We start from the raw sequence: 112,758 nt of genomic DNA, 5'->3' as shown, positions 1-112,758 counted from the left end.
GTAGTCGCCGCGATGCACATTGAGGTTGGTGACATAACCGTCCACCGCCGCCAGCACCTGGGTGCGTTTGAGGTTCAGTTCAGCCGCTTCCAGTTGCGCCAGCGCGTGCTGGTAATCGGCCAGGGCGGAGTCGGCGATGTTGCTGGCGTCGTCGCGGTTTTCCTTGGAGATCACCAGGGCGTCTAGGTCGGCGCGGCGGTGGGCGTTGACCTTGCGCATTTCCCAGGTGGCTTTGCGTGACGCCACCAGCGATTGCGCCTGTTTGACGGCGATGCGGTAGTGTTCGGGGTCGATCTGCATCAGCAGGTCGCCTTTTTTCACCAACTGGTTGTCACGCACCGGAACATCGACCACTTCACCGGTGACGTCGGCGGCGACGTTGATGATGTCGGCGCGCACACGGCCGTCGCGGGTCCAGGGGGTTTGCATGTAGTGCACCCACAACGTGCGGCCAATCCACATCGCCAAAGCCAGTACCAGCAAGGTCGCAAGCAGGCTGAAAAACTTTTTCATCAGGGCATTCTCAACGGTAGACGGTCAGCGCCAGGGCGCCGAACAAGCAAACGAACAGGCTCAGGCGCAGCAACGCCGGGTGCCAGAAAAAACGGTACAGGTCGAACCCGGCCAGGAAGCGGTCCAGGGCCCAGGCCAGGACGGCCGCGATCAGGAACATCAGGGTCATGGTCGGCATGTAGATGCCGTGGAACGCGATTTCACGCGGCATGCGCAGCTCCTTTCAAGGCAGCGAGTGGCGATTGCGGGTCGAGCAGCGAAGTGCGGATAAAGTGCAGGTAGCTTTTCACCCGGCGCAGGGCCGAGGTGTCGAAGTGCGGCGCGAAGGGTTCGTCGGTGGCCTGCACGCGGCTGATCGCATGGTCCACGGCGATCAGGCCGCGCTCCAGGTTGCTCGCGCTGGGTTGCAGGAACAACCGCACCAGCGAGCGGCCCATCACACGGATCGCCTGGCGCCACGGCTGGGATTCGGCGTACGCCGGGTGGATCGGCAAAATCGCCTGTTCCTTGCGCAACTCGATGATCGCGTGGCCGACTTCCAGCACCACGAACATCCAGCGCAGCAGGTCGCGCTGCACTTGCGGCTGGCCGACGGCGAGGCCATAGGCCTGGTGCAGCAAGTCACGGGTGCGGCTTTCGAAACTCGACGCCAGGCCCTTGAGCTTGCCGCTGATGGCATACACCACTTGCTCGCGCAGGTCCTGCTCCAGGCGGCGCCACAACCAGCGGCTGTTGGGCGGCAGGATGATTGCGCCCGCCGCTGCGCAGACGAGCATGCCAATGATCATCGCGATGTAGTCGTTGATAAAGGTGTAGGGGTTGTAGACCGTGAGGTTGTCCGGCACCGAGCCGGTGCTGAAGAAGATCAGCAGGCCGACGCCTACCCCTGCGTATTGCGGGCGTGACGCGAGGAAGGCGCCAAGGATGATCACCGGTGCGAGCATCACGCACAGCAGCGGAAAACCGTCGATCCACGGGAACACGAAGAACATTTCGACAAAGCCCACCAGCGCACCGATCAAGGTGCCGCAGGCCATCTGGAATGCCATGCGCTTGGGGTTGGGCGTGGCGGCGGACAGGCCGACGGTGGCGGCGGCGATCAGGGTCATGGTCGCGCCGCTGGGCCAGGCGGTGGCGACCCAATAACTGCCGAGCACAATAAGGATGAACGACGCACGAATCCCCGACGCGGCGCAGGCCAGCCAGTTGGTTTTCGGCGTGTAGGGTTCGTCCCAGTCTTCGCGGGCGTGGCTGTGGTCGGCCAAGGACGCGTGGGTGAGCGCGTAGTTGTGCAGGTCGTCGACGAAGCGATAAAGCAGCTCATAGGCCGTGTGGAAATCCAGCTGCTCGGCCTCAGTGGGCTCGCCTTCCTGGAATGCCGCCCGCAGGCTGCGCACCTTGGCGGGCAAGTCGTCCTTGTAGGCGGCGAGTTGCGCCACCAGGCGGGCAGCGTCCGGGCTGGTGAGGGCGCGACCGGAGAAACCGTCGAGCACTTCGGCGAGGTCGTGCAAGCCCGGCTTGATCGCCGCGACGACGTGATCGGCCGCATCCGCACGCAGCCGTTCAAGCAGCTGGTGCAGGGCATTGAAGCGCGTGGTGATGCTCATGAATTCGCTGTTGAGGCGACTGAGCCGGCCATTGCGCCGACGCATGTGCGGGTCTTCGAACACAGTGAGGCTGCGCAGCCCTTCCAGGCCCACGGCTTCGGCGATGAAGCGCACGTTGCTGGCCTCGAACCCTTCACGCTGGCTGCGCCCGCGCAGGCCGTCGGTGACGAACAGCGCGAACACGCCGAAGCGTTGGTACAGGGCGTTGCGCATGGCGGCGCTTGAGGTCTGCGGCAGGATCGCGGCGCTGACCAGCGTGGAGCACAGAATGCCCAGGGAAATCTCCAACACCCGCCACACCGCCGCCATGAACGCACCGTCCGGGTGTGCCAGTGCGGGCAATCCCACCATCGCAGCGGTGTAGCCGGCCAACACAAAACCATAGGCGCGAAAGTTGCGGTTGCGGGTCGCGCCCGCCGTGCAGATGCCCACCCAGATCGCCAAGGCGCCGAGGAACAACTCGGTGTTCTGCGCAAACAAGGCGATCAACAACACCATCACCGCCGACCCCGCCAGGGTGCCGAGGAAGCGATAGAAGCTCTTGGCAAACACCTGGCCGCTCTGCGGTTGCATCACGATAAACACGGTGATCATCGCGGTGCGCGGTTGCGGCAGTTCCAGGCGCATGGCCAGCCACAGCGTGAGGAACGCGGCGATCAGCACCTTGAAGATATACACCCAGGTCACGCCGTCGCTGCGCGCCCAGTCGAAGAAACCGCGACGCCACTCAAGGGAGTGCATCCAGCGCAGCGGTGCAGGCAAGGGAGTCATCAAATCCTACTCAGTGATCAAACACGGCGAGGGCCGCTGGGGTCTTGCTCGGGAGAGTCTTGCCGTCTTGCGGCACGTCATCGCCAGCCTGGAGGCCCCCGCCCAAGGCGGTGACCAGTTCGGCATGGGCCGTCAGGCGCGCGGCCTGGACCTGTTGTTCAATCTGCTGCTGGTGAAACAGCAAGGTCTGCGCATTGAGCACATTGAGGTAATCGGTGAGGCCGCGCTGATAGGCGATCATCGCGATGTCGTAGGTTTTCTGCGCCGAGGCCACCGATTGCGCGGCGAATGACGATTGCTTATCCATGGACTCGCGGCGGATCAATTGGTCGCTGATGCCCTTGAGCGCATTGACCAGGGTCTGGTTGTACTTGGCCACGGCGATATCGTAGCCCGCGCTGGCTTCGCCCAACTCGGCACGCAAACGCCCGCCATCGAAGATCGGCAAGGTGATCGCCGGGCCCACGTTGTAGTTGAATTTCTTGCCGGCGAGAAACTCCAGCATGCCGCCGCCGGTGGCCATGTAGCCGAGGCTGCCGACCAGGTCGACGTTGGGATAGAAGCCAGCGTGGGCCACATCGATGCCTCGGGCCTGGGCCGCGACCTGCCAGCGGCTGGCGACCACGTCCGGGCGCTGGCCGAGCAATTGGGCGGGCAGGCTTGATGGCAATTTCAGCGGCGCGGCCAGGGCCAGGCTCGGACGTTGCAACTGCGCGCCCTCCCCCGGGCCTTTACCAGCCAAGGCCGCGAGCTGGTTGCGACTCAGGGCGATTTCTTCGTCGAGGGCGTCCAGTTGGCGATGGGTTTCCGGCAACGGGGTTTCGGCCTGGCTGACGTCGAAGTGCGTGCCGATCCCGGCATCCAGGCGCTTGTTGGCCAAATCGAGAATCTGTTGTTGTTGGGCCAGGGTGGCCGCAACGATGTCGCGGTTGGCGTAGTGCAACGACAGCTGGATATAGGCGCGCACCACGTTGTTTTGCAATTCGAGCTGGGCCTGGCGGGCTTCGGCAGCACTCATGTGGGCCAGGTCCACGGCACGTTCGCTGGTATTGCTTTCGCGGCCCCACAGGTCGAGGGCATAGCTCAGGCCCAGGGATGAATTGTTGTCCCAGGTGTTGGCACCGCTCAACTCGCCGGGGCCGTAGAACTGATCCTTCGGCCAGTTGTGGCGCTTGAGGGTGGTGTTGCTGTTGATTTGCAACGACTCGGCCGATTCGGCAATCCCGGCCATGGCCCGTGCTTCGCGAACGCGCGCGGCGGCCATGGCCATACTCGGGCTGTTGTGCGTGGCGAGGGCCACCCAGCGGTTGAGTTGCGGGTCACCGTAGGCTTGCCACCATTGGGCGGTGGGCCAATGGGCATCCCGGGCGGCACTCTGGATCGCTTCGTCGGTGGCCAGGGTATTGGCGCTGAGGGCCTGGCCTTGGGGGGCGATTCCTCCGGTTCCGATGCAGCCGCTGATTGCTAACGATAAGGCGCAAACACTGAGAGCCTTCAGCCCTCTGTTATTGAGAGTCTTCAGCTCTCTGCTGATGCGACGCGGCACGGCGAACGAATTCCTGAGGTGGTATTGCGGGGTAGGTGGCGCAATTCTAGGCGGCGGCACCGAGGACGATAAGCTGGCATTCCTGTGAATCTTTGTTACCGTTCAAGCGATAATCCGTTGGTAGGGATCACTGGACGGCGTAACTTTCTGTCACAATTTGCTATCTCCCTTGAGAACACCCCATGGACACTTTGCAAAACATGCGCGCTTTCAGTTGCGTGGCCGAAGCCGGCAGCTTCACCGCCGCCGCCGCGCAACTGGACACCACCACGGCCAACGTCTCGCGCGCGGTCTCCAACCTTGAGGCCCACCTGCAAACCCGCTTGCTCAACCGCACCACCCGGCGCATCGCGCTGACCGAAGCCGGTAAACGCTATTTGCTGCGCTGCGAACAGATCCTGGCCTACGTCGAAGAAGCCGAAGCCGAAGCCAGCGACGCCCACGCACGCCCCGCCGGGCAGTTGAAAGTGCACACCATGACCGGCATCGGCCAGCACTTCGTGATCGACGCCATCGCCCGCTACCGCCGCACCCACCCGGACGTGACCTTCGACCTGACCCTGGCCAACCGCGTGCCGGACTTGCTCGACGAGGGCTATGACGTGTCCATCGTGCTGGCCAGCGAGCTGCCGGATTCGGGTTTCGTCTCCCAACGCCTGGGCATCACCTACAGCATCGCCTGCGCCTCGCCGGACTACGTCAAGGCCAAGGGCTGCGCGCAACGCCCCACTGACTTGCTCAACCACGCATGCCTGCGCCTGGTCAGCCCGGTGATCCAGCTGGACAAGTGGACCTTCAACGGCCCCGAAGGCCAGGAAAGCGTGGCGATCAACAGCTCGCCGTTCCTGGTCAACTCGGCTGACGCGATGAAAACCGCGATCACCAGCGGCATGGGCGTCGGCTTGTTGCCGGTGTATGCGGCCATCGAGGGCCTGCGCAACGGCACCCTGGTGCGGGTCATGCCAACGTACCGCTCGCAGGAACTGAACCTGTACGCCATCTACCCGTCGCGCCAGTACCTGGATGCGAAGATCAAGACGTGGGTGGAATACCTGCGCGGGTCGTTGCCGGAGATTCTGGCGGCGCATCAGGCGGAGTTGGCGGCGTATGAGTTGAGCGGAAGCGTCGGCGGCGTGCGCCTGGCGAACTGATATTTGTCAGACCAACGCGTTCAAACTGTGGGAGCTGGCTTGCCTGCGATAGCGGTGTATCAGGCAAACCGCTATCGCAGGCAAGCCAGCTCCCACAGGGGTCCTGTGTCCACTTGAGTCCAGTGATGTCCTGACAAGCGCAACGAGGAATGTTAGCTTGCTTGGCATTCTCCCGTAGTCGATGAGCCCGCCTGCAATGAAAAAGACTGTCCTCGCCTTCAGCCGCATCACCCCGCCCATGATCGAACGCCTGCAAGAGGATTTCGAGGTGATCGCGCCCAACCCCAAGCTGGGTGACATCAACGCGCAGTTCAATGAAGCCTTGCCCCACGCCCACGGTCTGATCGGCGTGGGTCGCAAGCTGGGCCGCGCGCAACTCGAAGGCGCGGGCAAGCTGGAAGTGGTGTCCAGTGTGTCGGTGGGCTACGACAACTACGACGTGCCCTACTTCACCGAACGCGGGATCATGCTCACCAACACCCCTGATGTGCTCACCGAAAGCACCGCCGACCTGGCGTTCGCCCTGCTGATGAGCAGCGCCCGCCGCGTCGCCGAGCTGGACGCCTGGACCAAGGCCGGCCAGTGGAAAGCCAGCGTCGGCGCGCCGTTGTTTGGCTGCGATGTGCACGGCAAGACCCTGGGCATCGTCGGCATGGGCAATATCGGCGCGGCCGTGGCCCGACGCGGTCGCCTGGGGTTCAACATGCCGATCCTCTACAGCGGCAACAGCCGCAAGACGGCGCTGGAACAGGAGCTGGGCGCGCAGTTCCGCAGCCTCGATCAACTGCTCGCCGAGGCAGACTTTGTGTGCCTGGTGGTGCCATTGAGCGACAAGACCCGCCACCTGATCAGCACCCGCGAGCTGGGCCTGATGAAGTCCAGCGCGATCCTGATCAACATCTCCCGTGGTCCGGTGGTGGATGAACCGGCGCTGATCGAAGCGCTGCAAACCCAGCGGATTCGCGGGGCGGGGCTGGATGTGTATGAGCAGGAGCCGTTGGCGGAGTCGCCGCTGTTCCAGCTGAGCAATGCGGTGACCTTGCCGCATATCGGCTCGGCGACGGATGAAACCCGTGAGGCCATGGCCAACCGTGCCCTGGAGAACTTGCGCAGTGCCCTACTGGGCCAGCGTCCGCAGGATCTGGTGAACCCGCAAGTCTGGAAAGGCTGACAGCTGTCGTGGCGAGCGAGCTTGCTCGCGCTGGAGTGCGAAGCGCTCCCAGGCTTTTGGGGCTGCTTCGCAGCCCAGCGGGAGCAAGCTCCCTCGCCACAGGTTGCTCTACAGTTTTCATTATGTAAGTCGATAACCTTCCATAGATGTCATCCCTGATCCACAGAAGGTTTTTATGTCCACCACCAAAGCCCGCGCAGATTCACTCTCGCTTCTGCTCTTTACCTTGCGCAGTGGCAAGCTGATGGCGATCAACCTGCTGAAAGTCAGCGAAATCATTCCCTGCCCGCCGCTGACCAAGCTGCCGGAGTCGCACCCCCACGTCAAAGGCATCGCCATCCTGCGCGGTGCCTCGCTGTCGGTGATCGACCTCAGCCGTGCCCTTGGGGAAATGCCCCTGCAGGACCCGGACGGTGGCTGCCTGATCGTCACCGATGTGAGCCGCTCCAAGCAGGGCCTGCATGTGCAGGCGGTGAGCAAGATCGTGCATTGCCTGACCACCGACATCCGCCCGCCGCCCTATGGCTCTGGCGGCAACCGCGCGTTTATCACCGGGGTCACCGAAGTGGAAGGCGCCCTGGTGCAGGTGCTGGATATCGAGAAAGTCATCCACGGCATCGCCCCGGCGCCGATCGAAGCCGCGCCGACCGACCTGACCATGGAAGAAGCCGAAGTGCTGGGCAATGCCCGCATTCTGGTGGTAGACGACAGCCAGGTGGCGTTGCAGCAATCCGTGCATACCTTGCGCAACCTCGGCCTGACCTGCCACACCGCACGCAGCGCCAAGGAAGCCATCGATGTGCTGCTGGAGCTGCAAGGCACGGCCGAACAGATCAACGTGGTGGTGTCGGATATCGAGATGTCCGAGATGGACGGCTATGCCCTCACCCGCACCCTGCGCGAAACCCCGGATTTCAAGGACCTCTACGTGCTGCTGCACACCTCCCTGGACAGCGCGATGAACAGCGAAAAAGCCCGCCTGGCCGGCGCCGATTCGGTGCTGACGAAATTCTCCTCGCCCGAGTTGACCAAGTGCCTGGTGGTGGCCGCGCAAACGGTGGCGCAAAAAGGCCTGTGAGCGAATATTTCCAACTGCTACGCCGCGATCTCACCGCCAGCCTGCCCGCGCCGCAATGGCCGGCGGGCACGCAGCTGGATCACTACCGCGACGAGCTGGCCCCGGCCATTCACGCAGTACTGCGCATGACCCAGGACCAGGGCGGCGGCCGCGTGCCGAGCCTGGAGGAATGGCGCCAGCAGTTCGTCAGCGATGCCGAGTTCGACCCCACGCTGTGCCTGGTCGCCAGCAATGCCGAGGGCATCCTTGGCGTCGCGCAATGCTGGACCAGCGCCTTTATCAAGAACCTTGCCGTCCACCCCTGCGCCCAGGGCCAGGGGCTGGGCCGCGCGTTGTTGCTGCACAGCTTCCAGGTGTTCAAGCAGCGCGGCGAACCCTACGTGGACCTCAAGGTGCTGGAGAGCAACCTGCGCGCACGCAAGCTCTACGCCAGCGCTGAAATGAGACTCGTCCTACGCGACGTAGTGGCGGCGGACTAAAGGCACTGGCGCACAACTTGCTTCCAGAGTGGCAATACGGTGAACAGAGGTAAAAACCCGTCACCGATCAAGCGAGCCCTCTGACCTAGCCTGGTGACAGATCCGCCATGAACACCCATTTTTCCTGCGTCGGTTGCGGCAAATGCTGCACCGACCACCATGTGCCCCTGACCCTCGACGAAGCCCGCATGTGGGCGGCAGACGGCGGCAATGTCATCGTGCTCGTCGAAGGTTTCCTGGCCAACGGCCTGGGCCTGCCCGCGCAACAACGCGAGCATGCCGAGCGCCGTTCGGTGGTGGTTCCCAGCGGCAACACCGAGGCGTTTGTGGCAATCACCTTTGCCGCCTACAACGCCGGGCGCTGCCGGAATCTTGACGAAGACAACCTGTGCCGCATCTATGAGCGGCGGCCATTGGTGTGCCGGATCTATCCGATGGAGATCAATCCGCATATTCCCTTGAACCCTGGCGCCAAGGACTGCCCGCCAGAGTCCTGGGAACAAGGCCCTGCGCTGATCGTCGGCGGCGAGTTGGCGGACCCACAGTTGGCAGCGTTGATTAGCCGTTCACGCCAGGCCGACCGCGACGACGTGCAGACCAAGGAAGCGGTGTGTGCCTTGCTGGGTATCCGTACCACGGCGCTCAAGGGCGATGGGTTTACCGCGTACCTGCCGGACATGAGCGCGTTTGCCCAGGCGATTGAGTTGGCGGTCGAGCGGCCGTCCGGGGCCAATGAGTGGGTGTTTCATGTGTCCGGAACGGATATCGCCGGGCAGCTGTTGGATGCAGGGGCGCAATTGGCGACTGAGGTGCCGGCGAACTATGCGTTTATTTCGTTGAGGGCGGCGTAGGGCTTACTGGCCTCATCGCGGGCAAGCCCGCTCCCACAGGTTGGAATGCGATTCCCTGTGGGAGCGGGCTTGCCCGCGATGAGGCCCGCACATTCACCACAAATCCCGGCTAGTGCCGCTTACCCCAAAACTCCTGCGCCAACTGCCGCAAATCCTCCGCCAACGCCGCCACATCCCCGGAACTGAGCTGGCTCTGCTGCCCCGCACTGACGGTGGCCTCCCCAGCATTGCGAATGCCGACAATGTTGCGATTGATGTCTTCACTCACCGCACTTTGCTCCTCCACCGCCGCCGCAATCTGCTGGCTCATCGCGGTGATCTGGCCAACACGCTGGCTGATCCCGTCCAGGGCCGCTGCCGCCCGTTGCGCCTGTTCGACACTGGCATCGACATGTTCGCTGCTTTGCGCCATGGCCTGCACCGCATCCCGCGCGCCGCCTTGCAGGGTGCTGATCATGCGCTGGATCTCATTGGTCGATTGCTGGGTGCGTTGCGCCAGGCCGCGCACTTCATCGGCGACCACGGCAAAACCACGGCCCTGCTCACCCGCCCGCGCCGCTTCGATGGCGGCATTGAGGGCCAGCAGGTTGGTTTGTTCGGCAATGGTGCGGATCACCTCCAGCACACCGCTGATTTCCCCGCTGTGGCTTTCCAACTGATGAATCACCTCAGTCGCGCGGGCCAGTTCCTGGGACAGGCGCAACACCGCATCGCGACTTTCATCCACCCGCAGATGGCCCTCGCGGGTTTCATTGCCCGCCTGGTCCGCCGCCTTCGAGGCTGCGACGGCATGGTTGGCCACCTCGGCCACGCTCGCCGCCATCTGGTGGATCGCCGCCGCGACCTGATCGGTCTGGGTCTGCTGGCCCAGGCTACTGGTGTGGCTGCTGTCCAACTGCTCGACCAGTTGCGCCGCATGCCCAGACAGGCGCAAAGACGCATCGCCGATCCGCCCGACCACCGCGCCCACTTGGGCTTCGAGCATGTGCAGGGCAAACTCGATCTGCCCGCATTCATCCTCGCGTCCGGTGTAAATCGCCTGGCTCAAGGGGTTGTCCGCGATTGCGCGCGCGCGTTGATCCAATTGTGCCAAGGGCCGCAGGATGGCTTTGACACCCACCGCGCCGACCACGCCGCCCGCCACCAACGCCAGCAGTTGCCAGGCCAGCGAATAGGTGGCCAAGCCCAACCCCAAGGCCCAGGTCACACTGCTGGTAGCCGCCACCCAGGCCGTTAATTTCACCCCCAGGCCGAGCCTCGGCAACCGCCGTCGCTTGCCCGCACGTAGTCGCGAGTAGGCACGTTCTGCCGCCGCCACCCTGCGCGCATCGGGCTTGGTCCGCACCGATTGATACTCCACCGTCACGCCGTCGCGGGTTACCGGTGTGGCGTAGGCGCTGACCCAATAATGGTCACCGTTCTTGCAACGGTTTTTCACCATGCCCATCCACGAGCGCCCGCTTTTCAAGGTTTTCCACATGTGCGCGAACGCCGCGGCCGGCATGTCGGGATGCCGCAGGAGGTTATGCGACGCGCCGATCAGCTCCTCACGGCGGTAGCCGCAGACGTTGATAAAGTCCTCGTTGGCGTAGGTAATCGCGCTGGTCAGGTCGGTGGTCGAGAGGATATTGGCGTCAGGGGCAAAGTCCACACTTCGACCGGTGACCGGCAGATTGATTTTCATGGATAAGCGCGCTCGTGATTATTGAAGGAGTCGGCAGGGCGACCGACTCTAAGCGCACGGAGGGGGCAAATACTGATCCAGCGCATGTTCTGCGCAATTAGTTCGCCATCATTGCGTGGCAGAAGGACTGCCATCCAGGCGATAGGGTTGGACGATCCGCTGGTACTCGCCGTTATGCATCAGTTGCTCAAGGGCGCGGTTGAGGTCGCTGAGCAGCGCCGTATCGGGCTTGCGCAGCGCAATCGCCACGCCGTTACCCAGCAATTGCTCTGAGACGGCCGGCCCGAGGAAGTCGAAATCCTGGCCATCGGCGGTATCGAGCAGTGCCTCGCGAATCTCTACGGTGCCTTGCAATGTCGCATCGATGTCGCCGGCCACCAGGCTGCGGACCAGTTCCTCGTTGAGCCAGAAACTCTTGACGATTACGCCCGCTGGCGCCCACTTCGCCAGGGCGAAGGCTTCGCGATTGCTTTTGAGCAACACCCCGAGGCGCTTGCCTTTGAGTGACTGTTTGGTCGGCAGCAAACTGGAGCTCTTGCGTGCCACCAAACGCGTGGTGAAGGGATAGAGGTCATCGGTGAAGCTCACCAAGCGACGTCGTCCAGGTGTAGGCGCCATGCCCATGATTGCATCGAACTGTCTTGCTTCAAGGGCTGAAAAATTTTCCATCAGAACCTGATCGACCCAGATGCAACGCACATTCAGCTGCTGGCACAACGCATTGCCCAACTCGATGTTCAACCCCACCATCTGCCCTTGCGGGTCACGGCTTTGGAATGGGGGGAACTGCGCGGCGACGGCGAAGCGGATTTCGCGGCGCCCCTGCTCTTCGGCCACGGCACTGGCAAACACGCCCAACAACAGCAAGGCGAGGGAAATACGCAGATAGACAAACACCATCGGAACGTCCTTTTCCAGAAAAACCAGCGCCCCCATCATCCAGGCCCGATGAAAAAGCCGGGGGAAACGGGTGGCGTGAAAGCTTTCAAAAAAAGGACGTCAACCTACAATCGGAAAAATCACCGCATTCTGTAGGCACTCACCACTACATATTGTGGATTTTATTCTTAACGTTTGCCCATGGAGCGACGAGTCCCAGGCGGTGCCATGCCTGGCGACTTGGTGTGGCCGTTCTTCGCACCGTTTTTATACCAAGGCTGGGCAGCATTCTTGGCGCCAGACAATTCACCGGGTTTAAACGGAAACTTGAAGGCCGGAATCTCGGCTTTTTCAACGCCGTCGGCATTGGCCGAATCGACGAGGTCGACCGCTTCGATAGGGGTTTGTGTCGGGGAAGTCATGAGCGCTCCGGAGCGTGCAGAAAATGATGCGGACCCGAGTTGCGAGCCACAATGGCAGGAAGTATACCTGCGCACCTCAGATCTTTGACCAACGTCGTACGAATGGTCAGGAGCTAACTGTCATGGCTGTCAGATAGCGGTCACTTTACTGACCGGGTCTACGCGCTATAAATACTCCCCCCTCTCTCCATTCCCTGTCCTGGCGCCTTACAGCATGCACATCACCAAAAGAAAAACTGTATTGATCGTGGGAGTCCTACTGGTACTGGCTGTCGCGGCATGGGCGTTGACCCGGCCCGCCAAGACCAAGTTGGTGGCTTCCACGGCCGTGCCCGTGCGGGTGATGAAAGTCGTTGAGCAAGACCTGCCACGTTATGTCACGGGGATCGGCTCGGTGCTGTCGCTGCACAGCGTAGTGATCCGCCCGCAGATCGACGGCGTGCTCACCAAGCTGCTGGTCAAGGAAGGCCAACTGGTCAAGACCGGCGACCTGCTGGCAACCATCGATGACCGTTCGATCCGCGCCAGCCTCGACCAGGCCAAGGCGCAACTGGGGGAAAGCCAGGCGCAACTGCAGGTCGCACTGGTCAACCTCAAGCGCTACAAGGACTTGAGTGTCGATGACGGTGTGTCGAAGCAGACCTACGACCAGCAACAAGCCCTGGTGAACCAACTCAAGGCCACGGTGCAAGGCAATCAGGCCGCGATTGACTCTGCCCAGGTACAACTCTCCTACACCCAAATACGCTCACCGGTTACAGGTCGCGTCGGCATTCGCACGGTGGATGAAGGTAACTTCCTGCGCATGAGCGATGCCCAAGGGCTGTTCTCGGTGACGCAGATCGACCCAATAGCCGTCGAGTTTTCCCTGCCGCAGCAGATGTTGCCGACATTGCAGGGCCTGATTGCCGCCAGCTATCCGGCCCGCGTCGATGCCTACCTGGGGGCCGATACCGAGGGCGCCGACAGCGACCTGTTGGGCCAGGGCCGCCTGAGCCTGATCGACAACCAGATCAGCAGCACCACCGGCACCCTGCGCGCCAAGGCCGAATTTCGCAACGAAACGCAGAAGCTCTGGCCGGGGCAACTGGTGACGATCAAGATCCAGACCGCCCTCGACCGCAACGCCCTCGCCGTCCCGCCCACTGTGGTGCAACGAGGCCTGGACTCGCACTTCGTGTACCGGGTCAACGGCGACAAGGTGGAAATCGTACCGGTGCAGGTGCTGTATCAGGACAGCGACCGCAATATCCTCAAGGGCATCCAGGCCGGTGATGTGCTGGTCAGCGACGGCCAGTCGCGGCTCAAGGCGGGGGCCCAGGTGGAGATTCTCAAGGACACGCCGCAGGTGAACCAGACCGCCAATGCCCAGGTGCAACCATGACGTCGCGGGGTTCGATTTCCGCCTGGTGCATCGACCGCCCGGTCGCCACCTTGCTGCTAACGTTCGCCCTGGTGCTGCTCGGGTTGATTGCCTTCCCCAAACTGCCCATTGCCCCACTGCCGGAAGCGGAATTTCCGACAATCCAGGTGACCGCGCAGTTACCCGGCGCCAGCCCCGACACCATGGCCTCGTCGGTCGCCACGCCGCTGGAGGTGCAATTCAGTGCCATCCCCGGCATGACCCAGATGACCTCCAGCAGTGCCTTGGGCTCCAGCCTGCTGACCCTGCAATTCACCCTCGACAAAAGCATCGACACCGCCGCGCAGGAAGTCCAGGCGGCGATCAACACCGCAGCCGGCAAGCTGCCCAGCGATATGCCGAGCCTGCCGACCTGGCGCAAGGTCAACCCGGCAGACAGCCCGGTACTCATCATCAGTGTCAGCTCCCATGACATGCCCGGCACCGAGCTGAGCGACTTGGTAGAGACCCTGCTGGCCCGGCAAATCAGCCAGATCGACGGTGTCGGCCAGATCAACATAACCGGTCAGCAACGCCCGGCGATCCGGGTGCAGGCCTCGCCCGACAAACTCGCCGCCATCGGCCTGACCCTGGCCGACGTGCGCCTGGCCATCCAGCAATCGAGCCTCAACCTGGCCAAGGGTGCGCTGTACGGCAAGAACAGCGTGTCCACCCTCGCGACCAACGACCAACTGTTTCACCCGGACGAATACGGCGACCTGATCATCTCCTACAAGAACGGCGCACCGGTGCAACTGCGTGATGTGGCCAAAGTGGTCAATGGTTCGGAAAACGCCTACGTCCAGGCGTGGGCCGTGGACACGCCCGGCGTCAACCTGGTGATCACCCGCCAACCCGGCGCCAACATTGTCGAGACCGTCGAGCGTATCCAGGCCGAGCTGCCGCGCCTGGAGGCGATGCTGCCCGCCTCAGTGCAGGTCAGCGTCTTGATGGACCGTACCACCACCATCCGCGCCTCGCTGCACGAAGTGGAAATGACCCTGCTGATCGCCGTGTTGCTGGTGGTCGGGGTGATGGCGATCTTCCTGCGCCAGTGGTCGGCAACCCTGATTGTCTCCAGTGTGCTGGGGGTGTCGTTGATCGCCAGTTTCGCGCTGATGTATGTGCTGGGTTTCAGCCTGAACAACCTGACCCTGGTGGCGATCGTGGTGGCCGTGGGGTTTGTGGTGGACGATGCGATCGTGGTGGTGGAGAACATCCATCGCCACCTCGAAACCGGCCTGGACAAACGTGACGCGGCGATCAAGGGCGCCGGCGAAATCGGCTTTACCGTGGTGTCCATCAGCGTGTCGCTGGTGGCTGCGTTCATACCGCTGCTGTTCATGGGCGGCGTGGTCGGCAGGCTGTTCAAGGAGTTTGCCTTGACCGCCACCTCGACCATTCTGATTTCCGTGGTGGTGTCCCTGACATTGGCCCCGACATTGGCCGCACTGTTCATGAAAGCGCCGAGCCATCGCCCCCACGGCAAGCCCGGTTTTGGCGAGCGCCTGCTGGCGGCTTACGAACGCACCCTGCGCCGCGCCCTGGCCCACCAACGCACGATGGCGGGCATCTTCATGCTGACCCTGGTGCTGGCGGTGGTGGGTTATGTGTTTATCCCCAAGGGTTTCTTCCCGGTGCAGGACACCGGTTTTATCCTCGGCACCAGCGAAGCGGCGGCGGATGTGTCGTACCCGGACATGGTCGCAAAGCACAAGGCGCTGGCAGAAATCATGAAGGATGATCCTGCCGTGCGCGCGTTCTCCCACTCGGTGGGGGTCACCGGCAGCAACCAGACCATCGCCAACGGCCGCTTCTGGATCTCCCTCGTGGACCGCGCAGACCGGGATGTGTCTGCCAGCCAATTTATCGACCGCATCCGGCCCAAGTTGGCCAAGGTACCGGGGATCGTCCTGTACCTGCGCGCCGGCCAGGACATCAACCTCAGTTCCGGCCCCAGCCGCAGCCAGTACCAGTACGTGCTCAAGAGCAACGACGGGGCGACGCTGAACACCTGGACCCAGCGCCTCACCGAAAAACTGCGCTCAATCCCTGCGTTCCGCGATATTTCCAACGACCTGCAACTGGGCGGCAGCATCACCCATATCACCATCGACCGCCGCGCCGCCGCACGTTTCGGCCTGACCGCCACCGATGTCGACCAGGCGCTGTACGACGCCTTCGGCCAGCGCCAGGTCAATGAGTTCCAGACCGAAACCAACCAGTACCAGGTGGTGCTGGAACTGGACACCCAGCAGCGTGGCAAGGCCGAAAGCCTGAATTACTTCTACCTGCGCTCGCCCCTGACCAACGAAATGGTGCCGCTGTCGGCAGTCGCCACGGTGGATGCGCCCACCGTCGGGCCATTGTCCATCAGCCATGACGGCATGTTCCCGGCGGCCAACCTGTCGTTCAACCTGGCGCCCGGCGTGGCGCTGGGGGATGCGGTGATCCTGCTCAACCAGGCCAAGAACGAGATCGGCATGCCGGCTGCGATCATCGGCAACTTCCAGGGCGCGGCGCAGGCGTTCCAAAGCTCGCTGGCCAGCCAGCCGTGGCTGATCCTCGCGGCGCTGGTGGCGGTCTACATCATTCTCGGCGTGTTGTATGAGAGTTTTGTGCACCCGCTGACGATCATCTCGACGCTGCCCTCGGCGGGCTTGGGCGCGCTGATCATGCTGTGGCTGTTGGGCCAGGACTTTTCGATCATGGCGTTGATCGGCCTGGTGCTGTTGATCGGCATCGTCAAGAAAAACGGCATCCTGCTGATCGACTTCGCCCTGGAAGCCCAGCGCGAAAGGGGATTGTCGCCCCACGATGCGATCTTCGAAGCCTGTATCACGCGGTTCCGGCCGATCATCATGACCTCCCTCGCCGCGCTGCTCGGTGCGTTGCCGCTGATGCTCGGCTACGGCGTCGGCGCCGAGCTGCGCCAGCCGCTGGGTATCGCGGTGGTCGGCGGCCTGCTGGTGAGCCAGGCGCTGACGCTGTTCACCACACCGGTCATATACTTGTACCTTGAGAAGTTCTTCCACAGGCCCAAACCAGCGCTTGAGCTGGCGACCACACATTAAGGCCTAGGCCCCGTCCTGGAACAAAAGGCTCATGCGCGTCCTGATTATTGAAGATGAAGAAAAAACCGCGGACTACCTGCACCGCGGCCTGACGGAGCAAGGCTACACCGTCGATGTGGCGCGCGAAGGCGTCGAGGGCCTGCACCTGGCGCTGGAAAACGACTACGCGGTGATCGTGCTCGACGTGATGCTGCCGGGCCTGGACGGCTTTGGCGTATTGCGGGCGTTGCGCGCGCGCAAGCAGACGCCGGTGATCATGCTCACCGCCCGCGAACGCGTGGAAGACCGCATTCGCGGCCTGCGTGAAGGCGCCGATGATTACCTGGGCAAGCCGTTTTCCTTCCTGGAACTGGTGGCGCGCCTGCAAGCCCTGACCCGCCGCAGCGGTGGCCATGAACCGGTGCAGGTGACAGTCGCCGACCTGTGGATCGACCTGATCAGCCGCAAGGCCAGTCGCAACGGCGTGCGCCTGGACCTGACCGCCAAGGAGTTCTCGCTGCTCAGCGTGCTCGCGCGGCGCCAGGGCGAGATCCTGTCCAAGACGGCAATTGCAGAAATGGTCTGGGATATCAATTTCGACAGCGACGCCAACGTGGTGGAAGTGGCGATCAAGCGCCTGCGCGCCAAGCTGGACGGGCCGTTCGAACAAAAATTGCTGCACACCATTCGTGGCATGGGTTACGTGCTGGAGAGTCGCAGTGTCGGCTAATTCCATCGCGCTGCGCCTGAGCGGCATGTTCACCCTGGTGGCGCTGCTGATTTTCGTATTGATCGGCGGCGCGCTGTACCAGCAGGTGGACCGGGGCCTGGGCCTGTTGCCGGAGGCCGAACTGGATGCGCGCTACAGCGTGCTGGAGTCGTCGGTGGGTCGCTTCGGCACGCCCGATCACTGGGCCAAGATCACCGCCAAGCTCAAGCTGCTCAGTGAAGAAGACAAGCGCATCCGATTCTGGGTGGTCAGCAGCGATCCGTCCTACGAATATGGCAGCCCCGATGCGCAGATCCGCGCCTTTGCCGAAGGCGGTAGCGGCAATCGCGATTTGCACCTGCCAGGCTACGACCACCCGTTCAAGGCACTGCTGAGCCAGTTCCCGGCCAAGGACCAGCGGCCACCGTTGCGCTTCATCATTGCCATCGACACCGAAAACTTCCACGCCACCCAACATCAGTTGCTGATGGCACTGATCGGCCTGGCGTTTGTCGGTGTGGTGCTGGCCGCGCTGCTGGGGTTCTGGGTGTCGCGAATCGGCCTCAAGCCGCTGGGCAAACTCTCGGATGAAGCGCAAAAACTCGCGCCGCCCAAACTCTCCGGGCGCCTGCAGTTGTCACCGCTGCCGCCGGAGCTGAGCCAGTTCGTCAACTCGTTCAACGCCACGCTGGATCGCGTGGAACTTGCCTACTCACGCCTGGAATCGTTCAACGCCGACGTGGCCCATGAACTGCGCTCGCCGCTGACCAACCTGATCGGCCAGACCCAGGTGGCGCTGACGCGAGGGCGCTCGGCCGAACATTATTTCGAAGTCCTGCAATCCAACCTCGAAGAGCTGGAGCGCCTGCGTTCGATCATCAACGACATGCTGTTCCTCGCCAGCGCCGACCAGGGCAGCAAGGCCACCAAGCTGATAGAAAGCTCACTGGCCGATGAAGTGGCCACCACCCTCGATTACCTGGACTTCATCCTTGAAGACGCCCAGGTGCAGGTGCGCGTACGCGGTGACGCCACGGTACACATCGAAAGAGCCCACCTGCGCAGGGCCTTGATCAACCTGCTGAGCAATGCGGTGCAACACACCGCGCCGGGGCAGGTCATCGACGTGAAGATAGACGTGCAGGCGAACCGGGTAGCCATCGCGGTGACCAACCCCGGCGACATGATCGCCAGCGAGCACTTGCCACGGCTGTTCGAGCGGTTCTATCGAGTTGATGCGTCGCGCAGCAACAGCGGCGGCAATCACGGCCTGGGCCTGGCCATCGTCAAGGCGATTGCGTTGATGCATGGCGGTGATGTGTTTGTGCGCAGCGAAGGCGGCGGCAATACCTTTGGCATTACCCTGCCTATGTAACCCTCAAGAACACCGCGATCCATGTGGGAGCTGGCTTGCCTGCGATAGCGGTGGGTCAGTTGACCCATTTATCACTGACCCACCGCTATCGCAGGCAAGCCAGCTCCCACATTGGATCTCCATTGCGATGACTGTTGCGCTAACTGTTGCGATTTGGGCAACAGTCATTATCTTGTTACACTCTGTATCGCACCGCTCGCCTGCGTTAATTTGACGCACCGATGAGCGCGACGGCAAAGACAGTTATCCGCTTACCCGAATTTCCCTCGACTTATTTCCAGGGCTCTACACTGGGAATCTGTTTTAAAGCCGCTGATTTCAGCGGCTTTTTTTTGCCGTAAAAAAGGCCAGGAACACCCCCACGACATGGCCGCTTTCGATTGACCAAAGGAGCTCCACCGGTGAAGAACTCGCTGACGTTCACCCCGCTATTCCTGGCGATTGCAGCAACGATCGCCCCGCTCGCCCACGCGGCAGACACCACCCCCGCCGACGGTTTCGTCGAAGGCTCCCACCTCACGATCAACACCCGCAACTACTACATGAACCGCGACCGTCGCGATACTCACACCGATGACAGCAAGGAATGGGGCCAGGGTTTTCTCGGCACCTTTGAATCCGGCTACACCCAAGGCACCGTCGGCTTTGGCCTGGACGCCCACGCCATGCTCGGCCTCAAGCTCGACGGCGGTGGCGGCACCGACGGCTCCAGCATCCTTCCCTACGGCGGTGGCAACGGCAAGGCGCCCGGCGCGTTCTCCACCGCCGGCGGCACCCTGAAAATGCGTGCATTCGACACCGAGTTGAAGGCCGGCGACCTGTTCCTCAACAATCCGGTGATCGCCGGCGGCATGACGCGCATGCTGCCGCAGACCTTTCGTGGCGTCAGCCTGAACAACCACAGCCTCGACGGCTGGATGTTCGAAGGCGGCCAGGCCAGCTTCACCAAGCTGTACAACCAGAGCGGCCACCAGCGCATCGGCACCAGCTACGGCGCCCTGCCCAGCCATACCGACGCGCAACACTTGAATTGGGCCGGCGTGTCGTTCAGCGCTATCCCCGGGCTGACCAGCAACCTCTACGCCTCCGAACTCAAGGATGTGTGGAACCAGTACTACTACGACCTGGACTACACCTACGCCCTGAACGACCTGGTCAGCCTCAACCCGGGCCTGCACTACTACCACACCCAGGACACCGGCCAGTCGCTGCTGGGGGATATCAACAACAACACCTATAGCCTGCACTTCACCGTTGGCGTGGGTCATCACAGCGTCACCGCCGCCTACCAGCGGGTCAACGGCAACACGCCGTTCGACTACATCACCCAGGGTGACAGCGTGTACCTGGACAACTCCCAGCAATATTCGGACTTCAACGGCCCCAATGAGCGCTCGTGGAAGCTCAAGTACGCCTATGACTTCGCCGGCCTCGGCCTGCCTGGCCTGACCTCGGCCGTGTCCTACATCAGCGGCAAGACCGACCTGACGAAGGTCGACCCGCAAAGCCGTGGCTACAGCCGCTGGTACAGCGCCGACGGCAAGGACGCCAAGCATTGGGAACGGGACATCGACCTCAAATACGTGGTGCAAGGCGGCAAGGCCAAGGACTTGTCCGTGCGCCTGCAATGGGCGACCAACCGTGGCAGCAACGGTTACTCGGCGGTGGACAATGACGTGGACGAATACCGCGTGATCGTCGACTACCCGATCAACGTGTTCTAACCCGCGAACTTTCTTTCTTAACCAACTATTTAATTTTCATCGGGTAGCACTAAACTGCCAGCATCCCAAGCGCTGAAGTCTGCCCGATGAGCCAAGACCGTGGTCGTACCCTGCCTTTACGCCCAGAGCTATTGCTGCTGCTGGGCAGTGGCCTCACTGTCGTCCTTATCATGGTCATCGTCGCGGCGCTGCTGATCCGCGAACATGCCAGCACCCTGCAGGCAGCGAAGCGCGCCACTACCAACATTACCCAACTGATCAATGCCGATGTGCTGCGCAACGTCGAACTCTACGACCTGGCGCTGCAAGGGCTGATCGCTGCCACCACGCGCAAGGACTTGGCGCAGGTGCCGGCGGATATCCAGCACCTGGTGCAGTTTGATCAATCCACGGCGGCGCCCTTCAAAGGCGAAGTGCTGTTGCTGGACGCCAACGGCGCGGTGATTGCCGACTCTTCGACGCTGTGGCCAACGCCGCGTAATTTCGCCCACCGCGATTATTTCCAGATCCATCAGAACAACGCCCAGGCGGGGTTGTTTATCAGCCGCCCGTTCAAGATCCGCTGCGCCTGCGATCAAGTGTGGCGCATTGCGTTCAGCCGGCGCGTATCAGGGCCAAACGGTGAGTTCGCCGGGGTTGCCGTGGCAACCATGCGCCTGGCGTACTTCGATCAGTTGTTCAACCGCCTGACCATCGGCAATGGCAGCTCCGTCAACCTGATAAACACCCGCGGCATTCTCCTGGCCCAGCAGCCGTTGCTAGAACGCGACATGATCGATAAGGACCTCAGCGACCGCCCCAACTTCAAACGCATGCTGCGCGAAGGTGAAGGCAGTTTCCGGGCGATCTCCTCCATGACCGGTAAAGAACGCTTGTACACCTTCAGCAACGTCGGTGAACTGCCGCTGATTGTGGTGGTGGCCCTGTCCAGCGAAGACGTGTTCGCGCCCTGGGAGCGCGCCGCTCTGCTGACCGCCGGCGCCACCGGCGTGCTGTGTATCGGCTTGCTGTGGCTGACCTGGATGCTGCGCCGGGAACTGCGCCGCCGCTATCGCACGGAGCGGGTGCTGTCAGAACTGGCAGCGACCGACGCCCTGACCGGCTTGGCAAACCGCCGCATTCTCGACGAACGCCTGCGCCTGGAATGGGACCGCGCGCAACGCTCGACCGAACCGTTGACGCTGCTGATGATCGACGTGGACCACTTCAAGGCCTTCAACGACCGCCACGGCCATCATGGCGGCGATGAGGCGTTGCGCACCGTGGCCCAGGTGATCGGCACCAATATCCGCCGCCCCGCCGACTTGGCGGCACGTTATGGCGGCGAAGAGTTTGCGGTGGTGTTGCCGCACACCGATGCCAAGGGCGCCGAAGTCATCGCCGAGCATATCCGCAGCAGCATCGAACATTTGCCTCGGGTGGCGGGGGATGAGCGGCCGATTACGGTGAGCATTGGCTTGAGCACCTGGGATAAGCGCAGCCGTTTGTCGCTGGAGGCACTGTTGTTGAGTGCGGACCAGGCGCTGTATGAAGCCAAGCACACGGGGCGCAACCGGATTGTGGATGCTGCGACCCTCTGACATGTGAATGAGGTCGAATGTGGGAGCTGGCTTGCCTGCGAAAGCGGTGTGTCAGTCGATGCATCTGTGACTGATCCACCGCATTCGCGAGCAAGCCCGCTCCCACACAAGCCCGCTCCCACATTTTGATCTCCATAGGGCTTGAATCGCAGGCATAAAAAAAGGCCACCCGAAGGCAGCCTTTCAAAACTAAAGAAAGAGAGTTGTTACTTACACCGCCGCAACGGGACGCATGTAAGAGATCGGTGCGGTGCTGGCATCTTCGAAGGTCACGACTTCCCAAGCGTCTGTCTGCTCAATCAACTTGCGCAGCAGCTGGTTGTTAAGGGCGTGGCCCGACTTGAAGCCTTTGAACTCGCCTATCAGGCTATTGCCCAGCAGGTAGAGGTCACCGATTGCATCGAGGATCTTGTGCTTCACGAATTCGTCTTCATAGCGAAGACCGTCTTCGTTCAGTACACCATCCGCGTCGACCACAATGGCGTTTTCAACGCTGCCGCCGAGTGCGAGGTTGTGCTTGCGCAGGTACTCGATGTCACTCATGAAACCAAAGGTACGGGCGCGGCTGACTTCTTTTACGAACGAAGTGCTGGAAAAATCCACGCTTGCACTTTGGGTGCGGTCACGGAATACCGGGTGATCGAAATCGATCTCAAAGCTCACTTTAAAGCCTTCGAACGGGACGAAGGTGGCGCGCTTGTCGCCGTCTTCTACTGTCACTTCCCGCAGAATGCGAATGAACTTCTTGGCTGCGTCCTGTTCTTCCAGGCCGGCAGATTGAATCAGGAATACGAAAGGTCCAGCGCTACCATCCATGATTGGGACTTCAGACGCGGAGAGCTCGACGTAGGCGTTATCGATGCCCAGGCCAGCCATGGCCGAGAGCAAGTGCTCCACCGTGTCCACTTTGACGTCACCGTTGACCAATGTGGTCGACATGGTGGTTTCGCCAACGTTTTCCGCGCGAGCAGGAATCTGCACCACAGGGTCCAGGTCGGCACGAACAAACACGATGCCGGTGTCGACAGGTGCAGGTTTGAGGGTCAGGTATACCTTCTCCCCGGAGTGCAGACCTACACCTGTGGCACGGATAATATTCTTCAGGGTGCGTTGTTTAATCATGGCTTGGACCGCTTGAGCGCAAATTGCGAACTGGTATCAACAAAGGCTGGCGATAATAGCAGACCAGACCTTTGCTGAACACCAATCACCTTCATAGCCCTGATACATTCCATCAATCGGCCTGACGACGCAGGAATGCCGGGATGTCCAGGTAGTCCAGATCATCTTGCGGATTCGGGCTACGGGACGCCGCAGCACCGGCCTGGGCCTGGTTGCGCATCACGGTCGGACGGTCCAGGTCACGGTAGTTCACCGACGGCAGTTCCTGGCGCGAAGGCGCTGGAGCGGCAGCCGCTTGGCTCACCTGGCTGGTATGCAGGGTGTTGTCGATGACCTTCACAGGCTTCTCGATCTTGGCACCCAGGCCGGTTGCAACCACGGTCACGTGCAGTTCATCGCGCATGTCCGGGTCGATAACGGTGCCGACCTTGACCATGGCGTGCTCGGACGCGAAGGCTTCGATGATGCTACCCACGTCGGAGTACTCACCCAGGGACAGGTCAGGACCGGCGGTGATGTTCACCAGGATGCCGCGTGCGCCTTGCAGGTTCACGTCTTCCAGCAACGGGTTGCGGATGGCTGCTTCAGTGGCTTCACGCGCACGGTTCGGACCGCTGGCGCAGCCAGTGCCCATCATCGCCATGCCCATTTCGCTCATCACGGTACGTACGTCGGCAAAGTCGACGTTGATCATGCCCGGGCGCTTGATGATGTCGGAGATACCGCGAACGGCACCGGCCAGTACATCGTCAGCCTTGGCGAAAGCGGACAGCAGGCTCGCGTCCTTGCCCAGGATGGTCAGCAGCTTCTCGTTGGGAATGGTGATCAACGAGTCGACGCTTTCAGACAGCAGACGGATACCTTCGTCCGCGATCTGCATGCGCTTGCGGCCTTCGAACGGGAACGGACGGGTCACGACAGCAACCGTCAGAATGCCCATTTCCTTGGCCACTTCGGCAATGATCGGCGCTGCACCGGTACCGGTACCGCCGCCCATGCCCGTGGTGATGAACACCATGTTGGTGCCTTGCAGCACTTCGGCAATACGCTCGCGGTCTTCCAGGGCGGCTTGACGGCCGACTTCCGGGTTGGCGCCAGCGCCGAGGCCTTTGGTCACCGCAGTGCCCAATTGCAGGATGGTCCGCGCGCCGATGCTTTTCAGCGCCTGGGCATCAGTGTTGGCGCAGATGAATTCAACGCCTTCAATGTTGCTCTTGACCATATGGTTGACAGCGTTGCCGCCGCCACCGCCGACACCGATCACTTTGATGACCGGGCTTGCGGGGATGTTGTCTACGAGTTCGAACATGTTCCCTCTCCTTTCGTTTTCTCTAGTTTTTTCGCCTACTGCTTCCAGCGGTGTTGCGGTAAATCTTTAAAAATTGCCTTTGACCCACGCTTGCAACCGCTCGAACAACGGCGCTTTCGCTTCGTCATCACTGCGGTAGCTGTCGCGGATGCTCGGGCCCGACAGGGAAATGCCGTCGGTCTGCTTTTGCAGGCCGTACAACAGCAAGCCCACGCCAGTGGAATAAATCGGGTTGCGCACCACGTCGCCGAGGCCTTTGACGCCATGGGGCACGCCCAGGCGCACCGGCATGTGGAAGATTTCCTCGGCCAGTTCGACCGCGCCTTCCATCTTCGAGGTGCCACCGGTCAGCACGATGCCGGCCGGGATCAAATCTTCGTAGCCGCTGCGACGCAACTCAGCCTGGATCAGGGTGAACAGCTCGTCGTAGCGCGGCTCGACCACTTCGGCCAGGGCCTGGCGCGACAGTTCGCGCGGTGGGCGGTCGCCCACGCTTGGCACCTTGATGGTCTCGCCGGCACCGGCCAGTTTGGCCAGGGCGCAGGCGTAGCGGATCTTGATTTCTTCGGCGTACTGGGTCGGTGTGCGCAGCGCCATGGCGATGTCGTTGGTCACCTGGTCACCGGCAATCGGGATCACGGCGGTGTGACGGATCGCACCTTCGGTGAAGATCGCGATGTCGGTGGTGCCACCGCCGATGTCCACCAGGCACACGCCCAGTTCTTTTTCGTCGTCGGTCAGCACGGAGTAAGCCGATGCCAACTGCTCCAGAATGATGTCGTCGATTTCCAGGCCGCAGCGGCGCACGCATTTTTCAATGTTCTGTGCGGCGTTGACGGCGCAGGTCACTACGTGAACCTTGGCTTCCAGACGTACGCCCGACATGCCCAGGGGCTCGCGAACGCCTTCCTGGTTATCGATCACGTAGTCCTGCGGCAGGGTGTGCAGCACGCGCTGGTCAGCCGGGATCGCCACGGCCTGGGCCGCATCGAGTACACGCTCAAGGTCGGCGGCGCTGACTTCACGGTCGCGGATCGCCACGATGCCGTGGGAGTTCAGGCTGCGGATATGGTTGCCCGCCACGCCGACGAACGCCGAGTGAATCCGGCAACCGGCCATCAGCTGCGCTTCTTCGATGGCGCGCTGGATCGACTGCACGGTGGACTCGATGTTCACCACCACGCCCTTCTTCAGGCCCCGGGACGGATGCGTGCCGATACCGACGATCTCGATTACGCCGTCTTCTCCGACCTCGCCAACCAGCGCCACCACCTTGGAGGTGCCGATATCGAGACCGACGATCATTTTGCCGCTTTGCACGTTTGCCATGGGTCCTGCCTCTTCTTAATTCTTCGCGACAGCGGGTTGCGCTGCCGTGGGCGCTGCCGGTTCACGCCAGCCGACGGCAAGGCCGTTGGCGTAACGCAGGTCGACGCTCGCAATGTTCGTAATCTGTTCTTTCAAGGTCTTGTCATAGATGGCAATAAAGCGGCGCATCTTTTCCACCAAGCGGTCACGTCCGAGCAACAACTGGATGCCCGGGCCGGAACTGCCGGCCCCGGTGGTCAAAAACCAGCTGCCCCGCTCACGCAATTCCAGGCGTGCAATGGAGAAGCCCATGGGCCGCAGCATCTGGCTCAAGGCCTGGTACTGCTGCATCACTTGCTGCTGCGCCCGCTGCGGCCCGAACAACTGCGGCAGGTGCTCGTAGTTGGCCAGTTCACGCGGCGTAAACGCCTGCCCCTGGTTGTTCAACAGCGCTTCGTCGCCCCAGCGGGCCACGGGCAGTTGTTCTTCCAGGCGGATCGTCACCTGGTCCGGCCACACGCGGCGGACTTCGGCGTGGGCGATCCACGGCATCTGTTCCAGCTCACCGCGCATACCGGCCAGGTCGATGGTAAAGAAGCTCGCCGCCAGGTACGGGCCGATGCGCTGCTGTACCGCCTGCTGGCTGATGTAGCTCAAGTCGCCCTGCACGCTGATCTTGGTGATCGGCCGATCGGCATACGGCAACAGGCGCTGCGCGCCTTCGTAGGTGCCGAAGCCCAACACCACCAGCAACACCGGCCAGAACAGCGCCTTGAGAAAACCAAAGTTGGCTTTCGGCAGGCGCGCCGACATCGGCTCTTTAGCCACCATGCGGCTGGCACCCCGTGGCACCGGCTTGCGGCCGGGTGCTGGGGGTTGCTGATGTCGAAGCGATGCGCCGTTCATGTCCGTTAGCCTCTAGGCTCAATGCTTGCTGCAAGGATCGCCAGCACCAACTGCTGGAAGTCCAGACCCGCTGCACGAGCAGCCATGGGTACCAGGCTGTGATCGGTCATGCCCGGTGCGGTGTTGACTTCCAGGAACCAGAAATTCCCTTGGTCATCCTGCATCACGTCTGCCCGCGCCCAGCCGGCGATACCCAGCGCCTCACAGGCTTTCGCCGTGAGGTCCATCAATTCCTGTTCCTTGGTTGCGTCGAGGCCGCACGGGATCCGGTACTGGGTATCGGAAGCCACGTACTTGGCGTCGTAGTCATAAAAGGTGTGGGGCGTGCCCAATGCGATAGGCGGCAATACCTGGCCACGCAGGGTGGCGATGGTGAACTCGGGACCTTGAATCCACTGTTCCACCAACACTTGTGAGTCGTAGGTACTTGCCGCTTTCCATGCGTCGATCAATTCAGCGGCCGAGTTCACTTTGGCCATGCCGATACTGGAGCCTTCATGGGCAGGTTTGACGATCAAAGGCAGGCCCAGTTCCTTGGCTGCAGAAATACAATCGTCTTCGCTGCACAAAACGCTGTGACGCGGGGTTGGAATGCCCAGGCTGTGCCACACCTGCTTGGTGCGCAACTTGTCCATCGCCAGCGCGGAAGCAAGGATGCCGCTGCCGGTGTACGGGATGCCGGCGCATTCCAGCAGGCCTTGCATGCTGCCGTCTTCACCGCCACGGCCGTGGAGGATGATGAAGGCACGGTCGATTTTCTCGGCCTGCAGGCGGGCGAGGAAGTCATCGCCCACGTCGATGCCGAACGCGTTCACGCCGGCACTTTGCAGGGCTTCGAGCACGGCGTTGCCGGACTTGAGCGACACTTCGCGTTCAGCGCTCTTGCCGCCGAACAATACGGCTACACGACCGAAGTCAGCCGGTGCGATTTTGGAAAACAGGGAGCCGTAGTCAGTGATCATTTCGACTTCCCCTTTTCGGCGGCGGCAAACAACGGGCTCGCCAGCAATTTCGGGGCAAGGCCACCGATGTCACCGGCGCCCTGGCACAGCAGGATGTCACCGGCACGCAGCAGCGGCTTGACGATTGGCGCCAGGTCCACGCCACGCTCGATGTAGATCGGGTCCAACTGGCCACGCTGGCGGATGCTGTTGCACAGCTTGCGGCTGTCGGCGCCCGGGATCGGTTCTTCACCGGCTGGGTACACCTCCATCAGCAGCAGCACGTTGGCATCGGCCAATACATTGACGAAGTCGTCATACAGATCGCGGGTGCGGCTGTAGCGGTGCGGCTGGTAGACCATCACCAGGCGGCGCTCCGGCCAGCCGCCGCGCACGGCCTTGATCACGGCCGCAACTTCGGTCGGGTGGTGACCGTAGTCGTCCACCAGCATCACGTCGCCACCTTCCACCGGCAACTGGCCGTAGACCTGGAAGCGCCGGCCCACGCCGGCAAAGCGCGACAGGCCTTCGACGATGGCTTCATCGCTGACGCCCTCGTCGCTGGCGATGCAGATGGTCGCCAGGGAATTCAATACGTTGTGGTTGCCCGGCATGTTCACCGACACATCCAGCGGCTCGCGATCAGGACGCAACACGGTGAAGAAGGTTTGCATGCCTTCCTGGCGCACATTGATCGCACGCACGTCGGCGTCTTCGCTGAAACCGTAGGTCACGGTCGGGCGTTTGACCTGGGGCAGGATTTCACGCACCACCGGATCGTCCAGGCACACCACGGCCAAACCGTAGAACGGCAGGTTGTGCAGGAACTCGACGAAGGTTTTCTTCAACTTGTTGAAGTCACCGTCGTAGGTGGCCATGTGGTCTTCGTCGATATTGGTGACCACGGCGACCAGCGGTTGCAGGTGCAGGAAGCTCGCGTCACTTTCATCGGCTTCGGCGATCAGGTAACGGCTGGTGCCCAGTTGTGCATTGGTGCCGGCTGCATTCAGGCGGCCACCGATGACAAAGGTCGGGTCCAGGCCACCGGCGGCGAACACCGAGGCAATCAGGCTGGTAGTGGTGGTCTTGCCGTGAGTACCGGCAACGGCGATGCCGTGGCGATAACGCATCAGCTCGGCCAACATCTCGGCACGTGGCACCACCGGAATACGGCGCTCAAGAGCGGTTGCCACTTCCGGGTTGGAGGTGTTCACGGCGCTGGACACCACCAGCACATCGGCTTCGGCGGCGTTCTCGGCACGGTGGCCGATAAAGATCTGGGCGCCGAAACTTTTCAGGCGATCGGTGACCGGCGACTCTTTCAAGTCCGAGCCGGACACCTGGTAGCCCAGGTTCAGCAACACTTCGGCAATGCCGCACATGCCCACGCCGCCGATACCGACGAAGTGGATGCGACGGATGCGGCGCATCTCGGGTTGTGGCATGGCTTTCTGATTCTCAACCATGGGCCACCTCCAGGCAGATATCGACCACGGTGCGGGTTGCGTCAGGTTTGGCCAGGCGGCTTGCGGTGCTCGCCATGCTGTTGAGTCGTTCCGGTTGCATCAAAACCTCGGTCAGGCGTGCGGCCAAATCGGCGGCGCCAGTCGTTCTTTGCGGCAGCAGGAAGGCAGCGCCCTCCCCGGCCAAATATTCGGCGTTGCGGGTCTGGTGATCGTCGATTGCGTGGGGCAAAGGCACCAGCAAGGACGGCAGACCGGCGGCGGCCAGTTCACTGACGGTCAGCGCGCCGGAGCGGCAGACCACCAGGTCGGCCCAGCCATAGGCTTGGGCCATGTCTTTGATGAAGGGCTGTACGTTCGCCTCGACACCGGCTTCGCGGTAGCGCGAGGCGGTGACTTCACCATGATCTTTGCCGGCCTGATGGAAGACTTCCGGGCGCAATTCCACAGGGAGTTGCGCCAGGGCTTCTGGCAGCAGTTTGTTCAACGGCTCGGAGCCCAGGCTTCCACCCATGATCAGCAGGTGCGCCTTGCGCCCGGCCAACGCGTCACGGGCGATGTCCATGAACAGTTCGGTGCGCACCGGGTTGCCGGTGGTGCGCAGTTTGTCCGATGCGTCGAAAGTCTTCGGGAACGCCTCGCACACCCGTGCAGCCAAGGGCACCAACAGGCGGTTGGCAGTGCCGGCCACGGCGTTCTGCTCGTGCACGATCACCGGCACACCGGCGAGCCTGGCGGCGACGCCACCCGGGCCGGTCACATAACCACCAAAGCCCAGCACACACACCGGCTGCAATTCGCGAATCACCTTGCGCGCCTGCCACACCGCCTTGAGCAACACGAACGGCGCCTTGAGCAGGGACAACTTACCCTTGCCACGCAGGCCGGTGACGTTGATCAGGTGCAGCGGCAAACCGGCATTCGGCACCAGCTCGTTTTCAATGCCGCGCGGCGTACCCAACCAGTGCACGGTGTAGCCACGGCTCTGGAATTCACGCGCACAGGCCAAGGCCGGGAACACATGGCCCCCGGTGCCGCCCGCCATGATCAGCACGTTAGCGCCCATGGGTTGGCTCCTCGGCAAAATCGCTCTCACTGAATTCCATCTCTTCGCTGCCCAAGTGGGTTCGACTCTCCCACTCGATGCGCAGCAACAAGCCAAGACAGGCGCAGCAGATCACCAACGAACTGCCGCCGTAGCTGAGGAACGGCAAGGTCAGGCCCTTGGTCGGCAGCAGGCCGACGTTCACGCCGATGTTGATCAGGAACTGGCCGATCCACAAGAACGACAAGCCGTACGCCACATACGCGGCGAAATACTGTTTGGCCTTCTCGGCCCACAAACCGATGTACATGCCGCGTACACACACGAACACGAACAGCGCGACGGTGCACAGCGAACCGACTACGCCGAGTTCTTCGGCGAGTACCGAGAACACGAAGTCGGTGTGCGCTTCCGGCAGGTAGAACTGTTTCTGCACGCTGTTGCCCAGGCCCACGCCCAGCCACTCGCCGCGACCAAAGGCGATGAGCGCCTGGGTCAACTGGTAGCCGGAGCCGAACTGGTCGGACCACGGATCGGTAAAGGTAATCAGACGGGCCATCCGGTAGGGTTGCGCCTGCACCAGGATGGTCACGGCCGCAACGGCCAGCACCACCATCAAGGTGAAGCGGAACAGGCCGACACCGCCAAGGAATAGCATCGCCGCCGCAGCGCCCATCATCACGACGGTGGCACCGAAGTCGGGCTCCATCAGCAACAGGCCGGCCATGGGCAGCAGCACGATGAACGGCTTGAAGAAGCCCATCCAGCTTTCGCGCACTTCTTTCTGGCGACGCACCAGGTAGCCGGCCAGGTAGATCACCACGAACACCTTGGCGATTTCCGACGGCTGTACGTTAAACGCACCGAAACCGATCCAGCGCATCGAACCGTTCACCTCGCGGCCGATGCCGGGCAGGATCACCATGATCAGCAAGCCAAACGCACCAATCAGCATCAACCAACCCAAGCGCTGCCAGGTGGCGATGGGAATCATCATGGTCACGATGCAGGCGCCGAGGCCGAGCAGCAGGTACACCAAGTGACGGATCATCATGTACAGGGTATTGCCCGACTGCACGGCCGCCACTTCGGACGATGCCGAGGTGATCATCACCAGGCCCAGGCCGAGCAGCGCGAGGCATCCGGCGAGCATCGGGAAGTCGAGGTCGATACCGCGCCCGGTGATGATCGGCGACGGGTACGGCTTGATGATGTTTCTGAAGTTGATGCTCATGCCAAGGCCTCCACGGCGCGGGCGAACAACTGGCCGCGCTCTTCGTAGTTCTTGAACATGTCGAAGCTGGCGCACGCCGGCGACAGCAGCACCGCATCGCCCGGCTGGGCCAGGGCCTTGCACTGGGCAATCGCGTCGTCCAGGGACGTGGCGCGCACTTGCGGCACCGCGTCGCCGAGGGCGGCAGCGATCAGGTCGGAATCGCGGCCCATCAGCACCACGGCGCGGCAATGAGCGGCGACCGGGCCTTTGAGGTCCTTGAAGTCGGCGCCCTTGCCATCGCCACCGGCGATCAGCACCAGCTTGCCGTCGATATCGGCACCCAGGCCTTCGATGGCAGCCAGGGCCGCACCGACATTGGTGGCCTTGGAATCGTTGTAGTAGTTGACGCCATCGAGTTCGCGCACCCATTGGCAGCGATGCTCAAGGCCGCCGAAGCTGCGCAGGGCCGACAACATGGCATCGAACGGCAGGCCCACGGCATGCCCCAGCGCCAGGGCCGCGAGGGCGTTGGACTGGTTATGGGCACCACGGATTTTCAGCTCGCGCACCGGCATCAGGTTCTGGAATTCGAAGGCCAGGTATTTCTCGCCGTTCTCTTCCCGAATGCCGAAAGCTTTGAAATCGGGTTTGCCGAGGCCAAAGGTCCAGCATGGCATGCCCTCGCCCATCAGCGGACGGCTAAGGGCATCCTGGCGGTTGACCACGAACTGTTTGGCACCGCGGAAGATCCGGTGCTTGGCCAGGTGATAGGCCGGCAGGCCGCTGTAGCGGTCCATGTGGTCTTCACTCACGTTCAACACGGTGGCCACTTCGGCGCCGAGGTCGTGGGTGGTTTCCAGTTGGAAGCTCGACAGTTCCATCACGTACAACTCGACGTCGTCGCTGAGCAGGTCCAGCGCCGGCACACCGAGGTTGCCGCCCACTGCCGCGCGCTTGCCGGCCGCAGCCGCCATCTCGCCGACCAGGGTGGTCACGGTGCTTTTTGCATTGGAGCCGCTGATGGCCACGATCGGCGCCTTCGCGTGACGCGCGAACAGGTCGATGTCGCCGGACAGCTTCACGCCACGTGCGGCGGCAGCTTGCAGGGCCGGTGTCGCCAGGGCCAGGCCGGGGCTCACGTAGAGCTCGTCGGCACGGCACAGAAACTCGACATCCAACTCGCCACAACGCACTTCCACGTGCGGGTAGTCACGGCGCAGCGTGACCAGCTCCGGTGGATTTTCCCGCGTATCGGCGACGGCAAACGACGTGCCCCGGTTCGCCAGGAAGCGAACCAGGGACATGCCGCTCTTGCCGAGGCCGACAACGATGCGGAAGTGGTCTGAAGCGATCAGGGACACTCGTTTCTACCTCAGTTTCAGGGTGGCAAGGCCGACCAACACGAGAATCACGGTGATGATCCAGAAACGGACGATCACACGCGGCTCAGGCCAGCCCTTGAGTTCAAAGTGGTGGTGAATCGGCGCCATGCGGAACACGCGGCGCCCGGTCAACTTGAAGGAGGCCACCTGGATGACCACCGACAGGGTTTCCATCACGAACACACCGCCCATGATGAACAGCACGATTTCCTGGCGCACGATCACGGCGATGGTGCCCAGGGCTGCGCCGAGCGCCAGTGCGCCGACATCGCCCATGAACACTTGCGCCGGGTAGGTGTTGAACCACAGGAAGCCCAGGCCGGCACCGATCAGCGCACCGCAGAACACGATCAGTTCACCCGCGCCCGGCACGTACGGGATCAGCAGGTATTCAGCGAATTTCACGTTACCCGACAGGTAGCAGAAGATGCCGAGCGCGCCGCCCACCATCACTGTCGGCATGATCGCCAGGCCGTCGAGGCCGTCGGTAAGGTTCACCGCGTTGCTGGAGCCGACGATCACGAAATAGGTCAGCACCACGAAGCCGACGCCCAGTGGAATGCTGGCGTCCTTGAGCATCGGGATGATCAGGGTGGTTTCCACCGCACTTGGCGCGGTCATGAACAGGAAAATCGCGGCGCCCAGGCCGAACACCGACTGCCAGAAATACTTCCAGCGGCTTGGCAGGCCTTTCGAGTTTTTCTCGATCACCTTGCGGTAGTCATCGACCCAGCCGATGGCGCCGAACAACAGGGTCACCAGCAACACCGTCCACACGTAGCGGTTGTGCAGGTCGGCCCAGAGCAAGGTGCTGATGCCGATGGACGACAGGATCAGCGCGCCGCCCATGGTCGGGGTGCCGGATTTGGACAGGTGCGACTGCGGGCCGTCATTACGAACCGATTGACCAATTTGCAGGTTCTGCAGGGTGCGGATCATCCACGGCCCCAAAAACAGCGACAGCGACAGCGCGGTCAGCACACCCAAGATCCCGCGCAGGGTCAGGTACTGAAAGACCGCGAAGCCTTTGTGGAACTGTTGCAGATACTCAGCCAGCAGCAGCAGCATTAATGTTTCTCCGTACTTGAGCCACACAAGGCCGCGACGACGTTTTCCATCACCGCGCTGCGCGATCCCTTGATCAAAATAGTGGTTTGTTTGTCTTGTTCGGCCGCAGTCAGCGCCTGGATCAGCTCGGCCTGGGTCGCGAAATGCCGCGCGCCGGGCCCAAAGGCCTCAACGGCGTGAGCCATGTTCGTCCCTACGGCGTACAGCGCATCGACCTTGCCAGCGGCATAGGCACCCACTTCGCGATGGCCTTGCTCAGCCCAGTCGCCCAGCTCGCCGATATCGCCCAGCACCAGGACCTTGCGCCCGGCAAAGCCCTTCAGCAGATCAACGGCGGCATTAATGGAGGACGGGTTGGCGTTGTAGGTGTCATCGATCACACGCATGCCATTGGTCGCCAACTGCGCCACAGTGCGGCCCTTGACAGGCTGCACGGCGCCCAGGCCGGTCGCGATACCAAACAGCGACACGCCCAGGGCATGAGCGGCGGCAGCAGCAGCGAGAGCATTGGCGACGTTATGGTTGCCCAGCAGGTTCAACTGCACCTGCTCGCTGCCTTGCGGCGTGTGCAAGGTGAAGGACGGGCAACCACGGGCATCAACGGTGATGCTGGAAGCATGGAAATCAGCCGCCGCATTGAGCACGGCAAACGTCAGCACCTTGCGACCGGCGGCGCGTACACGCCAGGTCTCGAAGGCCTTGTCGTCCAGATTCAATACGGCAGTACCCGATGCATCGAGGCCTTCAAGGATTTCGCCCTTGGCTTCGACGATCTTCTCCGGGCCGCCGAACTCGCCGACATGGGCGGTACCGGCGTTGTTGATGATCGCCACGTGGGGCTTGGTCAGCGCCACGGTATAGGCAATTTCACCGATGCGCGACGCGCCCAGCTCGATCACCGCCGCCGTGTGTTCCGGGGCGAGTTCGAGCAGGGTCAGCGGTGCGCCGAAATCATTGTTCAAGTTGCCACGGGTAGCGAGCACCGGGCCGCGCGTGCGCAGGATGCCGGCCAGCAGCTCCTTGACCGTGGTCTTGCCGCTGGAGCCGGTGATGGCGGCAACGGGCTTATCAAATGCGGCACGGTTCAGCGCGCCCAGCTGGCCAAGGGCCAAGCGGGTATCGGCTACCAGCAATTGCGGCAAGGTGGAATCGGCTACTTCGCGTTGCACCAAGGCGCCCACGGCCCCTTTGGCCGCGACGTCATTCAGGTAGTCGTGCCCATCGAAACGCGGGCCCGCCAAGGCGACGAACAGTTGACCCGGCTTGATGTTGCGACTGTCGATACTGACACCGTCGAAGCGGCAATCGCTCGACAGCACACGGGCCGCCAGGGCCTGGGTCAGTTCGCTGAATGTCATCGCTTTAAGCATGGGCGACCTCCCAGGCGGTCAAGGCGTGATCGGCCTCGACCAGATCGGAGAAGGCATGGCGTTCGCCGTTGATTTCCTGGTAGTCCTCGTGGCCCTTGCCAGCCAATACCACGACATCGTCAACACCGGCGCTGGCAATCAACTGGGCAATGGCAGCGCCACGGCCGGCGACAAACGTCGCCTTGGACGCGTCTTTAAAGCCGACACGGATGTCGTCGAAAATCTGGCTCGGGTCTTCGCTGCGCGGGTTGTCGTCGGTGACGAGCACACCATCGGCCAGACGCTCGACGATCTCGGCCATCAACGGACGCTTGCCGCGATCACGGTCGCCGCCGCAGCCGAACAGGCAGAGCAATTTGCCCTTGGCATGTGGGCGCAGGGCAACCAGGACTTTTTCCAGGGCATCCGGGGTGTGGGCATAGTCAACCACCACCAGCGGCTGCGAACCGCCACCCAAGCGCTGCATGCGCCCGACCGGGCCTTCCAGCTTGGGCAGCACCCGCAGGATTTCGTCCAGGGCGTAATCCAGGCCGAGCAACGCGCCGACAGCGGCGAGGACGTTGCTCAGGTTGAAGCGACCGAGCAGGCTGCTACGCAGGTGGTGCTCGCCTTGTGGCGTCACCAGCGTGGCGCGCACGCCCTCGTCATTGAATTGCGCATCGCGGCAATACAGGTACGCACTGGAATCCTCCAGGCTGTAGCTGATCAGGCGCGACTCATGCTCCTGCGCCGCCAGCTGACGACCGAATTCGTCGTCGAGGTTCACCACGCGGCACTTCAGGTCATTCCAGGCAAACAGCTTGGCCTTCTCGGCAGCGTAGGCCTCCATGGTGCCGTGGTAGTCCAGGTGATCGCGGGACAGGTTGGTCATCACCGCCACGTCAAAGGCCAGCGCAGCAACGCGGCCCTGATGCAGGCCGTGGGACGAGACTTCCATGGCAACCGCCTTGGCGCCGGCCTTTTTCAGGTCGGCCAGGGTCGCTTGCACGGCGATAGGGTTCGGCGTGGTGTGCAGGCCGCTGTGCAGCGCGCCATAAAAACCGGTGCCAAGGGTGCCGATAATGCCGCAATGCTGACCAAGCAGGTCCAAGGCCTGGGCGACCAACTGGGTCACGCTGGTTTTGCCGTTGGTGCCGGTGACGCCCACCAGATTGACGTGGCGGCTCGGATCGCCATAAAAACGCCCGGCGATATCCGACAGCTGCTTGGCCAGGCCCTTGACCGGAATCAACGGCACGTCGGTGATCGGCAGCACGGTAGCGCCTTCCACTTCATAAGCCACCGCCGCCGCGCCGCGTTGCAAGGCATCGGCGATATGGTCACGACCATCGACCTTGCCGCCCGGCACGGCCAGGAACAGGTCACCGGCACGCACATTGCGGCTGTCCAGGCTCAGCTCGCGGATCAGCAGATCGCGGCCAGCGTGGGCGAAAATCTTGTTCAGGCTAAGAGACATCAGCCGCGCCCTCCATTGGCTTTTACGGCAGCGGCCGGTGGTCCGGCGTTCGCTTGTTGGGTCGGCGGCAGGTTGTCCGGGGTGATGTTCATCAGGCGCAGGGTGCCGGACATCACTTTGCTGAACACCGGCGCCGATACCAGGCCACCGAAGTAGCCTGCTTTACTCGGTTCATCGATCACTACGACGATGGCGTAGCGCGGGTCGCTCATCGGGCCAAAGCCGGCGAACAGCGAACGGTAGGAGTTTTCGGCATAGCCCTTGGTGCCCACCGAAGTTTTACGCGCGGTACCGGACTTGCCTGCCACGTGATACGCCGGCACCTGGGCACGGAACACGCCGCGCGGGGCTTCGATCACTTGTTGCAGCATGCCTTGCATGGTCTTGGCGACGTTTTCCGGGATCACCTGGGTGGCTTTCGGCGCTTCGTCGACATGGATCAGGCTCAGCGGAACCATGCGGCCGTTGTTGGCCAGCACGGAGAAGGCGTGGGCCAGCTGGATGGCGGTTACCGACAGGCCGTAGCCGTAGGACAGCGTGGCGGTCTCGGCTTTTTTCCAGTCGCGGTAGTTCGGCAGGTTGCCCACGCGCTCACCCGGGAAGTCGAGGCCGGTGGGTTGGCCCAGCCCGATCTTCTGCGCCAGGTGGTAAATGGTTTCGCCGCCGATATCGAAGGCGACCTTGCTCATGCCCACGTTACTGGAGTTGATCAGGATACCTGTCAAATCCAGCACCGGACCTTCGGTACGGGACACGTCACGAATGGTGTATTTGCCCAACTGCAAGGTACCCGGATACACCTCGACCTTGTCGCTGGGTTTCCAGCGGCCGGTTTCGAGGGCGGCACTCATGGAGATGGCTTTCATGGTCGAACCCGGTTCGAACACGTCGATCATTGCGCGGTTACGCATCATCGCCGGTTGCAGGTTGCGACGGTTGTTCGGGTTGTAGGTCGGCTGGTTGACCATGGCGAGGATCTCGCCGGTCTTCACGTCCATGATCACCAGGCTGCCGGCCTTGGCGCCGTTCTCGATGATCGCGTTACGCAGCTCGCGGTTGGCCAGGTATTGCAGGCGCAAGTCAATCGACAACGCCAAGGGCTTACCGGCCTTGGCGTTTTTGGTGACCTGGACATCCTTGATCAGTCTGCCGCGCCGATCCTTGATGACTTGTCGTTTGCCGGGAACCCCGGCCAGCCATTCATCGTAGGCCAGCTCTACGCCTTCGCGACCGTGGTCGTCGATGTCGGTAAAGCCGACCATATGGGCGGTGGTTTCACCGGCTGGGTAGAAACGACGGAACTCCTCGATGCCATAGACACCGGGGACTTTAAGGTCGAGCACTTGCTGGCCTTGTTCAGGGGTGAGGCCGCGAACAAGGTAGATGAATTCTTTATTGGCCTGGGCTTCCAGGCGTTCGGCCAGGGCTTTCGGGTCTTGGCCGAGGGCCCCGGCCAGCGCCGGCCAGCGGTCCTTGGCTACCTGCAATTCCTTGGCGTTGGCCCACAGGGTGGTCACCGGGGTACTGACGGCCAGAGGCTCGCCGTTACGGTCGGTGATCAGGCCGCGGTGTGCAGGAATCGGGATATGACGCAGGCTGCGGGCATTGCCCTCGCCGATCAAGAAGTCGCGATCGACCACTTGCAGGTCGATGATCCGCCAGGCAATCGCGCCCACCATCAATGCCAGCAAGCCGAGCATCAGGCGGAAGCGCCATGGGTAGAGTGCGCCTTCGAGTTTCATCATGGCGCCACCATGCGGACTTCGGCCGCGCCAGGGATGTGCATTTTCAGCTGTTCGGTGGCCAGCACTTCGATGCGGCTATGAGCCGTCCAGGTGCTTTGCTCCAGGATCAGCCGGCCCCACTCCGCTTGCGCCTTGTCGCGCACACTCAACTCCCCATACAGGGTGTTGAGCAATTGGCGGTTGTAGTGGGCGCTGTAGGACACCGCAATCGCGGACACCAGCACGCCGACGTACAGCAGCATCATGAAGAAGCTGCCGCCCGGGAGGGGCTTGGCAAAAAGCTTGCTCACCGCAGCTTCTCGGCAACGCGCATGACAGCGCTGCGGGAGCGTGGGTTGGCCTTGAGTTCGGCTTCGGAAGCGAACTGCGCTTTGCCATGGATTTTGATTTTCGGCACAAAGGCTTCGAAACGTACCGGCAGGTTGCGCGGCAGGTTGTCGGACTCACCCTTGACCAGGCGACGCATGAACAGTTTGACGATACGGTCTTCCAGGGAGTGGAAGCTGATCACCACCAGGCGACCGCCCACTTCCAAGGCGTCCAGCGCGGCTTCGAGACCCGCTTCCAGATCGCCCAATTCGTTGTTGACGTGAATACGCAGCCCCTGGAACGCACGGGTTGCCGGGTTCTTGCCCTTTTCCCACGCCGGGTTCGCGACTTTCAGCACTTCGGCCAGGTCGGCGGTGCGCTCGAACGGCTGGATTTCGCGGCGTTCGACCACGGCACGGGCCATGCGGCCGGCGAAGCGCTCTTCACCGTATTCCTTGAATACGCGGGTGATTTCTTCATGGGGCGCGGTGGCGATGAACTGCGCAGCGCTGATGCCCCGGGTTGGGTCCATGCGCATATCGAGCGGGCCATCGTTCATGAAACTGAAGCCGCGCTCCGGGTCGTCGAGTTGTGGCGAAGACACGCCCAAGTCGAGCAAAACCCCGGCCACCTTGCCTGCCATGCCGCGCTCGGCCACTTCGGCACCCAGCTCGGCAAAGCTGCGCTGCACAACGACAAAGCGGCCGTCTTCGGCCGCTAGCGCTTGCCCGGTGGCAATCGCTTGGGGGTCTTTGTCGAACCCGAGGAGTTTACCGTCGGACCCGAGCTGGCTGAGTATCAACCGGCTATGCCCGCCCCTGCCGAATGTGCCATCCAGATAGCAACCATCCGCGCGCACGGCGAGAGCCTCAACGGCTTCGTCAAGCAATACGGTGATGTGGTTAAAGCCGCTATCAATAGTCACAGGATCAAATCACGCAGTTCATCAGGCATGGCGCCCGGTTGTTGAATAGCAGCCAGGTCAGCTGCAGAAACAGCATCCCAGGCATCTTCGTCCCACAATTGGAACTTGTTCAGTTGGCCGACCAGCATTGCGCGCTTGTCCAGCTTGGCGTACTCGCGCAAACGCGGCGGCACCAGGAAACGACCGCTGCCATCGAGCTCAAGGTCGACAGCGTTGCCAATCAGCAAACGCTGCAGGCGGCGGTTTTCTTCACGCAATGAAGGCAGGGCACGCAACTTGGTTTCAATCAGCTCCCACTCATCGAGGGGGTAAACACATAAACAAGGGTCAACGGCATCGATCGTGATGATCAACTGCCCGGAACTTCGCGAAATCAGCTCGTCACGATACCGGCTCGGCATAGCGAGACGGCCTTTTGCATCGAGACTGATAGCGTTAGCTCCGCGAAACACAGATGCGTTTCTCCAAATTTTAGCGTTTTACGTTCAAAAAACCCACTTTGTGCCACTTTCCGCCACTTGCGCACACTATAGGAATGCGCCCACCACACCGTCAAGGCGCGGATTCAAGGAAAAGCCTTACAGAACGGAGATTTAGGAGCGTAAAGGGAGGAGAAACGAGAGTTTGGCGATGTTTTTGACCCGACAAGCACAAACAGCTCAAAGAGCTATGGCTCGAAGTTAAAGTAATTTATTAAGAGTAAGATTTTTTTGGTATTACGAAGATGCATCTGCCAATGATTCGGCAGGGAGGGATTCTTGCGTTACTACCGGGTTTCTGCCCGAGATTCGGACAGAAGGAAAAAAGGTGGAGAGTCGATCTGTAAGCCGGGTTCTGTCTTGAACAGTCATTCGTCTACGATGGCCATCACTGGACACCTTTAGCAACCTACCCGGTCCCAGCGCGGGCCACGCCTTGGGACCCTATTTGGTCTTGCTCCAAGTGGGGTTTACCTAGCCACGAACTGTTGCCAGTCGTGCGGTGCGCTCTTACCGCACCTTTTCACCCTTACCGGCACCGAAGTGCTTAGGCGGTTATTTTCTGTGGCACTTTCCGTAGGCTCACGCCTCCCAGGCATTACCTGGCACTTCGCCCTATGGAGCCCGGACTTTCCTCCCCCCCCTAATTTTCATAGAGGGCAGCGACTGTCCAATCGACTCTCCGCCGCGCAGGTTAACGGCACGGCGGACTTAGGACAAGTAATAAAAGTTCAGAATTGCCATCACGTTCAGACGAAATACAGCTTTAACCCCTGAACTATTCGGCTTTCTGTTTATCCAGCGCAACTTGATACAACACGTTCTTGCGCAGACCGGTAATTTCCGCAGCCAATGCAGCGGCGCGCTTGAGGGGCATCTCCTTGAGCAACAGGTCGAGGATGCGCATGGCTTCGCTGCCCACGGCGTCTTCGCTTTCCGGCGCCGTCCAGCCCGCAACCAGCACCACACACTCGCCGCGCTGCTGGTTGCTGTCACCCTCGACGAAGGCACGCAGTTCTTCCAGGGGCAGGCCCTTGAGTGTCTCGAAGGTCTTGGTCAGCTCGCGGGCCAGCAGCGCCAGGCGCTCGCCACCGAATACCAGCTCCATATCCTGCAAGCATTCAAGGATGCGATGGGGGGCCTCATAGAAGATCAACGTGCGCGGTTCTTCCTTTACCGCCTCAAGGCGCGCGCGCCGCCCCACAGCCTTGGCCGGCAGGAAACCTTCGAATATGAAGCGGTCCGACGGCAGGCCCGCCGCCGACAATGCTGCGATTAGCGCGCACGCCCCCGGAACAGGCACTACATTGATACCAGCGGCACGCGCCTGGCGCACCAGGTGATAGCCCGGGTCCGAGATCAGCGGCGTGCCCGCATCGGAAATCAGTGCCACATCGTCACCGGCCAGCAGGCGCACGATAAAACGGCTGCCTTCTTCGCGCTCGTTGTGTTCGTGGCAGGCCGCGAGTGGCGTGCTGATACCAAAATGCTGCATCAAGCGTTGGGAGTGCCGTGTGTCTTCGGCCGCGATCAATTTAACGTCACGCAACACTTTCAGCGCCCGGGCACTGATGTCGTCCAGGTTGCCAATGGGCGTCGCCACGACAAAAAGCGAGCCTGCAGTGGAATTCAAAGGACCTGGAGCAGTCAAAACGCACACCTCGATGGTTGGGAAAAGTCGCATTGTAGCGCGTAGACGCCTCGATAATATGCCCTCACGGTCAGCCGCAGATGGCTGCCGGCAACATTTGCACGACCTAATTCGACGGTTTCACGCCAGTAACATCGCGCCTGGGCCAGTGCTTGGGTACAATTCCACGCTAATTTGATCGGTATCAGGAACACTTACATGATCGCTTGCCTGCGGCTGCTCTCCGCCCTTTGCCTCGCTGCCCTGTTGGCCGCTTGCGCCAGCTCGCCCTCGTCCAGCCTTGGCGACCTTCCACGGACCCCGGACGCCAGTATCGAGCAATTGCTCGAACAGGCCACCTCCGCCAAGACGCCAGAAAAGGCCGCATTGCTGCGCCTGAGTGCGGCAGACATGGCCTACAAGCAGAACAACCCTGGCCGTTCGTCGCAGATTCTTGCGCAAGTGCCCCTGGATGTTCTCAAGCCCGCCGCGCAAGTCTTTGCCAGCACCCTGGCCGCCGAACTGGCCATGGCGCGCAACCAGCCCAAGGCCGCACTGACGGCGCTGAGCCATCCCAGCCTGCTCAGCCTGAAGGACCTGCCGACCGAGCAACAGCTGCGCACCGGCAGCGTGCATGCCCGCGCCTATGAAGCCGATGGCCAGACACTGGCCGCCGCCCGCGAGCGCGTGGCCATGGCCCCGCTGCTCAGCGGCGACGCCGCCAAAAGCAATCACGAAGCCATTTGGGCCCTGATTGCCGCAGTGCCTGCCGACCAACTGCAAGCCAGCGGCAACCCGACGCTCGACGGCTGGATCACCCTGGCCCAAGCGGTCAAGGGCGCCGGCACTCTGGAGCAACAGCAAGCCGCCATCGACACTTGGCGCGCGCAGAACCCAGGCCATCCTGCGGCGCTGCAACTGCCAACTCCGCTGACCAAGCTCAAGGAACTGGCCAGCCAGCCCCTGACCAAGATCGCCCTGCTGTTGCCGCAGGAAGGCCCGCTGGCCTCCGTGGGCAAGGCATTGCGCGAAGGTTTCATGGCCGCGCACTACCAGGCTGAGCAAGCCGGGCAGAAGCCGCCGGTCATCGAGTTTTTTGACAGCTCGCGCCTGACCTCCATCGATGACTTCTACGCCAAGGCCCAGGCTGCCGGCGTGCAACTGGTGGTCGGCCCGCTGGAAAAACCACTGGTCAAACAGCTGAGCGCACGCCCGCAACTGCCGATCACCACCCTGGCCCTAAACTACAGCGAAGCCGACCAGAACCCGGCGCAACTGTTCCAGTTTGGCCTGGCGGCTGAAGACGAAGCTCGCGAAGTCTCGCGCCGCGCCCGTGCCGACGGCCTGCATCGCGCGGCGGCCATGGTGCCGCGTGGTGAATGGGGCGAGCGTGTCTACAAAGCCTTCCGTCAGGATTGGGAAGCCAACGGCGGCACCGTTGTCGGCGTCGAATACGTCGATCAACCGGTCGCCCTCGCCCAGCAGATCGCCGACCTATTCCAACTGCGTAAAAGCGAAGGCCGCGCCAAGAGCCTGCAAAGCACCGTCGGCACCGACGTTGCCGCACAACCTTCGCGCCGCCAGGACATCGAGTTCATCTTCCTGGCCGTGACTCCGCAGCTGGCCCAGCAGATCAAGCCGACCCTGAACTTCCAGTACGCCGGTGATGTGCCGGTGTATGCGACGTCCCACGTGTTCAGCGCCAGCGGCGACAAGAACCAGTACCTGGACATGACCAACGTGATGTTCTGCGAAACCCCTTGGTTGCTCAACAGCACCGACCCGCTGCGCAACCAGGTCGCCGCACAATGGCCGCAAGCCAATGGCAGCCTGGGTCGCCTGTACGCGATGGGCGTTGACGCCTATCGCCTGGCGCCGCGCCTGGGCCAGCTCAAGGCATTGCCGGACACCCGTATTGATGGCCTCTCTGGCAACCTGGGTATCAGCGCCAGCCAGCGGGTTGATCGCCAGATGCCATGGGCCAAGTTCGTCGGCGGCGACATCCAGCGCCTGCCCGACACGCCGCGCTGATGCCCGAGCGGTCCAGCGCACAAAGCGGCAAGGACGCCGAACTGCAAGCTCTGAATCATTTGCAACAGCAGGGTCTGCGCCTTCTGGCGCAGAACTGGTTATGTAAACGCGGTGAGCTTGATCTGGTCATGCTTGACGGCGATACAGTAGTATTCGTCGAAGTCCGCTACAGAAAACACGCACAATGGGGTGGCGCGCTCGCCAGTATCGACGAGCGCAAGCGTCAGAAGCTGATACTCGCCGCGCAGTTCTTCCTGCAAAAAGAGCATCGCTGGGCCGACGCCCCCTGCCGTTTCGATGTGGTTGCCATAGAACGCACACCGTCTGGTCAGGCTGATCTGAACTGGCTCAAAAATGCCTTCGACAGCTGATTCACCGGACATCTTCACCACACACTTTTGCTCTTTGCTTTGCGGGCTGCACATTCCTGTGCCAAACAGCCGCGCTACTTAAGGTCACACAGATGGACATGCAATCCCGAATTCGCCAGCTTTTCCAGGCCAGCATCGACACCAAGCAACAGGCGATGGACGTACTTGCACCGCACATCGAGCAAGCCAGTCAGGTCATGGTCAACGCCTTGCTCAACGAGGGCAAAATGCTTTCGTGCGGCAACGGCGGTTCGGCGGGTGATGCCCAACACTTCTCGTCCGAGCTGCTCAACCGCTTCGAACGCGAACGCCCGAGCCTGCCAGCCATCGCCCTGACCACCGATTCGTCGACGATCACCTCGATCGCCAACGACTACAGCTACAACGAAATATTCTCCAAGCAGATCCGCGCCCTGGGCCAACCCGGCGACGTGCTGCTGGCGATTTCCACCAGCGGCAACTCGGCAAACATTATTCAAGCGATCCAGGCCGCACATGATCGCGAAATGGTTGTCGTAGCATTGACCGGCCGCGATGGCGGCGGCATGGCGTCGCTGCTATTGCCAGAAGACGTGGAGATTCGCGTCCCGGCCAACGTCACTGCACGTATTCAGGAAGTCCATCTGCTGGCGATCCACTGCCTGTGCGATCTGATCGACAGCCAATTGTTTGGGAGTGAAGAATGACCGTTAACCGCCTCAGCCTATTGGCCATCACGCTGTGCCTTGCTATCACCGGTTGCAGCACCGCCATCACCGCAACACGTGACACCCCGATCCAGGACGACAAGGGCACTCGCACCTTCGGCAGCAAGATTGACGACTCGTTGATCGAAACCAAGGTTGAGGTCAACGTCGCCAAAGCCGCTACCGACCTGGGCAACGGCGCCTCGCGCATCGTCGTCACCAGCTTCAACGGCGTGGTCCTGCTGGCCGGCCAAACCCCGCGTGCCGACCTCAAGGCCCAGGCAGAACAAGCCGCTTCGGCCGTGCAACGGGTGAAAAAGGTCCACAACGAACTGCAGGTCATGGACCCGATCACCCTGCTGGCCATCAGCAATGACGCGCTGCTGACCACCAAGATCAAGGCCCAGATGCTGACCGACAACGCGATTCCCGGCTCCCGGATCAAAGTCGTCACCGACAACGGTATCGTCTACCTGATGGGCTTGTTGACCCAGGCGGAAGCCACCCGCGCAGCCAATCTGGTACAGGGTGTGTCCGGCGTGCAGAAAATCGTGAAGGTGTTCGAGTACATCGACTGATGTAACCGACAGCCACAAAAAAGGGCGCCGTGCATTGACTGCACGGCGCCCTTTTTATTGCTGCGGCGTTATTGGTACTGCGAGTACGGGTTGCCCTGGAACTGGTTGTTCTGCTGCTGCGGCGCCTGTGCGCCTGGCTGGCCGTACTGCTGGCCAGGGATCGGGCCGAGGTTCACTTCCACGCGACGGTTCTGGGCACGACCGTTGACGTCGGCGTTGCTGGCAATCGGGTTATCCGGGCCCGCACCACGCACACTCAGGTTGGCCGAGCTCACACCCTGGGAAGTCAGGTAGTTGGCCACGCTCTGCGCACGGCGCTGGGACAGGTCCATGTTCAATTGGCGGCTGCCGGTGCTGTCGGTGTAGCCGACGATCTGGATGGTGTTCTGGTTAAACTGCTTGAGGGAGTTGGCCAGGTTGTTCAGCGGCTGGTAGAAGCTGCTGGAGATCGCATCCGAGTTGGTGGCAAAGGTGATGTTGCCCGGCATGATCAGCTTGATCTGGTCGCCCTGGCGCTGCACTTCAACCCCGGTATTGGCCATGCTTTCACGCAGTTTCTTTTCTTGCTGGTCGGCGTAGTAGCCGTAACCCGCAGCACCCGCGCCAGCCACCACGGCACCAATCAGCGCCCCCTTGCCACGGTTGTTATGGTCGATGGCCGCACCTGCCAATGCACCGGCCAGGGCACCCAAGCCACCATATTTGGCGGTCTTGCTCATTCCGCCGGATTCATTACTCGCCTGCCCCTGGCTGCTGCCGTCATAAGGGTTAGGCGTAGCGCAGCCGGATAACAGGGCCACGACGGTGGCGACAACAAGCAGACGACGGGAAGTGAACATGAAGGAAGCTCCTACTTTTGCATTCTGTGATGCAGAGGACATTGGCAATGGACCTGTGCCGAGGTTGGAACACGTTAAAGGACAAAAATTCCATGGGCGGCAGGCGCCCGCTCTACAACAGGTGAGCACACTAAAACCCTAGCAGACCCTTGCTGAACGGGAATTGTCTTTTTCTCTGTATGTTTCGTCGGAAGGTTGCCACTGGGCATCCAGAAAAATGCCGAGGCCCCCTCAAGCCCTGACAAACGGGTTCTCACGCATCTCGTCACCCAGTCGCGTGTCCCGCCCATGCCCGGTCACGACCGTCGCGTCTTCGTCCAGGGTATACAAGCGCTGCTTGATCGAGCGCACGATGGTTGCCTGGTCCCCGCCCCACAAATCCGTGCGCCCCACGCCACGCCGAAACAGCGTATCGCCGGCAATCAGCAGCTTGGCATCGGCAAACCAGAAGCTCATCGAACCCGGCGTATGCCCTGGGGTATGCAGCGCCACACCACAACCGCAAGCCAGCTCTTCATCATCTTCCAGCCAGCGATCCGGCGATGGCACCGGGGTGTAGGGCACGCGAAACATCTGGCACTGCATCTCGAGGTTGTCCCACAGGAATTGGTCTTCCTTGTGCAGGTGCAAGGTGGCACCGGTCTTCTCTTTCAACTGGCCGGAAGCGAGGAAGTGGTCCAGATGGGCGTGGGTATGGATGATGCTCACCACCTTGAGGCCCAGCGCATCCAGGCGCGCGAGGATCAATTCGTGGTTGCCACCCGGGTCGACCACGATGGCTTTTTTGGTGATGGGGTCGCCGATGATGGTGCAGTTGCACTGCAACGGGCCGACGGGGAAGGTTTCGCGAATAAGCGTCGGTGTCACGGTTTCCATGAACGGTCCTCTAGTGCAAATCACAGGGCGTTTTCGGGCGACTATCGCCGGAATAATTGCACTATTAAACCAGATTGGCCTCAGGCTTCAGCCAATCAACCGCAACTCCTGCGCCCGCGCCACCGCCTGGGTGCGGCGTTCCACGCCCAGTTTGCTGTTGATATGGCTGGCGTGGGTCTTGACCGTGTGCAAGGAGATGAACAAGCGGTTGCTGATTTCCTGGTTCGAACAGCCTTCGGCGATCAATTGCAGCACTGCCATCTCCCGCGCGCTCAGGGTTTCCTGCATCGGCACGGTGTCAGCCACCACGACCGCCGGCAACAGCGCCAGCAGCGCCTGGTTCAATAGGCCGTGGGGGTCTTTGCCCAGTTGTTCGCGCATCCACTGGGGATGGTTGTCCAGCAGGCGCTGGAACGGTTGTAATGCGCCGCCTGCGCCCGTCTCAAGGGCCTGGGCCACGATCAGGCGGGCCTTGGTTTCGTGGCCGCTCTCCAGCAGCAACTGCGCCTGCTGGGTCAGGGCCATGAGGGCGATCATCTGCCGACCGCTGTTATGTGCCTGTTGCGCCAGCTCTTCGAGGCGATGCAGGGCGGCGGCGGATTGATGGCGCGTGGCATCCAGCGCGGCCTGCTGCAAGCCGATATGTTGCGGCAGGTGCGGATGGAACTCCGGCGCGGCCGCGGCGTGCTCGCCGTTGTAGGTCTGCCCCAGCCGAGTCAACCAGGCGTCGGCGAGGTCTGTGCGGCCCTGGGCCAGCCACAGCTCGCATTTGATCAAGGTGATCATCGCCAGGTAGTAGATCGGCGGCACGTCCCAGATATGCATCAAGCGCTCCGCCTCGGCCAACTCGGCGAACGCCCTGGGGAAGTCACCACGGCGCCCTTCGAAGTTGGCGATCACGCAATGCCCAATGAGCACACTGATATCACGGCAAGCACGAGCTTCGGCCAGGCCAGCGCGCAAGCGTGTGATCCCGGCCTCGGGCTGGCAGCGCATCAGCAGCAAATAGCCTTCGTACAGCGCCAGGCGGGCGCGCACTGCATACAGCCGCTGCGGCGCAAGCCCCTGCAAACGCTGCAAGCCCTGGCGGACTTCGTCCAGGGAACGCAGGATTTCGCCCCGGGCCTGTAGGACCCGTGCGCGATCGTAGTGAGCCAAAGCTTCAAACAGCGGGTTGCCGACACGTTGCGCCAGCTCCAGGGATTCGCGGTTCAGGCCCCGCGCGCGCCACAGGTCGGCATCGACGATGGCCAGGTTGGAGAGCGTCGACAGGCACATCAGTCGCTGGCCATAACGTCGCTGCGGCAGGCTTTCCAGCGCTTCACTGCAATAACGCTGGGTCAGCTCGCGATCACCTCGGCCACGCGCGATGATCCCGCTCAATGCCAGCCACTGAGCCAGCATCGATTTTTGCGCAGTGGCCGACGGCGCCGGCAGGAAGCGGCTGAGGTAGCCGGACAGTTCTTCCGCCGCGTCCAATTGGCACGCCAGACCCAAGGCCCAGCTGTAGAGCACGATCAAGCGCGGTGTGCTGATCAACAGGCTGTCGGGCAAGTCCATTTTCCAGCGCAGCAGCATGCCGACATTCTGCTCGGCCAGCAGTTGCTCTTCGGACAGGTTCTGCACCAGGTTGGCCGCCACATCCAGGTGACCGGCGCGTAACGCCTGCTCCACCGCTTCATCGATCAAGCCCTGGGCATTGAACCAGCGGCAGGCGCGCAGATGCAGGCTGGCGGGCGGCAACACGTTGCTGCTGGCGCGACGGGTGCGCAGCAAGTCGGAGAACAGATGGTGATAACGGTACCAGTGACCTTGGTCGTCCAGCGGCACCAGGAACACTTGGTGGGCTTGCAGGTAGCGCAGGATCTCGGCGCTGTCGTGGGCTTCGCGGACAGCGTCGCACAATTCGCTGCAAAATCGCTCTTGCGGCGCGGTGTCGTACAGGAACGCCTGCACTTCCGGGGGCAGGCAGTCGATGACCTCTTCCAGCAGATAATCGCGGATCAGCCCTTCGCCACCATGCAGGCTCTGCGGCAACGCGCCGTCGCTGCCGGCTTCGGAAGCCGCCAGCACCCAGAAGCGCAGGCCAGCCACCCAGCCTTCGCTGCGGCGGATCAGGTTGTCGAGGGCTTCGCCACGCAATGAGCTGCTGTGGCGGTCCAGCACGGCCAGGGACTCGGCGTGGGTCAGGCGCAGGTCTTGCTCATTGAGTTCCAGCAAGTGCCGCGACAAACGCAGCCGCGCCAGATGCCAATCGGGACGTTGGCGACTGGTGACCAACACCACCAGGCCATCGGGCAAATGGTTGAGGAAAAATTGCAGGCAGCGGTCAAGTACCGGGCCCTGGGCCAGATGATAGTCATCCAGCACCAGCAACAGCGGCGCGCGGGTGGATAGGTGTAGGGTCAGCTCATCGAGCAGGCCATCGAGCCATTCTTCAAAGGCGAACGGTTGATGACGCTGGCGCATCTTCAGCAGGCCCAGGGATTGGGCACCGAGTTGCGGGAAATATTGCTGCAAGCCGTCGAGCAGGCGTTCCAGGAAACGGCCGGGGTCATTGTCCCGTGGGCTCAGGCCCAGCCACAGGCTTTGCCAGTGCGCGGGCAGGCTCTGGCAGAACTCCACCGCCAGCGAACTCTTGCCGAACCCGGCCGGCGCACTGACCAGCAACAGTCGCCCGTCCAGCCCGGCAGTCAGCCGTTCGCACAGCCGCGGTCGCAGCACGTAGCCGTCGGGCAGGGGGGGCCTGTAGAAGCGACCTTCCAGGGTCGGAATCACCGCACTGGCAGGCCCTTGGATTCGGGACAGATCAGTCATCGCCGGGCTCTTGTAGAAGGCTGTTGTCGGCATTGCAGATGTCCGCAGACTAGCGGTAAAAGCGGCAGGTTTGTAGATCTTTGCAACATTTGCCTGAAAAAGAACTGCGACAAAAAAATTCACCACAAACAAATGTGGGAGCTGGCTCCCATACAAGCCAGCTCCCACATAGGTGCGTTACACAGGTGAATTATCGCGGTTTAGCGAACACCGTCCTGGCGCAGGGCCGCTGGGGTGAAGTCGCTGGTGGTAGCGGTGAAGCCGAAGTCATACGCCTTCTTCTCTTCGTTCTTCATGCCCAGGGCCAGGTAGCGACCGGATTGCAGGTCGTAGATGGCTTCCAGGGCGTACCACGGCACTTGCTTGTCGTAGTAGTTCTCGGCATGGGCTTCAGACACGCGCCACAGCTGGTTGCGACCGTCGTACTGGTCGATCACCGCTGCCTGCCAGGTATCTTCGTCGATGTAGAAGTCACGCTTGGCGTAGATGTGGCGCTGGCCTTCCTTCAAGGTGGCGACCACGTGCCAGACGCGACGCAGCTCGTAACGGGCCAGGTCCTGGTTGATGTGGCCGGCCTTGATGATGTCGGCATACTTGAGTTTCGGGTCGTCAAGCTTGTAGCTGTTGGAGGCGATGTACATCTCTTTCTTGCCTTCCAGCTTCCAGTCGTAGCGATCCGGCGCGCCGTTGTACATGTCGAGGTTGTCGGAGGTGCGCAGGCCGTCGGCGGCGGTACCCGGGCCGTCATAGGACACTTGCGGGGCCCGGCGCACACGGCGCTGGCCCGCGTTGTAGACCCACGCCGAACGTGGCTCCTTCACCTGGTCCAGGGTTTCATGCACCAGCAACACGGTACCCGCCAGGCGTGCTGGCGCGGTTACTTCCTGCTTGAAGTAGAACAGGATGTTTCCCGGATTTTTCGGATCGTAGTCCTTCATCTTGTCGCGGAAAACGAACTGATCGCGGAAATACACCAGGCTGTAGGAACCGTTCGTTTGCGGAGTAGCCTGGGTCACCAGACGCGTCACACTGCCGCCGCGATAGCGGGTGATGTGGTTCCAGATGACTTCGACGCCGCTTTTCGGAATAGGGAACGGAATGGCGGACTCGAAGTTTTCCAGGCCGTTGCCGCCAGACACCAGGTTGGTGCTGGTGGCGTTCTTCTTGATCGAGGCAAACACATCAGCCGGCACCGTGGCGCCACGATGGGTCGGGTAGACCGGCATCTTGAAGGTGTCCGGGTAGCGCTTGAACATCGCGTACTGCCCAGGTGACAACGCGTCCTTGTACTGATCGACGTTCTGCGCGGTGATAACGAACTTGGGCTGCTCGCTGGCGTAAGGGTTGGCCAGGAAACCACGGGCATCAACGCCGCCGGCGTTGGTCGCCAAGGGTTGCCAGGCGGTGATGGTGCCCGCAGCGTTGGCGCCGCGTTCAGCGCCCATCGGGGTCAGGGTTGTGTCGAGCTTGGCGGCCTCGCTCGCCGAGACTGCCGCCATGACGTTGCTCGCCAGGATCGACAGCCCAAGCACACCTACGTGCAACAGACTTTTAGTTATTTTCATATGCTGGTTCTTCCTGAAATACGGTCGCTTAGAAGTTCATGCCGAAGCTGAGCGCAACAAAATCCCGGTCATCCACCGTGGTGTACTTGCCATCAAAGAAGTTGGTGTACGACAGGCCGGCGGTGTAGGTGTTCTGGTATTCCGCATCCAAGCCAAGGCTGACGGCCTTGCGGCCTTCTTCGAAGTTGCCGCCAGGGCCTGGCGAATAGCCGCTCACGTCATGGGACCAGGCCACGCTCGGTCTGAGGTTGATACCCGCAAACACGCTGTTGTAATCCCAGATGGCGCGAGCGCGATAGCCCCAGGAGTTGGCCGTGGTGAAGCCGTCGTTTTCGCAGTAGCGCGACAGGTTGTTCTGTGCAGCCCCAGTCAAGGTTCCGCTGTTCAAGGTCTGGCACGTGTTGTTTGGCAGCGGGCCAGGGCCGTAGCTAGGGTCGCGGCCGTAGCGGGCCTTGGAGGTTTTTTCCAGGCCGCCCACGTGGGTGAAGCCGACTTCACCGACAACCGTCAGTCGCTCAGCGCCCATCACCTGATCGAAGAAGTGGGTAAACGTGGTTTGCAGTTGAGTGACTTCTTTGCGGCGATAGCCCGGTTGATCCTGGTCCGCCTTGCCTTGCAGTACCGAATAGTTAGCGGCTGCCGGGTTTACTGCGGCCAGAGGCGTCAGCCCCGAATACAGAATGTCCGTGGTGTTCAACTGCACAGGCGCATTCGGACGGTAGCTGATCTCACCACTCCACGCGGTACCGGTAGGCAATGTGGTGGAGAAGCTGAGGCCGTACAGGCGAATGTCCTCAGGATATTCGACGTAGTAGCTCGAATTGCCGGCAACCACGAACGGCAACAGCGATGGCGCGATCGCACTGGCTTGCCCCAGGGTCAAACCCTGGCCCATCAATGATCCGACCAGGTTAGCAGGGCTGTACTTGCTCGCCGCCGCCCCTCGCCCGCTGAAAATCGGCGCGCGGCTGTGGTAGTTCATGAAGTAAGCGCCGAACTCGGTGTCCAACGGTTCGAACATGTAGTGGGCGGCGAAACCAAACTGACCGCTGTCCCGTGCATCACGATCAGGACCACGGCGCACGATGGCGCCTTCATCCGGCGATCCAAAGTTCACGCCCTGGGCCGCCAGCGCGCCGAATGCCGCATTGCGGAACGGCGCCGGCAAGGCATTGGACAGGCCTTGTTTGGTTCGCAGCACCGCAAGGTTGTTGTCGCAACCGTCAGCGATCACGTCAGGCTGCGAGAAGAATGTCCCGCAGTTGTCGACCACAGTCTGGTCCCATTCCAACTGATAGAAACCATCCACCGACAGGTTGTCCGTCACGCTTTGCGACAGATAGAACATGTTGACCGGAATCAAGCCTTCCTTGATCTCGGCCCCCGGACGACGGAACGCCGACACGTCGATCGGGTTGATGGAGTTGATACCGCCGCCGATGAAGGTACTTTCACCCCAGCTGACTACTTGCTTGCCGAAGCGCACCGAACCCGGCAGGTCGGCAATGTTGTAGTTGTGGTAGATGAAGGCGTCGAGGATCTGCGCGCCCGAGGACTTGGCGCCCTCTTTGCGGTTGTTGTCGCTGATGTCCTTGAACGGACGGCTTTCATCCTTGAGTTCGAAGTCGTACCAATACTTGCCACGCACGAATACACCGGTGTCGCCGTACTTCAGTTCCAGGTCGTGGATACCCTTGAAGATCTTCGAGAACGTTTCCCCGCGCTTGAAGTTCAAGTGCCCGTCGTCAGAAGTCTGCGAGAGGCCATGCCCGCCGTTGTTGGAGCCGATGAGGTTCTTGTTGGCTTTTTCTGTAGACCAACTGGCACCCACGGAAAGAGACGAGTCAAAACTCCCTTCGATTTCACCGACGTTGAAACTGACGCCGAATGCGGGCCCGGCGAGCGTAGAAGCGAGACTGACGGCCAGGGGCAGTCTTGCCCGGCGCCAGAACTGGTTTACTGAGGTCATCGACGCTACTCCATGTGCATTATTGTTATGGCAGTGAGTTCAATCTTCTGGATGCATGTAACGGCCGGAATACAACGATTCCAATGCCGGACGGCAACTGAGCCCCCATGGCCCGAAGCGCAACATCCTTGAAAAACTCAGGGGGGACTATAGCCAGCAGGGGGTAGTGCTTGATCCCTCTAAAGTGTGATTTGCATCACCGACCCGTCTGCCTCAACCCTTTCGCCACGTCGGCGAGGGCCGACGCGGCAAGGATGGCTGAAAATCGGCAAATCACAAGTAAAGGTGCCAGATAGAGCGTTGCCGTGCCCGAACGGGCACGGCGAGGGGCGTCAGAGGGTAGACAGGAACGTGCTGTTGTTGGCCTGCCATTCAATGATGTCGATGCGGATACGCTTTTTGTCGAGTTTGCCGACACTGGTCTTGGGAATTTCCGTAACAACAGCGATCTGGCTCGGGATCGCCCACTTGCTCAAATGGCCCAACTCCACAAACGGCTTGAGATGCTCCTTGAGCTCGCGGGCCCCTATCACATGGCCATCACGCACCACCAGCAAGGCAAACGGGCGCTCGCCCCACTGCGGATCGGCAATGCCCACCACCGCTACTTCGCGTACCGCCGGGTGACGGCTGACCAGGTCTTCGAGGGCCAGGGACGAAACCCACTCGCCACCGGTCTTGATCACGTCCTTGATGCGGTCACGGATATCGATCACCCCAAACGCATCCAGCGTGGCCACGTCGCCGGTGTGCATCCAGCCGCCTTCCCATAGCTCGGCGCCCTTCTGCGGTTCGTTGTAATAGCCTTCGGTCAGCCACGGCGCGCGCAGCACCAACTCGCCCTGGGACTCGCCATCGGCGGGCAGGAAATTGCCGTCACCGTCGACAATCGCCGCCTCCACCAACGGCCCGGGCACGCCGGCCTTGATGCGATAGGTGGTGCGCTCGTCTTCGCTGCCGGCCATCAATTCTTCGTTGAGGTGGGCGCAGGACACCAACGGCCCGGTCTCGGACATGCCGTACGCCGCCGTCAGCTGGATCCCACGCGCCTTGGACGCTTCGTACAGCGTGCGGTTAAGCGCACTGCCGCCAATGACGATTTTCCAACCGCCAAAGTCCACACCCTGCGCCGCCTTGGCGTTGAGCAGCATTTGCAGAATGGTCGGCACGCAGTGGGAGAAGGTGACCTTTTCCTTGCGCCACAGCTCCACCAGGTATTCCGGGTCGTAGCGCCCGGGATAGACCTGCTTGAGGCCGAGCATGGTCGCCACATACGGCAGGCCCCAGGCGTGTACGTGGAACATCGGCGTGATCGGCATATACACGTCGTTGGTGCCCAGCAAGCGCACGCTATCGACGCTGCCCATGATGGTCGCCACACCGATGGTGTGCAGCACCAGTTGGCGGTGGGTGAAGTACACGCCCTTGGGATTACCGGTGGTGCCGGTGGTGTAGAAGGTGGTCGCGACGGAATGCTCGTCGAAGTCCTGGAAATCGTATGTCGGGCTGGCGGCGGCCAGCAGGGTTTCGTACTCGCCGACGAGGTTGGGCAGCTCGGCGGTTTTCGCGTCCCCATCGGTCAGCAGCAGGGTCTTGTCGACAGTGGTGAGTTGCCCGGCAATCGCTTGGTAAAGCCCCACGAACTCGCTGTTGACCAGCACGAAGCGGTCCTCGGCGTGGTTCATGGTGTAGAGGATCTGTTCCGGCGACAGGCGCACGTTGATGGTGTGGATCACCGCGCCAATCATCGGGATGGCAAACATGCATTCCAGGTAACGATGGCTGTCCCAGTCCATCACTGCCACGGTATCACCGGCCTTGACCCCGGCTTCGGTCAACACATTGGCCAGGCGCGCAACGCGCTCGATCAGCGTCGGGTAGGTGTAGCGCAGCTTGTCGCGGTACACGATTTCGCGGGTTTTCTCGTAGCGGGCCCCGGACATCAACAGGCGTTTGATCAACAACGGGTATTGGTACGCGCCTTCGGCGGGCGGGATAACACGGGTCTGCAACATAGGAATCCCTTTTTATGACTGCACGGTCTTGGCTGAAAGATCTGCACTGTAGAGCGCTTATGTTTCAGCCAAATCAGCCAAAGGAATGATTTGCGGAGGGGGGTGAATGCTAGCTTTGCGCCATCAGCATCGGCTGATGGAGATCAAATGTGGGCTTGCTCGCGAAAGCGGAGTATCAGTCGAAAAATGTTGTGACTGATCAACCCATTCGCGAGCAAGCCCGCTCCCACAGCTACTGAGCTCACTCAGGTTTTATTTCATGCTGGTGAAGGCCAGTTTTACACCGATGGCAATCAACACCGCGCCCATTGTCCGATCAAACCAATGCCCCATCCGCGCAAACCCCGCACGCACGCGTTGCTGGCTGAACAACATTGCCACCAGGCAGAACCACACCGCCGTCGCCACCGCCAGGTACAAGCCATAACCGGCCTGGATCGCCAACGGCGTGTGCGGGTTGATCACCACGGTAAACAACGACAGGAAGAACAGCGTTGCCTTGGGGTTCAGGCCATTGGTCACGAACCCTGCGGTAAACGCCCCGCGCGGGGTGCGCTCGCCGGCTTCGCGGTGCAATTCGCCTTCGGCGGCTGGCTTGGCCGGCTGGGCACGCAGGGCCTTGAAGCCGATGTACAGCAGGTACGCGGCGGCGGCCCATTTGAGTGCGTTGAACAGCACGATGGACTGGGACACGATCAAGCCGATCCCCAACAGCGAATACCCTACGTGCAGGAAAATCGCCGAACCCACACCGAGCGCGGTCCAGGTCCCGGCACGGCGGCCGTGGGTAACACTTTCACGGACCACCACGGCGAAATCCGGGCCCGGGCTGGCCACCGCCAACAAGTGAATCAAGGCCACGGTCAAAAACTCGGCGACGTACATGCGCGCTCCAATTCAAGTAACTGATTATTTCATCTGATAGGCTCGGGAGATTACGCCTTCGAACCCTGTCGCAAAAGGTACAGTTGATGACGAACAATCGCCGCGCCGTCTTCCTCGATCACCCCTCCCTGGACCTGGGAGACCTCGACCTCAGCGAGCTGCAAAACAGCTTCAGCGAACTGCAATTATTCGAGCAGACCACGCCGCAGAATGTGATCGAACGCCTGCAGGGCGCCGAGGTGGCGATCAGTAACAAAATCGCGATCAACGCCGAAACCCTGGCGGCCTGCCCGGACCTCAGGCTGATCCTGGTGTCAGCCACCGGTACCAACAATATCGATCTGCAAGCCGCCCGCGCCCAGGGCATCACCGTGAGCAACTGCCAGGGCTACGGCACGCCGTCGGTGGCGCAGCATACGATCATGTTGCTGCTCAACCTGGCGACACGCTTGCAGGACTATCAACAGGACGTCAGCGCCGGCCAGTGGCAGCAAGCCAAGCAGTTCTGCCTGTTGGACCATCCGATTGTCGAGTTGGAAGGCAAAACCCTCGGCCTGCTCGGCCACGGTGAGTTGGGCAGCGCCGTGGCGCGCCTGGCCGAAGCCTTTGGCATGCGCGTGCTGCTCGGCGCCATTCCCGGCCGCCCTGCCCGCGCCGATCGCGTGCCGCTGGATGAGCTGCTGGCCCAGGTGGATGCCCTGACCTTGCACTGCCCCCTCAACGAACACACCCGTGATTTTATCGGCGCCCGCGAACTGGCTCTGCTCAAACCGGGCGCGTTTATCGTCAACACTGCGCGCGGTGGCTTGATCAACGAACAGGCCCTGGCCGATGCCTTGCGCAACGGCCATCTGGGCGGTGCGGCGACCGACGTACTCAGCGTGGAGCCACCGGTCAACGGCAACCCGCTGCTAGCCGGTGACATCCCTCGGCTGATCGTCACGCCCCACAACGCCTGGGGCAGTCGCGAAGCGCGCCAGCGCATCGTCGGCCAGCTGGCAGAAAACGCCCGGGGCTTTTTCAGCGGCGCCCCGCTACGTGTCGTCAGTTGATAAACTGCGCTCCTTTTCAAGGAGCAGACCATGGATCCGCGCAGTGAAGTACTGCTTCGTCAGGCCGAACTTTTTCAAGGCAACCTGCTGCTGGTAGGTTTGCCCGCCGACGACCTGCTGGGTCGCCTGCCCAACGCCCACGGCTGGTGCTGGCACGCCGGCGACCAGGCGGCACTCGATGCACGTTTTCCCGAGCGCAGCCAGTTCGGGGTCAATGTGCCCAAGCGTGCATTTGATGCGGCGGTGATTTTCCTGCCCAAATCCAAAGACCTCACCGACTACCTGCTCAATGCCGTGGCCGCACGTTTGCCCGGCGCCGAGCTGTTTCTGGTGGGTGAGAAAAAAGGCGGCATCGAAAGTGCTGCCAAGCAGATGATCCCCTTCGGCAAGCCGCGCAAGCTGGATAACGCGCGGCATTGCCAACTGTGGCAAGTCACCGTGGCCAACGCGCCGCAGGCGGTCGAACTGGAGAGCCTGGCTCAAGTGTTCGAAGTGCCGTTGCCTGAAGGGCCGCTGAAGGTCGTGAGTCTGCCGGGGGTGTTCAGCCACGGTCGCCTGGATCGCGGGACTGAACTGCTGCTGGAGCATCTGGACAAACTGCCGAGCGGCCACCTGCTGGACTTCGGCTGCGGCGCGGGCGTGTTGGGCGCTGCAGTCAAACGTCGTTACCCACACAACACCGTGACGATGCTCGACGTGGATGCCTTCGCCGCCGCCAGCAGCCGCCTGACCCTGGCTGCCAACGGTCTGGAAGCCGAGGTGCTGACGGGCGACGGGATCGACGCCGCGCCGATGGGTTTGAACACGATTCTGAGCAACCCGCCGTTCCACGTCGGCGTACACACCGACTATTTCGCGACGGAAAACTTGCTGCGAAAAGCGGCGAAACACCTGGCAAAAGGTGGCGAACTGCGCCTGGTCGCCAACAGCTTCCTGAAGTACCAACCGCTGATCGAAGAGCATCTGGGCGTGTGCGCAATCAAAGCCGAAGGCAATGGTTTCCGCATCTACCGTGCCAAGCGCGGCTGACGGGCGTTTGAAAAAGAAGGCTTGCCGAATGGGTTTTGCCTAGGCAGAATCCGCTCCGTCCTAGGGGAGTAGTCTCCCACGAGCGCCGCGCTCGTCCGGCATACGTCAACATACTTGGTCAACAGACCATGGCGTATGCGACCCAGGTGTCCGCACAGACGGACCGGGGTTTGACAAGACCTATGACACGCACACCTTACCCGGGGCGGGAAGGCTGTACGTGTCATAGCCGTGTCGACCCGCCCCTGGAAACCTACCTGATGCTGGATTCATTACTCGTTCCTACCGCAATCGTTGCCTTGGCCGAAATCGGCGACAAGACGCAACTGCTCGCGCTCATCCTTGCCGCACGCTTTCGCAAACCCTGGCCGATCATCGCCGGCATCGTCGCCGCGACACTGGCCAACCATGCGGCCGCCGGTGCCGTGGGGGCGTGGTTTGGCAGCTTCTTCTCGGATGCGGTGTTGCACTGGATCCTCGCGGCAAGCTTCTGCGCCACCGCGTTGTGGACTTTGGTGCCGGATAAACTCGATGACGACGAAGCCAGCACCACCCGCAAGTTCGGGCCGTTCCTGACCACGTTGATCGCATTCTTCCTCGCTGAAATCGGTGACAAGACCCAGATCGCCACGGTGATGCTGGCGGCACAGTATCCCGAGTTGTGGCTGGTGATTATCGGCACCACCCTGGGCATGTTGATTGCCAACGTACCGGTGGTTCTGGCGGGGAATTTTGCCGCGGAGAAGCTGCCGCTGACCTTGATTCGTCGATTGGCGGCTACGGCGTTCTTTGTGCTGGCGGTGGTTGCGGTGTACAAGGCGATGCAGAGCAGCGGCTGGATCTAGCAGCAAGCCGCAAGCTAAAAGCTGCAAGAAGAAGCAGTGCTTTTTCTTGCAGCTTGAAGCTGGAAACTTACCGCTAAAACTTCAGGACTTCTTGGCCTGCTGATACAACGGCATCACCTTCGGAATCGCCGCCTGCAACGAAGCAATCCGGCTATCCGACGCCGGGTGAGTGCTCATGAACTCAGGCGGCGCCCCTTCCGAAGCCTTGGCCATCTTGTTCCACAGCGTGATCGCCGCATTTGGGTTGTAACCCGCACGGGCCGACAGTTCCAGGCCGATCAGGTCTGCTTCGTTTTCGTTGGCCCGGCTGTTGGGCAAGGTCATGCCGTAGTTGGCCACGGTATCGGCCAATGCCAGGCTGTCCTGGCCCAGGCCGAACAACGCGCCCGCGCCCTGCTTAGCCATCTGGATGCCATAGGCCTTGGACATGGCTTCGCGGCCGTGTTCGCGCAAGGCGTGGGCAATTTCATGGCCCATCACCGCAGCCAGCTCGTCATCCGTCAACTTGAGGTTGTCGATCAGCGCGCTGTACACGAAGATCTTGCCGCCAGGCCCGCAGTTGGCGTTCATCTCGTCGCTTTTGATCAGGTTCACTTCCCACTTCCACTGCACCGCATCGGGGCGGAAGGTCGGTGCCTGGGCGATCAAGCGGTTGGCGATGGCCTGCACACGCTTGGCATTGGCGCTGGTCTTGTCCAGTTGGCCTTTGCTGCTGGCCTCACCCAACGTCTGCTGGTAGGACTGGGCATACATCTGGTCGACTTCCTGGCTCGACAGCATGCTGAACATGTACTGCTTGCGCTCCACGCCAACGGCACCGCCGCTGGTGGTGTTGACCGACTGGCAGCCGGCCAGCAGCAGTGCCGCCGCCAATACGTTTATCGCCAATGACTTCTTCATGAACACTCTCCCTGAAAACATGGCGCGTATCCTAGGCCGTCATTTGTATCGGCGCCAGATACAACAGACGTGTAGCCGCAGAATTTCAGATACATCCCACACGCCGCTCAACCTGGCGTCAAACATTCCGGCCCGTTCAGCTTGGGATCATTGACCATATTGGCCAATACACGCTCACGCAACGCCGTCGGCTCGCTGGCCAGCAACGCCTGAAGCGTGTGCAACGGTGTCTCGGGATTGAGCCAGGCCTCTTGCCCCGCCGCATCCAGGATCAGCGGCCGGCGCTGGCTCTGCGCCGCCTGGGTGACCACCGCCGTGCTCAGCCAGACTTGCTCCTGCACCGGATAGGCTTCCCAGATTGCCGCAAAAAACATCGTGGACCCCTCCCCCGGCGTCAACCAGTAAGGGCGCTTGCGCTGGGTGCCGCGCCATTCGTAGAAACCGTTGGCAGGCAGCAGGCAACGGCGTTGGCGAAACGCTTCGCGAAACATCGGCTGCTCGGCCAGGGTTTCGGCGCGGGCGTGGGCGGGCGTGCGCGAAAGGTCGGTCAGCCAGGGCGGTGTCAGGCCCCAGCGCGCCCGGGCCAGGGTGCGTTGGCCGGCGTCGGAACGCTGGATCAGCACCGAATCATTCGGGGAGATGTTCCACTGGGCCTGCTGGTCGGCCGGAAAGCCCGGCAAGGCAGCAAAGGAGGGGTTCCAGCGAAACAGGGCATAACGTCCACACATGGGGCAACACGACTCTTGGGTAAACCGACCGACAGCCTAACAGACCAACACGTCGGGGAAGCTGTCGGGTTCATCGCCCGGCATGGGTTGCGCGCCGATATAGGCGGTGATCAGCTCGCGTGCATTAGCGGCCTGGTCGTTATCCACCTCCAGGCCCAGCAAGCCGAAAATCGGCAGCTCGCCGGTGCCACCGAGCAAATGGCGCCCCACCAGGTGCGCCTCGATGCCTTCGCTGGCGAGCATCTGCTGCAGCAACTCGCCCTCCATCAGGTTTTCCGGTTCGTAGATTCGCTGCATGGGCGGTCCTGTCATTCGTTTTCACTGCGGGTTTCGAGCATCCACTCGTCGCCATGGACCTGTAGGTCGAAAATGATCGGGCGGCAACACACCTGGCAGTCCTCTATATAGTTCTGGTCACCGCCAGACAAATCCACCGTTGTCTCAACCTCTTCACCACAATAAGGACAATCGTACGTCGCGGTTTCCAGCATCGCAGCCTCCAGAGTGACTTGTGCGTATAATCGCCGGTCTATTTACAGGGCTATTTCCGGCCGGGCCCATTTCCCGGACCGCTCCCTGGCATTTCCTTTACTTACCCTAGCCGTTTCTAACAAGAGAGCATGATGGGCCAATTCGATACCATCCGACCTTACAACGACAGTGAAGTCCCGGCAGTGCTGGACCGACTGTTCAGTGACAAGGCCTTTCTGGACATCCTGACCCACTTCCGCTTTCCGCGCTTCGCCGGCGCCCTGGGCTGGCTGCTCAAGCCGATGATCGCCCGCAAACTGCGCCGTGAATTCGCCGGCGTCACCACCGTGGCGACGCTGCAGGACAAAGTCGAGTACTACGTCGACCACACCATCGACCGCGCGACCGACGGCGTGACCTACACCGGCGTCGAGCAGCTCAAGTCCGGCACCGCCTACCTGTTCCTGGCCAACCACCGCGACATCGTGATGGACCCGGCCTTCGTCAACTACGCCGTGTACCACGCCGGCCTGCCGACGCCGCGCATTGCCATCGGTGACAACTTGCTGCAAAAGCCGTTTGTCAGCGACCTGATGCGCCTGAACAAGAGCTTTATCGTGCACCGCTCGATCACCGGGCGAAAAGAAAAGATGGCGGCGTTCAACCTGCTGTCGGCCTACATCAACCATTCGATCCGCAACGACGGCGAATCGATCTGGATCGCCCAGGCCGAAGGCCGCGCCAAGGACGGGGATGACCGCACTGAGTCGGCGATCCTCAAGATGTTCCACGTCAGCCGCAAGGACGAGCCGTTTGCCGAGGTGATCCAGTCGCTGAACCTGACGCCGGTGTCCATCAGCTATGAATACGACCCGTGCGATTCGGCCAAGGCCCGCGAGCTGTACATCCGCGCCACCACCGGCACCTATTGCAAGGCGCCGGGCGAAGATGACGTGAGCATTGCCCTGGGTATCACCGGCTACAAGGGCCGGGTGCATGTGAACTTCGCCCCGCCGATCACCGAGCGCTTCGAAGACACCAAAGTGCTGGCGATTGAAATGGACCGGCAGATTCTCGGCGGTTACCGCTTGTTCCCGGTGCATTACCTGGCGTATGCGCAATGGAGCGAGGCTGATCCGCAATTGCAGGTGCCAACGGCAGCCGAGGTATTCCCGGCGGATGAACTGGCCAAGGCGAAGGCAGAGTGGGAACGGCGCTTGAACGAATGCCCGGCTGAGCATCGGCCGTTTCTGGTGGTGCAGTATGCGACGCCAGTGCGTAATCAGTACCGCGTGAAGGCTGGCATCCCGCTGTAAACACCGACGCAAAAAAATGTGGGAATTTGCTTGTGTGGGAGCGGGCTTGCCCGCGATTGCAGTGTGTCAGCCTATGCATCTGGCTCAGACAGACCGCTATCGCAGGCAAGCCAGCTCCCACATTTGGTTTTGTGGTGTTCTTTAGAGGCGGGTGCTGATCCAGGAAGTCAGCAGCGCCAACCCCAGGCAGGCGAACCCGATGCGGTACGCCAAGCGATGCGCCCGTTCGGTGCGCACATCCAGAAACAGCATCGGCTGGTCAATCGCGCGCCCTTCGCTTTGCGCGCTCAGGTCGGCCATCGCGCGTTGCTCGCGCAGGCGGGTGATCGCCAGCAGGGCCGCCCCCGGGAAGGCCACCGTTAAAGCCACAGCATTGATCAATAGTGCGGGCAGCGCCATCGCAAACCTCGGTAACACAGTGTCTGGGTATCAGTTCTGATACATGGTTGGACGTAGTAGCCTCGTCAGCCACCACTCTTGCATCCCAACATGAACGGCTAATGTATCCAGTAATTTACGGCGTCACCTGAACGTCACCTTAACAAGCCACTCTGTTGCCCTTCGAACGTTCGGGAGCTTGTCATGCTGCACGCGCACAACCAGGATCGGCTGTATCTGATCGCCCAGAGCGATGAACAAGAGGCGCTGGTCGGCGGCCTCGCGTTCAACGTGCAGGATCGCCACTGGCTGGTGTATTGCGCCCTCGGCGGACACCAGCACGCGGACTTGCCGGAAGCCGATTTATTGACCGGCGTGAGCCTGCTGGACTTCTGTATCGACACGGCCGCATGAAACTTCAGACACAAAAAAACCGGGCTCATCGCTGAGCCCGGTTTTTTATGCAGCGGTTATTGCGAGCTGAGCAACGAACCGATGCTTGGGTCCTTGAACAGGCGGGTCAAGGCATCGCTCAACACGTCGCTGACCAGCTTGGTGTTGGTGTCCTGATTCGGCGACATGCCAAAGCGCTGGTTCAGCGAAGCACCGTAGCGGCCGCTATAGCGACGGGTGCCAGCGGTGACGTCGGACTTGAACGTCGCGCCGATGGAGGCTTCGGTCACATACAGACCTTCTTTAGGCGACTGGTATTTCAGTTCAGCCAGGGTGATGGTCAGCTGCGGGGCGCCCGGCGCGTTGGCGCTTGGGGTAAAGCCCAGCAGGCGCACAGCGGCTTCGGCCTGGGCTTGCAGCTTAGGCAGCACATCCTGGCCGGTGACCGAAATCAGCGCAGTCTCCGGGTACAGACCACCACGGGAACCCAGGGTTGGCGACGGACGGCCGTCCACCACACGCACCGACACCGGCTGGCCGTGGCCCACTGGCGCCAGCTGCGTGGTGAGCTTCGGTTGCGGGCTGAGTTGTTGCGGGCTGTTGGCGCAGCCAACCAGGGTCAAGCTGGTCACAGTGATCAAACCGAACAACAGGCGTTGCAACATGCGCTTCTCTCCAAAAATCAGGTACCGACAGGCGGGCAGTATAGCGGTGCGCCACTGCCGGGAACTAGCATCAGTTACATCCTGTGACCGGCGCCGGTCGCCGGGGTTCGATGTCACCGAGATGTCACAGCCGATACATGCGCTCGTCATCCCGGGCTGGCAAGCTTTGCCTCAATCTCAGGAGGCTATCACCATGAATTTTCTCTGGTCGCTGTTCATGCGCAAACCCGCCCTGCGCCAGTTCGCCCTGCTTGATGCGCAAGGCCGCTGCCAGGCTTTCAAAGAGTGCAGCCAGCCGCCGGTGGGCAATGGCTGGGTGGAAATCGACGAGATTCGCCTGAGCTGGATGCACCGCCCGCTGCCGGCCCGCGCCCGCATAAGCCCGCGTCCAGCGCAGTCGTCCCGGCACCAGCCGTTGGCCGCCTGACCGAACACCTAATAAAAGTCATAAAACACGCCCATTTCCTTGGCGTTCTTCGCTACAATCTCCCCCCGATTATAAGGACGTCTCCTGATCGGGCCCCGCAACATCGTTAATGCCTCGGTATTAACCCCCCAATCGCCCACAGAGAGCCGCCCACACAGATCGAATAGAGCTGGCGTGCTTGCTGTTTTCGTTGCAAACCACCCCCTCTTTATATCGCATCTGCCAGAGCTGCCATTGCGCTCGGCCACTTGAGTTGTTTGCCCGTTTTGCCGCGTGTCGGCAGAGGTTTGCGGGCCAGGTGCCAGGCTGAGGCAGCCCTTTTTTGAGGTTCACGTCTTCAAAAGAGCGTGAAAAAAACGGGTTTTCACAACTTCACAAGAGTGTGGCGAGCAAATGAATAGTTTGGCGTGTGTACAAGCACCATCAGCGTCTTTAACAGCCCAACCACACAGGACCGAGCACTCCTCAAAAACCGGAGCTTGAGCCTGTCCGCTACGGATTGGTTGCACGAATCACACGCTTTGACCATAAGTCGAATTGCCACAGGCGCCCATGAATGCGTTCATAGGCAGATTAGCCCGGCAGGAAGCGTGTGCTGAAGTTGCAAAGAATTGCGAAACGGACATGGCGATCCTGGCCATGGGTAACCTGGGGCAACACGTGAACCGCCCCGTCACTCCTGGCAGCCATGCCGTCAATTTGGTGCTGCAGATTTTGGAGACGCGTTAAATGGCGCATAACGAAGCAGTCGACGTAGTACTGGTAGGGGCCGGCATCATGAGTGCCACCCTGGCCGTGCTGCTCAAAGAGCTCGACCCCGGCCTCAAGCTGGAAGTCGTTGAGCTGATGGATTCGGGTGCCGCGGAAAGTTCCAACCCGTGGAACAACGCCGGTACCGGCCACGCCGGGCTGTGTGAGCTGAACTACACGCCGCAGGCCGCCGATGGCTCCATCGACATCAAGAAAGCCGTGCACATCAACACCCAGTTCGAGGTGTCGAAGCAGTTCTGGGCGTACCTGACCCAAAAGGGCACCTTTGGCTCGTCCAAGTCCTTTATCAGCCCGGTGCCGCACCTGAGCTTCGTGCAGGGCGAAAAAGGCGTGGACTTCCTCAAGAAGCGCTTTGAATCCCTCAGCCAGCACCACGCGTTTTCGGACATGCACTACACCGAAGACCGTAGCGAGATGGCCGAGTGGATGCCGCTGATGATGCCGGGCCGCCCGCTCGACGAAAAAATCGCTGCTACCCGCGTGCTCAACGGTACCGATGTCAACTTCGGCGCCCTGACCAACCAGCTGCTGGGACACCTGACCAGCTCGCCGGATGCCCAGGTCAAGTACTGCAAGCGCGTTACCGGCCTCAAGCGCAATGGCGCCGGCTGGACCGTGAGCATCAAGGACGTCAACAGCGGCAACAGCCGTGAAGTGGACGCCAAGTTCGTCTTCCTCGGCGCAGGTGGCGCGGCCCTGCCGCTGCTGCAAGCCTCGGGCATCGAAGAAAGCAAAGGCTTTGGCGGCTTCCCGGTCAGCGGCCAGTGGCTGCGTTGCGACAACCCGGACGTGGTCAAGCACCACCAGGCCAAGGTCTACAGCCAGGCCGCCGTGGGTTCGCCGCCGATGTCCGTGCCGCACTTGGACACCCGCGTGGTCGATGGCAAGAAATCCCTGCTGTTCGGGCCATACGCCGGCTTCACCACCAAGTTCCTCAAGCACGGCTCGTTCCTCGACCTGCCGCTGTCGATCCGCGCCGGCAACATCGGGCCGATGCTGGCCGTGGCCCGCGACAACATGGACCTGACCAAGTACCTGGTCAGCGAAGTGCGCCAGTCCATGGAGCAGCGCCTCGAATCCCTGCGTCGCTTCTACCCTGAAGCGAAAGCCGAAGACTGGCGCCTGGAAGTGGCCGGCCAACGGGTGCAGATCATCAAGAAAGACCCGAAGAAAGGCGGCGTGCTGCAATTCGGCACCGAGCTGGTCGCAGCCAAAGACGGCTCGCTGGCTGCGCTGCTGGGCGCGTCCCCGGGTGCTTCGGTGACGGTTTCGATCATGCTGGAACTGATCGAGAAGTGCTTCCCGCAGAAAGCCGCTGGTGAATGGGCAGCCAAGCTGCACGAGATCTTCCCGGCTCGGGAAAAGGTTCTGGAAACGGATGCCGACCTGTACCGCAAGATCAACACGCAGAACAACATCAGCCTGGAACTGGTTGAGCCTGCCGCCGAGACCGAGAGCTACGCTTGAGGCCTTGAAGCAATAAAAAACGCCCCGCCCTCTGCATGAGGACGGGGCGTTTTTTTATATTTCGAAAAATCAGCTGCGGGCTTTTTCGATCAACTCGATGTACTCGTCCGCGTTGCGCTGGTCCTTGATCAGGTCGACGAAGGTCTGGCCATGCTCGTCCTTGCCGTCGAGGTCCAGGCCGGCTTCCTTGAAAAAGCCCAGGAAACGTTCGAAGTCGTCGATACGCAGGCCCCGGTAGGCCTTGATCAGTTTGTGCAGGGACGGGGAAGTCGCGTCAACCGGCTCGAAGTCCAGGAACAACTTGATTTGATCGTCGCCGATCTCGTCACCAATCAACTGCTTCTTATCTTTACGCATTACCGACTCCAGCCTGCTGACATTTACACGGGGGTTGAAGTCTACCTGCGCGACGCCGCCTTCGAAAGCCAAGCTCCCACACTGACTGCATTTGCAAAGGGGAATCTGTGTTGTCTGATTATTTAGTACGGACGGCACCGGTGTGCAGGTCAGCCCAGATGTGGCCGTTGGCGTAGCTGAGGAACTGCACATACAACGTGTCGTTACGCAGCAAGTCGACGATGACGCGGTACTGCGCCACCGGATACGACAAGGTCAGGGTCTTGCTCTTATCGTCGTACGCCGGCTTTTTCAGGCTTTTGCTTTCAGCATCGAAATTGAGCACCACTTGAGTGATGGTCGCGCCCTTGTTCAGGGACTTGCCCTTGAGGCGGATCATCAGCGGCGACGTCACTGGAATCGGTTGCTGGCTGGATTGACGCTGATTACCCACCACCACCGCGTACTCGGTGACTTGCAGCAATTGCTGCTGGTCGGGCGCTTCGGCGCGCAGGGTCAGGTCGTCTGGCGGCAGGAATTGGCTGTGCAGGGGGGCTGCGGCCAGGGGCAAACTAAGGGTCAGCGCCAGGGCGGCGCACGTGCGGATCAACAGGCTCATGACAGGCTCCAGACGCAGGGCCAGGCACTCTAGCATGCCGGCCCCGCACCTGATGAAGCGCGTTTACATGCCTTTGACGGCGTAGATGCCATTGGCATTGCGCCAGTAGCCTTTGTAGTCCATGCCGTAACCGAAGATGTAGCGATCAACGCACGGCAGGCCGACAAAATCCGCTTTCAGCTCAGGCCGCGCCTTGCGGTCGTGGTCTTTGTCGATCAGCACGGCGGTGTGCACTTTGCGCGCACCGGCGTGTTTGCAGAAGTCGATGATCGCGCCCAGGGTGTGACCTTCATCGAGGATGTCGTCGATGATCAGTACGTCGCGGTCGATGAACGAGACTTCCGGCTTGGCTTTCCAGAACAGGTCGCCGCCGCTGGTTTCGTTGCGATAGCGGGTGGCGTGCAGGTAAGAAGCTTCCAGCGGGAATTGCAGGTGGGTGAGCAATTTGCCGGCGAAAATCAGGCCGCCGTTCATCACACAGAACACCACCGGGTTGGTGTCGGCCATTTCGCGGCTGATATGGGCGCCGACCTTGGCGATCGCCTCTTCGACTTGCGCTTCGGTGTACAGGCAGTCAGCCTCGCGCATGATTTGACGGATATGCTCGAGATCAGCGGACATGGCGCTCTCCAAGGGGGTGCTGTGGCAAGAAAAGCGGGCGAAGGTACGCTTCTCGTGCGCTCTGATCAAGCCTTAATGGACTAACGTACTAGATGTCTATAGGACAACACCCTCGGATAGATTAATCTAGGCCGGTTTTTTTGCCCGCCGCCGGAGCCTTTCCCATGCCCACTCGCGAGATCCGCCACCCGCTGATCCAACATAAACTCGGCCTTATGCGCCGCGCCGACATCAGCACGAAGAATTTCCGTGAGCTTGCTCAGGAAGTCGGAGCGTTGCTCACTTACGAAGCCACCAAGGATCTGCCCCTGGAGACCTACGAGATCCCAGGTTGGGCCGGTCCCGTCCAGGTCGAGAAAATCGCCGGCAAGAAGATCACCGTGGTGCCGATCCTGCGCGCCGGTATCGGCATGCTTGAAGGCGTGCTCAGCCTGATCCCGGGCGCCAAGGTCAGCGCCGTGGGCGTCGCCCGCAATGAAGAAACCCTGGAAGCGCACACCTACCTGGAAAAACTCGTCCCGGAAATCGACGAGCGCCTGGCCATGATCATCGACCCGATGCTCGCCACCGGCAGCTCCATGGTTGCCACCATCGACCTGCTGAAAAAAGCCGGTTGCAAGGACATCCGCGCCATGGTGCTGGTGGCCGCTCCCGAAGGCATCGCCGCCGTCGAGAAAGCCCACCCGGACGTGCAGATCTACACCGCGTCCATCGATCAGTGCCTGAACGAACACGGCTACATCATCCCAGGCCTGGGCGATGCCGGTGACAAGATCTTCGGCACCAAGCAGAAGGACGCGTGAGCATGCAGGATGAATTCAACGACCCGCTTTGGCGCCAGATCCTGTCTGGCGCACAAATGCTCTTCGTGGCATTTGGCGCGCTGGTGTTGATGCCGCTGATCACAGGTCTTGATCCAAACGTTGCACTGTTCACCGCGGGCCTGGGCACGTTGTTGTTCCAGGTTGTGACGGGGCGGCAGGTGCCGGTGTTCCTGGCGTCGAGCTTTGCCTTTATCACCCCGATCATTCTCGCCAAGCAGCAATTCGGCCTGGCGGCGACCATGGGTGGGGTTATGGCGGCCGGTTTCGTCTACACCTTCCTTGGCGCTGCCGTGAAGATCAAAGGCACCGGTTTCATCGACCGCTTGCTGCCACCGGTGGTCATCGGCCCAGTGATCATCTCCATCGGCCTGGCCATGGCACCGATTGCCGCCAATATGGCCATGGGCAAAGCCGGTGATGGCAGCGAGCTGATCCACTACCAGACGGCGATGATGATCTCGATGCCGGCGCTGCTGACCACGTTGATCGTGGCGGTGTTTGGCAAGGGCATTTTCCGCCTGGTGCCGATCATCTCTGGCGTGCTGGTGGGCTTTGCGATGGCGTTCTACTTTGACGTGGTCGACACGGCGAAGATCGCCGCTGCGCCATGGTTCGCCCTGCCCCACTTCACCGCGCCGGAATTCAACTGGCAGGCGATCCTGTTCATCGTCCCCGTGGCCCTGGCCCCGGCGATCGAACATATCGGCGGTGTGATTGCGGTGGGCAGCGTGACCGGTCGCGACTACCTGAAGAAGCCGGGCCTGCATCGCACCCTACTGGGTGACGGCATCGCCACTACGGCCGCCGGCATGTTTGGCGGCCCGCCGAACACCACCTATGCCGAAGTGACTGGCGCGGTGATGCTGACCAAGAACTACAACCCGAAAATCATGACCTGGGCGGCGGTGTTTGCCATCAGCCTGGCGTTTATCGGCAAGTTCGGCGCACTGCTGCAAAGCATCCCGGTGCCGGTGATGGGCGGGATTCTGTGCCTGTTGTTCGGTTCGATTGCTGCGGTGGGGATGAACACGCTGATTCGCCACAAGATCGACCTGGGCGAGGCGCGCAATCTGGTGATTGTCTCGGTGACGTTGGTGTTCGGGATTGGCGGTGTGCTGGTCGGCACCGGTACGGGTCCGAATGACTTCGGCCTGAAGGGCATCGCCCTGTGCGCGGTGGTGGCGATTGCCTTGAACCTGCTGCTGCCGGGCAATGATGGCTGGAAGAACAAGAAGCCGGATGAGCCGCTGCTGTAACTATGCGGTGTCGCTGATGGCCTCATCGCGGGCAAGCCCGCTCCCACAGGGAAATGCATTCCAATGTGGGAGCCGGGCTTGCCCGCGATGGGGCCAGCCAAGCCAATAAAGCTTTAAAGCTCGCCTAGCCCATCAATCAACGCCTGGTTCTGCTCCGGCGTACCAATGCTGATCCGCAGGAACTGGGCAATCCGCTCCTGCTTGAAGTGCCGCACGATCACCCCCTGCTCACGCAACTTGGCCGCCAGGCCGGCAGCGTCGTGCTTGGGGTGACGGGCAAAGATGAAGTTGGCCGCCGACGGCAACACTTCAAAGCCCTTCCCTTCCAGTTGCGCGACCACCGTGTTGCGGCTATCGATCACCAGCTGGCACGTCTTCTCGAAGTACTCACGGTCTTCAAACGCCGCCGCCGCGCCGACAATCGCCAGGCGATCCAGTGGATAGGAGTTGAAGCTGTTCTTGACGCGCTCCAGCGCCTCGATCAGGTCAGGGTGGCCCACGGCCAGGCCTACACGCAAACCGGCCAGTGAGCGCGATTTGGACAGGGTCTGCGTCACCAGCAGGTTCGGGTAACGGTCCACCAGGCTAATGGCGGTTTCGCCGCCGAAGTCGATATAGGCTTCATCGACCACCACCACCGAATCCGGGCTGGCCTTGAGGATCTGCTCCACGGCGTCCAGCGCCAGTACGCAGCCCGTCGGCGCATTCGGGTTGGGGAAGATGATCCCGCCGTTCGGCTTGGCGTAGTCCGCCACGCGGATCTGGAATTGCTCGTCCAGCGGCACCGGATCGGACTGGATGCCATACAGGCCGCAGTAAACCGGATAGAAGCTGTAGCTGATGTCCGGGAACAACAGCGGCAAGTCGTGCTGGAACAGACCGTGGAAGATGTGTGCGAGGACTTCGTCGGAACCGTTGCCGAGGAACACTTTGCCCGCATCCACCCCGTAGTACTTGGCCACCGCCTGCTTGAGCAGGTCGCTGTTGGGGTCCGGGTACAGGCGCAGGTTGTCGTTCAGCTCAGCCTGCATGGCGGCCAACGCCTTGGGCGATGGGCCGTAGGGGTTTTCATTGGTGTTGAGCTTGACCAGCTTGGTCAGCTTCGGTTGTTCACCCGGCACGTAAGGCACGAGGTCCTTGACGAAAGGGCTCCAGAATTTGCTCATGCCTCACTCTCCCTTGACGATGCGGTATTCGGCGCTACGTGCGTGTGCGCTCAGCGATTCACCACGGGCCAGCACCGAGGCGGTCTTGCCCAGCTCGGACGCGCCTTGTGGCGAGCAGAAGATAATCGACGAACGCTTCTGGAAGTCATACACCCCCAGCGGCGACGAAAAGCGTGCGGTGCCAGAGGTCGGCAGCACGTGGTTGGGGCCTGCACAGTAGTCACCCAGGGCTTCGCTGGTGTGGCGGCCCATGAAGATCGCGCCGGCATGGCGAATCGATGGCAGCCACGCTTGTGGGTCGGCGACCGACAGCTCCAAGTGTTCTGGCGCGATGCGGTTAGCCACTTCGATGGCCTGCTCCATGTCACGCACCAGGATCAAGGCGCCACGGCCATTGATCGACTTCTCGATGATCTCGGCGCGGTCCATGGTTGGCAGCAGCTTGTCGATACTCGCGGCGACCTTGTCGAGGAACTCGGCGTCCGGGCTGACCAGGATCGCCTGGGCGTCTTCGTCGTGCTCGGCCTGGGAGAACAGGTCCATGGCGATCCAGTCCGGGTCGGTCTGGCCGTCACACACCACGAGGATTTCCGAGGGGCCGGCGATCATGTCGATACCGACCTGGCCAAACACGTGGCGCTTGGCGGTGGCGACGTAGATGTTGCCAGGGCCGACCACCTTGTCCACTTTCGGCACGCTTTCGGTACCGTAGGCCAGGGCGGCGACGGCTTGGGCGCCGCCGATGGTGAACACACGGTCGACACCGGCGATGCACGCAGCGGCCAGCACCAGTTCGTTGATTTCTCCGCGCGGGGTCGGCACGACCATGACCACTTCAGTCACGCCCGCCACTTTGGCCGGAATCGCGTTCATCAGTACCGACGACGGGTACGACGCCTTGCCGCCCGGCACGTACAGGCCGGCACGGTCCAGCGGTGTGACCTTCTGGCCCAGCACGGTGCCGTCGGCCTCGGTGTAGCTCCACGAATCCTGCTTCTGCTTTTCGTGGTAGCTGCGCACCCGGGTCGCCGCCACTTCCAGCGCTTCGCGCTGCGGGGCAGTGATACGGGTCAGCGCCAACTCCAGGCGTTCGCGGGGCAGGATCAGGTCGGACATCGATGCGACGTCCAGGCCGTCGAACTGGCGGGTGAAATCCACCAGCGCGGCATCACCGCGCTCGCGCACGGCCTTGATGATGTCGAGTACTCGCCCGTTGACCGACTCGTCGGACACGCTTTCCCAGCTCAGCAGATGATCCAGATGATGGGCGAAATCCGGGTCGGCAGCGTTGAGTCGGGCAATTGCAGTGGACGTGGTCATAGCGAGGGCCTCAATAGAATTGGCAAAAACTCAGGCGCCCTAAACTAGCAGTCGTTTCCGCTTGGGCACCTGAGAATTCTGGCTATGAGGCGGATAGACGGGCGCAGCCTTGCGGCTACGCAGGTAAGTCAACCGCGGTGTCGCGACTCCACTGCCTTGCGCAGGGTGTCGATCAACGCCTGGATACGGGCGTGCTGCATCTTCATCGATGCCTTGTTGACGATCAGGCGGGAGCTGATGTCAGCAATGAATTCTTGCGGTTCAAGACCGTTGGCACGCAGGGTGTTGCCGGTGTCGACCACGTCGATGATCTTGTCGGCCAGGCCGATCAGCGGCGCCAGCTCCATCGAGCCGTAGAGCTTGATGATATCGACCTGACGGCCTTGCTCGGCGTAGTAACGCTTGGCGACGTTGACGAACTTGGTGGCCACGCGCAGGCGGCCCTTGGGCTCGACGTCACCGACACGGCCGGCGGTCATCAGCTTGCACAGGGCGATACGCAGGTCCAGGGGCTCGTACAGGCCCTGGCCGCCGTATTCCATCAGCACGTCTTTACCGGCGACACCGAGGTCGGCCGCGCCATGTTCAACGTAGGTCGGCACGTCGGTAGCCCGCACGATCAACAGGCGAACGTCGTCCTGGGTCGTGGGGATGATCAGCTTGCGGCTCTTGTCCGGATTCTCGGTCGGCACGATGCCCGCTTCAGCCAGAAGCGGCAAAGTGTCGTCAAGGATGCGGCCCTTGGACAGTGCGATGGTCAACATGGGAAACGTCAGTCCTTCATCAGGCTATTGCGGTCCGGTCGCAAACGGCGCCGGACACAGATCGAGGCCATGACAGCCTCGATTTTGAAACAAATCCTGTGGTGAGAGAGCAAGCTCCCTCACCAGCCTTGCAGCCTCGGGAACTAGCCCGGTACGCGGCGGATTTTCGCGCCGAGCATCTGCAGTTTTTCTTCGATGCACTCGTAGCCACGGTCGATGTGGTAGATGCGGTCAATCAGCGTGTCGCCGTCGGCGCACAGTGCCGAAATCACCAGGCTGGCCGAAGCACGCAGGTCGGTGGCCATGACTGGCGCGCCCTTGAGTTTTTCGATACCGGTAACGATGGCAGTGTTGCCCTCGACCTGGATCTTCGCGCCCATGCGGTGCAGTTCGTACACGTGCATGAAGCGGTTTTCGAAGATGGTCTCGATCACGGCACCGGTGCCTTCGGCAATCGCGTTCAGGGAGATGAACTGCGCTTGCATGTCGGTCGGGAACGCCGGGTACGGAGCGGTACGCACGTTCACGGCTTTAGGCCGCTTGCCGTGCATGTTCAGTTCGATCCAGTCTTCGCCGGTGGTGATGTCTGCACCAGCTTCGCGCAGTTTTTCGAGGACGGCTTCCAGGATGGTCGGATCGGTGTCCTTGACCTTGACGCGGCCACCGGTGACGGCAGCGGCAACCAGGTAGGTGCCGGTCTCGATACGGTCGGGCATGACCTTGTAGGTCGCCGTGTGCAGACGCTCAACGCCATCAATGGTGATGGTGTCGGTGCCAGCGCCGGAAACCTTGGCGCCCATGGCGTTCAGGAAGTTGGCCAGGTCGACCACTTCCGGCTCGCGCGCGGCGTTCTGCAGGACGCTGCGGCCCTTGGCCAGGGCAGCGGCCATCATGATGTTCTCGGTACCGGTCACGCTGACGGTATCAAAGAAGAAGTTGGCGCCACGCAGGCCGCCTTCCGGCGCCTTGGCCTTGATGTAGCCGCCTTCGACGTCGATCACTGCGCCCATGGCTTCAAGGCCACGGATGTGCAGGTCCACCGGACGCGAGCCAATGGCGCAACCGCCAGGCAGTGCGACTTCGGCTTCGCCGAAACGGGCAACCATCGGGCCCAGTACCAGGATCGACGCACGCATGGTTTTCACCAGTTCGTACGGGGCGATCAGGGTCTTGATGGTGCGCGGGTCGATTTCGACCGAGAGCTTCTCGTCGATCACAGGCTCGATGCCCATGCGACCGAACAGCTCGATCATGGTGGTGATGTCGTGCAGGTGCGGCAGGTTGGCCACGGTGACCGGGCCATCGCACAGCAGGGTCGCTGCCAGGATCGGCAAGGCGGAGTTTTTCGCGCCGGAGATGCGGATCTCGCCATCAAGGCGGGCACCACCGGTAATAATCAATTTATCCATAAGAATCTCGACGCCTTGGGGGCTCAGGTGCGCTCGGCCCAGGCCGCGCGGCTGAAAAATTTCATAGTGACCGCATGGATGCTGCCATCGGTGATCCACGGGTTCAAATGGGCATAGATCTGCTGCTGACGCTTGACTGGGCTCAGTGCCGCCAGTTCATCGCTAATCACGTTCAGCTGGAAGTTGCAGCCTTCGCCTTCAACTTCTACGGTCGTTTCCGGCAGCTTTCCTTCAAGAAAGCTCTTAACTTCTAGGGCCTGCATGCTCAACCTCTATCGGCGCCCAGTGCGCACGGGTCGCACATCATACAAAAAAGCCCCGCGCCTGCGAACCCCGCATAGCAGGACTCTGACGGGGGGCTTCTCTAATAATGTGTATTAAGGATGCGCCAACAGCTCGGTCAGGCCGGAAACTTCGGCAATTTCGCGCATGTCTTCGGGCATGGCACGGATGCTGACCGTTTTATTGGCCGCCTCGGCATCACGCATGAAGCACAGCAGCAAGGACAAACCCACGCTGCTGGATTTGGTCACTTGCGAGCAATCCACCACCAGCGCAGGCGCGCTGCTGCCATTGATCAGTGCCTGGCCCTGCTTGCGCAGGCCCGGCCCGGAGCGATAGTCCAGCACGCCACTGATGAACAACTCGCCGGCATCGCCGAGACGAACGGCCGATTCGGTCATTGCGCTGGCTTCCCGGCAGCTTGCTTGTCGGTCTCTTCCTTGGCCTTGGCGACTTCACCGGCCCAACCATTGATGGTCTTGTCCAGGTCATTGCCATTGCGCTGCATGGCGTCGGCGAACTGGTCACGGAACAGCTTGCCGATGTTGATGCCGTTGATGATCACGTTGCGCAGTTTCCACTCGCCGTTGATCTTCTCCAGGGTGTACTGCACAGGGTAGACCGCGCCGTTGGTGCCCTTGACGGTCATGTTGACGCTGGTGCGATCGCCCGACTCATCGCCTGGCGGCGCCACGGTAATCCCCTGGTTGTTGTACTCAAGCAGAGCGTTGCCGTAGAACTGGAACAGGCCTTTCTTGAAGTTCTCCTGGAAGGTCTGCATCTGTGCAGGCGTGGCCTTGCGCGAATACTTGACCGTCATGATGCTGCGGGAAATGCCTTCGGCGTCGACCACCGGGCCGACAATGGTGTTCAGCGCATCGTAGAACTTGGTCGGGTCTTGCTTGTACTGTTCTTTGTTGGCCGTCAGGTCCGCCAACATTTTATTGGTCGTGTCCTGCACCAGCTCGTGCGCAGAACCTGCCGCGTTGGCCATCAGCGGCAACGCTGCAAGCAGTACCAGCAGGCCACGTCGCAAGGTAGAGATCATGAACAGATTCCTCATTTGGCGTCTTTATTGACCGTATTGAGCAGGAATTTACCGATCAGGTCCTCAAGCACCAGCGACGACTGCGTGTCGTGGATGGTCGAGCCATCCTTGAGCAGGGCTGTCTCCCCGCCCACGCTGACACCGATGTACTTCTCGCCCAGCAGACCCGCAGTGAGGATAGATGCCGTGGAGTCAGTCGGCAGATTATCTACCTTCTTGTCCAACTGCATCGTCACTCGACCGGTGAAGCTGTCGCGATCCAGATCGATTGCCGTGACCTTGCCGATGGTGACACCGGCCATGGTCACTTTAGCTCTGACAGTCAAACCGGCGATATTGTCGAAGTACGCGTAAAGTTTATAAGTATCGGCGGTCGGGCTGGCCGAAAGGCCGCTGACTCGCAGGGCCAGCAACAGTAAAGCCAGGATGCCAGCCAGCAAGAAAAGGCCGACACCGATTTCCACAGTGCGGTTTTGCATCAGAAATCTCCAAACATCAAGGCGGTCAAAATGAAGTCAAGGCCCAGTACCGCCAGCGAGGCGTACACAACGGTCTTGGTGGTGGCGCGACTGATCCCTTCTGAAGTGGGCTCACAGTCGTAGCCTTGGAATACGGCGATCCAGGTCACTACAAAGGCGAAGACGATGCTCTTTATGATGCCATTGAGCACGTCACCGCTGAAGGTCACGCTGTTTTGCATGTTGGCCCAATAGGAGCCGTCGTAGACCCCCAGCCAGTCCACCGCCACCCACGAACCGCCCCAGATACCGACCACGCTGAAGATCATCGCCAGCAGAGGCAGGGAAATGAAGCCGGCCCACAGGCGCGGGGCAACAATGTACTTGAGCGGGTCCACGCCGATCATTTCCAGGCTGGACAGTTGCTCGGTGGACTTCATGTTGCCGATTTCGGCGGTCAGCGCAGAACCTGCGCGCCCGGCGAACAGCAAGGCGGTGACCACCGGCCCTAGCTCACGCAGCAGCGTCAGGGCAACCATCTGCCCTACCGCCTGCTCCGAACCGTAGCTGGAGAGGATATTGAAGCCCTGCAACGCCAGCACCATGCCGATGAAAACCCCGGAGACCACGATGATCACCAGGGACATCACGCCCACAGCGTGCAGTTGCTTGATCAGCAGGCCAAAACCGCCGCCAATGCCGCCGCGGCCCAGCAAGGCGTGGAAGAGGAAAATCGTCGAACGGCCGAGCACTTCGATGATGTCGATGCCGGAGCGACCGAAAAGGCGGACCTTCTCGATAAGTGAAGTCTTGCGCATCAACGCTTCCCCAGAAGATCTGAGCGGTAGTCCGCTGCCGGAAAATGGAAAGGCACCGGGCCATCGGGGTCGCCCGTCATGAATTGGCGAATGCGCGGGTTATCGGCGTTCATCAGCTCTTCAGGCGTGCCCTGCCCCAGCACTTGGCCATCGCCGACCACATAAAGGTAGTCGGCAATGCTCGCGGTTTCTGCCAGGTCGTGGGAAACCACGATACTGGTAATGCCCAGCGCATCGTTGAGCAGGCGGATCAGGCGCACCAGCACGCCCATGGCGATCGGGTCCTGGCCCACGAACGGCTCGTCGTACATGAGGATCTGTGGGTCGAGGGCAATGGCGCGGGCCAGGGCCACACGGCGCTTCATGCCGCCGGACAGCTCGTCAGGCATCAGGTCGATGGCACCGCGCAGCCCTACGGCCTGCAGTTTCAGCAACACGATGTCACGAATCATTTCATCGGACAGCTGGGTATGCACCCGCAGCGGGAAGGCTACGTTTTCGAAAACATCGAGGTCGGTGAACAGCGCACCGCTCTGGAACAGCACACCCATGTGCTTGCGCGCATCGAACAGATCGCTGCGCGACAACGTCGGCAGGTTCTGCCCGTTGACCCACACTTCGCCGGCAGTCGGGCGCAATTGCATGCCCATCAGGCGCAGCAGGGTGGTCTTGCCGCAACCGGAAGGCCCCATGATGCCCGTGACCTTGCCGCGCGGAATGCGGATATCGACGTTATTGAAGATGCTGCGCGTCCCGCGCTTGAAGGTAAGGCCCTTCAGCTCGACCGCGTAGGCGTTATCGGCACTCATCTAAACTCCTTGGGATGCAGCCTTTCACTCAGACACCATGTTTGCGCCAAACGTTTGCAACGCTCGTGCAATAGTTAGCCACATGGGCTGGGCGGACCGAACTGGCGGCGAACTATATCACTGCTGGTACAACGCGCCCAAGGCCGGAACCGCGCTTGTTCAGACAGAGGACAGGGAAAAATCGTTGCTTGGGATGAATCTCACGCGCATTGCGAATAAACCCTGACGAACTTGCGTGAGGGAATTGCGCATTGCCGCTATAATCGCCGACTTTTCGTCAGGCTATACGATTTCAGACATGAGCCAATCCAGCGACCTTATTCAATCCGCACAACGCACCATCCGCCTTGAGCTTGAAGCCGTAGAAGGCTTGCTGGCCCATATCGACGCGGATTTCGTACGCGCCTGCGAGATGATTCTGGCCAGCAAGGGCCGCGTTGTCGTGGTCGGCATGGGCAAATCCGGCCATGTCGGCAACAAGATTGCCGCCACCTTGGCCAGCACCGGGACTACCGCCTTTTTCGTACACCCGGCCGAGGCCAGCCACGGCGATATGGGCATGATCACCAAGGATGACATCATCCTGGCACTGTCCAACTCGGGCACCACCAACGAGATCGTGACCCTGCTGCCGCTAATCAAGCGCCTGGGCATCAAGATGATCAGCATCACCGGCAACCCCGAGTCGACGCTGTCCAAGGCTGCCGAAGTGAACCTCAATGTTCACGTGGCCCACGAGGCTTGCCCACTGAACCTGGCGCCGACCTCGTCCACCACCGCCGCACTGGTCATGGGCGACGCCCTGGCCGTGGCGTTGCTGGAAGCCCGTGGTTTCACCGCAGAAGACTTCGCGTTTTCCCACCCGGGCGGCGCCCTGGGCCGTCGCCTGCTGTTGAAAGTGGAAAACGTCATGCATTCGGGCGATGAATTGCCCCACGTCCAACGCGGCACGCTGCTGAAAGACGCGCTGATGGAAATGACCCGCAAGGGCCTGGGCATGACCGTGATCCTGGAAGCCGACGGCAAACTGGCCGGCGTCTTCACCGACGGCGACCTGCGCCGCACCCTGGACCGCACCATCGACATCCACACCGCGACCATCGACGCGGTAATGACGCCCCACGGCAAGACTGCCCGCCCCGAGATGCTGGCGGCCGAAGCCTTGAAAATCATGGAAGACCACAAGATCGGTGCGCTGGTGGTCGTTGATAGCAACGACTGCCCAATCGGCGCCCTGAACATGCACGACTTGTTGCGTGCGGGAGTGATGTAAATGACCAGCGACCTGCTGCAACGCGGCAAACACATCAAATTGGCGATTTTCGACGTGGACGGCGTGCTGACTGACGGCCGCCTGTACTTTCTCGAAGATGGCAGCGAATTCAAGACCTTCAACACCCTCGACGGCCAAGGCATCAAGATGCTGATGGCAGCGGGCGTGCAAACAGCAATTATCAGCGGCAGAAAAACCCCGGTTGTGGAACGCCGCGCACAAAACCTGGGGATTCCTCACCTGTATCAGGGCCGCGAGGATAAACTGGTGGTCCTGGACGAGCTTCTTGGCCAACTCAACCTAAGCTATGAGCAGGTCGCCTACTTGGGCGACGACTTGCCTGACCTGCCGGTGATCCGCCGGGTCGGACTGGGCATGGCCGTCGCCAATGCGGCGGCGTTTGTTCGCGAGCACGCCCACGGCATCACCACTGCCCGTGGCGGTGAAGGTGCCGCCCGCGAGTTCTGCGAGCTGATCCTACGAGCCCAAGGCAGCCTTGAAGCGGCCCACGCCGCCTACCTATAGAGCGTTTTATGCTGAGTAAAAAGATTCGCAACTTCCTGTTATTCGGGGTCATCGCCGCGCTGTTCCTGGCGGTGGGCTACTGGAATATCAGCCCGGAGCGCTTTCTCGACCAGCCTGTCGCGCAGGTTGACGAGGGCGCTATCGACTATTACGCCACCAATGCCTACAGCATCCAGTACCTGCCGGATGGCAAGGTGCAGTACGAGATCACCTCGGACAAGGTCGAGCACTTGAAGGCCACCGAAGTGACCCTGCTGACCAACCCGGACATGAACATCTACCGCGGCACCGAGTTTCCGTGGCACGTCACCAGCAAGCGTGGCGAGGTCAACCCGGACGGCACCGAAGTGGAACTGATCGACTCGGTACGCGTTGCGCGCACCGATGATAAAAACCGTGACACCGTGATTACCAGCAGTCGTATGACCGTATTCCCGCAGAAGCAATATGCGCAGACCGAGCAAGACGTTAGAATCGACGGCGCTGGCGGGGTATCGACTGGCAAGGGAATGAAAGCGTATTTGAAAGAAAGCAGGATACACCTGCTATCGAACGTAAGAGGACAGTATGAGGCTCGTTAAAACTCTCCCTATTTTGCTCAGTCTGGGCGCAGCACTGGGAAGCGTGAGCGCCTGGGCTCTGCCGAACGATAGCCAGCAACCGATCCACATTTCGGCTGACGATGCGCAACTGGACGACAAGCAAGGCGTCGCCACGTACACCGGCGGCGTGATCATCACCCAGGGTTCGATGAAGATCACCGGCAACACGGTGACCCTGACCCGCACCCCCAATGGCGACATTGACGTGGTGACCTCGGTGGGCAACCTGGCTTACTTCGAACAGAAGCAGTCGCCTACCGATACCGGCCCGATGAAGGGCTACGGCAAGACGATCCAGTACCACGCCCAGCAGAACCGCATTGTCCTGATCGACCAGGCCAAGGTGCTCAGCCCGGACGGCAACTCCACGGAAGGCGAGAAAATCACCTACGACACCGTGAAGCAGATCGCCAACGCCGGCCGCGCCAATGGCACCAAGGTGACCGCACCGCGTCCGCGTATCGACATGGTTATCCAGCCGAAGAAGAAGGCCGAGTAATGGCAACCCTGAAAGCCCAGCATCTGGCCAAGGCCTACAAAAGCCGTCAGGTCGTGCGTGACGTCAGCCTGTCGATCGACAGCGGCCAGATCGTCGGTTTGCTCGGCCCCAACGGCGCCGGCAAGACGACCTGCTTCTACATGATCGTCGGCCTGGTCCAGGCGGATCAGGGTCGCGTACTGATCGACGACCTGGACGTGAGCCACCAGCCGATGCACGGTCGTGCACGGGCTGGTATCGGCTATCTTCCACAGGAAGCGTCGATCTTCCGCAAACTGTCGGTAGCCGACAACATCATGGCGATCCTCGAGACCCGCAAGGAACTCGACCGTGACGGCCGTCGCAAGGAGCTGGAAAGCCTGCTGCAGGAATTCCACATCAACCACATTCGCGACAACCTCGGCATGAGTTTGTCAGGTGGTGAACGTCGCCGTGTGGAAATCGCCCGCGCCTTGGCCACCGCGCCGAAGTTCATCCTGCTGGACGAACCGTTTGCCGGCGTCGACCCGATCTCGGTTGGCGATATCAAGCAGATCATCCATCACCTCAAGGCGAAGGGCATCGGCGTACTGATCACCGACCACAACGTGCGTGAAACCCTCGATATCTGCGAAACCGCGTATATCGTCAACGATGGCCAACTGATCGCTGAAGGCGATTCAGCCACTATCCTCGCCAACGAACTGGTGAAGGAAGTGTACCTGGGTCACGAGTTCCGCCTGTAAACACCGTGGTGTCACGGCTGTTTGCCGAGGTGCGCGGGAATCAATAGGAACCTCTGGATTTTTATTGTTACCGCGCTCTAGGCAAAGCCCGCGATATCAGGCATATAATTTGCTTATGTTTGGCGCTCACGCGCCCTGTCGTGGATGGCGCATTGCGCCGGCGAATAAGGTGTTAAGCCCCTGCCATGAAACCATCGCTAGTCCTGAGAATGGGCCAGCAGCTGACGATGACACCGCAGCTGCAACAGGCCATCCGCCTGCTCCAATTGTCGACCCTGGACCTGCAACAGGAAATCCAGGAGGCCCTGGAGTCCAATCCGATGCTCGAACGCCAGGAAGAAGGCGACGACTTCGATAATGCAGACCCGCTGGCCGACAACATCGAGCAAAAACCCAACTCCGACGTGCAGGAACCCTCCTACCAGGAAACCGCCCCAACGGTGGACAACCTGGAAGAAGGCGAATGGAACGAACGCATTCCCAACGAACTTCCCGTGGACACCGCCTGGGAAGACGTCTACCAGACCAGCGCCAGCAGCCTGCCCAGCAACGATGACGACGAGTGGGACTTCACCACCCGCACCTCCGCCGGCGAGAGCCTGCAGAGCCATCTGCTATGGCAACTGAACCTCGCGCCGATGTCGGACACCGATCGCCTGATCGCCGTGACCCTGATCGATTGCATCAACAACCAGGGCTACCTGGACGAGACGCTTGAGGAGATCCTCGAAGCGTTCGACCCGGAACTGGACATCGAACTGGACGAGATCGAAGCCGTCCTGCACCGTATCCAACAGTTCGAACCCGCCGGTATCGGCGCCCGCACCCTCAGCGAATGCCTGCTGCTGCAATTGCGCCAACTGCCCGCCAAGACCCCTTGGCTCGCCGAAGCCCAGCGCCTGGTCACTGACTACATCGACCTGCTGGGCAGCCGCGACTACAGCCAGCTGATGCGCCGCATGAAGCTCAAGGAAGACGACCTGCGCCAGGTCATCGAGCTGGTGCAGAGCCTCAACCCGCGCCCAGGCTCGCAGATCGAGTCCAGCGAAGCTGAATACGTGGTCCCTGACGTGATCGTGCGCAAGGACAACGAGCGTTGGTTGGTGGAGTTGAACCAGGAATCGGTGCCACGCCTGCGAGTCAACCCGCAATACGCGGGCTTTGTGCGCCGTGCCGACACCAGCGCCGACAACACCTTCATGCGCAACCAGTTGCAAGAAGCCCGCTGGTTCATCAAGAGCCTGCAAAGCCGCAACGAAACCCTGATGAAAGTCGCCACACAGATCGTCGAGCACCAGCGCGGCTTCCTGGAGTACGGCGACGAAGCGATGAAACCGTTGGTGCTGCATGACATCGCCGAAGCGGTCGGCATGCACGAGTCGACGATTTCACGGGTGACCACGCAAAAATTCATGCATACCCCACGGGGTATTTATGAGCTGAAATACTTTTTCTCCAGCCACGTCAGCACCTCCGAAGGCGGCGAATGCTCGTCCACGGCGATCCGCGCGATCATCAAAAAACTGGTTGCCGCGGAAAATCAGAAAAAGCCATTGAGTGACAGTAAGATCGCTGGTTTACTGGAGGCACAAGGCATTCAGGTCGCCCGTCGAACCGTCGCCAAGTACCGCGAGTCCCTCGGGATCGCGCCTTCCAGCGAGCGTAAGCGTTTGATGTGACGGGCGGGCCACAGCGTTCCAGTGGCAGGCGCTTTTGCCTGCCGCTTTATGCACTGGCAACGAAGGAGAAGCTGTATGCAAGTCAACATCAGTGGACACCAACTGGAAGTGACCGAACCGCTGCGCGCCTATATCGGCGAAAAACTCAAAAGAATTGAGGGGCATTTCGACAAAATCACCAATGTGCAAGTCATCATGACTGTCGAAAAGCTGAAGCAGAAAATCGAAGCCACCTTGCGTATACCCGGCGGGGAAGTAGTCGCCAATGCCGAGCATTCAGATATGTATGCCGCCATTGACGACCTGACCGACAAGCTGGATCGCCAAATCAAAAAGCATAAGGAAAAGCAGCAGAGCCTTCTCCAGGGCACCGGCCGCTAACACTCCCCACCCATGATTCGACTTGAAACCATCCTGACCCCCGGCCGTTCCCTCGTGAACGCGCCGGGCGGCAGTAAAAAGAAAGCCCTCGAACAAATTGCCAACCTGATCAGCCGCGAAGTGCCTGACCTGGAGATGCAAGATGTGTACGAGGCTCTGATTGCCCGTGAAAAACTCGGTTCCACCGGTTTTGGCAACGGCATCGCCATTCCCCATTGCCGCCTCAAAAGCTGTGAGGCACCTGTCAGCGCCCTGCTGCACCTGGACGCCCCCATCGATTTCGACGCCATCGACGGCGCACCGGTTGACCTGCTGTTTGTTCTGCTGGTCCCGCAAGCCGCCACCGATGCACACCTGGAACTGCTCCGTCAGATCGCCAGCATGCTCGACCGCAAGGAAGTACGCGACAAACTGCGCAGTGCCAGCAGCAACGAGGCGCTGTACCAGGTTGTCCTGGATGAACAGAACGGGCAGTAATCATGCGTTTGATCATCGTCAGCGGCCGCTCCGGCTCGGGTAAAAGCACCGCCCTCAACGTACTTGAGGACAACGGCTTCTACTGTATCGACAACCTGCCCGCCGGCTTGCTGCCGGAGTTGGCAGAGCGCGCGCTGATCCACACCGAACTGGCGCAACCCCTGGTTGCCGTTTCGATCGATGCCCGCAACCTGCCCAGCCACCTTGAGCGGTTTCCGCAACTGCTTGAGGAAGTTCGCGCCAAGCACATTCATTGTGATGTGCTGTACCTGGACGCCGACGAAGAAACGCTGCTCAAGCGCTTTTCCGAAACCCGCCGGCGCCACCCCCTCAGCAGCCCCCATCGTTCCCTGGCGGAAGCCATCGAAGACGAAACCAAGTTGCTGGGGCCGATCATCGACCTCGCCGACCTGAAAATAAACACCACCAGCCTCAACCTGTACCAGCTGCGCGACGCCATCAAATTGCGCCTGCTGAACCAACCAGAGCCTGGCACCGCGTTCCTCGTCGAGTCCTTTGGCTTCAAACGCGGCATGCCGGTGGACGCCGACCTGGTGTTCGATGTGCGCTGCCTGCCGAACCCCTATTGGAAACCCGAGCTGCGTGAACAGTCGGGACTGGACCAGCCTGTGGCTGAGTACCTGGCAGCGCAGCCGGATGTCGAAGAGATGTTCCAGGATATCTCCAGCTACCTGCTCAAATGGTTGCCGCGCTTTGCCGCGAGCAATCGGGCGTATGTCACCATTGCCATTGGCTGCACTGGCGGCCACCACCGCTCGGTCTACCTGACCGAACGCCTGGGCCAGGTGCTGCAACAAACCCTCAAGAACGTCCAGGTTCGCCACCGCGACCTTAGCTGAAAGGATCACCCCCGCGATGCCCGCTCTGGAAATTGAAATCATCAACAAGCTGGGCTTGCATGCCCGGGCTTCTGCGAAGTTCGTCGGTGTTGCCGGGCAGTTCCCTTGCCAGATCCGTGCGGGGCGCACGCCGGAATCCATGGTCGATGGCAAAAGCATCATGGCCATGATGATGCTGGCCGCCGGCAAGGGCACCAAAATTCACCTGAAGACAGAGGGTGAGCAAGAGCAGGAAGCGATGGACGCCCTGGTGGCGTTGATCAACAACTTCTTTGATGAGGGTGAGTAAACTCACCCTTTTGAGGCGGGCGTGAAGTCGCAACGACTTCAGCCCAATGCGGTATCCATCACCATCATCAAGCAAAAACCGATGCACAACCCCAGGCTGGCAAGCTTTTCGTGACCGTTGCGCCGCGACTCGGGGATCACTTCGTGAGTCACCACCAGCAACATCGCCCCGGCCGCCAGCGCTAGCCCGAGCGGCAACAGCACCTCAGCCAGACTCACCAGCCAGGCACACAGCACGGCGAACACCGGCTCGACCAAACCTGAGGCCGCACCGATCAGGAACGCCTTGACCCGCGACATCCCTGCCCCGGCCAACACCAAGGCAATCACCAGGCCTTCGGGCACATCCTGCAAGGCAATGCCCATGGCCAGGCTGTCGGCATCCGGCATACCGCCGCCTGCCGAAACTCCCACCGCCATGCCTTCCGGGATGTTATGGGCAATGATGGCAAACACGAACAGCCAGATGCGCGGCGGTATCACAGGGTGATCCGGTGTGCCCACCAACATTTCCGGGCTTGCCCCTGAGACCTTGCGATCAACCAGATACAGCCCGAACGCGCCCAGCATGATGCCGAAGCTGATCAACCCACTGGCACCCCAGGGCGTCAGCCCCAGGCTTTCAGCGGCGGCGATCCCCGGCACGATCAGCGAAAAGGCTGTCGCCGCCAGCATCACCCCGGCACCAAAACCCAACAATGTGTCGCTCAGCGCTACCGGCATCCGTCGAATGACCAGTACGGGCACCGCGCCAAGTGCCGTGCCCAGTGCGCAAATCGATCCACCTTGCAGGGCCCGCAGGATGCGCGGCTCCAGGTTCAGCCAGTCCAGCCCGTGGGCCACCAGCAATGCAGTACCTGCCAATAGCAGCAGCGAGCCAAACGCATAACGAAACATCCGCCCGCTGCTGATCGCCAGTGTTTCAGTGCCCATAGTCGGCCTTAGATCTTGTTATGGTGATAAATGTCAGGCCAAGGCGGCCTGATAGCGAGCGGCGACTTCCGGCCAGTTGATCACGCTGTAGAAGGCGTTGATGTATTCCGGGCGGCGGTTCTGATACAGCAGGTAGTAGGCGTGCTCCCAGACGTCCAGGCCAAGGATCGGCGTATTGCCGTTCATCAGCGGGCTGTCCTGGTTACCGCTGCTTTCCACCACCAGGGTCTTTTGCGGGGTCACGCTGAGCCAGGCCCAACCGCTGCCAAAACGGGTCAACGCGGCCTTGGTGAAGGCTTCCTTGAAACTATCAAAACCACCCACTTGCTCATCGATAGCCTTGGCCAGCGCGCCCTCAGGCTTGCCGCCGCCTTTAGGCGACATCACCGCCCAGAACAACGAGTGGTTGGCATGGCCGCCACCTTGGTTGATCACGGCGGCGCGCAGTTTTTCCGGCAGCTGTTGCACGCTGGATACCAGCTTCTCGACCGGCCAGCCCGCGAACACGGTGCCCTCGACAGCGGCGTTAAGGTTGTTGATATAGGTCTGGTGATGCTTGGTGTAGTGAATCTCCATGGTTTGCGCATCGATGTGCGGTTCCAGGGCGTCGTAGGCGTAAGGCAAGGCAGGCAAGGTGTAGGACATTTCAATGTGCTCCGTAATAAGGACTGTTGCGAGTCGACTCATCCTGTTGCGCCGCAGTGCCACCCAGCAGGCGGTGGGTACGCGGGTACTCGCCGTGATCGCTGATGAAGTTCAACAGTTCGACGTAGGTCTTGCTGCTCTGGCGCAGCGCCGCCTCACGCAATTGCGGGGTCAGGCGCGGGTCCTGCATGGCCTGCAGCAGGCGCTGGTGGATCGCGCAGAGGTATTCCGCGCTTTCCTCCGGCTGGTTCAGGCGCAGATGCAGGTCCGCCAGGTTGTGATGGGAAATGACACAAGCCGCCACTGCTTCGTCGGCATCCGCCCAGCGTTCGAACAACACTTGGGCCAGGGCCAGGGCTTGCAAATAGGCCTCGCGAGCATCAACCAGTTCGCCCGCCATAAAGCAGCGATTGGCCCGTTCGATCGTGCGTTTCCAGTGCTCCATGGTGAGCCTCCAAAGCAGGGTCGGTGATTACACGCCGCCGGCCGTGAGCTTTTCCGGGTCCAGCAGGACTTCCAGTTGGCTGCGGGGCAAGTCGGTGTGCTCGAGCGCCACATCAATCACCGGGCGGCCTTGTTGATAGGCTTTCTTGGCGATTTCAGCGGCCTTTTGATAACCAATGATCGGGTTGAGTGCGGTGACCAAGATCGGGTTACGCGACAGCGCTTCCTTGAGTTTGGCTTCGTTGACCTTGAAGGTGGCGATGGCCTTGTCCGCCAGCAGACGGCTGGAATTGGCCAGCAGTTCGAGGCTGCTGAGCAGATTCTGGGCGATGATCGGCAGCATCACGTTCAGCTCGAAGTTGCCGGATTGGCCCGCGACGGTGATGACCGTGTCATTGCCGATCACTTGCGCGGCGACCATGGCAGTGGCTTCCGGGATCACCGGATTGACCTTGCCCGGCATGATCGAGGAGCCCGGTTGCAGGCCTTCCAGCTCGATCTCACCGAGACCGGCGAGCGGACCGGAGTTCATCCAGCGCAGGTCGTTGGCGATTTTCATCAGCGATACGGCGGTGGCTTTCAACTGACCGGAGACGGCGACGGCGGTGTCCTGGGAGCCAATCAGCGCAAACAGGTTCTTGCCCGGCGTGAAGGTTACGTCGGTCAGGCTGCTCAGTTGCTGGCTGAAGCGTGCGGCGAATTCCGGGTGGGCGTTGATCCCGGTGCCGACCGCCGTGCCGCCCTGGGCCAAGGCCTGCAGGCTCGGGAGCAAATCCTGCAAGTGACCGATATTGGCCTTGAGTTGTTGCGCCCAGCCATTGAGCACCTGGCTCATGCGCACCGGCATGGCGTCCATCAAGTGCGTGCGGCCGGTCTTGATGAACGGGTGGACGTCTTCGGCCTTGCGCTCGATCACTTGCACCAGGTGCAGCAACGCTGGCAGGGTTTGCTCATGCAGGACCAGCGCGGCGCTGACGTGGATGGTAGTCGGAATGATGTCGTTGCTGCTTTGGCCGCAGTTCACGTGGTCATTGGGGTTGACCGCCTCGCCCAGCAGGCGGCTGGCCAGGGTCGCGATCACTTCGTTGGCGTTCATGTTGGAGCTGGTGCCGGAGCCGGTCTGGAAAATATCCACCGGGAAGTGCTGCATGAAATCGCCTTCGAGCAAGCCCTGGGCGGCATCGACGATGGCCTTGCCCTGCCCTTCGGTGATTTGCTTGAGGTCGACGTTGGCCTTGGCCGCTGCGGCCTTGGCGAGGATCAGGGCGCGAATGAATTGCGCAGGCATACGCTGATGGCTGATCGGAAAGTTGTTCACCGCGCGCTGGGTTTGTGCGCCATACAAAGCCTCGGCCGGCACTTGCAGTTCGCCCATGCTGTCGCGTTCGATACGGGTGTTACTCATCGTTAGATCCTTGCACCAGGTCGGAGTGAGAAATAGACGGCAGCAATTCGCAGGTCGCCAATCGCCACGCAAAGCTCTGCCAACGCTTGAGGCGGCAGGCACAGTGAGAAAGTTTTTCCAGATCACGCAGGGGGCGCCAGGCCTGGTCCAGGCACATGGAGCGCCAATGCCAGGGCAGCGCGATATCGCTGGCGGTGTCGAGCAGCAGGCGGAATGAGGTTTCAGCGATCGTCCACGGATGGGTCGCGGTGCAGCACGCCAGGTAGCGACCCTCGTTGAGGTAATGCTCGATCAGGCGCGGCTCGTTGGGGTTGAGGCCGCAACGGATCTGGCGACTCATCCAGCGCCAGCTCTCCAGGTAAGGATCCTCATGCAGGACTGAACTCATGATCCACACTCATCCGGTAATGATATTTATTATTAAATGATATTGAGAATCAAAACAAGAGTGGCAGATTAATCTGCCTGAAACGCAACCACAAAAAAAGGCGCGCCATCGTTGAGATGGCGCGCCTTTTTTAGGTGAAGCGTCGGAAGGATCAGCTGCCGGCGACAGTCATGCGCTCAATCAGCACCGAGCCTGTGCGGATGTTGCTGCGCAGTTCCAGATCGTTACCGACCGCGACAATTTGCTTGAACATGTCGCGCATATTGCCAGCGATGGTCACTTCCTGGACGGCGAACTGGATCTCGCCGTTTTCCACCCAGAAACCCGCCGCACCCCGGGAGTAATCACCGGTCACCATGTTCAGGCCATGGCCCATCAACTCAGTTACCAGCAGGCCACGCCCCATGCGACGCAGCAACGCCGCCTGGTCTTCATCGCCATGGGTGACGAACAGGTTGTGCACGCCACCGGAGTTGGCCGTGCTTGGCAGACCGAGCTTGCGGCCGGAGTACGTTCCCAGCACATAGGACACCAACTCGCCGTTTTCGACGAACGGTTTGGCATAGGTCGCCAGGCCATCGCCGTCGAACGCCGAACTGCCCATGGCACGCATCAGGTGCGGACGCTCATCGAGGGTCAACCACTCCGGGAACAGCTTTTGCCCGATAGCGCCCTCAAGGAACGACGACTTGCGGTACAGGTTGCCGCCAGAAATCGCGCTGAGGAAACTGCCGAACAAACCACCGGCCAACTCCGCCGAAAACAGCACCGGCACTTCGCACGTTGGCACCGGGCGGGCGCCCAAGCGGCTGGCGGCACGTTGCGCGGCACGCTGGCCAATGCTGGCCGGGTCCGCCAGCAACTCGCCCTGGCGGCTTACGTCGTACCAATAGTCGCGCTGCATCTGGCCGTTGGCCTCAGCGATCATCACGCAGCTCAAGCTATGGCGAGTGGAGGCATAACCACCGACAAAACCGTGGCTGTTGCCGTACACGCGGCAACCTTGATGCGTGCTCAACGTGGTGCCATCGGCGTTCTTGATGCGGGGATCTGCATCGAACGCCGCGGCTTCGCAGGTCAGTGCCAATTCAATGGCCTGCTCCGGGGTGATGTCCCACTCATGGAACAGATCGAAGTCTTTCAAGTCCTTGGCCATCAGCGCTTTGTCGGCCAAGCCCGAGCTTTCATCCTCGGAGGTATGCTTGGCAATCGCCAACGCGGCGGCGACGGTCTCGCGAATCGCTTCCGGGCCGCTGGCCGAGGTGCTGGCCGAACCTTTGCGCTGCCCCACATAAAGGGTGATGCCAAAGCCCTGGTCACGGTTGAATTCAACGGTTTCCACTTCGCGCTGGCGTACCGACGTCGACAGCCCCTGCTCCAGCGACACCGCCACTTCACAGGCACTGGCCCCCTGGCGCTTGGCCTCGGCAAGGATCTGCTCGACTTGTTCCTGCAGTGCCGGTAACGCTTGCGGACCGACGCTTTGGGCTGCACTCATGGTTTTCTCCACTCAAATTCTGCTTTCGGTTAAGGCCATCGAGCGACCGGGCCGGACAAGCGGCCCCCGACTGGTTATCATGGCGGCGTTTCTTTGCGGACTGCCACCATGGTTGATTCTTACGACGACTCCCTCGATGGGGAGAAAAGCAAAACCCAGGTCAAACGTGAGCTGCATGCTCTGGTTGACCTTGGCGAGCGCCTTACAACGCTCAAGAAAGACTTGATTGCAAAACTGCCCCTGACCGACGAAATGCGCCGGGCGCTGGCGGATGCACCCAAGCACACCGCGAATATCGCGCGTAAACGGCACATCATGTTTATCGGCAAGCTGATGCGCGATCAGGACACTGACGCCATTCTGGCCTTGCTTGATCAAACCGATGCCTCCACTCGCCAGTACAACGAACGTTTCCATAACCTGGAACGTTGGCGTGACCGCCTGATCGCGGGCGATGACGCCGTGCTGGAGAAATTCGTGCTGGACTACCCGGACGCGGATCGCCAGCAATTGCGCTCCCTGATCCGTCAGGCCCAACACGAGCAGGCGCATAACAAGGCGCCGGCCACCAGCCGTAAAATCTTCAAGTACATCCGTGAGCTGGACGAGACTCAACGCGGTCTGCGCTGATCCTCTTCCCCGGGTGGCGATCTTCGCCACCCGAAGCTCCACCTTTCCTACGAGCCCGTGCCACCCACGGTGATCGCATCAATCTTCAGCGTTGGCTGGCCGACACCTACCGGCACCGACTGCCCATCCTTCCCGCACGTGCCCACGCCGCTGTCCAGCGACAGGTCGTTACCGACCATCGACACCTTGCTCATGGCTTCCGGCCCGTTACCAATCAACGTTGCCCCTTTGACCGGCGCGGTAATCTTGCCGTCTTCGATCAGGTACGCCTCGCTGGTGGAGAACACGAACTTGCCACTGGTGATGTCCACCTGGCCGCCGCCGAGGTTGGCGCAGTAAATGCCGCGCTTTACCGAGGCGATGATCTCCGCGGGGTCGCTTTCGCCGGCGAGCATGTAGGTGTTGGTCATGCGTGGCATCGGCAGGTGCGCGTAGGATTCGCGACGACCGTTGCCGGTACGTGCCACGCCCATCAGGCGGGCGTTGAGCTTGTCTTGCATATAGCCCTTGAGCACGCCGTTTTCGATCAGCGTGGTGCACTCGGTCGGGGTGCCTTCATCGTCAACGCTCAGCGAGCCACGACGCCCGGCCAGCGTGCCGTCATCGACAATGGTGCAAAGCTTGGACGCAACCATCTCGCCCATGCGCCCGCTATAGGCGGAACTGCCCTTGCGGTTGAAGTCGCCTTCCAGGCCATGGCCCACGGCTTCGTGCAGCAGAACGCCGGACCAGCCCGAGCCCAACACCACCGGCAACGTACCGGCCGGCGCTGGAATGGCTTCGAGGTTGACCAGAGCCTGGCGCAACGCTTCTCGGGCATACCCCATGGCACGGTCGTCGGCGAGGAAATAACGGTAGTCGGTACGCCCGCCACCGCCATGCCCGCCGCGCTCACGGCGGCCGTTCTGCTCGACGATCACACTGACATTGAAGCGCACCAGCGGCCGCACATCTGCCGCCAGGCTGCCATCGGTGGAGGCCACGAGGATGCGTTCCCACACACCGGCCATGCTCACGGTGACCTGCTGGATACGCGGGTCAAGGGCGCGGGTAGCGGCGTCGACACGCTTGAGCAGTTCGACTTTCTCTGCACGGCTGATCACTTCCAGCGGGTTATCCGGCCCATACAATTGCGCCACGTCCTGGGTGGTAAACGCTTGCACCGTGCCGTTCTGGCCCGCACGGGAAATCGAACGCGCCGCACGCGCCGCCAGGCCCAAGGCTTCCAGCGTGATGGCATTGCTGTAGGCAAAACCGGTTTTTTCACCGGATTGCGCGCGCACGCCTACACCCTGATCCAGGTTGAAGCTGCCTTCCTTGACGATGCCGTCTTCGAGGGCCCAGGACTCGGAAATCTGCCCCTGGAAATACAGGTCAGCCGCGTCGATACCCGGCCCGGCCAGATCGCCGAGCACGGTTTGCAAGCTTTCGATGGTCACGCCACCGGGTGCCAGGAGGTGTTCACTGACTGAGGACAACAACTCGCTCATAGGTTTGGCCTTAAATTCATCGTTCCGAAGCAGGCCGCTGTGCGCCCTGCGAGAAAAAGCGCCGATGGTTGACCACCGGCATGCGCGCCCGTATCGACGCCTGTTCACTGCTGTCGCGTTCGGCCAACAACACCGCTTCGCCTTGATCCTGTTGTGTCAGCACGCGCCCCCACGGGTCGACAATCGCCGCGTGGCCATAGGTTTCCCGTGGCCCCGGATGCACGCCGCCCTGGGCGGCCGCCAGCAGGTAGCACTGGGTTTCGATGGCGCGTGCGCGAATCAGCACGTCCCAGTGCGCGGCGCCGGTCACCGCCGTAAAAGCCGAAGGTGCAGTAATCAATTCAGCCCCCGCTGCCCGCAATTCACTGTACAGCTCGGGGAAGCGCAGGTCGTAACACACGGTCAGGCCCAAGCGCCCCACCGGCGTATCCGCCACCACCACGTTGCTCCCGAAAGCATAGTCGTCGGATTCGCGATAACGACCGCGCGCATCGGCAACATCCACATCGAACAGGTGCAGCTTGTCGTAACGGGCAACGATCTCGCCCCGGTCATCGACCAGCAGCGAGCAGGCGTTGGACTTGGCGTTCGGCTGATCCTTGGGCGGCAACGGCAAGGTGCCGGCCACTATCCATAAGGTGAGGTCGCGGGCGGTCTGTTTCAACCACGGCAGGATCGGCCCTTCGCCCAACGCCTCGGCGCGGCCGATATCGGCCACATCACGACGGCCCATGGCGGCGAAATTTTCCGGCAGCACGGCCAGCTTCGCACCGCCCGCCGCCGCTTGCTCCAGCAGGCGCCGGGCCTGGGCCAGATTGGCCAGCACATCGCTCTGGCTGACCATTTGAATTACCGCAAAGGACATGGGCCGACTCTCCGTAATGGGCGTGCGGCCATGCTACTCCACAGGCTCTCAGTTTGGCTTTTCAAATGGCTTGTCGAAGGTGATTTTCGGGTCCTTCCAGGGCCCTTCCACTTTGTATTGCACGCTGGCAAAACGCGACACACGGTCACCGATCAGCTTGTCGATCAGGAACAACGCACCGCCAATCGCCGGCGCGCCGACGATCAACGCGGCAATCGGCAAGTTATTGGTGACCGGCAACGTCACCAACAGCTTGGCATCGACACGGTCTGCCACCAGGTCCAGGGTGCCGTTAAGCTCCAGGTTGGTCGATGGCCCGGTCATGGTGATCGGCTCGCGGGTGACGAACACGCCGTTACTTGCGGCCAGCAAACCCTTGACCCGGTCGTAACTCAACCCCTTGCCGAGCAAGTCGGAGAAGTCCAGGCGCAGCCGGCGCCCGATGGAGTTGAAGTTGAGCAGGCCAAACACGCGCAGCGCCTGGGCACCACCCTCCACCTCAACAAACTGGCCATCACGGAATGTCGCATTCAGGCTGCCGGAGAAACGTTTAGGCCCCACGTAGGCCGGCGAACCTGGCCAACGACCATCCACGTCCAGATGAAAGTCCTTGCTCGTCACGGTTGGCGCATAACCCCAGCCCTTGAGCACATCGCCAATATTCTTGCCGTCCAGGCGTCCCTTGTACCAACTGCCGCTGGTCCCGGGTGCGCCTTCCCAGCCGCCGTCGCCTTTGAGCTGCATGCCCTTGAGGCCCAGGTCCAGGTTATTGAAGGTCAGGCCCTTGGTCGTCGGGCGAATCTTCAACGACCAGGCACCGATCAGGTCAGGCCCCTGGAACAGTTGATCAATGGCGATATCCAGCGCGGGAATGTCCTTGGGATCGATGTCGGCCAAGGGGTCCGGCGCGTTTTCGTTGGCCTGTGCCGTCGGGTCCACCGCCGGCAATTTCACGTATTGCAGGTTGATCGCAATCGGTGCGCCCTTGGCATCCGGCAGGTTTACGCTGCCCTTGGCTTGTTGGCTGTCGAGCTGCAAGCCCCATGCTGCGGGTTTGCGGTCCAGCTGCAACTTGACCTGGTCAAACTGGGTGCCGAAACCAGTCAGCTTGCCCACCTTGAAGTCGGCGCCACTGAGCAACTGTTTGGCGCTGCCGCCCGGGTCATTGCCGGCATAACGGTCTACGAGTTTTTTCCACGGGTCGATATCGAGCTCCGACAGGACCCCGCGAATGCGCAAGCCTTTGACCGTGGGCAGCAGCGCATCACCGTCACCGAGAAACAACTCGCCACGGCCTTCGTTGAACTTGTCCGGCGGAGCGGCAAAGGTGAAATTCGCCAACTCGCCATAATCGAACCAGTAGCGCCGCTCGTTGCCCTGCAAGGTCATGCGGAACACGCTGTCACGCCCCTGGCTGGCCGGCATGCCGAAAGGGGCCGGCAAGTCCACCGCCACACCCTTGAGGTTGGAGCTGACCATCAGTTGGCTGTCGGCGCCATCCAGGTTCAATTGCAGTTGGTAAGGAATATCGCCGGACACTGGCAACGGCTGGCCGACTTTCAACCAGTCCGTCAGCCGCTTGACTGTAACCTGGCCCCTGGCAGTCACTCGTGTGCTGATTTTTCCGGGCTTGCCGTCGGCAAAGATCTGCGCACTGATCGGTCGGTCAAACGCCTGGGCCGTGATGTTCTGGCCGCTGAGGCCCTTGGCGCTGTCGAAACGGAAATCGCCCTTGAGCTGGGTCAGGTCCAGCGTGGGCTCGGCCAGTTGCAGGCGAGCCTTGTCGGTCTTGAAGTCCACTACGATTTTCGGCTCGGTACCCTTGGCCAGCGGCACATCCAGGTCCAGGCTGCCTTGCAGGTCGCCCTCGCCCTTCCAACCGGCAAAGGTATCAGCCGTACCAATCGGCGCTTCCTGCAGGATCTTCAGGCCATCACCCAAGCCACCGGCGAAACCACCGGTGAGCAATAGATGGCTGTCCTTGCCAGCGGGTGCATGGGGAATATTGACGTAGATATCCTTGACCTTGGTGTCGAGCAACTGCCCCTTGCTGGCCAGGATGCGCACACCGCTTTCCTCGACAAACACTTCGCCCTTGACCTTGCTCACATGGGGCCAGCCTGGCTGGAACGCCAGCTCGGCGTCATGCACCTTGAAGAACAGGCTGATATTGCGCGAGGCCGGCAATGCGTCGTGGTTCAGTGAGCCTTGGTATTGGAAGAAGCCCTCGTCAACCGCGCCCTTGAGAATCGCCGTGCGCAGCCATTCATCCAGCGCCGGGCTCAACACCGCCGGCAGGTATTTGGGGGTAAAGCGCCCATCGCCATCGACCATGCCGACCCGCAGGTCCATGTAGTCTTCCTGGTTATGGTCGAAATGCAGGCGGATCAGGAAGTCGGCGGCGACCTTGCCTTCCTCACCCAGCACCTTGATATACGGCGCGATCAGGGTGAAGCCTTCTGTATCCAGCTTCCATGTCAGGCGCGCATTGGCCTGGATGTACTGCCAGGGCTTGGCGAAGATCGGATCGAGGTGCAGGGAGAAGTCCTTGCTGTCCATGCGCAACTCGCCATGGCCCAGGTCACCGCTGATACTGCCGGAAATGTTACGGGCAGCGGGCGCACCGAAGTAGGCGTCAAAACCGACGCGCTCCAAGTTGGCGGCAAAACTGACTTTTTGATCCGAGGCGTCCTGAGGTCGGAAGTCCACCAGCACATTGCGCAGCAGGCCCGTGGCCTTCAAGTGCTCGATGGTCTTGGCAAACCCCTCCGGCAACGGTGCCAGGGCATTCAACAGCGGCGTGATCGGGGTCAGGTCCAGGCGGTCGGCCTGCAGCTTCCAAACTTCCTGCTCCTTGTCGGTGGCCAGGCTCTGCTGCAATTGCAGGCGTGATTCCCAACGGGTCTCCCCGAGGTTCATGGCCAGCGAGTCGAACACCACCTTGAGGCCTGTATCACTGCGTTGCAGGTAGGCGTTGAGCGCAAGGTTTTCGATATGTACCGGCTTACGCTCGGCGTAGCTGCCTTTCACCTGTGGCGAGTTGAGGCGCACCACCGCGCTTTGCACGGTGCCCTTGGCCCAGGTCAGCCAGAATTCGCCGCCAGCCTTGAATTGGGTGAGTTTCCACTGCTGCGTCAGCTTGGCCGGAATCCACTTGGCCCAATCGCTCTGCGGCAGGCTCAAGTAAGCCTGGACTTCACCGTCCTGCCATTGGCTAGCGCGGATGCGCGTGCGCAAGCTCAACGCCAGGGGCTGGCCGTCGGGCAGGGTCAGGCGCGCGTCCAGGCGCTGGCGGGCAATGCCGGTGTGCAGGCTCAGGCCGACGTACGTCAGGGTCAACGGTGGCTGATCGAAGGGTTGCAGGGTGACCTGGCTGTCGAGCAACGACACGCGCTTGACCATCTGCATGCGCTGCAACAATTGCTGCGGGTCCAGCGGTTGCTCATCCTGCACCGGCAGGCCTTGCAGCGCCCAGTGGCCGTCCTTGTCTTCCTTGACGCTCAGTTGCAGGCCGCTGACTTCCAGGTGGGCAATGCGCACCTCACGGGCCATCAGGCTGGCCCAGACATCCGGCACCACTTCGACCTGGTCCAGGCGCAAGGCACTGCTGCCCTCGCCCACCATCACGTCGTGGGCCAACAGCACAGGGGCAAAGCCGCTCCAGCGGCCTTCAAGGCTGCCAATATGCAGGGGCATGTCCACTGCCGCCTGGGCCTTGGCTTCAACCTCGGCACGGTATTCGGCCACCAACGGGGTCAATTCGCGACCCAGGCTCACATACACCGCCGCCAGGACCAGCAACAGCGCACAGAGGCCCAGGCCCCAACGGGTCAAAGCGGCAAAAAAGCGTATCAGACGCTCCATGTCAGGCGACCCTCAAGGCAGTAAATAGAAAGCGAATGGGGATCAGAGCAGCACCACGTCGTATTGTTCCTGGGAATACATGGTTTCAACCTGGAAACGAATCGTGCGCCCGATAAACCCCTCCAATTCCGCGACGTTGCCGGACTCTTCATCCAACAGACGATCGACCACTTTCTGGTTGGCAAGCACTCTATAACCTTCGGCCTGGTAGGCTCGCGCCTCTCGTAAGATTTCCCGGAAAATCTCGTAGCAAACCGTTTCCGGGGTCTTCAATTTACCGCGGCCCTGGCAACTGCTGCACGGCTCGCACAGCACTTGCTCAAGGCTTTCACGGGTGCGCTTGCGGGTCATCTGCACCAGGCCCAGCTCGGTAATGCCGATGATATTGGTCTTGGCGTGATCGCGCTCCAGCTGCTTCTCCAGGGTGCGCAGCACCTGGCGCTGGTGCTCTTCATCTTCCATGTCGATGAAGTCGATGATGATGATGCCGCCCAGGTTGCGCAGGCGCAGTTGGCGGGCAATCGCGGTGGCCGCTTCGAGGTTGGTCTTGAAGATGGTTTCTTCGAGGTTGCGATGCCCGACGAACGCGCCGGTATTGACGTCGATGGTGGTCATGGCTTCCGCCGGGTCCACCACCAGGTAGCCACCGGACTTGAGTGGCACCTTGCGTTCCAGGGCTTTCTGGATTTCATCTTCGACGCCATACAGGTCAAAGATCGGCCGCTCGCCAGGGTAGTGTTCCAGGCGGTCAGCAATTTCCGGCATCAGCTCGGCAACAAATTGCGTGGTGCGCTGGAAGGTTTCCCGCGAGTCGATTCGAATTTTCTCAATCTTTGGGCTGACCAAATCACGCAGCGTGCGCAGGGCCAGGCCGAGATCTTCATAGATCACACTCGGCGCGCCGATGGTCTTGATCTGTGCGCCGATCTGGTCCCACAGGCGTCGCAGGTAGCGAATATCCATGAGGATTTCATCGCCGCCGGCACCTTCGGCTGCCGTGCGCAGGATAAAACCGCCGGTTTCCTTGATGCCTTCGGCGGCCACGCAGTCACTGACCACCTTTTTCAGGCGCTCACGCTCGGCTTCGTCTTCGATCTTCAGGGAAATGCCGACATGGGCGGTACGCGGCATGTACACCAGGTAGCGCGATGGAATCGACAGTTGCGTGGTCAGGCGTGCGCCTTTGGAACCGATGGGGTCCTTGGTGACTTGCACCACCAGGCTCTGCCCTTCATGCACCAGCGCGCTGATGCTTTCCACCGCTGGACCTTCGCGCAGGGAAATTTCCGACGCATGGATAAACGCGGCGCGATCCAGGCCGATATCAACGAATGCCGCCTGCATCCCCGGCAGTACACGTACCACCTTGCCTTTGTAGATATTGCCGACGATCCCGCGCTTCTGGGTGCGCTCGACGTGCACTTCTTGCAGAACACCGTTCTCTACCACCGCCACGCGCGATTCCATCGGCGTGATATTGATCAGAATCTCTTCACTCATGGCTGGGTCTCGTTCAGGCGTTTTCACAATAGTGACCGATCGCTTATGGCTGGGCGCTGGAGCAAGGCGTTCAGCGCGCGGTAAGGTTTTGCCAACAGGGTATGCCGAATTGGTCGAGCAGTTGCGCGGTTTCGCACACCGGCAGGCCTACCACGGCGGAATAGCTGCCATTGAGCCCGGCGACAAACACCGATCCAAGCCCTTGAATAGCATAGCCGCCCGCCTTGTCCTGGGGTTCGCCACTGTGCCAGTAGGTTGTAGCTTCCTCGACAGTAATAGCGCGAAAACGTACACGACTGCTTACACAAACGGTTTCGCAACGCGGGCCGTCGGTGAGCGCAATGGCGGTGAGGACTTCATGTTCACGTCCCGCCAGGGCCATCAACATCGCCAGCGCATCTGCCTGATCCACCGGTTTGCCGAGGATCTTGCCGTCCACGATCACCGCCGTGTCAGCGCCCAGCACACAGGCACCGGAGGTGTTTTCAAGCGCAGCCAAACCCGCCGCTGCCTTGCCGCGCGCAAGACGCTCGACGTAGGAAACGGCGGATTCATTTGTAAGAGGGGTTTCATCAATCGCGGCGCTGACCACGGTGAAAGGCACACCGATCTGGGTCAGCAGTTCACGCCGCCTTGGAGAGCCCGAGGCCAGATAAAGCGAATTCATTGCAGACTCTCCCTGTGGGGTTCGATAACCAGGCAGAGCCTCGCAATCCATTCAATTGATTTTATAGCGACGACGTAACCCACGCAGGCCAAAACTGATCCATGGCCACAGCAGCGCACTCACCAGCGCCGGCAACACCAGCGCCAGGGTTGGCTGGCGATTGCCAGTCAAGGCACTGAGCCACAGTTGAACAAGCTGCGCCAGGCCGAAGATCACCAGGATCACCAGGCACTGCTGCCACATCGGGAACATACGCAAACGCTGCTGCAACGACAGCACCAGGAACGTGATCAGCGTGAGGATCAACGCGTTCTGGCCCAGCAAGGTGCCATACAGCACATCTTCCGCCAAGCCCAGGAACAGCGCGGTGACCATGCCGATTTTATGCGGCAGGTTCAGCGCCCAGAAGGCCAGCAGCAATGCCAGCCACAGCGGGCGCAGGATTTCCATGAATTGCGGTAAGGGTGAAACGCTGAGCAGCAAGCCGACCGCGAAGGTCAGCCAGACGATCCAGCCATTGCGCGAATGAGTACCGGCCATTATTCCTCCCTCTGCCGCGTGGTTGCCGGCGCCGTTGCCGCTGGGCGGGCAGCCGGGGCAGCAGCAGGCGGCTTAGTCGCCGGTGTTGCTGTGGCAGGCGCTGAAGCCGGTGGCTTGGTGGCCGCCGGTTTGACCGGATGCGCAGCCGGCTTGACGGGCGTCGCAACAGGCGTGGGAACAGCCGCAGGTGCTGCGGGCGTAGCAGCGGCAGGCTTGGGCACGGTCGCAGGCACGATCGGCGTGGTGCCGTTCTGCTTGTCTTCCGCTTCCTGGGCCTGGGCGGCCTCATTGGCGCGCTCTTCCGGCGTGCGGTTGTCGCTGAACACCAGCAGCAGGTAACGGCTGCGGTTCAGGGCGGCAGTCGGCACAGCGCGGACGATGGCAAACGGCTGGCCGGAATCGTGGATCACTTCCTTGACCGTCGCCACTGGATAACCCGCCGGGAACCGCTGACCCAGGCCGGAGCTGACCAACAGGTCGCCTTCCTTGATATCTGCGGTGTCAGCCACATGGCGCAACTCAAGGCGCTCCGGGTTGCCGGTACCACTGGCAATCGCACGCAAGCCGTTGCGGTTGACCTGCACCGGGATGCTGTGGGTCGTGTCCGTCAGCAACAATACCCGCGAGGTATAGGGCATCAACTCGACCACCTGGCCCATCAGGCCACGGGCATCGAGCACCGGCTGGCCTAGGACTACTCCGTCGCGCTCACCCTTATTGATGATGATGCGGTGGGTGAAGGGGTTGGGGTCCATGCCGATCAGCTCGGCGACTTCGACCTTCTCGTTGACCAGCGCAGAAGAGTTGAGCAACTCGCGCAGCCGAACGTTCTGCTCGGTGAGGGCCGCGAGCTTTTGCATGCGCCCCTGCAACAGCAGGTTTTCAGTCTTGAGTTTTTCGTTCTCGGCGACCAGTTCGGTGCGGCTGCCAAATTGGCTGGCCACGCCCTGGTAGAGACGTTGCGGCAGGTCGGTGATCCAGTAGGTCTGCATCAACACCAGCGACATCTGGCTGCGCACGGGCTTGAGCAATGCGAAACGGGCATCGACCACCATCAGCGCGACCGAAAGCACGACCAGCACCAGCAGGCGCACGCCCAATGAGGGGCCTTTGGCAAAAAGCGGTTTAATAAGCCGCTCCTCCCAGGCAAATGTTTTCTTTATTCATACGGCTTCTAACCGGCCTGGATGCAGATTGAAGAAGATAAACGCCAACAGGCAGCACTGCAAAGTGCTGCCTGTTGGCCAAGCCTGTACCGCTCAACGCAGCTTATTCGCTGGAGAGCAGGTCCATGGTGTGTTTATCCATCATTTCCAGTGCACGACCACCGCCACGAGCAACGCAGGTCAGCGGGTCTTCGGCGACGATCACCGGCAGGCCAGTCTCTTGGGCCAGCAGCTTGTCGAGGTCGCGCAGCAAGGCGCCACCACCGGTCAGCACCAGGCCACGCTCGGCGATATCGGAAGCCAGTTCCGGCGGCGATTGCTCCAGGGCGCTTTTCACAGCCTGAACGATGGTGGCCAGGGACTCTTGCAGAGCTTCCAGCACTTCATTGGAGTTCAGGGTGAAGGCACGTGGAACGCCTTCGGCCAGGTTGCGACCGCGAACATCGACTTCGCGCACTTCGCCGCCCGGGTAAGCGGTACCGATTTCCTGCTTGATGCGCTCTGCGGTGGATTCACCGATCAGGCTGCCGTAGTTACGGCGCACATAAGTGATGATCGCTTCGTCGAAACGGTCGCCGCCAACGCGTACGGATTCGGCATACACCACACCGTTCAGGGAGATCAGGGCGATTTCAGTGGTACCACCACCGATATCCACCACCATCGAACCGCGGGCTTCTTCAACCGGCAGGCCGGCACCGATCGCAGCAGCCATTGGCTCTTCGATCAGGAACACTTCACGGGCACCGGCGCCAAGGGCCGATTCACGGATGGCACGACGCTCCACCTGGGTGGACTTGCACGGAACGCAGATCAGCACACGAGGGCTGGGCTGCAGGAAACTGTTTTCGTGAACCTTGTTGATGAAGTACTGCAGCATCTTCTCGCAGACACTGAAGTCGGCGATCACGCCGTCTTTCATCGGACGAATGGCAGCAATATTGCCTGGTGTACGGCCGAGCATGCGCTTGGCCTCGGTGCCGACGGCAACGACACTTTTCTGATTACCATGGGTCCGAATGGCCACAACCGATGGCTCATTCAGGACGATACCGCGCTCGCGCACGTAAATAAGGGTGTTGGCAGTGCCCAGGTCAATGGAAAGATCGCTGGAAAACATGCCACGCAGTTTCTTGAACATGGGGAAAGGACCCTAGGCAACGCGTGGGTAAAAAAGTGCGGCAAACTCTAACAACGACAGGGATTTTGGGCAAGGCGCCAATGTGCTAAATTGGCCGACTTTCTACGCACCAACCCCCACAATCGCGGCCATATGACCGTAGAAATGCGGTAGTGTTCCGACAATCTAACACACGGACGCCCTCCGTTCTGTTTTCCACTGGAGAATCCCATGGCGCTTGACCGCTCCGACGTGGAAAAAATCGCTCACCTCGCCCACCTGGGCCTGGCTGAAGCCGATCTTCCACCGATTACCGCAGCCCTGAACAGCATTCTCGGGCTGGTTGACCAAATGCAGGCCGTGAATACCGACGGCATCGAGCCCCTGGCGCACCCGCTGGAAGCCAGCCAGCGCCTGCGCGCAGACGTTGTAACCGAAAGTAATAATCGCGAGGCCTACCAGTCCATCGCGCCAGCGGTCGAAAACGGCCTGTACCTGGTTCCGAAAGTCATCGACTAAAGGGAAAGAGCCTTTCATGCATCACATGACTCTGGCCGAGATCGCCCGCGGTCTCGCCGACAAAAAGTTTTCTTCCGAAGAGCTGACCAAGACCCTGCTGGCGCGTATCGCCGAGCACGATCCCAAGGTCAACAGCTTCATCAGCCTCACCGAAGAACTGGCCCTGAGCCAGGCCAAGGCCGCCGACGTGCGTCGCGCCAACGGTGAAAATGGCGCGTTGCTGGGTGCTCCCATCGCCCACAAGGACTTGTTCTGCACCCAGGGCATTCGCACCAGCTGCGGCTCGAAGATGCTCGACAACTTCAAGGCGCCCTACGACGCCACCGTGGTGTCCAAGCTGGCTGCCGCCGGGGCCGTGACCCTGGGCAAGACCAACATGGACGAATTCGCCATGGGTTCGGCCAACGAATCGAGCTACTACGGCGCGGTGAAAAACCCGTGGAACCTGGAGCACGTACCCGGCGGCTCGTCCGGCGGCTCGGCTGCAGCCGTTGCAGCGCGCTTCCTGCCCGCGGCCACCGCCACCGACACCGGCGGTTCGATCCGCCAGCCGGCGGCATTCACCAACCTCACCGGCCTGAAGCCGACCTACGGTCGCGTTTCCCGCTGGGGCATGATCGCCTACGCTTCCAGCCTCGATCAGGGCGGCCCGTTGGCGCGCACTGCCGAAGACTGCGCGATTTTGTTACAAGGCATGGCCGGGTTCGATAAACAGGACTCCACCAGCATCGATGAGCCGGTGCCGGACTACAGCGCCAGCCTCAATACCTCGATCAAAGGCCTGCGCATCGGCGTGCCGAAGGAATACTTCAGCGCCGGCCTCGACCCACGCATCGCCGAACTGGTGCACAACAGCGTCAAGGAGCTGGAAAAGCTCGGCGCCGTGATCAAGGAAATCAGCCTGCCGAACAATCAGCACGCAATTCCTGCCTACTACGTGATCGCACCGGCTGAAGCCTCGTCCAACCTGTCGCGTTTCGACGGCGTGCGTTTCGGCTACCGCTGTGAAAACCCGAAAGACCTCACCGACCTGTACAAGCGCTCCCGTGGCGAAGGCTTCGGCGCCGAAGTACAACGCCGCATCATGGTCGGTGCCTACGCCCTGTCGGCCGGCTATTACGACGCGTACTACCTCAAGGCGCAAAAAATCCGTCGCCTGGTGAAGAACGACTTCATGACGGCATTTGAAGAAGTCGACGTGATCCTCGGCCCAACCACGCCAAACCCGGCCTGGAAGCTTGGCGCCAAGAATGGCGACCCGGTGGCTGCGTACCTCGAAGACCTGTACACCATCACCGCCAACCTCGCGGGCCTGCCGGGCTTGTCCATGCCCGCCGGTTTCGTCGATGGCCTGCCGGTCGGCGTGCAATTGCTCGCCCCGTATTTCCAGGAAGGCCGCCTGCTCAATGTGGCGCACCAGTACCAGTTGCACACCGACTGGCACACCCGCACCCCTACCGGCTTCTGAGGAGAACACTATGCAATGGGAAGTTGTGATCGGGCTGGAGATTCATACCCAGCTCGCCACCCAATCGAAGATTTTCTCCGGTAGCGCCACCACGTTCGGCTCCGAGCCGAACACCCAGGCCAGCCTGGTAGACCTGGGCATGCCCGGCGTGCTGCCGGTGCTGAACCAGGAAGCGGTGCGCATGGCGGTGATGTTCGGCCTGGCGATTGACGCCGAGATCGGCCAGCACAACGTGTTCGCGCGCAAAAACTACTTCTACCCGGACCTGCCCAAGGGCTACCAGATCAGCCAGATGGAATTGCCGATCGTCGGCAAGGGCCACCTCGACATCCCTCTGGAAGACGGCACCATCAAGCGCGTCGGCGTGACCCGCGCGCACCTGGAAGAAGATGCCGGCAAGAGCCTGCATGAAGAATTCCCGGGGGCCACCGGCATCGACCTGAACCGCGCCGGTACGCCGCTGCTGGAGATCGTTTCCGAGCCGGACATGCGCAGCGCCAAAGAGGCCGTGGCCTACGTCAAGACCATCCACGCGCTGGTGCGTTACCTGGGCATCTGCGACGGCAACATGGCCGAAGGCTCGCTGCGTTGCGACTGCAACGTGTCGATCCGTCCAAAAGGCCAGGCCGAGTACGGCACCCGCTGCGAGATCAAGAACGTCAACTCGTTCCGCTTCATCGAGAAGGCGATCAACAGCGAAGTGCGTCGCCAGATCGAGCTGATCGAAGACGGCGGCAAGGTCATCCAGCAGACCCGCCTGTACGACCCGAACAAAGACGAAACCCGTGCCATGCGCAGCAAGGAGGAAGCCAACGACTACCGTTACTTCCCCGACCCGGACCTGTTGCCGGTGGTTATCGAGGACTCGTTCCTCAATGACGTGCGCGCCACCCTGCCGGAATTGCCGCAGCAGAAACGCGAGCGCTTCCAGGAGCAGTTCGGCCTGTCGGTCTACGATGCCAGCGTCCTGGCCTCCAGCCGTGAACAAGCCAACTACTTCGAAAAAGTCGTGAGCATTGCCGGTGACGCCAAGCTGGCGGCCAACTGGGTGATGGTTGAGCTGGGCAGCCTGTTGAACAAACAGGGCCTGGAAATCGACGAAGCTCCGGTCACTGCCGAGCAACTGGGCGGCATGCTGCTGCGCATCAAGGACAACACCATCTCCGGCAAGATCGCCAAGACCGTGTTCGAAGCCATGGCAGCGGGCGAAGGCAACGCTGACGAGATCATCGACAAGCGCGGCCTCAAGCAAGTCACCGACAGCGGCGCGATCTCGGCCGTGCTGGATGAAATGCTCGCGGCCAACGCCGAGCAGGTCGAGCAATACCGCGCGGCAGACGAAGCCAAGCGCGGCAAGATGTTCGGCTTCTTTGTGGGCCAAGCGATGAAAGCCTCCAAAGGCAAGGCCAACCCGCAACAAGTGAACGAACTGCTGAAAAGCAAGCTCGAAGGCTGACACCTGATCGTTCCCACGCTCTGCGTGGGAACGCATCACTGGACGCTCCGCGTCCGCTTTTGTGACGCGGAGCGTCACGGGCTGCACTCCCACGCAGAGCGTGGGAGCGATCCTGGGGATACCTTGCATGAAGCGTCTACTCGGCCTCCTGGCTCTTTTTTCCCTGCTGACCGGCTGCGCCAGCGGCCTCGTCAACCCCAACGGCTACGACGAAACCGGCACCGCCTCCTATTACGGCGCCAAGCACCACGGCAAAAAAACTGCCAGCGGTGAACCTTTCAACCAAAACGCCCTGACCGCCGCCCACCGGCAATTGCCATTCGGCACCCAGGTCAAGGTGACCAACCTCGACAACGACAGATCCGTGGTGGTGCGCATCAACGATCGCGGCCCGCATACCCGTGGGCGCTTGATCGATCTTTCCCGCAAGGCTGCCGAGCAACTCGGTATGCTCAGCAGCGGCACCGCGCGGGTGCGCGTGCAAGCCCTGAGCAACTAACACGGAGCCCTGGCCATTTTCGGATTAACCGCCCTCTCGCCCTGGAGCCTGCTGGAACTGGTCAGCGGCTTGCTGTTGCTGATCACCGGCGCAGAAATCCTGGTGCGTGCCGCCGTGCGCCTGGCCGCCAGCCTCAAGGTGCGGCCGTTGATCATCGGCCTGACCATTGTCGCCTTCGGCAGCAGCGCGCCGCAGATGACCGTCAGCCTGCAAGCCACCCTGGCCGGCAACACCGATATCGCCGTGGGCAGCGTGATCGGCAGCAGCATCTTCAACGTCCTGGTGACCCTGGGCCTGTCGGCGCTGATCATTCCGCTGCGGGTCTCGCGCCAATTGGTGCGCCTGGATATCCCGGTGATGATCATCGCGGGCCTGCTGGTGTTTACCCTGGCCGCCAATGAAGCGCTCACGCCCGCCGACGGTTTGCTGCTGTTGGCGGCCCTGCTCGCGTACCTCGGCGTGTTGCACTACCAGACCCGCCACTCCCGCCGCCCGCGCACCCTCGACACGGTGGCCAGAGCTCCGTGGCTGAGCAGCGTGTTGCTGATGCTGGGCGGCTTTCTCGTACTGGTGCTGGCCGGGCATTTACTGCTCGGCGCAGCGGTGGATGTGGCAAGCGACCTGGGCTTGTCGGAGCGTGTGATCGGCCTGACCCTGATCGGCGTCGGCACCTCCCTGCCGTGCCTGGCCACCTCGCTGATCGCCGCCCTGCGCGGCGAGCGGGACATCGCCGTCGGCAACGTGATCGGCAGCAACCTGTTCAACCTGCTCGGCGTGCTGGGGTTTACCGCGCTGGTGGCGCCGACGCCGCTGTCAGTCTCGCCCAATGCCCTGGACTTCGACCTGCCGGTGATGCTCGCCGCCCTGGTGTTGTGCCTGCCGGTGTTCTACACCGGCTACCGCGTGACCCGCGCCGAAGGCCTGGTGCTGCTGGGGCTGTACCTGGCGTACGGGCTGCATGTGATGTCGTTCACCACCGGCATGCTCCTGGCCACCAAGCTTGAACACCTGATGCTCTATTACGTCCTGCCAGTGCTGGTGGCTTTCCTGTTGTTCAGCACGCTGCGAGCCTGGCGCCGCCAACACAAGAGGGAATCGCAATGACCGATCAGAAAAAGTCCGGGGTTGAGATGCGTCGCCAGGTCATGGGCGATGTGTTCGTCGACCGCGCCCTGGGCAATGCCACCGAGTTCACCCAGCCGCTGCAGGACTTCGTCAACGAACACGCCTGGGGCGGTGTATGGAATCGCGAAGGTTTGCCGCTGAAAACCCGCAGCCTGATCACCCTCGCCGCCCTGACCGCGCTCAAGTGCCCGCAGGAACTCAAGGGCCACGTGCGCGGTGCGTTGAACAATGGCTGTAGCGTAGAGGAGATTCGCGAGGCGCTGCTGCATTGCGCGGTGTATGCGGGCGTGCCGGCGGCGATTGATGCGTTTCGCGCGGCGCAGGAAGTGATTGAGGCGTATCACGCGGATCAGCAGTGACTGTCAGATAGCTATCGCAGCGATGCGGCGACCCGACAAGCCTGCTCCCACATTCGAATGTGTTCACAAATCAAAATGTGGGAGCTGGCTTGCCTGCGATTGGCCCTCACAGACACCCCAAAACTCAGATCCAGCTACCCGCCTGCAGCACAAAAATCCCGATGTTCGTCGTCACCGCCGCCATCAGCGTGGTGATCACAATAATCGCCGCCGCCAACTCATGATTGCCCTCCGCCGCCCTGGCCATCACAAAACTCGCCGCCGCCGTCGGCGCGCCGAAGTACAAGAACAGAATCCCCAACTCCGGCCCCCTGAAACCCAGCAGCCAAGCGCCCGTCGTCGCCACCACCGGCAGGCCGATCATCTTCATCACGCTCGCACTCAAGGCCATGCCGCCGCTTTTGCGCAACGCCGCCAGCGACAGGGTCCCGCCAATGCAGATCAGCGCCAGCGGCAAGGTCATGTCCGCCAGGTAACGGCCCGACGACTCCAGCCAACCCGGCAAGCCAATCTGGAACACCGCGAACGGCGTGGCCACGATCACGCTGATGATCAATGGGTTGGCCACCACACTTTTGCAGATGCTCCACGGGTCGGACTTGATCACCGGGCTGTACACCGCCAGCACAATGGTCGACAGCGTGTTGTAGAACAGGATCACCAGCGCCGCGAGGATCGCGCCGAGGGAGATGCCGTAATCGCCGTACATGCTGGCCGCCAGCGCCAGGCCGATCACGCCGTTGTTGCCGCGAAACGCACCCTGGGTGTAGATACCACGGTCTTCACGCGGGCAACGCCAGATCGCCCAGCCCCAGGCCAGGGCAAAACTGAGCAAGGTGGCGACGGCAAAATAAATCAGAAGGCCCGGCTTGAGCGCCGAGTGCAGGTCGGCATGCAGGATGCCCAGAAACAGCAGCGCCGGCATGGTGACGTTGAACACCAGGGACGACGCCGTGTGGATAAAGTTGTCGTTGATCCAGTTGATGCGCTTGAGCAACACACCGAGAAACAGCATGGCAAACACCGGCGCGGTGATGGACAGGGTGGTGAGGAAAATTGCCAGCATGCCGGGGAGAACCTTGGTGAGCGTCGTTAGGTGGCTAATGATAAGCCAGTAAGCGCAGGCTCGCATGGACAACACCAATCAAATGTGGGAGCTGGCTTGCCTGCGATGGCGGTGTGTCAGTCGATACATCTGTCACTGATACATTGCTATCGCAGGCAAGCCAGCTCCCACATTGTTCGCACCGGTCTCAGGTGATGGGCGCCGGGTTGAACAGGGTAATGTCGTTATGCAGCTTATGCCGCTCCGCCCAGGTCTGCTTCTTGCCGCTGGCCACATCCAGATAGAAGTGGAACAACTCCCATCCCAATTCCTCAATGCTCGCACGCCCCGTGGCAATGCGACCGGCATCAATGTCGATCAAATCCGGCCAGCGCTGCGCCAATTCCGTGCGCGTCGACACCTTGACCACCGGCGCCATCGCCAGCCCATAAGGCGTACCACGCCCGGTGGTAAACACATGCAGGTTCATCCCCGCCGCCAACTGCAAGGTGCCGCACACAAAGTCACTGGCCGGCGTGGCGCAAAAGATCAGGCCCTTGCCCTTGAAACGCTCGCCCGGGCCCAGCACGCCGTTGATCGCGCTGCTGCCGGACTTGACGATGGAGCCCAAGGACTTCTCGACAATGTTCGACAACCCGCCCTTCTTGTTGCCCGGCGTGGTGTTGGCGCTGCGGTCGGCCTCGCCCTTGGCCAGGTAACGGTCGTACCAGTCCATTTCCCTGACAAGCTCTTGGGCAACTTCCTTACTCTCGGCGCGTGAAGTCAGCAGGTAAATCGCATCGCGGACTTCAGTCACTTCGGAAAACATCACCGTCGCCCCGGCCCGCAGCAGCAAGTCCGAGGCATAGCCCAGCGCCGGGTTGGCGGTGATGCCGGAAAACGCATCACTGCCGCCGCACTGCATGCCCAGGATCAGCTCCGAGGCAGGCACGGTTTCGCGGCGGCGCTGGTCGAGCTTCTTCAAGCGCGTCTCGGCCAGTTCCATGATCTGCTCGATCATTTCGGTAAAGCCGTGGCTGGAATCCTGTAGCCGATACAACCACGGCTCGCTCAGGTCCACCGAGCTGTCGTTGTCGTGCATCACCTGCCCGGCCTGCAATTTCTCGCAACCCAGGCTGATCACCAGGGCTTCGCCGCCCAGGTTCGGGTTGCGCGCCAAGTTGCGCACGGTGCGGATCGGAATGTAGGCATCCGTCGCGGTAATCGCCACACCGCAGCCGTAACTGTGGGTCAGCGCCACCACGTCATCGACATGGGGGTACTTGGGCAGCAGCTCATCCTTGATGCGCTTGACCGCATGGTCCAACACCCCCGTGACGCACTGCACCGTGGTGGTAATGCCAAGAATATTGCGCGTGCCCACGGTGCCGTCGGCATTGCGATAACCCTCGAAGGTAAACCCCTCCAACGGCGCCTGGGTTTGCGGTACCTCGGTGGACAGCGGCAAGCTGTCCAACGGTGGCGCAGTGGGCATGCGCAGTTGATCTTCCTGGACCCAACTGCCACGCGGAATCGGCGCCAAGGCGTAACCGATGGTCTGGCCGTAGCGAATAATCTGACCGCCCTCGGGGATATCTTCCAGGGTCACCTTGTGGCTCTGGGGGATGAAATCCACGGTCACCAGGCCGTCCGGGAACTCGGTCCCGGCCGGAACGCCCTGGTCGTTGACCACGATCACTACGTTGTCGCGCTCGTGCAAACGAATGGAGCGCGGCGAGTCGGCATGTTCAATCAACTGCATTACATCGCCCCTCAGGAGTGCGCTTCGGTAAGTTGGGTCAGTTCAGGGCCCTTGGCTGGCGGCTCTTTGAGCACCACGCGCTTGATCGGACCCACGATGACTAGGTAGCTGAACACCGCCACCAGCGCGTTGGCGCCGACGAACACCAAGGCCCATTTGAACGAGCCGGTGGTGCTGATGATGTAGCCGATGACGATCGGCGTAGTGATCGACGCGAGGTTACCGAAGGTGTTGAACAAGCCGCCACTGAGGCCGGCGATTTGTTTCGGCGAAGTGTCGGACACCACCGCCCAGCCCAGTGCGCCAACGCCTTTACCGAAGAAGGCCAGGGCCATGAAGCCCACCACCATCCATTCGATATCCACGTAGTTGCAGGCCACGATGCTGCTGGAGATCAGCAGGCCACCGATGATCGGCGCCTTGCGGGCGAAGGTCAGCGAATGGCCCTTGCGCAGCAGGTAATCGGAAATCACCCCGCCGAGCACACCGCCGATAAACCCGCAGATCGCCGGCAACGAGGCAATGAAACCGGCCTTGAGAATGGTCATGCCACGGTCCTGCACCAGGTACACCGGGAACCAGGTCAGGAAGAAGTAGGTGATGCCATTGATGCAGTACTGGCCCAGGTACACGCCGAGCATCATGCGGTTGGTCAGCAGTTGGCGGATGTAATCCCACTTCGGACCGTCAGTTTTTTTACCTTTGCCCTTGTCCTGGTCCATATCGACCATCGCACCATTGGCGGCAATGTGGTTGAACTCGGCTTCGTTGATCAGCGGATGCTGGCGCGGGCTGTGGATAACTTTCAGCCAGATCAGCGAGAACAGGATGCCGATCACGCCCATCACGATAAACACGTGCTGCCAGCCGAAGCTGTAGACGATCCAGCCCATCAGCGGTGCAAACAACACCGTAGCGAAGTACTGCGCCGAGTTGAAGATCGCCGAAGCCGTGCCGCGCTCGGCCGTAGGAAACCACGCCGCGACAATACGGGCGTTTCCGGGAAACGAAGGCGCTTCGGCCAGGCCCACCATGAAGCGCAGCATAAACAGCGCAACCACGGCGGTGGAGACACCGAACTCACCGACATAGCCTTGCAGCACGGTGAACAGTGACCAGGTGAAGATGCTCAGGGCATAGACTTTTTTCGAGCCGAACCGGTCCAGCAGCCAGCCGCCGGGAATTTGCCCGGCCACGTAGGCCCAACCGAATGCAGAGAAGATGTAACCGAGGGTGACCGCGTCGATGCCGAGGTCTTTTTGCAGGCTGGAGCCCGCGATGGCGATGGTGGCCCGGTCGGCGTAGTTGATCGTGGTCACCAGGAACAGCATGAGCAATATCAAATAGCGGACATGGGTCGGCTTGGTCGCTTGCATAAAGAAGTACTCCCACTAATTATTTTTTTTGCGGGTAATGGTTTCTGTTTTTCGTGTGGGAACCGCTTTATGTGGGAGCTGGCTTGCCTGCGATACAGGCACCGCGCAGTGTCAGGCAAACTGCGGTGATGCCATCGCAGGCAAGCCAGCTCCCACAGGAACCGACGCCCAAAGGTGTTGCGTGTTACGAACCGATGTAGCTGGTCTTCACC

The 112,758-nt window shown here is 61.3% G+C and carries 109 protein-coding genes, 1 other RNA gene, 1 pseudogene and 1 riboswitch (2 of these 112 cut by a window edge); of the genes and pseudogenes, 41 read left to right on the top strand and 70 right to left on the bottom strand.

The features are described from left to right. The 4 genes in view from ACU688_RS07320 to ACU688_RS07305 are tightly spaced (at most 10 nt apart) and all read right to left on the bottom strand, a layout consistent with a single transcriptional unit that may run on beyond the window. Positions 1–513 carry the 5' portion of an efflux RND transporter periplasmic adaptor subunit gene (locus ACU688_RS07320; RefSeq protein WP_448184201.1) on the bottom strand. It extends 348 nt beyond the left edge of the window, so 513 of the gene's 861 nt are visible here — the first part of the coding sequence; it begins with the start codon at positions 511–513; its stop codon lies beyond the left edge, outside the window. Between the two features lie 10 nt (positions 514–523). Then, on the bottom strand, positions 524–724 hold the full coding sequence (locus ACU688_RS07315; RefSeq protein WP_017738673.1) for a DUF1656 domain-containing protein: 201 nt from the start codon (positions 722–724) through the stop codon (positions 524–526). Next, positions 714–2,891 (bottom strand): FUSC family protein, encoded by a 2,178-nt coding sequence (locus tag ACU688_RS07310; RefSeq protein WP_448184200.1) that lies wholly within the window; start codon positions 2,889–2,891, stop codon positions 714–716. Before ACU688_RS07310 ends, ACU688_RS07315 begins: the two co-directional genes overlap by 11 nt. A gap of 10 nt (positions 2,892–2,901) precedes the next feature. Further along, on the bottom strand, positions 2,902–4,437 hold the full coding sequence (locus tag ACU688_RS07305; protein WP_448184199.1) for an efflux transporter outer membrane subunit: 1,536 nt from the start codon (positions 4,435–4,437) through the stop codon (positions 2,902–2,904). 182 nt (positions 4,438–4,619) lie between these two features. Here ACU688_RS07305 and ACU688_RS07300 point away from each other — a divergent pair, with 182 nt between their 5' ends. The 5 genes from ACU688_RS07300 (at position 4,620) to ACU688_RS07280 (ending at position 9,167) form a co-directional block, all read left to right on the top strand. Continuing rightward, positions 4,620–5,588 (top strand): LysR family transcriptional regulator, encoded by a 969-nt coding sequence (locus ACU688_RS07300; RefSeq protein ID WP_017738676.1) that lies wholly within the window; start codon positions 4,620–4,622, stop codon positions 5,586–5,588. 196 nt (positions 5,589–5,784) lie between these two features. Continuing rightward, positions 5,785–6,759, top strand: coding sequence for a 2-hydroxyacid dehydrogenase (locus ACU688_RS07295; protein WP_448184198.1), 975 nt, complete (start codon positions 5,785–5,787; stop codon positions 6,757–6,759). Between the two features lie 175 nt (positions 6,760–6,934). Next, entirely contained in the window at positions 6,935–7,837 is a 903-nt protein-coding gene (locus ACU688_RS07290; protein WP_207040013.1) for a chemotaxis protein CheV, read from the top strand. Further along, the gene (locus ACU688_RS07285) at positions 7,834–8,316 is read left to right on the top strand and encodes a GNAT family N-acetyltransferase (protein WP_124527416.1); all 483 of its coding nucleotides are present in this window, start codon (positions 7,834–7,836) and stop codon (positions 8,314–8,316) included. Before ACU688_RS07290 ends, ACU688_RS07285 begins: the two co-directional genes overlap by 4 nt. A 107-nt stretch (positions 8,317–8,423) precedes the next feature. Beyond that, on the top strand, positions 8,424–9,167 hold the full coding sequence (locus ACU688_RS07280) for a YkgJ family cysteine cluster protein (RefSeq protein ID WP_448184197.1): 744 nt from the start codon (positions 8,424–8,426) through the stop codon (positions 9,165–9,167). A gap of 109 nt (positions 9,168–9,276) precedes the next feature. Here ACU688_RS07280 and ACU688_RS07275 read toward each other — a convergent pair whose 3' ends face one another. The 4 genes and pseudogenes from ACU688_RS07275 to ACU688_RS07260 form a co-directional block, all read right to left on the bottom strand. Further along, on the bottom strand, positions 9,277–10,323 hold the full coding sequence (locus ACU688_RS07275) for a methyl-accepting chemotaxis protein (RefSeq protein WP_448184848.1): 1,047 nt from the start codon (positions 10,321–10,323) through the stop codon (positions 9,277–9,279). Between the two features lie 246 nt (positions 10,324–10,569). Beyond that, positions 10,570–10,851: pseudogene (locus ACU688_RS07270) on the bottom strand (PAS domain-containing protein); the annotation flags it as partial. 108 nt (positions 10,852–10,959) lie between these two features. Then, positions 10,960–11,751, bottom strand: coding sequence for a transporter substrate-binding domain-containing protein (locus ACU688_RS07265; protein WP_448184196.1), 792 nt, complete (start codon positions 11,749–11,751; stop codon positions 10,960–10,962). A gap of 167 nt (positions 11,752–11,918) precedes the next feature. After that, positions 11,919–12,152, bottom strand: a complete 234-nt coding sequence (locus ACU688_RS07260; protein ID WP_448184195.1) for a hypothetical protein — start codon at positions 12,150–12,152, stop codon at positions 11,919–11,921. A gap of 214 nt (positions 12,153–12,366) precedes the next feature. On the opposite strand from ACU688_RS07260, the gene ACU688_RS07255 reads away from it, so the two are divergent. From ACU688_RS07255 to ACU688_RS07230, 6 genes are all read left to right on the top strand, one after another. Then, positions 12,367–13,536 (top strand): efflux RND transporter periplasmic adaptor subunit, encoded by a 1,170-nt coding sequence (locus ACU688_RS07255; protein ID WP_448184194.1) that lies wholly within the window; start codon positions 12,367–12,369, stop codon positions 13,534–13,536. Beyond that, a complete protein-coding gene (locus ACU688_RS07250) occupies positions 13,533–16,628 on the top strand; it encodes a multidrug efflux RND transporter permease subunit (RefSeq protein ID WP_448184193.1) in 3,096 nt (1,031 codons plus the stop codon). Before ACU688_RS07255 ends, ACU688_RS07250 begins: the two co-directional genes overlap by 4 nt. A gap of 31 nt (positions 16,629–16,659) precedes the next feature. Beyond that, entirely contained in the window at positions 16,660–17,337 is a 678-nt protein-coding gene (locus tag ACU688_RS07245) for a heavy metal response regulator transcription factor (protein WP_448184192.1), read from the top strand. Then, complete coding sequence (locus ACU688_RS07240) at positions 17,327–18,691, top strand: heavy metal sensor histidine kinase (RefSeq protein WP_448184191.1); 1,365 nt, start codon at positions 17,327–17,329, stop codon at positions 18,689–18,691. Before ACU688_RS07245 ends, ACU688_RS07240 begins: the two co-directional genes overlap by 11 nt. A gap of 401 nt (positions 18,692–19,092) precedes the next feature. Continuing rightward, on the top strand, positions 19,093–20,415 hold the full coding sequence (locus ACU688_RS07235; protein ID WP_448184190.1) for an OprD family porin: 1,323 nt from the start codon (positions 19,093–19,095) through the stop codon (positions 20,413–20,415). A gap of 86 nt (positions 20,416–20,501) precedes the next feature. Beyond that, on the top strand, positions 20,502–21,995 hold the full coding sequence (locus ACU688_RS07230; protein ID WP_448184189.1) for a sensor domain-containing diguanylate cyclase: 1,494 nt from the start codon (positions 20,502–20,504) through the stop codon (positions 21,993–21,995). A 210-nt stretch (positions 21,996–22,205) separates the two neighbouring features. Here the strand turns inward: ACU688_RS07230 and lpxC are convergent, their stop codons facing one another. From lpxC to rsmI, 18 genes are all read right to left on the bottom strand, one after another. After that, entirely contained in the window at positions 22,206–23,117 is a 912-nt protein-coding gene (gene lpxC / locus ACU688_RS07225) for a UDP-3-O-acyl-N-acetylglucosamine deacetylase (RefSeq protein WP_003171886.1), read from the bottom strand. 112 nt (positions 23,118–23,229) lie between these two features. Further along, entirely contained in the window at positions 23,230–24,426 is a 1,197-nt protein-coding gene (ftsZ, locus tag ACU688_RS07220; RefSeq protein ID WP_017738690.1) for a cell division protein FtsZ, read from the bottom strand. A 66-nt stretch (positions 24,427–24,492) separates the two neighbouring features. Continuing rightward, entirely contained in the window at positions 24,493–25,755 is a 1,263-nt protein-coding gene (ftsA, locus tag ACU688_RS07215) for a cell division protein FtsA (protein ID WP_017738691.1), read from the bottom strand. A gap of 15 nt (positions 25,756–25,770) precedes the next feature. Then, entirely contained in the window at positions 25,771–26,640 is an 870-nt protein-coding gene (locus ACU688_RS07210) for a cell division protein FtsQ/DivIB (protein WP_026137037.1), read from the bottom strand. Positions 26,641–26,645: 5 nt separating this feature from the next. Beyond that, on the bottom strand, positions 26,646–27,602 hold the full coding sequence (locus ACU688_RS07205; protein ID WP_448184188.1) for a D-alanine--D-alanine ligase: 957 nt from the start codon (positions 27,600–27,602) through the stop codon (positions 26,646–26,648). Further along, on the bottom strand, positions 27,599–29,047 hold the full coding sequence (murC, locus tag ACU688_RS07200; RefSeq protein ID WP_207040025.1) for a UDP-N-acetylmuramate--L-alanine ligase: 1,449 nt from the start codon (positions 29,045–29,047) through the stop codon (positions 27,599–27,601). Before murC ends, ACU688_RS07205 begins: the two co-directional genes overlap by 4 nt. Then, positions 29,040–30,110, bottom strand: coding sequence for an undecaprenyldiphospho-muramoylpentapeptide beta-N-acetylglucosaminyltransferase (gene murG, locus ACU688_RS07195; protein WP_448184187.1), 1,071 nt, complete (start codon positions 30,108–30,110; stop codon positions 29,040–29,042). Before murG ends, murC begins: the two co-directional genes overlap by 8 nt. After that, positions 30,100–31,323, bottom strand: coding sequence for a putative lipid II flippase FtsW (ftsW, locus tag ACU688_RS07190; RefSeq protein WP_448184186.1), 1,224 nt, complete (start codon positions 31,321–31,323; stop codon positions 30,100–30,102). The genes murG and ftsW overlap by 11 nt, the downstream gene beginning before the upstream one ends. Continuing rightward, positions 31,320–32,666, bottom strand: a complete 1,347-nt coding sequence (gene murD / locus ACU688_RS07185) for a UDP-N-acetylmuramoyl-L-alanine--D-glutamate ligase (protein WP_448184185.1) — start codon at positions 32,664–32,666, stop codon at positions 31,320–31,322. The genes ftsW and murD overlap by 4 nt, the downstream gene beginning before the upstream one ends. Positions 32,667–32,672: 6 nt before the next feature. Then, on the bottom strand, positions 32,673–33,755 hold the full coding sequence (gene mraY / locus ACU688_RS07180) for a phospho-N-acetylmuramoyl-pentapeptide-transferase (RefSeq protein WP_017738698.1): 1,083 nt from the start codon (positions 33,753–33,755) through the stop codon (positions 32,673–32,675). Then, positions 33,755–35,125: a UDP-N-acetylmuramoyl-tripeptide--D-alanyl-D-alanine ligase gene (locus tag ACU688_RS07175; protein WP_448184184.1), complete on the bottom strand. Its 1,371-nt coding sequence runs from the start codon at positions 35,123–35,125 to the stop codon at positions 33,755–33,757. The genes mraY and ACU688_RS07175 overlap by 1 nt, the downstream gene beginning before the upstream one ends. Then, complete coding sequence (locus tag ACU688_RS07170) at positions 35,118–36,581, bottom strand: UDP-N-acetylmuramoyl-L-alanyl-D-glutamate--2,6-diaminopimelate ligase (protein WP_448184183.1); 1,464 nt, start codon at positions 36,579–36,581, stop codon at positions 35,118–35,120. Before ACU688_RS07170 ends, ACU688_RS07175 begins: the two co-directional genes overlap by 8 nt. Continuing rightward, complete coding sequence (locus ACU688_RS07165; protein ID WP_448184847.1) at positions 36,581–38,323, bottom strand: peptidoglycan D,D-transpeptidase FtsI family protein; 1,743 nt, start codon at positions 38,321–38,323, stop codon at positions 36,581–36,583. Before ACU688_RS07165 ends, ACU688_RS07170 begins: the two co-directional genes overlap by 1 nt. Continuing rightward, positions 38,323–38,616, bottom strand: a complete 294-nt coding sequence (gene ftsL / locus ACU688_RS07160) for a cell division protein FtsL (protein ID WP_017738702.1) — start codon at positions 38,614–38,616, stop codon at positions 38,323–38,325. Before ftsL ends, ACU688_RS07165 begins: the two co-directional genes overlap by 1 nt. Further along, positions 38,613–39,560 carry a 16S rRNA (cytosine(1402)-N(4))-methyltransferase RsmH gene (gene rsmH / locus ACU688_RS07155; protein ID WP_026137039.1) on the bottom strand — a complete coding sequence of 316 codons (948 nt, stop codon included), beginning with the start codon at positions 39,558–39,560 and terminating at the stop codon, positions 38,613–38,615. The genes ftsL and rsmH overlap by 4 nt, the downstream gene beginning before the upstream one ends. Further along, positions 39,557–40,012 carry a division/cell wall cluster transcriptional repressor MraZ gene (gene mraZ, locus ACU688_RS07150; RefSeq protein ID WP_003171868.1) on the bottom strand — a complete coding sequence of 152 codons (456 nt, stop codon included), beginning with the start codon at positions 40,010–40,012 and terminating at the stop codon, positions 39,557–39,559. The genes rsmH and mraZ overlap by 4 nt, the downstream gene beginning before the upstream one ends. 355 nt (positions 40,013–40,367) lie before the next feature. After that, positions 40,368–40,721: RNase P RNA component class A (gene rnpB / locus ACU688_RS07145), an RNA gene on the bottom strand. Positions 40,722–40,817: 96 nt separating this feature from the next. Next, the gene (rsmI, locus tag ACU688_RS07140) at positions 40,818–41,723 is read right to left on the bottom strand and encodes a 16S rRNA (cytidine(1402)-2'-O)-methyltransferase (RefSeq protein ID WP_257780672.1); all 906 of its coding nucleotides are present in this window, start codon (positions 41,721–41,723) and stop codon (positions 40,818–40,820) included. Positions 41,724–41,888: 165 nt separating this feature from the next. Here rsmI and ACU688_RS07135 point away from each other — a divergent pair, with 165 nt between their 5' ends. The 4 genes from ACU688_RS07135 (at position 41,889) to ACU688_RS07120 (ending at position 45,335) form a co-directional block, all read left to right on the top strand. Next, complete coding sequence (locus ACU688_RS07135; RefSeq protein ID WP_448184182.1) at positions 41,889–43,700, top strand: penicillin-binding protein activator; 1,812 nt, start codon at positions 41,889–41,891, stop codon at positions 43,698–43,700. Continuing rightward, positions 43,700–44,071 carry a YraN family protein gene (locus ACU688_RS07130; RefSeq protein WP_448184181.1) on the top strand — a complete coding sequence of 124 codons (372 nt, stop codon included), beginning with the start codon at positions 43,700–43,702 and terminating at the stop codon, positions 44,069–44,071. The genes ACU688_RS07135 and ACU688_RS07130 overlap by 1 nt, the downstream gene beginning before the upstream one ends. Positions 44,072–44,163: 92 nt before the next feature. Continuing rightward, on the top strand, positions 44,164–44,757 hold the full coding sequence (locus ACU688_RS07125; RefSeq protein ID WP_017738708.1) for a phosphoheptose isomerase: 594 nt from the start codon (positions 44,164–44,166) through the stop codon (positions 44,755–44,757). After that, positions 44,754–45,335, top strand: a complete 582-nt coding sequence (locus ACU688_RS07120) for a BON domain-containing protein (protein WP_124527438.1) — start codon at positions 44,754–44,756, stop codon at positions 45,333–45,335. Before ACU688_RS07125 ends, ACU688_RS07120 begins: the two co-directional genes overlap by 4 nt. A gap of 68 nt (positions 45,336–45,403) precedes the next feature. Here the strand turns inward: ACU688_RS07120 and ACU688_RS07115 are convergent, their stop codons facing one another. From ACU688_RS07115 to ACU688_RS07085, 7 genes are all read right to left on the bottom strand, one after another. After that, complete coding sequence (locus ACU688_RS07115) at positions 45,404–46,174, bottom strand: YiaD family glycine zipper/OmpA-like lipoprotein (RefSeq protein ID WP_448184180.1); 771 nt, start codon at positions 46,172–46,174, stop codon at positions 45,404–45,406. A gap of 231 nt (positions 46,175–46,405) precedes the next feature. After that, positions 46,406–47,050, bottom strand: coding sequence for an MBL fold metallo-hydrolase (locus ACU688_RS07110; protein ID WP_124527439.1), 645 nt, complete (start codon positions 47,048–47,050; stop codon positions 46,406–46,408). Positions 47,051–47,137: 87 nt separating this feature from the next. Next, complete coding sequence (locus ACU688_RS07105) at positions 47,138–49,867, bottom strand: winged helix-turn-helix domain-containing protein (RefSeq protein ID WP_448184179.1); 2,730 nt, start codon at positions 49,865–49,867, stop codon at positions 47,138–47,140. A 200-nt stretch (positions 49,868–50,067) separates the two neighbouring features. Further along, entirely contained in the window at positions 50,068–51,432 is a 1,365-nt protein-coding gene (locus ACU688_RS07100; protein ID WP_305432764.1) for a DUF1329 domain-containing protein, read from the bottom strand. 28 nt (positions 51,433–51,460) lie between these two features. After that, complete coding sequence (locus tag ACU688_RS07095; RefSeq protein ID WP_448184178.1) at positions 51,461–53,401, bottom strand: DUF1302 domain-containing protein; 1,941 nt, start codon at positions 53,399–53,401, stop codon at positions 51,461–51,463. 332 nt (positions 53,402–53,733) lie between these two features. Continuing rightward, on the bottom strand, positions 53,734–55,416 hold the full coding sequence (locus tag ACU688_RS07090) for a fatty acid--CoA ligase (protein ID WP_448184177.1): 1,683 nt from the start codon (positions 55,414–55,416) through the stop codon (positions 53,734–53,736). Between the two features lie 252 nt (positions 55,417–55,668). Next, positions 55,669–56,301: a LysE family translocator gene (locus tag ACU688_RS07085; protein ID WP_124527445.1), complete on the bottom strand. Its 633-nt coding sequence runs from the start codon at positions 56,299–56,301 to the stop codon at positions 55,669–55,671. 86 nt (positions 56,302–56,387) lie between these two features. On the opposite strand from ACU688_RS07085, the gene ACU688_RS07080 reads away from it, so the two are divergent. The 3 genes from ACU688_RS07080 (at position 56,388) to ACU688_RS07070 (ending at position 59,227) form a co-directional block, all read left to right on the top strand. Continuing rightward, complete coding sequence (locus ACU688_RS07080; protein WP_448184176.1) at positions 56,388–57,353, top strand: 2-hydroxyacid dehydrogenase; 966 nt, start codon at positions 56,388–56,390, stop codon at positions 57,351–57,353. Between the two features lie 30 nt (positions 57,354–57,383). Next, entirely contained in the window at positions 57,384–58,382 is a 999-nt protein-coding gene (locus ACU688_RS07075) for a methyltransferase (RefSeq protein WP_448184175.1), read from the top strand. A gap of 50 nt (positions 58,383–58,432) precedes the next feature. Further along, positions 58,433–58,554: riboswitch (yybP-ykoY riboswitch) on the top strand. An 88-nt stretch (positions 58,555–58,642) separates the two neighbouring features. Beyond that, positions 58,643–59,227, top strand: coding sequence for a TMEM165/GDT1 family protein (locus ACU688_RS07070; protein WP_016974259.1), 585 nt, complete (start codon positions 58,643–58,645; stop codon positions 59,225–59,227). A gap of 81 nt (positions 59,228–59,308) precedes the next feature. Here the strand turns inward: ACU688_RS07070 and ACU688_RS07065 are convergent, their stop codons facing one another. From ACU688_RS07065 to ACU688_RS07050, 4 genes are all read right to left on the bottom strand, one after another. After that, positions 59,309–60,127, bottom strand: coding sequence for a M48 family metallopeptidase (locus ACU688_RS07065; protein WP_448184174.1), 819 nt, complete (start codon positions 60,125–60,127; stop codon positions 59,309–59,311). A gap of 107 nt (positions 60,128–60,234) precedes the next feature. Continuing rightward, positions 60,235–60,855 carry an SOS response-associated peptidase gene (locus ACU688_RS07060; RefSeq protein ID WP_448184173.1) on the bottom strand — a complete coding sequence of 207 codons (621 nt, stop codon included), beginning with the start codon at positions 60,853–60,855 and terminating at the stop codon, positions 60,235–60,237. Positions 60,856–60,891: 36 nt separating this feature from the next. Further along, entirely contained in the window at positions 60,892–61,152 is a 261-nt protein-coding gene (locus tag ACU688_RS07055) for a putative signal transducing protein (RefSeq protein ID WP_448184172.1), read from the bottom strand. Between the two features lie 11 nt (positions 61,153–61,163). Further along, the gene (locus ACU688_RS07050) at positions 61,164–61,346 is read right to left on the bottom strand and encodes a CPXCG motif-containing cysteine-rich protein (RefSeq protein WP_017738733.1); all 183 of its coding nucleotides are present in this window, start codon (positions 61,344–61,346) and stop codon (positions 61,164–61,166) included. A 132-nt stretch (positions 61,347–61,478) separates the two neighbouring features. Here ACU688_RS07050 and ACU688_RS07045 point away from each other — a divergent pair, with 132 nt between their 5' ends. Next, a complete protein-coding gene (locus tag ACU688_RS07045) occupies positions 61,479–62,642 on the top strand; it encodes a 1-acyl-sn-glycerol-3-phosphate acyltransferase (protein WP_448184171.1) in 1,164 nt (387 codons plus the stop codon). 141 nt (positions 62,643–62,783) lie between these two features. Here ACU688_RS07045 and ACU688_RS07040 read toward each other — a convergent pair whose 3' ends face one another. After that, positions 62,784–63,041 (bottom strand): hypothetical protein, encoded by a 258-nt coding sequence (locus ACU688_RS07040; RefSeq protein WP_448184170.1) that lies wholly within the window; start codon positions 63,039–63,041, stop codon positions 62,784–62,786. A 183-nt stretch (positions 63,042–63,224) separates the two neighbouring features. Between ACU688_RS07040 and ACU688_RS07035 the strand changes: the two genes are divergently transcribed. Further along, positions 63,225–63,434: a hypothetical protein gene (locus tag ACU688_RS07035; RefSeq protein WP_105696144.1), complete on the top strand. Its 210-nt coding sequence runs from the start codon at positions 63,225–63,227 to the stop codon at positions 63,432–63,434. A gap of 56 nt (positions 63,435–63,490) precedes the next feature. Here the strand turns inward: ACU688_RS07035 and ACU688_RS07030 are convergent, their stop codons facing one another. Beyond that, the gene (locus ACU688_RS07030) at positions 63,491–64,078 is read right to left on the bottom strand and encodes a YajG family lipoprotein (protein ID WP_448184169.1); all 588 of its coding nucleotides are present in this window, start codon (positions 64,076–64,078) and stop codon (positions 63,491–63,493) included. A gap of 193 nt (positions 64,079–64,271) precedes the next feature. Here ACU688_RS07030 and ACU688_RS07025 point away from each other — a divergent pair, with 193 nt between their 5' ends. After that, positions 64,272–64,505 (top strand): hypothetical protein, encoded by a 234-nt coding sequence (locus ACU688_RS07025; RefSeq protein WP_448184168.1) that lies wholly within the window; start codon positions 64,272–64,274, stop codon positions 64,503–64,505. Between the two features lie 729 nt (positions 64,506–65,234). Further along, a complete protein-coding gene (gene mqo, locus ACU688_RS07020) occupies positions 65,235–66,743 on the top strand; it encodes a malate dehydrogenase (quinone) (RefSeq protein ID WP_448184167.1) in 1,509 nt (502 codons plus the stop codon). A 69-nt stretch (positions 66,744–66,812) separates the two neighbouring features. Here the strand turns inward: mqo and ACU688_RS07015 are convergent, their stop codons facing one another. The 3 genes from ACU688_RS07015 to ACU688_RS07005 all read right to left on the bottom strand — a co-directional run bounded on the left by ACU688_RS07015 (position 66,813) and on the right by ACU688_RS07005 (position 68,319). Continuing rightward, the gene (locus ACU688_RS07015; protein WP_448184166.1) at positions 66,813–67,100 is read right to left on the bottom strand and encodes a PA4642 family protein; all 288 of its coding nucleotides are present in this window, start codon (positions 67,098–67,100) and stop codon (positions 66,813–66,815) included. A gap of 118 nt (positions 67,101–67,218) precedes the next feature. Further along, positions 67,219–67,698, bottom strand: coding sequence for a hypothetical protein (locus ACU688_RS07010; RefSeq protein WP_124527457.1), 480 nt, complete (start codon positions 67,696–67,698; stop codon positions 67,219–67,221). Between the two features lie 63 nt (positions 67,699–67,761). Beyond that, the gene (locus ACU688_RS07005; RefSeq protein ID WP_017738742.1) at positions 67,762–68,319 is read right to left on the bottom strand and encodes a hypoxanthine-guanine phosphoribosyltransferase; all 558 of its coding nucleotides are present in this window, start codon (positions 68,317–68,319) and stop codon (positions 67,762–67,764) included. Positions 68,320–68,483: 164 nt separating this feature from the next. Here ACU688_RS07005 and upp point away from each other — a divergent pair, with 164 nt between their 5' ends. Further along, positions 68,484–69,122, top strand: a complete 639-nt coding sequence (gene upp, locus ACU688_RS07000; RefSeq protein ID WP_017738743.1) for a uracil phosphoribosyltransferase — start codon at positions 68,484–68,486, stop codon at positions 69,120–69,122. A 2-nt stretch (positions 69,123–69,124) separates the two neighbouring features. Further along, positions 69,125–70,399 carry a uracil-xanthine permease family protein gene (locus ACU688_RS06995; protein ID WP_017738744.1) on the top strand — a complete coding sequence of 425 codons (1,275 nt, stop codon included), beginning with the start codon at positions 69,125–69,127 and terminating at the stop codon, positions 70,397–70,399. Between the two features lie 113 nt (positions 70,400–70,512). Here ACU688_RS06995 and hisC read toward each other — a convergent pair whose 3' ends face one another. The 10 genes from hisC to ACU688_RS06945 form a co-directional block, all read right to left on the bottom strand. Then, a complete protein-coding gene (gene hisC, locus ACU688_RS06990; protein ID WP_448184165.1) occupies positions 70,513–71,565 on the bottom strand; it encodes a histidinol-phosphate transaminase in 1,053 nt (350 codons plus the stop codon). Between the two features lie 3 nt (positions 71,566–71,568). Then, complete coding sequence (gene hisD, locus ACU688_RS06985) at positions 71,569–72,885, bottom strand: histidinol dehydrogenase (RefSeq protein ID WP_448184164.1); 1,317 nt, start codon at positions 72,883–72,885, stop codon at positions 71,569–71,571. A gap of 128 nt (positions 72,886–73,013) precedes the next feature. Next, positions 73,014–73,649: an ATP phosphoribosyltransferase gene (gene hisG / locus ACU688_RS06980; RefSeq protein WP_010213102.1), complete on the bottom strand. Its 636-nt coding sequence runs from the start codon at positions 73,647–73,649 to the stop codon at positions 73,014–73,016. Between the two features lie 143 nt (positions 73,650–73,792). Beyond that, positions 73,793–75,058 carry a UDP-N-acetylglucosamine 1-carboxyvinyltransferase gene (gene murA, locus ACU688_RS06975; RefSeq protein WP_017738747.1) on the bottom strand — a complete coding sequence of 422 codons (1,266 nt, stop codon included), beginning with the start codon at positions 75,056–75,058 and terminating at the stop codon, positions 73,793–73,795. A gap of 23 nt (positions 75,059–75,081) precedes the next feature. After that, positions 75,082–75,321: a BolA family protein gene (locus ACU688_RS06970; protein ID WP_003188597.1), complete on the bottom strand. Its 240-nt coding sequence runs from the start codon at positions 75,319–75,321 to the stop codon at positions 75,082–75,084. 114 nt (positions 75,322–75,435) lie between these two features. Next, positions 75,436–75,741: an STAS domain-containing protein gene (locus ACU688_RS06965; RefSeq protein ID WP_207040054.1), complete on the bottom strand. Its 306-nt coding sequence runs from the start codon at positions 75,739–75,741 to the stop codon at positions 75,436–75,438. Further along, positions 75,738–76,388, bottom strand: a complete 651-nt coding sequence (locus tag ACU688_RS06960) for an MlaC/ttg2D family ABC transporter substrate-binding protein (protein WP_207040055.1) — start codon at positions 76,386–76,388, stop codon at positions 75,738–75,740. Before ACU688_RS06960 ends, ACU688_RS06965 begins: the two co-directional genes overlap by 4 nt. 11 nt (positions 76,389–76,399) lie before the next feature. Further along, positions 76,400–76,867, bottom strand: coding sequence for an outer membrane lipid asymmetry maintenance protein MlaD (gene mlaD / locus ACU688_RS06955; protein ID WP_003171814.1), 468 nt, complete (start codon positions 76,865–76,867; stop codon positions 76,400–76,402). Next, positions 76,867–77,664 (bottom strand): lipid asymmetry maintenance ABC transporter permease subunit MlaE, encoded by a 798-nt coding sequence (gene mlaE / locus ACU688_RS06950; protein ID WP_017738750.1) that lies wholly within the window; start codon positions 77,662–77,664, stop codon positions 76,867–76,869. The genes mlaD and mlaE overlap by 1 nt, the downstream gene beginning before the upstream one ends. Further along, positions 77,664–78,473: an ATP-binding cassette domain-containing protein gene (locus tag ACU688_RS06945; protein WP_017738751.1), complete on the bottom strand. Its 810-nt coding sequence runs from the start codon at positions 78,471–78,473 to the stop codon at positions 77,664–77,666. The genes mlaE and ACU688_RS06945 overlap by 1 nt, the downstream gene beginning before the upstream one ends. Positions 78,474–78,771: 298 nt before the next feature. On the opposite strand from ACU688_RS06945, the gene ACU688_RS06940 reads away from it, so the two are divergent. The 10 genes from ACU688_RS06940 to ACU688_RS06895 all read left to right on the top strand — a co-directional run bounded on the left by ACU688_RS06940 (position 78,772) and on the right by ACU688_RS06895 (position 85,783). Continuing rightward, the gene (locus ACU688_RS06940) at positions 78,772–79,746 is read left to right on the top strand and encodes a KpsF/GutQ family sugar-phosphate isomerase (RefSeq protein ID WP_448184163.1); all 975 of its coding nucleotides are present in this window, start codon (positions 78,772–78,774) and stop codon (positions 79,744–79,746) included. Continuing rightward, positions 79,747–80,271, top strand: coding sequence for a KdsC family phosphatase (locus ACU688_RS06935; protein ID WP_017738753.1), 525 nt, complete (start codon positions 79,747–79,749; stop codon positions 80,269–80,271). A gap of 8 nt (positions 80,272–80,279) precedes the next feature. Further along, positions 80,280–80,852, top strand: coding sequence for an LPS export ABC transporter periplasmic protein LptC (lptC, locus tag ACU688_RS06930; RefSeq protein WP_448184162.1), 573 nt, complete (start codon positions 80,280–80,282; stop codon positions 80,850–80,852). Then, complete coding sequence (lptA, locus tag ACU688_RS06925; protein WP_448184161.1) at positions 80,839–81,372, top strand: lipopolysaccharide transport periplasmic protein LptA; 534 nt, start codon at positions 80,839–80,841, stop codon at positions 81,370–81,372. The genes lptC and lptA overlap by 14 nt, the downstream gene beginning before the upstream one ends. Beyond that, the gene (gene lptB / locus ACU688_RS06920; RefSeq protein ID WP_003171806.1) at positions 81,372–82,097 is read left to right on the top strand and encodes an LPS export ABC transporter ATP-binding protein; all 726 of its coding nucleotides are present in this window, start codon (positions 81,372–81,374) and stop codon (positions 82,095–82,097) included. Before lptA ends, lptB begins: the two co-directional genes overlap by 1 nt. Before the next feature lie 185 nt (positions 82,098–82,282). Beyond that, a complete protein-coding gene (locus ACU688_RS06915) occupies positions 82,283–83,776 on the top strand; it encodes an RNA polymerase factor sigma-54 (protein WP_016974289.1) in 1,494 nt (497 codons plus the stop codon). Between the two features lie 75 nt (positions 83,777–83,851). Next, positions 83,852–84,157, top strand: coding sequence for a ribosome hibernation-promoting factor, HPF/YfiA family (gene hpf, locus ACU688_RS06910; protein ID WP_010170586.1), 306 nt, complete (start codon positions 83,852–83,854; stop codon positions 84,155–84,157). 12 nt (positions 84,158–84,169) lie between these two features. Beyond that, positions 84,170–84,634: a PTS IIA-like nitrogen regulatory protein PtsN gene (gene ptsN / locus ACU688_RS06905; protein ID WP_017738757.1), complete on the top strand. Its 465-nt coding sequence runs from the start codon at positions 84,170–84,172 to the stop codon at positions 84,632–84,634. Positions 84,635–84,636: 2 nt separating this feature from the next. Then, entirely contained in the window at positions 84,637–85,494 is an 858-nt protein-coding gene (rapZ, locus tag ACU688_RS06900) for an RNase adapter RapZ (protein WP_017738758.1), read from the top strand. 16 nt (positions 85,495–85,510) lie between these two features. Further along, a complete protein-coding gene (locus tag ACU688_RS06895; RefSeq protein ID WP_003216108.1) occupies positions 85,511–85,783 on the top strand; it encodes an HPr family phosphocarrier protein in 273 nt (90 codons plus the stop codon). A gap of 38 nt (positions 85,784–85,821) precedes the next feature. Here the strand turns inward: ACU688_RS06895 and ACU688_RS06890 are convergent, their stop codons facing one another. The 6 genes from ACU688_RS06890 to pmbA form a co-directional block, all read right to left on the bottom strand. Beyond that, positions 85,822–86,715, bottom strand: a complete 894-nt coding sequence (locus tag ACU688_RS06890) for a ZIP family metal transporter (RefSeq protein WP_207040059.1) — start codon at positions 86,713–86,715, stop codon at positions 85,822–85,824. A gap of 33 nt (positions 86,716–86,748) precedes the next feature. Beyond that, entirely contained in the window at positions 86,749–87,360 is a 612-nt protein-coding gene (locus ACU688_RS06885; RefSeq protein ID WP_448184160.1) for a superoxide dismutase, read from the bottom strand. 1 nt (position 87,361) lies between these two features. After that, positions 87,362–87,805, bottom strand: a complete 444-nt coding sequence (locus tag ACU688_RS06880) for a DUF2753 family protein (protein ID WP_448184159.1) — start codon at positions 87,803–87,805, stop codon at positions 87,362–87,364. Positions 87,806–87,832: 27 nt separating this feature from the next. Continuing rightward, positions 87,833–89,209, bottom strand: coding sequence for a class II fumarate hydratase (locus tag ACU688_RS06875; protein ID WP_448184158.1), 1,377 nt, complete (start codon positions 89,207–89,209; stop codon positions 87,833–87,835). Then, positions 89,202–89,597 (bottom strand): hypothetical protein, encoded by a 396-nt coding sequence (locus tag ACU688_RS06870; RefSeq protein WP_017738764.1) that lies wholly within the window; start codon positions 89,595–89,597, stop codon positions 89,202–89,204. Before ACU688_RS06870 ends, ACU688_RS06875 begins: the two co-directional genes overlap by 8 nt. A gap of 151 nt (positions 89,598–89,748) precedes the next feature. Then, complete coding sequence (pmbA, locus tag ACU688_RS06865; RefSeq protein WP_017738765.1) at positions 89,749–91,095, bottom strand: metalloprotease PmbA; 1,347 nt, start codon at positions 91,093–91,095, stop codon at positions 89,749–89,751. Between the two features lie 108 nt (positions 91,096–91,203). Here pmbA and yjgA point away from each other — a divergent pair, with 108 nt between their 5' ends. After that, the gene (gene yjgA, locus ACU688_RS06860; RefSeq protein WP_017738766.1) at positions 91,204–91,725 is read left to right on the top strand and encodes a ribosome biogenesis factor YjgA; all 522 of its coding nucleotides are present in this window, start codon (positions 91,204–91,206) and stop codon (positions 91,723–91,725) included. A 47-nt stretch (positions 91,726–91,772) separates the two neighbouring features. On the opposite strand, the gene tldD is transcribed toward yjgA, so the two are convergent. From tldD to mreB, 8 genes are all read right to left on the bottom strand, one after another. Beyond that, a complete protein-coding gene (gene tldD / locus ACU688_RS06855; protein ID WP_448184157.1) occupies positions 91,773–93,215 on the bottom strand; it encodes a metalloprotease TldD in 1,443 nt (480 codons plus the stop codon). 16 nt (positions 93,216–93,231) lie between these two features. Beyond that, on the bottom strand, positions 93,232–94,080 hold the full coding sequence (locus ACU688_RS06850; RefSeq protein ID WP_207040065.1) for a carbon-nitrogen hydrolase family protein: 849 nt from the start codon (positions 94,078–94,080) through the stop codon (positions 93,232–93,234). 48 nt (positions 94,081–94,128) lie between these two features. Then, positions 94,129–97,944: a YhdP family protein gene (locus ACU688_RS06845; protein WP_448184156.1), complete on the bottom strand. Its 3,816-nt coding sequence runs from the start codon at positions 97,942–97,944 to the stop codon at positions 94,129–94,131. Positions 97,945–97,986: 42 nt separating this feature from the next. Further along, a complete protein-coding gene (gene rng / locus ACU688_RS06840) occupies positions 97,987–99,444 on the bottom strand; it encodes a ribonuclease G (RefSeq protein WP_448184155.1) in 1,458 nt (485 codons plus the stop codon). Between the two features lie 70 nt (positions 99,445–99,514). Continuing rightward, positions 99,515–100,111 carry a Maf family protein gene (locus ACU688_RS06835; protein ID WP_448184154.1) on the bottom strand — a complete coding sequence of 199 codons (597 nt, stop codon included), beginning with the start codon at positions 100,109–100,111 and terminating at the stop codon, positions 99,515–99,517. A 51-nt stretch (positions 100,112–100,162) separates the two neighbouring features. After that, positions 100,163–100,651 (bottom strand): rod shape-determining protein MreD, encoded by a 489-nt coding sequence (mreD, locus tag ACU688_RS06830; RefSeq protein ID WP_017738772.1) that lies wholly within the window; start codon positions 100,649–100,651, stop codon positions 100,163–100,165. Next, positions 100,651–101,781: a rod shape-determining protein MreC gene (gene mreC, locus ACU688_RS06825; protein WP_448184846.1), complete on the bottom strand. Its 1,131-nt coding sequence runs from the start codon at positions 101,779–101,781 to the stop codon at positions 100,651–100,653. The genes mreD and mreC overlap by 1 nt, the downstream gene beginning before the upstream one ends. Before the next feature lie 139 nt (positions 101,782–101,920). Then, positions 101,921–102,958, bottom strand: coding sequence for a rod shape-determining protein MreB (gene mreB, locus ACU688_RS06820; protein WP_002555108.1), 1,038 nt, complete (start codon positions 102,956–102,958; stop codon positions 101,921–101,923). A gap of 210 nt (positions 102,959–103,168) precedes the next feature. Here mreB and gatC point away from each other — a divergent pair, with 210 nt between their 5' ends. From gatC to ACU688_RS06790, 6 genes are all read left to right on the top strand, one after another. Further along, on the top strand, positions 103,169–103,456 hold the full coding sequence (gene gatC / locus ACU688_RS06815) for an Asp-tRNA(Asn)/Glu-tRNA(Gln) amidotransferase subunit GatC (protein ID WP_017738774.1): 288 nt from the start codon (positions 103,169–103,171) through the stop codon (positions 103,454–103,456). Positions 103,457–103,472: 16 nt separating this feature from the next. Then, positions 103,473–104,924, top strand: coding sequence for an Asp-tRNA(Asn)/Glu-tRNA(Gln) amidotransferase subunit GatA (gene gatA / locus ACU688_RS06810; protein ID WP_448184153.1), 1,452 nt, complete (start codon positions 103,473–103,475; stop codon positions 104,922–104,924). A 10-nt stretch (positions 104,925–104,934) separates the two neighbouring features. Beyond that, entirely contained in the window at positions 104,935–106,380 is a 1,446-nt protein-coding gene (gatB, locus tag ACU688_RS06805) for an Asp-tRNA(Asn)/Glu-tRNA(Gln) amidotransferase subunit GatB (protein ID WP_017738776.1), read from the top strand. Positions 106,381–106,507: 127 nt separating this feature from the next. Next, a complete protein-coding gene (locus ACU688_RS06800) occupies positions 106,508–106,879 on the top strand; it encodes a septal ring lytic transglycosylase RlpA family protein (RefSeq protein ID WP_448184152.1) in 372 nt (123 codons plus the stop codon). Between the two features lie 57 nt (positions 106,880–106,936). After that, on the top strand, positions 106,937–107,983 hold the full coding sequence (locus ACU688_RS06795; protein WP_448184845.1) for a calcium/sodium antiporter: 1,047 nt from the start codon (positions 106,937–106,939) through the stop codon (positions 107,981–107,983). Continuing rightward, positions 107,980–108,363: a carboxymuconolactone decarboxylase family protein gene (locus ACU688_RS06790; protein WP_448184151.1), complete on the top strand. Its 384-nt coding sequence runs from the start codon at positions 107,980–107,982 to the stop codon at positions 108,361–108,363. The genes ACU688_RS06795 and ACU688_RS06790 overlap by 4 nt, the downstream gene beginning before the upstream one ends. Before the next feature lie 124 nt (positions 108,364–108,487). Here the strand turns inward: ACU688_RS06790 and ACU688_RS06785 are convergent, their stop codons facing one another. From ACU688_RS06785 to ACU688_RS06770, 4 genes are all read right to left on the bottom strand, one after another. After that, positions 108,488–109,429, bottom strand: coding sequence for an AEC family transporter (locus ACU688_RS06785; protein ID WP_448184150.1), 942 nt, complete (start codon positions 109,427–109,429; stop codon positions 108,488–108,490). A gap of 187 nt (positions 109,430–109,616) precedes the next feature. Beyond that, entirely contained in the window at positions 109,617–111,170 is a 1,554-nt protein-coding gene (gene garD, locus ACU688_RS06780; RefSeq protein WP_017738781.1) for a galactarate dehydratase, read from the bottom strand. A gap of 11 nt (positions 111,171–111,181) precedes the next feature. Continuing rightward, positions 111,182–112,546: an MFS transporter gene (locus ACU688_RS06775; RefSeq protein ID WP_448184149.1), complete on the bottom strand. Its 1,365-nt coding sequence runs from the start codon at positions 112,544–112,546 to the stop codon at positions 111,182–111,184. Between the two features lie 184 nt (positions 112,547–112,730). Beyond that, on the bottom strand, positions 112,731–112,758 hold the final stretch of the coding sequence (locus ACU688_RS06770) for an aldehyde dehydrogenase family protein (RefSeq protein WP_448184148.1). 1,418 nt of this gene lie beyond the right edge of the window; only the last 28 of its 1,446 coding nucleotides appear in the window; its start codon lies off the right edge, out of view; the stop codon is at positions 112,731–112,733.

This window comes from Pseudomonas acericola (SeqCode), from assembly GCF_053456465.1.
This window is presented reverse-complemented; position numbering and strand designations above follow the sequence as displayed.

Excerpts from the sequence above, each read along its gene's own strand:
- ACU688_RS07130 (WP_448184181.1), top strand. The coding sequence starts at position 43,700 with ATGCCCGAGCGGTCCAGCGCACAAAGCGGCAAGGACGCCGAACTGCAA.
- ACU688_RS06835 (WP_448184154.1), bottom strand. The coding sequence starts at position 100,111 with ATGAATTCGCTTTATCTGGCCTCGGGCTCTCCAAGGCGGCGTGAACTG.
- gatB (WP_017738776.1), top strand. The coding sequence starts at position 104,935 with ATGCAATGGGAAGTTGTGATCGGGCTGGAGATTCATACCCAGCTCGCC.
- ACU688_RS07255 (WP_448184194.1), top strand. The coding sequence starts at position 12,367 with ATGCACATCACCAAAAGAAAAACTGTATTGATCGTGGGAGTCCTACTG.
- ACU688_RS06960 (WP_207040055.1), bottom strand. The coding sequence starts at position 76,388 with ATGATCTCTACCTTGCGACGTGGCCTGCTGGTACTGCTTGCAGCGTTG.
- ftsZ (WP_017738690.1), bottom strand. The coding sequence starts at position 24,426 with ATGTTCGAACTCGTAGACAACATCCCCGCAAGCCCGGTCATCAAAGTG.
- hpf (WP_010170586.1), top strand. The coding sequence starts at position 83,852 with ATGCAAGTCAACATCAGTGGACACCAACTGGAAGTGACCGAACCGCTG.
- lptB (WP_003171806.1), top strand. The coding sequence starts at position 81,372 with ATGGCAACCCTGAAAGCCCAGCATCTGGCCAAGGCCTACAAAAGCCGT.
- ACU688_RS07075 (WP_448184175.1), top strand. The coding sequence starts at position 57,384 with ATGGATCCGCGCAGTGAAGTACTGCTTCGTCAGGCCGAACTTTTTCAA.
- ACU688_RS07080 (WP_448184176.1), top strand. The coding sequence starts at position 56,388 with ATGACGAACAATCGCCGCGCCGTCTTCCTCGATCACCCCTCCCTGGAC.
- ACU688_RS07045 (WP_448184171.1), top strand. The coding sequence starts at position 61,479 with ATGGGCCAATTCGATACCATCCGACCTTACAACGACAGTGAAGTCCCG.
- ACU688_RS07070 (WP_016974259.1), top strand. The coding sequence starts at position 58,643 with ATGCTGGATTCATTACTCGTTCCTACCGCAATCGTTGCCTTGGCCGAA.
- ACU688_RS07260 (WP_448184195.1), bottom strand. The coding sequence starts at position 12,152 with ATGACTTCCCCGACACAAACCCCTATCGAAGCGGTCGACCTCGTCGAT.
- ACU688_RS07295 (WP_448184198.1), top strand. The coding sequence starts at position 5,785 with ATGAAAAAGACTGTCCTCGCCTTCAGCCGCATCACCCCGCCCATGATC.
- hisG (WP_010213102.1), bottom strand. The coding sequence starts at position 73,649 with ATGTTGACCATCGCACTGTCCAAGGGCCGCATCCTTGACGACACTTTG.
- ACU688_RS06800 (WP_448184152.1), top strand. The coding sequence starts at position 106,508 with ATGAAGCGTCTACTCGGCCTCCTGGCTCTTTTTTCCCTGCTGACCGGC.
- ACU688_RS07165 (WP_448184847.1), bottom strand. The coding sequence starts at position 38,323 with ATGAAACTCGAAGGCGCACTCTACCCATGGCGCTTCCGCCTGATGCTC.
- upp (WP_017738743.1), top strand. The coding sequence starts at position 68,484 with ATGCCCACTCGCGAGATCCGCCACCCGCTGATCCAACATAAACTCGGC.
- rapZ (WP_017738758.1), top strand. The coding sequence starts at position 84,637 with ATGCGTTTGATCATCGTCAGCGGCCGCTCCGGCTCGGGTAAAAGCACC.
- ACU688_RS07025 (WP_448184168.1), top strand. The coding sequence starts at position 64,272 with ATGAATTTTCTCTGGTCGCTGTTCATGCGCAAACCCGCCCTGCGCCAG.
- ACU688_RS06790 (WP_448184151.1), top strand. The coding sequence starts at position 107,980 with ATGACCGATCAGAAAAAGTCCGGGGTTGAGATGCGTCGCCAGGTCATG.
- ACU688_RS06875 (WP_448184158.1), bottom strand. The coding sequence starts at position 89,209 with ATGAGTAACACCCGTATCGAACGCGACAGCATGGGCGAACTGCAAGTG.
- ACU688_RS06940 (WP_448184163.1), top strand. The coding sequence starts at position 78,772 with ATGAGCCAATCCAGCGACCTTATTCAATCCGCACAACGCACCATCCGC.
- ACU688_RS07035 (WP_105696144.1), top strand. The coding sequence starts at position 63,225 with ATGCTGCACGCGCACAACCAGGATCGGCTGTATCTGATCGCCCAGAGC.
- ACU688_RS07315 (WP_017738673.1), bottom strand. The coding sequence starts at position 724 with ATGCCGCGTGAAATCGCGTTCCACGGCATCTACATGCCGACCATGACC.
- ACU688_RS07040 (WP_448184170.1), bottom strand. The coding sequence starts at position 63,041 with ATGGCGCTGCCCGCACTATTGATCAATGCTGTGGCTTTAACGGTGGCC.
- ACU688_RS06895 (WP_003216108.1), top strand. The coding sequence starts at position 85,511 with ATGCCCGCTCTGGAAATTGAAATCATCAACAAGCTGGGCTTGCATGCC.
- ACU688_RS07090 (WP_448184177.1), bottom strand. The coding sequence starts at position 55,416 with ATGTTGCAGACCCGTGTTATCCCGCCCGCCGAAGGCGCGTACCAATAC.
- mlaD (WP_003171814.1), bottom strand. The coding sequence starts at position 76,867 with ATGCAAAACCGCACTGTGGAAATCGGTGTCGGCCTTTTCTTGCTGGCT.
- ACU688_RS06945 (WP_017738751.1), bottom strand. The coding sequence starts at position 78,473 with ATGAGTGCCGATAACGCCTACGCGGTCGAGCTGAAGGGCCTTACCTTC.
- pmbA (WP_017738765.1), bottom strand. The coding sequence starts at position 91,095 with ATGAGTGCAGCCCAAAGCGTCGGTCCGCAAGCGTTACCGGCACTGCAG.
- ACU688_RS07060 (WP_448184173.1), bottom strand. The coding sequence starts at position 60,855 with ATGTGTGGACGTTATGCCCTGTTTCGCTGGAACCCCTCCTTTGCTGCC.
- ACU688_RS06785 (WP_448184150.1), bottom strand. The coding sequence starts at position 109,429 with ATGCTGGCAATTTTCCTCACCACCCTGTCCATCACCGCGCCGGTGTTT.
- ACU688_RS07055 (WP_448184172.1), bottom strand. The coding sequence starts at position 61,152 with ATGCAGCGAATCTACGAACCGGAAAACCTGATGGAGGGCGAGTTGCTG.
- ACU688_RS07005 (WP_017738742.1), bottom strand. The coding sequence starts at position 68,319 with ATGTCCGCTGATCTCGAGCATATCCGTCAAATCATGCGCGAGGCTGAC.
- rsmI (WP_257780672.1), bottom strand. The coding sequence starts at position 41,723 with ATGCGACTTTTCCCAACCATCGAGGTGTGCGTTTTGACTGCTCCAGGT.
- ACU688_RS06915 (WP_016974289.1), top strand. The coding sequence starts at position 82,283 with ATGAAACCATCGCTAGTCCTGAGAATGGGCCAGCAGCTGACGATGACA.
- mqo (WP_448184167.1), top strand. The coding sequence starts at position 65,235 with ATGGCGCATAACGAAGCAGTCGACGTAGTACTGGTAGGGGCCGGCATC.
- ACU688_RS07280 (WP_448184197.1), top strand. The coding sequence starts at position 8,424 with ATGAACACCCATTTTTCCTGCGTCGGTTGCGGCAAATGCTGCACCGAC.
- ACU688_RS07095 (WP_448184178.1), bottom strand. The coding sequence starts at position 53,401 with ATGACCTCAGTAAACCAGTTCTGGCGCCGGGCAAGACTGCCCCTGGCC.
- ftsA (WP_017738691.1), bottom strand. The coding sequence starts at position 25,755 with ATGGCAAACGTGCAAAGCGGCAAAATGATCGTCGGTCTCGATATCGGC.
- ACU688_RS07105 (WP_448184179.1), bottom strand. The coding sequence starts at position 49,867 with ATGACTGATCTGTCCCGAATCCAAGGGCCTGCCAGTGCGGTGATTCCG.
- garD (WP_017738781.1), bottom strand. The coding sequence starts at position 111,170 with ATGCAGTTGATTGAACATGCCGACTCGCCGCGCTCCATTCGTTTGCAC.
- ACU688_RS07085 (WP_124527445.1), bottom strand. The coding sequence starts at position 56,301 with ATGTACGTCGCCGAGTTTTTGACCGTGGCCTTGATTCACTTGTTGGCG.
- gatA (WP_448184153.1), top strand. The coding sequence starts at position 103,473 with ATGCATCACATGACTCTGGCCGAGATCGCCCGCGGTCTCGCCGACAAA.
- mreB (WP_002555108.1), bottom strand. The coding sequence starts at position 102,958 with ATGTTCAAGAAACTGCGTGGCATGTTTTCCAGCGATCTTTCCATTGAC.
- ACU688_RS07110 (WP_124527439.1), bottom strand. The coding sequence starts at position 47,050 with ATGGAAACCGTGACACCGACGCTTATTCGCGAAACCTTCCCCGTCGGC.
- hisC (WP_448184165.1), bottom strand. The coding sequence starts at position 71,565 with ATGAGCAAATTCTGGAGCCCTTTCGTCAAGGACCTCGTGCCTTACGTG.
- ACU688_RS06845 (WP_448184156.1), bottom strand. The coding sequence starts at position 97,944 with ATGGAGCGTCTGATACGCTTTTTTGCCGCTTTGACCCGTTGGGGCCTG.
- ACU688_RS07120 (WP_124527438.1), top strand. The coding sequence starts at position 44,754 with ATGACCGTTAACCGCCTCAGCCTATTGGCCATCACGCTGTGCCTTGCT.
- ptsN (WP_017738757.1), top strand. The coding sequence starts at position 84,170 with ATGATTCGACTTGAAACCATCCTGACCCCCGGCCGTTCCCTCGTGAAC.
- ACU688_RS07210 (WP_026137037.1), bottom strand. The coding sequence starts at position 26,640 with ATGAACGGCGCATCGCTTCGACATCAGCAACCCCCAGCACCCGGCCGC.
- murC (WP_207040025.1), bottom strand. The coding sequence starts at position 29,047 with ATGGTTGAGAATCAGAAAGCCATGCCACAACCCGAGATGCGCCGCATC.
- ACU688_RS07135 (WP_448184182.1), top strand. The coding sequence starts at position 41,889 with ATGATCGCTTGCCTGCGGCTGCTCTCCGCCCTTTGCCTCGCTGCCCTG.
- ACU688_RS06870 (WP_017738764.1), bottom strand. The coding sequence starts at position 89,597 with ATGAGTTCAGTCCTGCATGAGGATCCTTACCTGGAGAGCTGGCGCTGG.
- murA (WP_017738747.1), bottom strand. The coding sequence starts at position 75,058 with ATGGATAAATTGATTATTACCGGTGGTGCCCGCCTTGATGGCGAGATC.
- ACU688_RS06890 (WP_207040059.1), bottom strand. The coding sequence starts at position 86,715 with ATGGGCACTGAAACACTGGCGATCAGCAGCGGGCGGATGTTTCGTTAT.
- mreD (WP_017738772.1), bottom strand. The coding sequence starts at position 100,651 with ATGGCCGGTACTCATTCGCGCAATGGCTGGATCGTCTGGCTGACCTTC.
- mraY (WP_017738698.1), bottom strand. The coding sequence starts at position 33,755 with ATGCTGCTGCTGCTGGCTGAGTATCTGCAACAGTTCCACAAAGGCTTC.
- ACU688_RS07300 (WP_017738676.1), top strand. The coding sequence starts at position 4,620 with ATGGACACTTTGCAAAACATGCGCGCTTTCAGTTGCGTGGCCGAAGCC.
- ACU688_RS07175 (WP_448184184.1), bottom strand. The coding sequence starts at position 35,125 with ATGCTTAAAGCGATGACATTCAGCGAACTGACCCAGGCCCTGGCGGCC.
- mlaE (WP_017738750.1), bottom strand. The coding sequence starts at position 77,664 with ATGCGCAAGACTTCACTTATCGAGAAGGTCCGCCTTTTCGGTCGCTCC.
- lptA (WP_448184161.1), top strand. The coding sequence starts at position 80,839 with ATGAGGCTCGTTAAAACTCTCCCTATTTTGCTCAGTCTGGGCGCAGCA.
- lptC (WP_448184162.1), top strand. The coding sequence starts at position 80,280 with ATGCTGAGTAAAAAGATTCGCAACTTCCTGTTATTCGGGGTCATCGCC.
- murG (WP_448184187.1), bottom strand. The coding sequence starts at position 30,110 with ATGGGCGCTAACGTGCTGATCATGGCGGGCGGCACCGGGGGCCATGTG.
- ACU688_RS06995 (WP_017738744.1), top strand. The coding sequence starts at position 69,125 with ATGCAGGATGAATTCAACGACCCGCTTTGGCGCCAGATCCTGTCTGGC.
- ACU688_RS07100 (WP_305432764.1), bottom strand. The coding sequence starts at position 51,432 with ATGAAAATAACTAAAAGTCTGTTGCACGTAGGTGTGCTTGGGCTGTCG.
- ACU688_RS07245 (WP_448184192.1), top strand. The coding sequence starts at position 16,660 with ATGCGCGTCCTGATTATTGAAGATGAAGAAAAAACCGCGGACTACCTG.
- ACU688_RS06850 (WP_207040065.1), bottom strand. The coding sequence starts at position 94,080 with ATGTCCTTTGCGGTAATTCAAATGGTCAGCCAGAGCGATGTGCTGGCC.
- ACU688_RS07230 (WP_448184189.1), top strand. The coding sequence starts at position 20,502 with ATGAGCCAAGACCGTGGTCGTACCCTGCCTTTACGCCCAGAGCTATTG.
- ACU688_RS07115 (WP_448184180.1), bottom strand. The coding sequence starts at position 46,174 with ATGTTCACTTCCCGTCGTCTGCTTGTTGTCGCCACCGTCGTGGCCCTG.
- yjgA (WP_017738766.1), top strand. The coding sequence starts at position 91,204 with ATGGTTGATTCTTACGACGACTCCCTCGATGGGGAGAAAAGCAAAACC.
- ACU688_RS07125 (WP_017738708.1), top strand. The coding sequence starts at position 44,164 with ATGGACATGCAATCCCGAATTCGCCAGCTTTTCCAGGCCAGCATCGAC.
- ACU688_RS07015 (WP_448184166.1), bottom strand. The coding sequence starts at position 67,100 with ATGCGTAAAGATAAGAAGCAGTTGATTGGTGACGAGATCGGCGACGAT.
- hisD (WP_448184164.1), bottom strand. The coding sequence starts at position 72,885 with ATGACCACGTCCACTGCAATTGCCCGACTCAACGCTGCCGACCCGGAT.
- ACU688_RS07265 (WP_448184196.1), bottom strand. The coding sequence starts at position 11,751 with ATGGTGTTTGTCTATCTGCGTATTTCCCTCGCCTTGCTGTTGTTGGGC.
- rng (WP_448184155.1), bottom strand. The coding sequence starts at position 99,444 with ATGAGTGAAGAGATTCTGATCAATATCACGCCGATGGAATCGCGCGTG.
- ACU688_RS07290 (WP_207040013.1), top strand. The coding sequence starts at position 6,935 with ATGTCCACCACCAAAGCCCGCGCAGATTCACTCTCGCTTCTGCTCTTT.
- ACU688_RS07310 (WP_448184200.1), bottom strand. The coding sequence starts at position 2,891 with ATGACTCCCTTGCCTGCACCGCTGCGCTGGATGCACTCCCTTGAGTGG.
- ftsW (WP_448184186.1), bottom strand. The coding sequence starts at position 31,323 with ATGAGCATCAACTTCAGAAACATCATCAAGCCGTACCCGTCGCCGATC.
- ACU688_RS07065 (WP_448184174.1), bottom strand. The coding sequence starts at position 60,127 with ATGAAGAAGTCATTGGCGATAAACGTATTGGCGGCGGCACTGCTGCTG.
- ACU688_RS07030 (WP_448184169.1), bottom strand. The coding sequence starts at position 64,078 with ATGTTGCAACGCCTGTTGTTCGGTTTGATCACTGTGACCAGCTTGACC.
- ACU688_RS06970 (WP_003188597.1), bottom strand. The coding sequence starts at position 75,321 with ATGCAGGCCCTAGAAGTTAAGAGCTTTCTTGAAGGAAAGCTGCCGGAA.
- ACU688_RS07050 (WP_017738733.1), bottom strand. The coding sequence starts at position 61,346 with ATGCTGGAAACCGCGACGTACGATTGTCCTTATTGTGGTGAAGAGGTT.
- gatC (WP_017738774.1), top strand. The coding sequence starts at position 103,169 with ATGGCGCTTGACCGCTCCGACGTGGAAAAAATCGCTCACCTCGCCCAC.
- ACU688_RS07205 (WP_448184188.1), bottom strand. The coding sequence starts at position 27,602 with ATGATCACTGACTACGGCTCCCTGTTTTCCAAAATCGCACCGGCTGAC.
- ACU688_RS06935 (WP_017738753.1), top strand. The coding sequence starts at position 79,747 with ATGACCAGCGACCTGCTGCAACGCGGCAAACACATCAAATTGGCGATT.
- ACU688_RS06880 (WP_448184159.1), bottom strand. The coding sequence starts at position 87,805 with ATGGAGCACTGGAAACGCACGATCGAACGGGCCAATCGCTGCTTTATG.
- ACU688_RS06885 (WP_448184160.1), bottom strand. The coding sequence starts at position 87,360 with ATGTCCTACACCTTGCCTGCCTTGCCTTACGCCTACGACGCCCTGGAA.
- tldD (WP_448184157.1), bottom strand. The coding sequence starts at position 93,215 with ATGAGCGAGTTGTTGTCCTCAGTCAGTGAACACCTCCTGGCACCCGGT.
- ACU688_RS07010 (WP_124527457.1), bottom strand. The coding sequence starts at position 67,698 with ATGAGCCTGTTGATCCGCACGTGCGCCGCCCTGGCGCTGACCCTTAGT.
- lpxC (WP_003171886.1), bottom strand. The coding sequence starts at position 23,117 with ATGATTAAACAACGCACCCTGAAGAATATTATCCGTGCCACAGGTGTA.
- ACU688_RS07170 (WP_448184183.1), bottom strand. The coding sequence starts at position 36,581 with ATGTCTCTTAGCCTGAACAAGATTTTCGCCCACGCTGGCCGCGATCTG.
- ACU688_RS06965 (WP_207040054.1), bottom strand. The coding sequence starts at position 75,741 with ATGACCGAATCGGCCGTTCGTCTCGGCGATGCCGGCGAGTTGTTCATC.
- ACU688_RS07250 (WP_448184193.1), top strand. The coding sequence starts at position 13,533 with ATGACGTCGCGGGGTTCGATTTCCGCCTGGTGCATCGACCGCCCGGTC.
- ACU688_RS06775 (WP_448184149.1), bottom strand. The coding sequence starts at position 112,546 with ATGCAAGCGACCAAGCCGACCCATGTCCGCTATTTGATATTGCTCATG.